At 63.0% G+C, this 113,118-nt stretch carries 100 protein-coding genes, 3 tRNA genes and 5 pseudogenes (1 of these 108 cut by a window edge); 44 read left to right on the top strand and 64 right to left on the bottom strand.

Annotated elements, in window-relative coordinates; all coding sequences use genetic code 11:
- From AC1RRP_RS13235 to pstS, 4 genes are all read left to right on the top strand, one after another.
- On the top strand, window positions 1-1,264 hold the 3' portion of the coding sequence (locus AC1RRP_RS13235; protein ID WP_493036844.1) for a gamma-glutamyltransferase family protein. The gene continues 359 nt to the left of window position 1, outside the view; only the last 1,264 of its 1,623 coding nucleotides appear in the window; its start codon lies off the left edge, out of view; its stop codon occupies window positions 1,262-1,264.
- A 52-nt stretch (window positions 1,265-1,316) separates the two neighbouring features.
- Window positions 1,317-2,186: a DMT family transporter gene (locus AC1RRP_RS13230; RefSeq protein ID WP_493036842.1), complete on the top strand. Its 870-nt coding sequence runs from the start codon at window positions 1,317-1,319 to the stop codon at window positions 2,184-2,186.
- Window positions 2,187-2,261: 75 nt separating this feature from the next.
- Window positions 2,262-3,050, top strand: coding sequence for an SDR family oxidoreductase (locus tag AC1RRP_RS13225; RefSeq protein WP_493036840.1), 789 nt, complete (start codon window positions 2,262-2,264; stop codon window positions 3,048-3,050).
- Between the two features lie 342 nt (window positions 3,051-3,392).
- On the top strand, window positions 3,393-4,448 hold the full coding sequence (gene pstS / locus AC1RRP_RS13220) for a phosphate ABC transporter substrate-binding protein PstS (protein WP_493036838.1): 1,056 nt from the start codon (window positions 3,393-3,395) through the stop codon (window positions 4,446-4,448).
- A gap of 13 nt (window positions 4,449-4,461) precedes the next feature.
- On the opposite strand, the gene AC1RRP_RS13215 is transcribed toward pstS, so the two are convergent.
- Window positions 4,462-5,367 (bottom strand): DMT family transporter, encoded by a 906-nt coding sequence (locus AC1RRP_RS13215; protein WP_493036836.1) that lies wholly within the window; start codon window positions 5,365-5,367, stop codon window positions 4,462-4,464.
- 116 nt (window positions 5,368-5,483) lie between these two features.
- Here AC1RRP_RS13215 and AC1RRP_RS13210 point away from each other — a divergent pair, with 116 nt between their 5' ends.
- Window positions 5,484-6,479: a quinone oxidoreductase family protein gene (locus AC1RRP_RS13210; protein ID WP_493036834.1), complete on the top strand. Its 996-nt coding sequence runs from the start codon at window positions 5,484-5,486 to the stop codon at window positions 6,477-6,479.
- Window positions 6,480-6,513: 34 nt separating this feature from the next.
- On the opposite strand, the gene AC1RRP_RS13205 is transcribed toward AC1RRP_RS13210, so the two are convergent.
- The 5 genes from AC1RRP_RS13205 to AC1RRP_RS13185 all read right to left on the bottom strand — a co-directional run bounded on the left by AC1RRP_RS13205 (window position 6,514) and on the right by AC1RRP_RS13185 (window position 14,558).
- Complete coding sequence (locus AC1RRP_RS13205; RefSeq protein WP_493036832.1) at window positions 6,514-8,211, bottom strand: flagellinolysin; 1,698 nt, start codon at window positions 8,209-8,211, stop codon at window positions 6,514-6,516.
- 157 nt (window positions 8,212-8,368) lie between these two features.
- Window positions 8,369-10,072, bottom strand: a complete 1,704-nt coding sequence (locus tag AC1RRP_RS13200; RefSeq protein ID WP_493036830.1) for an ABC1 kinase family protein — start codon at window positions 10,070-10,072, stop codon at window positions 8,369-8,371.
- A gap of 26 nt (window positions 10,073-10,098) precedes the next feature.
- The gene (lspA, locus tag AC1RRP_RS13195; protein ID WP_493036828.1) at window positions 10,099-10,593 is read right to left on the bottom strand and encodes a signal peptidase II; all 495 of its coding nucleotides are present in this window, start codon (window positions 10,591-10,593) and stop codon (window positions 10,099-10,101) included.
- On the bottom strand, window positions 10,593-13,493 hold the full coding sequence (gene ileS, locus AC1RRP_RS13190; protein WP_493036826.1) for an isoleucine--tRNA ligase: 2,901 nt from the start codon (window positions 13,491-13,493) through the stop codon (window positions 10,593-10,595). The genes lspA and ileS overlap by 1 nt, the downstream gene beginning before the upstream one ends.
- Before the next feature lie 90 nt (window positions 13,494-13,583).
- Window positions 13,584-14,558 (bottom strand): bifunctional riboflavin kinase/FAD synthetase, encoded by a 975-nt coding sequence (locus tag AC1RRP_RS13185; protein ID WP_493036824.1) that lies wholly within the window; start codon window positions 14,556-14,558, stop codon window positions 13,584-13,586.
- A 179-nt stretch (window positions 14,559-14,737) separates the two neighbouring features.
- Here AC1RRP_RS13185 and AC1RRP_RS13180 point away from each other — a divergent pair, with 179 nt between their 5' ends.
- Window positions 14,738-15,280 carry an HNH endonuclease gene (locus AC1RRP_RS13180; RefSeq protein ID WP_493036822.1) on the top strand — a complete coding sequence of 181 codons (543 nt, stop codon included), beginning with the start codon at window positions 14,738-14,740 and terminating at the stop codon, window positions 15,278-15,280.
- On the top strand, window positions 15,277-15,837 hold the full coding sequence (locus AC1RRP_RS13175) for an HNH endonuclease (protein ID WP_493036820.1): 561 nt from the start codon (window positions 15,277-15,279) through the stop codon (window positions 15,835-15,837). The genes AC1RRP_RS13180 and AC1RRP_RS13175 overlap by 4 nt, the downstream gene beginning before the upstream one ends.
- Window positions 15,838-15,960: 123 nt before the next feature.
- On the opposite strand, the pseudogene AC1RRP_RS13170 reads toward AC1RRP_RS13175, so the two are convergent.
- The 3 genes and pseudogenes from AC1RRP_RS13170 to AC1RRP_RS13160 form a co-directional block, all read right to left on the bottom strand.
- A pseudogene (locus AC1RRP_RS13170) lies at window positions 15,961-16,227 on the bottom strand (IS21 family transposase); the annotation flags it as partial.
- A 109-nt stretch (window positions 16,228-16,336) separates the two neighbouring features.
- Window positions 16,337-18,304: an FTR1 family protein gene (locus tag AC1RRP_RS13165; protein ID WP_493036818.1), complete on the bottom strand. Its 1,968-nt coding sequence runs from the start codon at window positions 18,302-18,304 to the stop codon at window positions 16,337-16,339.
- Window positions 18,305-18,456: 152 nt separating this feature from the next.
- Window positions 18,457-19,554, bottom strand: a complete 1,098-nt coding sequence (locus AC1RRP_RS13160; RefSeq protein ID WP_493036816.1) for a PepSY-associated TM helix domain-containing protein — start codon at window positions 19,552-19,554, stop codon at window positions 18,457-18,459.
- A 50-nt stretch (window positions 19,555-19,604) separates the two neighbouring features.
- Here AC1RRP_RS13160 and AC1RRP_RS13155 point away from each other — a divergent pair, with 50 nt between their 5' ends.
- Window positions 19,605-21,701, top strand: a complete 2,097-nt coding sequence (locus AC1RRP_RS13155) for a TonB-dependent siderophore receptor (protein ID WP_493036814.1) — start codon at window positions 19,605-19,607, stop codon at window positions 21,699-21,701.
- Window positions 21,702-21,719: 18 nt separating this feature from the next.
- Here the strand turns inward: AC1RRP_RS13155 and AC1RRP_RS13150 are convergent.
- Window positions 21,720-21,782, bottom strand: a pseudogene (locus AC1RRP_RS13150) (helix-turn-helix domain-containing protein); the annotation flags it as partial.
- A 9-nt stretch (window positions 21,783-21,791) separates the two neighbouring features.
- Here AC1RRP_RS13150 and AC1RRP_RS13145 point away from each other — a divergent pair.
- The gene (locus AC1RRP_RS13145) at window positions 21,792-22,064 is read left to right on the top strand and encodes an HAD domain-containing protein (RefSeq protein WP_493037096.1); all 273 of its coding nucleotides are present in this window, start codon (window positions 21,792-21,794) and stop codon (window positions 22,062-22,064) included.
- Between the two features lie 261 nt (window positions 22,065-22,325).
- Here AC1RRP_RS13145 and AC1RRP_RS13140 read toward each other — a convergent pair.
- Window positions 22,326-22,771: pseudogene (locus tag AC1RRP_RS13140) on the bottom strand (heavy metal translocating P-type ATPase); the annotation flags it as partial.
- A gap of 230 nt (window positions 22,772-23,001) precedes the next feature.
- Here AC1RRP_RS13140 and AC1RRP_RS13135 point away from each other — a divergent pair.
- The 13 genes from AC1RRP_RS13135 to AC1RRP_RS13075 all read left to right on the top strand — a co-directional run bounded on the left by AC1RRP_RS13135 (window position 23,002) and on the right by AC1RRP_RS13075 (window position 37,749).
- On the top strand, window positions 23,002-23,343 hold the full coding sequence (locus AC1RRP_RS13135) for a YnfA family protein (RefSeq protein WP_493036812.1): 342 nt from the start codon (window positions 23,002-23,004) through the stop codon (window positions 23,341-23,343).
- Window positions 23,344-23,359: 16 nt separating this feature from the next.
- Window positions 23,360-23,821, top strand: coding sequence for a Cd(II)/Pb(II)-responsive transcriptional regulator (cadR, locus tag AC1RRP_RS13130; RefSeq protein ID WP_493036810.1), 462 nt, complete (start codon window positions 23,360-23,362; stop codon window positions 23,819-23,821).
- 418 nt (window positions 23,822-24,239) lie between these two features.
- Window positions 24,240-24,512 (top strand): double zinc ribbon domain-containing protein, encoded by a 273-nt coding sequence (locus tag AC1RRP_RS13125; protein ID WP_493036808.1) that lies wholly within the window; start codon window positions 24,240-24,242, stop codon window positions 24,510-24,512.
- 91 nt (window positions 24,513-24,603) lie between these two features.
- Window positions 24,604-24,969: a cation efflux protein, CzcI family gene (gene czcI / locus AC1RRP_RS13120; RefSeq protein ID WP_493036806.1), complete on the top strand. Its 366-nt coding sequence runs from the start codon at window positions 24,604-24,606 to the stop codon at window positions 24,967-24,969.
- A gap of 233 nt (window positions 24,970-25,202) precedes the next feature.
- The gene (locus AC1RRP_RS13115) at window positions 25,203-26,369 is read left to right on the top strand and encodes a TolC family protein (RefSeq protein WP_493036804.1); all 1,167 of its coding nucleotides are present in this window, start codon (window positions 25,203-25,205) and stop codon (window positions 26,367-26,369) included.
- 8 nt (window positions 26,370-26,377) lie between these two features.
- Window positions 26,378-28,000, top strand: coding sequence for an efflux RND transporter periplasmic adaptor subunit (locus AC1RRP_RS13110; protein WP_493036802.1), 1,623 nt, complete (start codon window positions 26,378-26,380; stop codon window positions 27,998-28,000).
- A 15-nt stretch (window positions 28,001-28,015) separates the two neighbouring features.
- Complete coding sequence (locus AC1RRP_RS13105) at window positions 28,016-31,177, top strand: CusA/CzcA family heavy metal efflux RND transporter (RefSeq protein ID WP_493036800.1); 3,162 nt, start codon at window positions 28,016-28,018, stop codon at window positions 31,175-31,177.
- 124 nt (window positions 31,178-31,301) lie between these two features.
- Window positions 31,302-31,724, top strand: coding sequence for a hypothetical protein (locus AC1RRP_RS13100; protein WP_493036798.1), 423 nt, complete (start codon window positions 31,302-31,304; stop codon window positions 31,722-31,724).
- 271 nt (window positions 31,725-31,995) lie between these two features.
- Complete coding sequence (locus tag AC1RRP_RS13095; protein WP_493036796.1) at window positions 31,996-32,682, top strand: heavy metal response regulator transcription factor; 687 nt, start codon at window positions 31,996-31,998, stop codon at window positions 32,680-32,682.
- A complete protein-coding gene (locus tag AC1RRP_RS13090) occupies window positions 32,679-34,067 on the top strand; it encodes a heavy metal sensor histidine kinase (protein ID WP_493036794.1) in 1,389 nt (462 codons plus the stop codon). The genes AC1RRP_RS13095 and AC1RRP_RS13090 overlap by 4 nt, the downstream gene beginning before the upstream one ends.
- A gap of 3 nt (window positions 34,068-34,070) precedes the next feature.
- Complete coding sequence (locus AC1RRP_RS13085) at window positions 34,071-36,593, top strand: heavy metal translocating P-type ATPase (protein WP_493036792.1); 2,523 nt, start codon at window positions 34,071-34,073, stop codon at window positions 36,591-36,593.
- Between the two features lie 196 nt (window positions 36,594-36,789).
- Entirely contained in the window at window positions 36,790-37,245 is a 456-nt protein-coding gene (gene flgB / locus AC1RRP_RS13080; protein WP_493036790.1) for a flagellar basal body rod protein FlgB, read from the top strand.
- A gap of 159 nt (window positions 37,246-37,404) precedes the next feature.
- A complete protein-coding gene (locus AC1RRP_RS13075) occupies window positions 37,405-37,749 on the top strand; it encodes a CzcE family metal-binding protein (protein ID WP_493036788.1) in 345 nt (114 codons plus the stop codon).
- A 199-nt stretch (window positions 37,750-37,948) separates the two neighbouring features.
- Here the strand turns inward: AC1RRP_RS13075 and AC1RRP_RS13070 are convergent, their stop codons facing one another.
- The 3 genes from AC1RRP_RS13070 to AC1RRP_RS13060 are packed head-to-tail and all read right to left on the bottom strand — an operon-like array spanning window position 37,949 to window position 43,505.
- On the bottom strand, window positions 37,949-38,668 hold the full coding sequence (locus tag AC1RRP_RS13070; protein WP_493036786.1) for a hypothetical protein: 720 nt from the start codon (window positions 38,666-38,668) through the stop codon (window positions 37,949-37,951).
- 5 nt (window positions 38,669-38,673) lie between these two features.
- Window positions 38,674-42,057 carry a VPA1269 family protein gene (locus AC1RRP_RS13065; RefSeq protein WP_493036784.1) on the bottom strand — a complete coding sequence of 1,128 codons (3,384 nt, stop codon included), beginning with the start codon at window positions 42,055-42,057 and terminating at the stop codon, window positions 38,674-38,676.
- On the bottom strand, window positions 42,054-43,505 hold the full coding sequence (locus tag AC1RRP_RS13060; RefSeq protein ID WP_493036782.1) for a tyrosine-type recombinase/integrase: 1,452 nt from the start codon (window positions 43,503-43,505) through the stop codon (window positions 42,054-42,056). Before AC1RRP_RS13060 ends, AC1RRP_RS13065 begins: the two co-directional genes overlap by 4 nt.
- Before the next feature lie 125 nt (window positions 43,506-43,630).
- On the opposite strand from AC1RRP_RS13060, the pseudogene AC1RRP_RS13055 reads away from it, so the two are divergent.
- From AC1RRP_RS13055 to AC1RRP_RS13040, 4 genes and pseudogenes are all read left to right on the top strand, one after another.
- Window positions 43,631-43,816: pseudogene (locus AC1RRP_RS13055) on the top strand (HNH endonuclease); the annotation flags it as partial.
- Window positions 43,817-43,868: 52 nt separating this feature from the next.
- A complete protein-coding gene (locus AC1RRP_RS13050) occupies window positions 43,869-44,246 on the top strand; it encodes a response regulator (protein WP_493036780.1) in 378 nt (125 codons plus the stop codon).
- A gap of 6 nt (window positions 44,247-44,252) precedes the next feature.
- Window positions 44,253-47,867 (top strand): PAS domain-containing hybrid sensor histidine kinase/response regulator, encoded by a 3,615-nt coding sequence (locus AC1RRP_RS13045; protein WP_493036778.1) that lies wholly within the window; start codon window positions 44,253-44,255, stop codon window positions 47,865-47,867.
- Window positions 47,868-47,980: 113 nt separating this feature from the next.
- The gene (locus AC1RRP_RS13040; protein WP_493036776.1) at window positions 47,981-49,945 is read left to right on the top strand and encodes a methyl-accepting chemotaxis protein; all 1,965 of its coding nucleotides are present in this window, start codon (window positions 47,981-47,983) and stop codon (window positions 49,943-49,945) included.
- A 67-nt stretch (window positions 49,946-50,012) separates the two neighbouring features.
- Here the strand turns inward: AC1RRP_RS13040 and AC1RRP_RS13035 are convergent, their stop codons facing one another.
- Genes AC1RRP_RS13035 through AC1RRP_RS13025 form a run of 3 tightly spaced genes read right to left on the bottom strand, consistent with a single transcriptional unit; the run spans window position 50,013 to window position 53,113 of the window.
- On the bottom strand, window positions 50,013-51,140 hold the full coding sequence (locus tag AC1RRP_RS13035) for an acyl-CoA dehydrogenase family protein (protein ID WP_493036774.1): 1,128 nt from the start codon (window positions 51,138-51,140) through the stop codon (window positions 50,013-50,015).
- 17 nt (window positions 51,141-51,157) lie between these two features.
- Window positions 51,158-52,339 (bottom strand): acyl-CoA dehydrogenase family protein, encoded by a 1,182-nt coding sequence (locus tag AC1RRP_RS13030; protein WP_493036772.1) that lies wholly within the window; start codon window positions 52,337-52,339, stop codon window positions 51,158-51,160.
- 51 nt (window positions 52,340-52,390) lie between these two features.
- Window positions 52,391-53,113: a YceH family protein gene (locus AC1RRP_RS13025; protein ID WP_493036770.1), complete on the bottom strand. Its 723-nt coding sequence runs from the start codon at window positions 53,111-53,113 to the stop codon at window positions 52,391-52,393.
- Window positions 53,114-53,126: 13 nt separating this feature from the next.
- Here AC1RRP_RS13025 and purN point away from each other — a divergent pair, with 13 nt between their 5' ends.
- Window positions 53,127-53,708, top strand: coding sequence for a phosphoribosylglycinamide formyltransferase (purN, locus tag AC1RRP_RS13020; RefSeq protein WP_493036768.1), 582 nt, complete (start codon window positions 53,127-53,129; stop codon window positions 53,706-53,708).
- Between the two features lie 2 nt (window positions 53,709-53,710).
- On the opposite strand, the gene AC1RRP_RS13015 is transcribed toward purN, so the two are convergent.
- Entirely contained in the window at window positions 53,711-53,968 is a 258-nt protein-coding gene (locus tag AC1RRP_RS13015) for a DUF1653 domain-containing protein (protein WP_493036766.1), read from the bottom strand.
- Window positions 53,969-54,061: 93 nt separating this feature from the next.
- Here AC1RRP_RS13015 and AC1RRP_RS13010 point away from each other — a divergent pair, with 93 nt between their 5' ends.
- Both AC1RRP_RS13010 and AC1RRP_RS13005 read left to right on the top strand, forming a co-directional pair.
- A complete protein-coding gene (locus AC1RRP_RS13010) occupies window positions 54,062-55,333 on the top strand; it encodes an RsmB/NOP family class I SAM-dependent RNA methyltransferase (RefSeq protein ID WP_493036764.1) in 1,272 nt (423 codons plus the stop codon).
- Window positions 55,334-55,475: 142 nt separating this feature from the next.
- Entirely contained in the window at window positions 55,476-56,690 is a 1,215-nt protein-coding gene (locus AC1RRP_RS13005; RefSeq protein WP_493036762.1) for a DesA family fatty acid desaturase, read from the top strand.
- Window positions 56,691-56,783: 93 nt separating this feature from the next.
- Here the strand turns inward: AC1RRP_RS13005 and AC1RRP_RS13000 are convergent, their stop codons facing one another.
- The 4 genes from AC1RRP_RS13000 to AC1RRP_RS12985 form a co-directional block, all read right to left on the bottom strand.
- On the bottom strand, window positions 56,784-57,005 hold the full coding sequence (locus AC1RRP_RS13000; protein WP_493036760.1) for a hypothetical protein: 222 nt from the start codon (window positions 57,003-57,005) through the stop codon (window positions 56,784-56,786).
- Window positions 57,002-58,339, bottom strand: coding sequence for an argininosuccinate synthase (gene argG, locus AC1RRP_RS12995; protein WP_493036758.1), 1,338 nt, complete (start codon window positions 58,337-58,339; stop codon window positions 57,002-57,004). The genes AC1RRP_RS13000 and argG overlap by 4 nt, the downstream gene beginning before the upstream one ends.
- Window positions 58,340-58,485: 146 nt before the next feature.
- Window positions 58,486-58,800, bottom strand: coding sequence for a pyrimidine/purine nucleoside phosphorylase (ppnP, locus tag AC1RRP_RS12990; protein ID WP_493036756.1), 315 nt, complete (start codon window positions 58,798-58,800; stop codon window positions 58,486-58,488).
- A 37-nt stretch (window positions 58,801-58,837) separates the two neighbouring features.
- Window positions 58,838-59,221 (bottom strand): ArsC family reductase, encoded by a 384-nt coding sequence (locus tag AC1RRP_RS12985; protein WP_493036754.1) that lies wholly within the window; start codon window positions 59,219-59,221, stop codon window positions 58,838-58,840.
- A gap of 151 nt (window positions 59,222-59,372) precedes the next feature.
- Between AC1RRP_RS12985 and folC the strand changes: the two genes are divergently transcribed.
- From folC to AC1RRP_RS12930, 11 genes are all read left to right on the top strand, one after another.
- Window positions 59,373-60,674 carry a bifunctional tetrahydrofolate synthase/dihydrofolate synthase gene (gene folC / locus AC1RRP_RS12980; protein ID WP_493036752.1) on the top strand — a complete coding sequence of 434 codons (1,302 nt, stop codon included), beginning with the start codon at window positions 59,373-59,375 and terminating at the stop codon, window positions 60,672-60,674.
- Window positions 60,675-60,684: 10 nt separating this feature from the next.
- A complete protein-coding gene (locus tag AC1RRP_RS12975; protein ID WP_493036750.1) occupies window positions 60,685-61,359 on the top strand; it encodes an SPOR domain-containing protein in 675 nt (224 codons plus the stop codon).
- A 4-nt stretch (window positions 61,360-61,363) separates the two neighbouring features.
- Complete coding sequence (locus tag AC1RRP_RS12970; RefSeq protein ID WP_493036748.1) at window positions 61,364-61,855, top strand: CvpA family protein; 492 nt, start codon at window positions 61,364-61,366, stop codon at window positions 61,853-61,855.
- A 53-nt stretch (window positions 61,856-61,908) separates the two neighbouring features.
- A complete protein-coding gene (gene purF, locus AC1RRP_RS12965) occupies window positions 61,909-63,414 on the top strand; it encodes an amidophosphoribosyltransferase (RefSeq protein WP_493036746.1) in 1,506 nt (501 codons plus the stop codon).
- A 4-nt stretch (window positions 63,415-63,418) separates the two neighbouring features.
- Entirely contained in the window at window positions 63,419-64,645 is a 1,227-nt protein-coding gene (locus AC1RRP_RS12960; RefSeq protein WP_493036744.1) for an O-succinylhomoserine sulfhydrylase, read from the top strand.
- A gap of 19 nt (window positions 64,646-64,664) precedes the next feature.
- Window positions 64,665-66,053 carry a glutamate--tRNA ligase gene (gene gltX / locus AC1RRP_RS12955; RefSeq protein WP_493036743.1) on the top strand — a complete coding sequence of 463 codons (1,389 nt, stop codon included), beginning with the start codon at window positions 64,665-64,667 and terminating at the stop codon, window positions 66,051-66,053.
- Between the two features lie 59 nt (window positions 66,054-66,112).
- A tRNA-Ala gene (locus AC1RRP_RS12950) sits at window positions 66,113-66,188 on the top strand.
- 33 nt (window positions 66,189-66,221) lie between these two features.
- Window positions 66,222-66,297 (top strand) — tRNA-Glu (locus AC1RRP_RS12945).
- Window positions 66,298-66,352: 55 nt separating this feature from the next.
- Window positions 66,353-66,429: transfer RNA gene (locus AC1RRP_RS12940), tRNA-Asp, on the top strand.
- 235 nt (window positions 66,430-66,664) lie between these two features.
- The gene (locus AC1RRP_RS12935; RefSeq protein WP_493036741.1) at window positions 66,665-67,621 is read left to right on the top strand and encodes a hypothetical protein; all 957 of its coding nucleotides are present in this window, start codon (window positions 66,665-66,667) and stop codon (window positions 67,619-67,621) included.
- A gap of 9 nt (window positions 67,622-67,630) precedes the next feature.
- A complete protein-coding gene (locus AC1RRP_RS12930) occupies window positions 67,631-68,293 on the top strand; it encodes a hypothetical protein (RefSeq protein WP_493036740.1) in 663 nt (220 codons plus the stop codon).
- Window positions 68,294-68,322: 29 nt separating this feature from the next.
- Here AC1RRP_RS12930 and AC1RRP_RS12925 read toward each other — a convergent pair whose 3' ends face one another.
- From AC1RRP_RS12925 to gcl, 20 genes are all read right to left on the bottom strand, one after another.
- Window positions 68,323-68,517 (bottom strand): helix-turn-helix transcriptional regulator, encoded by a 195-nt coding sequence (locus AC1RRP_RS12925; RefSeq protein WP_493037094.1) that lies wholly within the window; start codon window positions 68,515-68,517, stop codon window positions 68,323-68,325.
- 273 nt (window positions 68,518-68,790) lie between these two features.
- Window positions 68,791-69,036, bottom strand: coding sequence for a DUF2274 domain-containing protein (locus AC1RRP_RS12920; protein ID WP_493036739.1), 246 nt, complete (start codon window positions 69,034-69,036; stop codon window positions 68,791-68,793).
- On the bottom strand, window positions 69,033-70,319 hold the full coding sequence (locus AC1RRP_RS12915) for a TraB/TrbI/VirB10 family type IV secretion system protein (protein ID WP_493037092.1): 1,287 nt from the start codon (window positions 70,317-70,319) through the stop codon (window positions 69,033-69,035). The genes AC1RRP_RS12920 and AC1RRP_RS12915 overlap by 4 nt, the downstream gene beginning before the upstream one ends.
- Complete coding sequence (trbG, locus tag AC1RRP_RS12910; RefSeq protein ID WP_493036737.1) at window positions 70,316-71,326, bottom strand: P-type conjugative transfer protein TrbG; 1,011 nt, start codon at window positions 71,324-71,326, stop codon at window positions 70,316-70,318. Before trbG ends, AC1RRP_RS12915 begins: the two co-directional genes overlap by 4 nt.
- The gene (gene trbF, locus AC1RRP_RS12905) at window positions 71,323-72,036 is read right to left on the bottom strand and encodes a conjugal transfer protein TrbF (protein ID WP_493036736.1); all 714 of its coding nucleotides are present in this window, start codon (window positions 72,034-72,036) and stop codon (window positions 71,323-71,325) included. The genes trbG and trbF overlap by 4 nt, the downstream gene beginning before the upstream one ends.
- A 9-nt stretch (window positions 72,037-72,045) precedes the next feature.
- Window positions 72,046-73,413 carry a P-type conjugative transfer protein TrbL gene (gene trbL, locus AC1RRP_RS12900; RefSeq protein ID WP_493036735.1) on the bottom strand — a complete coding sequence of 456 codons (1,368 nt, stop codon included), beginning with the start codon at window positions 73,411-73,413 and terminating at the stop codon, window positions 72,046-72,048.
- Window positions 73,414-73,416: 3 nt separating this feature from the next.
- Complete coding sequence (locus AC1RRP_RS12895) at window positions 73,417-73,686, bottom strand: EexN family lipoprotein (protein ID WP_493036734.1); 270 nt, start codon at window positions 73,684-73,686, stop codon at window positions 73,417-73,419.
- A gap of 12 nt (window positions 73,687-73,698) precedes the next feature.
- A complete protein-coding gene (gene trbJ / locus AC1RRP_RS12890) occupies window positions 73,699-74,427 on the bottom strand; it encodes a P-type conjugative transfer protein TrbJ (RefSeq protein ID WP_493036733.1) in 729 nt (242 codons plus the stop codon).
- Window positions 74,424-76,862: a conjugal transfer protein TrbE gene (trbE, locus tag AC1RRP_RS12885; protein ID WP_493036732.1), complete on the bottom strand. Its 2,439-nt coding sequence runs from the start codon at window positions 76,860-76,862 to the stop codon at window positions 74,424-74,426. Before trbE ends, trbJ begins: the two co-directional genes overlap by 4 nt.
- Before the next feature lie 7 nt (window positions 76,863-76,869).
- On the bottom strand, window positions 76,870-77,139 hold the full coding sequence (locus AC1RRP_RS12880) for a VirB3 family type IV secretion system protein (RefSeq protein ID WP_493036730.1): 270 nt from the start codon (window positions 77,137-77,139) through the stop codon (window positions 76,870-76,872).
- Entirely contained in the window at window positions 77,136-77,468 is a 333-nt protein-coding gene (locus tag AC1RRP_RS12875) for a TrbC/VirB2 family type IV secretion system protein (RefSeq protein ID WP_493036728.1), read from the bottom strand. The genes AC1RRP_RS12880 and AC1RRP_RS12875 overlap by 4 nt, the downstream gene beginning before the upstream one ends.
- Complete coding sequence (gene trbB, locus AC1RRP_RS12870) at window positions 77,465-78,457, bottom strand: P-type conjugative transfer ATPase TrbB (protein ID WP_493037090.1); 993 nt, start codon at window positions 78,455-78,457, stop codon at window positions 77,465-77,467. The genes AC1RRP_RS12875 and trbB overlap by 4 nt, the downstream gene beginning before the upstream one ends.
- A 20-nt stretch (window positions 78,458-78,477) precedes the next feature.
- Window positions 78,478-78,954 (bottom strand): CopG family transcriptional regulator, encoded by a 477-nt coding sequence (locus AC1RRP_RS12865; RefSeq protein ID WP_493036726.1) that lies wholly within the window; start codon window positions 78,952-78,954, stop codon window positions 78,478-78,480.
- On the bottom strand, window positions 78,951-80,954 hold the full coding sequence (locus AC1RRP_RS12860; protein WP_493037088.1) for a conjugal transfer protein TraG: 2,004 nt from the start codon (window positions 80,952-80,954) through the stop codon (window positions 78,951-78,953). The genes AC1RRP_RS12865 and AC1RRP_RS12860 overlap by 4 nt, the downstream gene beginning before the upstream one ends.
- Window positions 80,955-81,233: 279 nt before the next feature.
- Window positions 81,234-82,118, bottom strand: coding sequence for a LysR family transcriptional regulator (locus AC1RRP_RS12855; protein ID WP_493036724.1), 885 nt, complete (start codon window positions 82,116-82,118; stop codon window positions 81,234-81,236).
- A 404-nt stretch (window positions 82,119-82,522) separates the two neighbouring features.
- On the bottom strand, window positions 82,523-83,944 hold the full coding sequence (pyk, locus tag AC1RRP_RS12850) for a pyruvate kinase (RefSeq protein WP_493037086.1): 1,422 nt from the start codon (window positions 83,942-83,944) through the stop codon (window positions 82,523-82,525).
- Window positions 83,945-83,970: 26 nt separating this feature from the next.
- Window positions 83,971-85,293 carry a glycerate kinase type-2 family protein gene (locus AC1RRP_RS12845; protein ID WP_493036722.1) on the bottom strand — a complete coding sequence of 441 codons (1,323 nt, stop codon included), beginning with the start codon at window positions 85,291-85,293 and terminating at the stop codon, window positions 83,971-83,973.
- The gene (gene glxR, locus AC1RRP_RS12840) at window positions 85,290-86,198 is read right to left on the bottom strand and encodes a 2-hydroxy-3-oxopropionate reductase (protein WP_493036720.1); all 909 of its coding nucleotides are present in this window, start codon (window positions 86,196-86,198) and stop codon (window positions 85,290-85,292) included. The genes AC1RRP_RS12845 and glxR overlap by 4 nt, the downstream gene beginning before the upstream one ends.
- A gap of 30 nt (window positions 86,199-86,228) precedes the next feature.
- Window positions 86,229-87,008: a hydroxypyruvate isomerase gene (hyi, locus tag AC1RRP_RS12835; protein WP_493036718.1), complete on the bottom strand. Its 780-nt coding sequence runs from the start codon at window positions 87,006-87,008 to the stop codon at window positions 86,229-86,231.
- Between the two features lie 85 nt (window positions 87,009-87,093).
- A complete protein-coding gene (gene gcl, locus AC1RRP_RS12830; RefSeq protein WP_493036716.1) occupies window positions 87,094-88,884 on the bottom strand; it encodes a glyoxylate carboligase in 1,791 nt (596 codons plus the stop codon).
- A gap of 141 nt (window positions 88,885-89,025) precedes the next feature.
- Here gcl and AC1RRP_RS12825 point away from each other — a divergent pair, with 141 nt between their 5' ends.
- Window positions 89,026-90,033, top strand: a complete 1,008-nt coding sequence (locus AC1RRP_RS12825) for a LysR family transcriptional regulator (protein ID WP_493036714.1) — start codon at window positions 89,026-89,028, stop codon at window positions 90,031-90,033.
- A 179-nt stretch (window positions 90,034-90,212) separates the two neighbouring features.
- Entirely contained in the window at window positions 90,213-90,404 is a 192-nt protein-coding gene (locus tag AC1RRP_RS12820) for an IS66 family transposase (RefSeq protein ID WP_493036712.1), read from the top strand.
- Window positions 90,405-90,412: 8 nt separating this feature from the next.
- On the opposite strand, the gene AC1RRP_RS12815 is transcribed toward AC1RRP_RS12820, so the two are convergent.
- The 20 genes and pseudogenes from AC1RRP_RS12815 to AC1RRP_RS12720 all read right to left on the bottom strand — a co-directional run bounded on the left by AC1RRP_RS12815 (window position 90,413) and on the right by AC1RRP_RS12720 (window position 110,203).
- Window positions 90,413-90,937, bottom strand: a complete 525-nt coding sequence (locus tag AC1RRP_RS12815; protein WP_493036710.1) for a gamma carbonic anhydrase family protein — start codon at window positions 90,935-90,937, stop codon at window positions 90,413-90,415.
- Window positions 90,938-91,538: 601 nt separating this feature from the next.
- Window positions 91,539-92,600 carry a LacI family DNA-binding transcriptional regulator gene (locus tag AC1RRP_RS12810; RefSeq protein ID WP_493036708.1) on the bottom strand — a complete coding sequence of 354 codons (1,062 nt, stop codon included), beginning with the start codon at window positions 92,598-92,600 and terminating at the stop codon, window positions 91,539-91,541.
- A 155-nt stretch (window positions 92,601-92,755) separates the two neighbouring features.
- On the bottom strand, window positions 92,756-93,997 hold the full coding sequence (glcF, locus tag AC1RRP_RS12805) for a glycolate oxidase subunit GlcF (RefSeq protein WP_493036706.1): 1,242 nt from the start codon (window positions 93,995-93,997) through the stop codon (window positions 92,756-92,758).
- Between the two features lie 13 nt (window positions 93,998-94,010).
- Complete coding sequence (gene glcE / locus AC1RRP_RS12800) at window positions 94,011-95,177, bottom strand: glycolate oxidase subunit GlcE (RefSeq protein ID WP_493036704.1); 1,167 nt, start codon at window positions 95,175-95,177, stop codon at window positions 94,011-94,013.
- 11 nt (window positions 95,178-95,188) lie between these two features.
- Window positions 95,189-96,721: an FAD-linked oxidase C-terminal domain-containing protein gene (locus tag AC1RRP_RS12795; protein WP_493036702.1), complete on the bottom strand. Its 1,533-nt coding sequence runs from the start codon at window positions 96,719-96,721 to the stop codon at window positions 95,189-95,191.
- Entirely contained in the window at window positions 96,721-97,614 is an 894-nt protein-coding gene (gene sucD / locus AC1RRP_RS12790; RefSeq protein WP_493036700.1) for a succinate--CoA ligase subunit alpha, read from the bottom strand. Before sucD ends, AC1RRP_RS12795 begins: the two co-directional genes overlap by 1 nt.
- Window positions 97,615-97,625: 11 nt before the next feature.
- A complete protein-coding gene (sucC, locus tag AC1RRP_RS12785; RefSeq protein ID WP_493036698.1) occupies window positions 97,626-98,795 on the bottom strand; it encodes an ADP-forming succinate--CoA ligase subunit beta in 1,170 nt (389 codons plus the stop codon).
- 176 nt (window positions 98,796-98,971) lie between these two features.
- The gene (locus AC1RRP_RS12780) at window positions 98,972-99,943 is read right to left on the bottom strand and encodes a Bug family tripartite tricarboxylate transporter substrate binding protein (RefSeq protein ID WP_305617675.1); all 972 of its coding nucleotides are present in this window, start codon (window positions 99,941-99,943) and stop codon (window positions 98,972-98,974) included.
- A gap of 29 nt (window positions 99,944-99,972) precedes the next feature.
- The gene (locus AC1RRP_RS12775) at window positions 99,973-101,196 is read right to left on the bottom strand and encodes a CaiB/BaiF CoA transferase family protein (protein ID WP_305617677.1); all 1,224 of its coding nucleotides are present in this window, start codon (window positions 101,194-101,196) and stop codon (window positions 99,973-99,975) included.
- A gap of 24 nt (window positions 101,197-101,220) precedes the next feature.
- Window positions 101,221-102,828, bottom strand: a complete 1,608-nt coding sequence (locus tag AC1RRP_RS12770) for an FAD-binding oxidoreductase (protein ID WP_305617678.1) — start codon at window positions 102,826-102,828, stop codon at window positions 101,221-101,223.
- A gap of 326 nt (window positions 102,829-103,154) precedes the next feature.
- Window positions 103,155-105,101, bottom strand: coding sequence for a DUF3363 domain-containing protein (locus AC1RRP_RS12765; RefSeq protein ID WP_305617679.1), 1,947 nt, complete (start codon window positions 105,099-105,101; stop codon window positions 103,155-103,157).
- 372 nt (window positions 105,102-105,473) lie between these two features.
- The gene (locus AC1RRP_RS12760) at window positions 105,474-106,007 is read right to left on the bottom strand and encodes a S26 family signal peptidase (RefSeq protein WP_305617680.1); all 534 of its coding nucleotides are present in this window, start codon (window positions 106,005-106,007) and stop codon (window positions 105,474-105,476) included.
- A complete protein-coding gene (locus AC1RRP_RS12755) occupies window positions 106,004-106,507 on the bottom strand; it encodes a DUF2840 domain-containing protein (protein ID WP_305617738.1) in 504 nt (167 codons plus the stop codon). The genes AC1RRP_RS12760 and AC1RRP_RS12755 overlap by 4 nt, the downstream gene beginning before the upstream one ends.
- Window positions 106,507-106,770: a ribbon-helix-helix protein gene (locus AC1RRP_RS12750; protein ID WP_305617681.1), complete on the bottom strand. Its 264-nt coding sequence runs from the start codon at window positions 106,768-106,770 to the stop codon at window positions 106,507-106,509. Before AC1RRP_RS12750 ends, AC1RRP_RS12755 begins: the two co-directional genes overlap by 1 nt.
- Complete coding sequence (gene parA / locus AC1RRP_RS12745) at window positions 106,767-107,525, bottom strand: ParA family partition ATPase (protein ID WP_305617683.1); 759 nt, start codon at window positions 107,523-107,525, stop codon at window positions 106,767-106,769. Before parA ends, AC1RRP_RS12750 begins: the two co-directional genes overlap by 4 nt.
- A 206-nt stretch (window positions 107,526-107,731) precedes the next feature.
- Window positions 107,732-108,550 (bottom strand): annotated as a pseudogene (locus tag AC1RRP_RS12740) (replication initiator protein A); the annotation flags it as partial.
- 21 nt (window positions 108,551-108,571) lie between these two features.
- Complete coding sequence (locus tag AC1RRP_RS12735; RefSeq protein WP_305617685.1) at window positions 108,572-108,868, bottom strand: helix-turn-helix transcriptional regulator; 297 nt, start codon at window positions 108,866-108,868, stop codon at window positions 108,572-108,574.
- 92 nt (window positions 108,869-108,960) lie between these two features.
- A complete protein-coding gene (locus AC1RRP_RS12730; protein WP_305617740.1) occupies window positions 108,961-109,500 on the bottom strand; it encodes a DUF2285 domain-containing protein in 540 nt (179 codons plus the stop codon).
- Between the two features lie 13 nt (window positions 109,501-109,513).
- Complete coding sequence (locus tag AC1RRP_RS12725; RefSeq protein WP_305617687.1) at window positions 109,514-109,759, bottom strand: transcriptional regulator domain-containing protein; 246 nt, start codon at window positions 109,757-109,759, stop codon at window positions 109,514-109,516.
- Between the two features lie 102 nt (window positions 109,760-109,861).
- Window positions 109,862-110,203, bottom strand: a complete 342-nt coding sequence (locus AC1RRP_RS12720; protein ID WP_305617689.1) for a DUF2958 domain-containing protein — start codon at window positions 110,201-110,203, stop codon at window positions 109,862-109,864.
- Between the two features lie 197 nt (window positions 110,204-110,400).
- Between AC1RRP_RS12720 and AC1RRP_RS12715 the strand changes: the two genes are divergently transcribed.
- Window positions 110,401-110,691: a helix-turn-helix domain-containing protein gene (locus AC1RRP_RS12715; protein ID WP_305617691.1), complete on the top strand. Its 291-nt coding sequence runs from the start codon at window positions 110,401-110,403 to the stop codon at window positions 110,689-110,691.
- Between the two features lie 45 nt (window positions 110,692-110,736).
- Here AC1RRP_RS12715 and AC1RRP_RS12710 read toward each other — a convergent pair whose 3' ends face one another.
- Entirely contained in the window at window positions 110,737-111,084 is a 348-nt protein-coding gene (locus AC1RRP_RS12710) for a DUF2958 domain-containing protein (protein ID WP_305617693.1), read from the bottom strand.
- A gap of 573 nt (window positions 111,085-111,657) precedes the next feature.
- On the opposite strand from AC1RRP_RS12710, the gene AC1RRP_RS12705 reads away from it, so the two are divergent.
- On the top strand, window positions 111,658-112,326 hold the full coding sequence (locus tag AC1RRP_RS12705) for a DUF6988 family protein (protein WP_305617694.1): 669 nt from the start codon (window positions 111,658-111,660) through the stop codon (window positions 112,324-112,326).
- A 52-nt stretch (window positions 112,327-112,378) separates the two neighbouring features.
- On the opposite strand, the gene AC1RRP_RS12700 is transcribed toward AC1RRP_RS12705, so the two are convergent.
- Window positions 112,379-112,684 (bottom strand): DUF736 domain-containing protein, encoded by a 306-nt coding sequence (locus AC1RRP_RS12700; RefSeq protein ID WP_305617696.1) that lies wholly within the window; start codon window positions 112,682-112,684, stop codon window positions 112,379-112,381.
- Between the last annotated feature and the right edge of the window lie 434 nt (window positions 112,685-113,118).

Below are 113,118 nucleotides of genomic sequence, written 5' to 3'. Positions count from 1 at the left end.
CGTGGCCGGCTGGGTGGCCTTGAGCGAGCGTTTCGGCAAGCTGCCCTTTGCCGACCTGCTGGAGCCGGCCATCGAGATCGCCGAGCGTGGGTACCTCATTCCCGTGGTGGTGCAGCAGAAATGGGCTGCCGCCACGCCCGAACTGCAGGGCGTGCCGGGTTTTGCCCAGTCCTTCCTGCCCTGGGGCCGTGCGCCGCAGGTGGGTGAGCTGTTCCAGTTCAAGGCCGCCGCGCGCGCCTTGCGCGCCATCGCGCTGACCAAGGGCGAGGCCTATTACCGTGGCGAGATTGCTCAAGCGCTGGCGAAATTTGCCGCCGAGTGCGGCGGCGTTCTCAAGGCCAGCGACCTGGCCGCCTACCAGCCGGAGTGGGTGCAGCCCCTGGCCAAGAATTACCGCGGCTACACCCTGCACGAGATCCCGCCCAATGGCCAGGGCATCGCCGCGCAGATGGCCCTGGGCATCCTGGACAAGTTCGACCTGGGTTCCCTGCCTGTGGACAGCGTCGATTCGCAGCACCTGCAGATCGAGGCCATGAAGCTGGCCTTTGCCGATGTCTATCGCTATGTGGCCGAGCCCTCGGCCATGCAGGTGACCCCCGCGCAAATGCTCGATGACGCCTACCTGGCCAGTCGTGCCAAACTGATCGACATGAAGAAGGCGCAGGACTTCAAGGCCGGCAACCCGGTCAAGGGCGGCACCATCTACCTGACGGCGGCCGACGAGAACGGCATGATGATCAGCTTCATACAGAGCAACTTCATGGGCTTCGGCTCGGGTTGCGTGGAGCCGACCTTCGGTATCAGTCTGCAGAACCGCGGCCACGGTTTCAACGTGGACGCCAATGGTCTGAACACGGCCAACCTGGTGGCGCCGGGCAAGCGGCCCATCCATACCATCATCCCGGCCTTCCTCACGAAAGACGGCCAGCCGGTGATGAGCTTCGGCGTGATGGGCGGCAATATGCAGCCGCAGGGCCATCTGCAGACCCTGGTGCGCATGCTGGACTACGGCCAGAACCCGCAGACCGCCTGTGACGCGCCGCGCTGGCGCTACAACGCGGGCTTCGAGATCAACGTCGAGGCGACCATGCACCCGGCTACCGTGCAGGGCCTGTCGGCGCGCGGCCACCGCATGGAGGTCATCAACGATTCCTACCAGGACTTCGGCGCCGGCCAGTTCATCTGGCGCGCCGGCGACCCCAAGGTGCAGGGTTACGTGGCCGCGAGCGACGCGCGACGCGACGGGCAGGCGGCCGGTTTCTGAGCTTTCCGACGTGCCGGCACAGAACGCTAGCAAGAACATAGCAACCGGTCTCATGCTGGCGATGGCGGGTGCCATCGCCTTCAGCGGCAAGGCCATCATCGTCAAGCTGGCTTACCGTTACGGGGTGGATGCGGTCACGCTCATCATGTACCGCATGCTGTTTGCGCTGCCGCTGTTTGCGGGCATGGCCTGGTGGGCCAGCCGCGGCCAGGCCGCGCTCACACGGCGCGACGGTTTGGGTGTGCTGGGCCTGGGATTTTGCGGTTATTACCTGGCCAGCTTCCTGGACTTTGCGGGCCTGGCCTACATCACAGCCTCGCTCGAGCGTCTGGTCCTGTACCTCACCCCCACCATCGTGCTGCTGATCGGCCTGCTGTTCTACGGCCGGCGCGTCAGCCGCGCGCAGCTGGGTGGCGTGCTGATCAGCTACGCGGGCGTGATGCTGGTTTTCGGACGTGAGGTCACGCTGGCCGGGGCCGACGTCGCCTGGGGGACGCTGCTGGTCTTCCTGAGTGCCGTCAGTTATGCGCTTTACCTCAGCTACAGCGGGGAGCTCGTGCAGCGCCTGGGTTCGCTGCGTCTCGTCGGCCTGGCCACCAGCGCGGCCTGTCTGTTCTGCATCCTGCAGTTTCTGCTGCTGCGCCCTCTGTCGGCCGCGCAGGTAGCGCCCGAGGTGCTCTGGCTCTCCTTGCTCAACGCCACGGCCTGCACGGCGGTGCCGGTGCTGCTGGTCATGATGGCCATCGAGCGCATCGGCGCCGGCGCGGCCGCGCAGGCTGGCATGGTCGGGCCGATGTCCACCATCCTCATGGGCGTGTGGCTGCTGGGCGAACCCTTCACCGGCTGGGTGGTGGCCGGTACCGTGCTGGTGCTGGCCGGCATCTTCGTCTTCAGCCGGGCTGCGCGCCTGCCCGCAGACTGAAGGCCTGGCCACGGCGACGACGCGACAGTCCACGTATCATTTCTTTCATTCGACTTTTACTCACAGGAAAACATCATGGATCTCGGCATCAAAGGCAAGTGGGCGCTGGTCGGTGGCGCAAGCAAAGGTCTGGGCTACGGCTGTGCGCAGGCGCTGGCGCGTGAAGGCGTCAACGTGGTCATCGTGGCGCGCGGCGCCGAGGCGCTGAATGCGGCGGCGGCCAGCCTCAAGGCCGAGGCCCCCGGCGTACAGGTGATCGCCGTGCCGGTGGATATCACCACGGTGGCCGGGCGTGAAGCCATCTTTGCCCAGCGCAAGGACTTCGACATCGTCGTCACCAATGCCGGTGGCCCACCGCCCGGCGACTTCCGCGACTGGGACCGCGAGGCCTGGATCAAGGCGGTGGACGCCAACATGCTCACGCCGATCGAACTGATCAAGGCCACGGTGGACGGCATGGCCGCGCGCGGCTACGGCCGCATCGTCAACATCACCTCCAGCGCGGTGAAGGCGCCGATCGACATCCTGGGCCTGTCCAACGGCGCGCGCAGCGGCCTGACCGGCTTCGTCGCCGGCGTGGCGCGCAATGCACGGATTGCCGCCAAAGGTGTGACCATCAACAACCTGCTGCCCGGTGCCTTCGACACCGACCGCCTCAAGCACACCATGGCGGGCGCGGCGCAGAAGACCGGCAAGCCCATCGAGGACATCGCCAATGCGCGCCGCATGACCATCCCGGCCCAGCGTTTCGGCACACCCGAGGAATTCGGCGCGATCTGCGCCTTCCTGTGCAGCCAGCACGGTGGCTACATCAACGGCCAGAACGTGCTGGCCGACGGTGGCGCCTATCCGGGCACGTACTGAGCCGGTCCGGCCCGGCGCGGCCCGTGGCCGTATCAGCGGGTATTCCAGCCCGTTTCGTAACCCGCCGCGCCGTGCGATGGCGCGGCTGAGTGGCGAGAGGCGTGTCCCTGCCTTATCCGGTGGGTTAAGGGTTTTCCCTTGCTTCCCTTAGAATGCGGATGCGGGTAACTGCTTTGCGCCGGTCACCTGTGTCCTTGGCGGGCGCCTGACGCAGGTCCTGCCAGTCAGTCCGACTACCCCCTGTGATCCCTGTCTGACCGCGCCTATGCGGAGGACGCGATATTCCGATCGCGTTTTGCGAACCGGGTGGGTCATGTCATGAATAGATGGAATTGAATGATGATGAAACAGAAGATCTCCTTGGGAGTTGCCGCCGCATGGCTGGCCGCGACCGCATGCGGCGCCTGGGCCGATACGTTCACAGGGGCCGGCTCGTCCGCCGCCGCGCCGATCTACCGCAGCTGGGGTGCCGCCTACGAGCGCGCCACCAGTCACAAGCTGGCCTATGACTCGGCCGGCTCATCGGCCGGTGTGCGCAAGATCAAGGCGCGCGAAGTGGCTTATGGTGCGACCGACGTCGCACCGACACGCGCAGAACTGGACCGGGACGGGCTGCTGGTGTTTCCGATCGCCATCACGGGCATTTCGCCCGTGGTGAACCTGCCCCGGATCGCCGACGGCCAGCTGCGATTGAATGGCACCGTGCTGGCGCGCATCTTCATGGGGCAAGTCGCCCAGTGGAATGCGCCCGAGATCGCCCAGCTCAACCCGGGCCTGGCCTTGCCCAATCTGCCCATCAAGGTCATCGTACGCAGTGACGGCTCGGGCACCACCTACAACTACACCGACTATCTGGCCAAGGTGCACCCGGACTGGCAGGCGCAGTTCGGCGTCAAGAACAGCATCACGTGGCCCGGACACTTCATCGCAGCGAAAGGCAGCGAGGGGGTTTCCACGGCGGTGCGCGAAACGGTCGGTGGCATCAGCTATGTCGATTTCGGTTATGTGCGGGACTACCAGCTCACCCCGGTGCAGCTGGTCGATGCCACGGGCGAATTCCTCAGCCCGTCCAGCGACAGCTTCCGCACGGCGCTGTCGGCCAGTGACTGGGTCAGCAGCGGCAACTTCACGACCACGCTGACGAACATGAACCGACGCGGTGCCTGGCCCATCACCATGGGAACCTTCGTTGTCGTGCCGCAGGTGGCCGAGAAGCCGCAGGATGTCCTGCCCGCCCTGAAGTTCTTCGCCTGGTCATTCATGCACGGTGACGAACTGGTGCAGCGGAGCAGTTTCGTGCGCTTGCCCAACCGCGTGCAGGCGGCGGCCTTCAGGATCATTGCGTCTGTCAAGGACAAGACCGGCAACCCGATCGGCATGCAGGCCACCGGGTTCTGACTGTCTGCCACCTTCAGCGCCTTGCCGACGACACCACGATGCCGCAGACGATGAGCACGAAGGCAGCGCCGTGGTACAGCTGCGGCAGCTCGCCCAGCAGGGCGGCAGACATCAGCGCCGCGAGCAGGGGCGTGAGGTTGCCGAAGAAGCTGGCGACCGTGGGGCCGGCGCGTTGCACGCCGATGCCCCAGGCGCGGTAGGCCAGCAGGGCCGGCCCCACGGCCACGAAGACCAGGGCAGCGGTCAGCGGCCAGCCCCAGGTGATGGATTGGTCCACCACAGCCCATTCGCCGGCGGCAAAGAGGGCCGACCAGACCAGGCCAAAGACGATTTGTGCCATCAGGAACGCCGCCCAATCGCCGCGGATGGTGTGCGGCTCGCCGCCCGGGCGCGCCAGCATCCAGCTGTAGAAAGCCCAGCAGATGGACGCGATCAGGATGTAGATGTCGCCCGGCAGCAGCTGGACCTGCAGCAGCGTGTCGAGGTGGCCGCGGCTGAGCACCAGCAGCACGCCGCTGATCGAGAGCAGGGCGCCCAGCAGCTGGCGCCTTGATACGGGCGCCGCAAAGAACAGGCGGCCGATGAGTTGCATCCAGATCGGCATGCTGGCGGCCACCAGGGTGACGTTGATGGGCGAGGAGGTCTTGAGGGCCAGGTACTGCAGGGCGTTGTAGGCGCCCACGCTGAGCAGGCCCAGCATGGAGAAGCGCCGCCAGTGTTGCCACATCCCGCTGTCGCGCTTCAGGACCCAGGCCGCCAGGGGCAGCAGGATCAGGCCGGCCAGCGCCCAGCGCAGCAGGTTGAGCATCATGGGCGGCACGAGTTCGCCCACCATGCGGCCCACCACGGCGTTGCCCGCCCACATCAGGGGCGGGAGGGTCAGGAGCAGGGCGGTGGAGGGGCTGAGTCGGGTGTGCATGGGTTGGCACTGTAGCAAGCCCCGGGCCGGGGCGCTGTCGTCCTGCTCGTTTGGCCCTGCTGGCGGCGGGCACTCGTATGCTCACGTAGAATTTTGCGCAACACAAGGAGACAGACATGAGCCAGTTCAAATCCCGCGCCGTGCGCATCGATCAGCACGGCGGCCCCGAAGAAATGAAGATTGCCGAGGTGATGGTGGGCGAGCCCGGCCCCGGCGAGATCCGCATCCGCCACAAGGCCTGCGGCCTGAACTTCCTGGACGTCTACCAGCGTACCGGCGTCTACCAGCTGCCCATGCCCCTGCAGCTGGGCATGGAGGCCTCGGGCATCGTCGAGGCGGTGGGGGAGGGTGTGACGCACCTGAAGGTGGGCGACCGCGCCGCCTACGCCAGCCAGCCGCCCGGCGCCTATTGCCAACTGCGCGTGATGCCGGCCAAGTGCGTCTGCAAGCTGCCCGACAACATCGACTTCGAGACCGGCGCGGCCATGATGCTCAAGGGCCTGACCGTGCAGTACCTGCTCAACAAGGTGCGTCCGGTTGAAGGGCTGCAGCCCGGCGATCACATCCTCTTCCATGCGGCTGCCGGTGGTGTGGGCCTGATCGCCTGCCAGTGGGCCCGCGCCCTGGGCCTGCAGCTGATCGGCACCGCCGGTTCGGCCGCCAAGTGCGAACTGGCCCGGGCCAACGGCGCGGCGCACGTGATCAACTACGCGACCGAGGACTTCCAGGCGCGCGTGAAGGAGATCACCGGTGGCAAGGGCGTGAAGGTGGTGTACGACTCGGTCGGCAAGGACACCTGGGACAAGTCGCTGGATTGCCTGCGCCCCTTCGGCCTGATGGCCAGCTTTGGCAATTCCTCGGGCGTGGTGCCGCCCTTTGCCCCGGGCAGCCTGGCGGCCAAGGGCTCGATCTACGTGACGCGCCAGACCCTGTTCACCCACATCGCCACGCGCGAGAGCACGCAGGCCATGGCCGACGACCTGTTCGCCATGGTGGGCAGCGGCAAGGTGAAGATCAACATCGCCCAGCGTTACCCGCTGGAGCAGGTGCAGCAGGCGCACCGCGACCTGGAAGCCCGCAAGACCACGGGCAGCACCATCCTGACGCTGTGAGCCGGGCGCTGCTGCCTTACCTGGACAGGACGTTCTAGCGCAGCAGCGTCAGCACCATGCGCGGCATCTGGTTGGCCTGCGCCACCATGGCCGTGCCGGCGTTCTGCAGGATCTGGGCGCGCGACAGCGCCGCGGTCTCCTGGGCGAAGTCGGCATCCAACACGCGTGAGCGGCTGGCCGACATGTTCTCGCTGCTGAGCTGCAGGTTCTGGACGGTGGTGTCGAAGCGCGACATCTGCGCCCCCAGCTTGGCGCGGGTGCCGCTGACGTAGTTCAGCGCCTTGTCGATCTGGCGCATGGCCAGGCTGGCGTTGTCGACCGAGGTGACGTCCACGTTCATCAGGCCCAGCGAACCCAGGTTCATGCCGCCGATGGCGGTGGCTATGGTCTGGCCCGCATTGGCGCCGACCTGGAAGCTCAGGATGTTGCCGGTGCCGCCGGCCTTGCCCAGCTCTTCCCAGGTCTCGGTGAAGCCCGAGAGGACATCGACACCGCTGCGATTGCCGAAGTCCTGGACCACGCTCTTGGCGGTCTGGACGGGGCCGCTGTCGACATCGAGGCCGCCGATGGCCCCGGTATCGCTGTTGCTGAAGTCGAAGCCGGCAACGAAACCGGCCTTGTTCGCATTGAAGTCGGTCACGAAGGCAGCCTGGCTGGCGTAGGCGCCATGGGTGGCATTCACGAACGCGTCGTTCAGCGTCTTGCCGGCGTTGTTGTGCAGGTACTGCAGCATGTCCTGCACGCCGTCGCCACCGGCTGCCTGGATCTTTTCATGCAGGTAGCGGATGGCCACGTAGGCCGACGAATAGTCCACGCTGCCGCCACCCCAGGCGCTGATGTTGTCGGCCAGCGTGGCGGCGATGCCGTCGGCCTGTACCCGCTCCTCGGCGCCGTGGATGAACTCGGCCGCGCCTTCGAGGAACCAGGTGGCGGTGCCGTCGTTGGCCAGTTCGCCCCAGCTGGCGCCGGTGGCCATGACGGCATGCACCATCTCGTGCGCGATGATGCGGTCGTTGTAGAAGGGGGCGTTGCCGCCGTTGGGCAGGTTGGGTGGCACGAAGTCCGCCATGTCGATCTGCATCTTGATGTCCGTGCCGGGCCCGCTGGCGCCCACGGACGATACGACCCGTGCGGCCGTGTTGCCGGCCGCATCGGTGAAGGTGGTGAGCTCGATGCTGATGGCATTGCCCTTGCCCATGATGCCGTAGGCCTGGCTGATCATGTTCTCGGCCACCTCCAGCCAGCCGCCCTGCAGGCCTTCGATGACGGCATCCTGGTCGGTATTGCTCAGGCCGGTCACCTTGTTGCGGCTCTGGTCGAAAACCTTGAGCGTGTTGAACTCGGTGGTCCGCCCGATGCGGTCGATCTCGGCGGCCAGCTGGTTGACTTCCTGTTGCAGGGACTGCCGGTCCGAGGCCGAGTTGGTGGCGTTGGCCGATTGCACGGCCAGCTCGCGGATGCGCTGCAGGTTGCCGGTGATGGTGGTGGCGGCGCCCTCGGCCGTCTGCAGCATGGAGATGCCATCGTTGGCATTGCGGATGGCCTGGTTCTGGCCTCGGATCTGGCTGGTGAAACGCTCGGAAATGGCCAGGCCCGCCGCGTCGTCGCGGGCGCTGTTGATGCGCAGCCCGCTCGACAGGCGTTGTATGGAGGTGGCAAAACTCGACTGACTCGTGCCCAGATTTCTCTGGGCCGTCAGCGACAGCATGCCGGTGTTGATGACCATCCCCATGACAGGTCCTGTGGCTCCAAGTCAATTGCAGATTCCCTGGGCGCACGGCCCAGGCACGGTTCGCCCGCAGGAAAGACCGCCTCTGCACTGTTTTCGACAACTGGCCGGGAAACTGGGGCTTTATTTTTGGATGCGGGAAAGCGCTGACACGACAGGACTAAAGCTCGTCGTCTTCGTGCCGATGGCTGCGCCAGATCGAGCGGCCCAGCCAGAGCGCGCCGATGCCCGCGCCCAGGAAACCCAGCAGGCCGAAGGCCGGCAGGCCCAGCAGGGTGGGGCCGCCACCCACCGTCATGACGATGGAGGAGCCGATGATGAGCGCCGCAATGATCAGCGCCAGCGAGATCCGGTTGGCCGCGCGGTCGAGCTGCTTGCCCACGTGGCGCAGCGAGCGGCTCTCGATGTCCAGCCCCATGCGTCCCTGGCGCGCCTTGCGCATGAGGCGGGAGAGGTCTTGCGGCAGTTGCTCGGCCACCTCCATCAGGCGCAGCCAGGAACCCCAGACGCGCCCTGCCATCGCCCGGGGGCGGTAGCGCGCACGCACCACCTGCTGCAGCAGGGGCAGGGCCTCGGCGGCCATGTTGAAGTTCGGGTCCAGGCCGCGGCCCAGGCCCTCCAGCGTGATGAAGGCCTTGATCAGCAGGGCCAGGTCGGCGGGCAGGGCCAGGTGGTTTTCGCGCAGGATGGCCGTCACGTCCACCAGCATGCGGCCCAGGCTCAGCTCGGCCAGCGGGGTACCGTGGTATTGGTCGAGGAAGGCCTCGATATCGCTTTCCAGCCGTTCCACCGGCACGGTCTGGCCGTCGCGGGTCCAGTCCAGCAGCACGTCCACCACCGTTTGCGGCTCGCGCTGAACCAGGCCCAGCAGCAGCTTGAGCAGTTGCTGGCGCCGGCGCATGGAGAGGTGGCCCACCATGCCGAAATCGATGAAGGCGAGCCGGTTGTCCGCCAGGTAAAAGACGTTGCCCGGGTGCGGGTCGGCGTGGAAGAAACCGTCTTCCACGATCATCTTGAGCACGGCCTGCGCGCCGCGCCGTGCCAGCAGGCGACGGTCCAGCCCGGCCTGGTCCAGCTGGTCGAGAGCGTGGCCGGCGATCCCCTCTACGTAGTCCTGCACATTGACGCGTTCATGCGTCCAGGCCCAGTGGATGCGGGGGATCTGCACGAAGGGCAGTGCGGCCATGTTGCGCGCCAGGCGTTCGGCATGACGGCATTCGCTGGCCAGGTCGAGTTCGCGTTGCAGCGAGCGGCCAAACTCGCGCAGCAGCTGGCGCGGGCGGTAGGGTGCAAGCGCCGGCAATTCGATTTCAGCCAGCGCGGCCAGGCGGTCGAGCAGGCGCAGGTCGGCCTCGATCACTGCGCGGATGCCGGGGCGGCGGATCTTGACGACGACCTCGCTGCCGTCCTGGAGCTGGGCGCGGTGCACCTGGGCGATGGAGGCGGCCGCCAGCGGCTCGGGGTCGAAGCGGGCGAACACGGCCTCGGGCTCGCCGCCCAGATCTTCGCGCAACTGCGCGCGCAGGGCGTCCAGCGGCAGGGCCGGCACATGGCTGTGCAGTTTCTCGAATTCGGCGATCCACTCGGGGCCGAACATGTCGGCCCGGCCGGCCAGGATCTGGCCGAGTTTCACGAAGGTGGGACCCAGTTCCTCCAGGGCCTTGCGCAGCTGCACGGGCGGCGGGAGGTGGGCCAGGTCGGCGGCGTGGTCCCAGTGCAGGCGGTGGCCGGCCTTCTCCAGCACATCGGCCAGGCCCCAGCGGCGCACCAGCTCGCCCAGGCCATGGCGCACCAGCACGCCGGCGATCTCGTTCAGGCGCCCCAGATTGCTGCGCCTGACACCGTGGACCGCTGAAGTGTTCATGGTCGGAGCGTGTCAGGCTGCTGGACTCAGGCGCGCGAGCGCCGTACCCGCAAGAGCTCGTCGAGCAGCAGGAAAATCACGCCGAAGGTGATGGCGGTATCGGCCACGTTGAAGGCCGGGAAATGCCAGCGGCCGATGTGGAAGTCCACCATGTCCACCACGTAGCCGTGCAGCAGGCGGTCCATCACATTGCCGATGGCGCCGCCCAGGATGCAGGTCAGCGCAAAGCAGAACAGGCGCTGGCCGGCATGGGTGCGCAGCAGGTAGATGATGAACACCGCAGCCACTGCACCGATGCCCACGAAGAACCAGCGCTGCCAGCCGTCGGCGCCGGCGAGGAAGGAGAAAGCCGCGCCGCGGTTGTGCACCCGCACGATGTTGAGCCAGTCGGTGATATAGGTGCTCTCGCCCGGGTGGTAGTAGGCCAGGATCAGCACCTTGGTGATCTGGTCCACCACCAGGATCAGGAAGGCCAGGCCCAGCCACTGCAGCAGGCCGGCTGATTTGATCGCGCGACCCATCAGGCGATCTTCCGGCTTTCACCGGCGCCATACAGATTGCTGGTGCAGCGGCCGCACAGCGTGGGATGGGTCGCATCCACGCCGACGTCGTCGCGGTAGTGCCAGCAGCGTTCGCATTTGAGCTTTGTTGATGGTTTCACAAAGATCTTCAGAGCGCCACCTTCGCTAAAACCAATGTCAAATTCGTCATCGTCTGTCATTTCAACTAACTCAGAGCCTTTGCTGGCAACAAGAGTCTCTGAAACAATTAGGACGAACTTGAGGTCTTCGCCTAGTGTGCGCAGCAACTTAAGATACTCGCCACTTGCCAGGAACTGGACAGTCGCTTGTAGGGATGCCCCCACCTTGCCCTCGGCACGCAAGGCTTCGATGTCCTTGTTCACCGCATCGCGGATCTCGCGGATGCGGGCCCACTTGGCCAGCAGTGTTGCGTCGGGCTGGCCCAGCTCGATATAGGTTTCCATGAAGATCGATTCGGACGAGCCGATCACCTGCCAGGCTTCCTCAGCTGTGAAGCTCAGGAAAGGCGCCATCCAGCGCAGCATGGCCTGGGTGATCTGGTACAGCGCGGTCTGGGCACTGCGGCGCGCCAGCGACTTCGGTGCCGTGGTGTAGAGGCGGTCCTTCAGCACGTCCAGGTAGAAGGCGCCCAGGTCTTCCGAACAGTAGACCTGCAGCTTGGCCACCACGGGGTGGAATTCGTAGACCTCGTAGTGCGCCAGGATCTCGGCCTGCAGCTCGGCGGCGCGGCTGAGCGCGTAGCGGTCGATCTCAAGCATCTGGTCCAGCGGCACCGCGTCCTTCTTCGGATCGAAGTCGCTGACGTTGGCCAGCAGGAACTTGAGGGTGTTGCGGATGCGGCGGTAGGTGTCTACCACACGTGCCAGGATCTTGTCGTCGATGCCCAGGTCGCCCGAGTAGTCGGTGGCGGCGCACCACAGGCGGATGATCTCGGCGCCCATCTTCTCGCTGACCTGCTGGGGGGCCACGACGTTGCCCACGCTCTTGCTCATCTTGCGGCCCTGGCCGTCCACGGTGAAGCCGTGGGTCAGCAGGCCGCGGTAGGGCGCGCGGCCGTACATGGCGCAGGCGGTCAGCAGCGAGGAGTGGAACCAGCCGCGGTGCTGGTCGTGGCCTTCGAGGTAGAGGTCGGCCTCGGGGCCGCTCTCGTGGCCGGCGCCCGGGTGCGAGGTCTTGAGCACGGTGGTGTGCGTGGTGCCGGAATCGAACCACACTTCCAGGATGTCGGTGCTCTTGCTCCACTGCGCCGCGTTCGTCTTGTCGCCGATGCGCTGCAGGATCTCGGCGGTGGAAAGCTTGCTCCAGGCTTCGATGCCGCCCTGCTCGACGACGTCAGCCGCCAGGTCGATGATTTCGGGCGTGCGCGGATGCGGCTCGCCGCTGTCCACGTCGAGCAGGAAGGGCAGGGGCACGCCCCAGCTGCGCTGGCGCGAGATGCACCAGTCGGGCCGGTTGGCGATCATGTCGCGCAGGCGGGTGCGGCCGTTCTCAGGGTAGAACTTCGTCTCGTCGATGGCGGCCAGGGCCAGCTGACGCAAGGTCTGCGGCGCCTTGTCCTTGGTGAAGATGCCGGTGCCCTCGTCCATGCGCACGAACCACTGGGCCGCGGCGCGGTAGATCACGGGCGTCTTGTGGCGCCAGCAGTGCGGGTAGCTGTGGGTGATGTCCTGGGTGGCGAACAGGCGGTTGGCGTTCTTCAGCGCCTCCAGCACCACGGGCACAGCCTTCCAGATGTTGAGGCCGCCGAAGAGCGGGAAATCGGCGGCGTAGGCGCCGTTGCCCTGCACCGGGTTGAGGATGTCGTCGTAGGCCATCCCGTGCGATACACAGCTGTTGAAGTCATCCACCCCGTAGGCGGGCGCCGAGTGCACGATACCCGTGCCGTCTTCGGCCGTGGCGTAATCCGCCAGGTACACGGGGCTGAGGCGGCGGTAGCCGGCATCCACGTCATACAGCGGGTGCTTGAAGTGGATGAGGCCCAGGTTCTTGCCCGCCGTGGTGGCCAGCACCTTGCCTGTGAGCTTGAAGCGCTCCATGCATTTCTCGACCAGTACGGCGGCCAGCACCAGCAGGCCGCGTTCGGTCTGCACCAGCGCGTATTCCAGCTCGGGGTTGAGATTGAGGGCCTGGTTGGCGGGGATGGTCCAGGCGGTGGTGGTCCAGATCACGGCATAGGCCGCCTGGTCCAGCTTGGGCAGGCCGAAGGCGGCGGCCAGTTTCCCGGGCTCGGCGCATTCGAAGCCCACGTCCAGCGTGCTGCTCTTCTTGTCCTGGTATTCGATCTCGAACTCGGCCAGTGACGAGCCGCAGTCGAAGCACCAGTAGACGGGCTTGAGGCCGCGGTAGACAAAACCCCGCTCCATGACCCGCTTGAAGGCCCGGATCTCGGCGGCCTCGTTGACGAAGTTCATCGTCTTGTAAGGGTTGTCCCACTGGCCCAGCACGCCCAGGCGCTTGAAGTCAGCCATCTGGCCGGCGATCTGCTCGGTGGCGAAGGCGCGGCTCTTGGCCTGCATCTCGTCACGCGGCAGGTTGCGACCGTGCAGCTTCTCGATGGCGTTCTCGATGGGCAGGCCGTGGCAGTCCCAGCCCGGGATGTACTGCGCGTCCAGCCCCAAGAGCAGCCGCGCCTTGACGATCATGTCCTTGAGGATCTTGTTGACCGCGTGACCGATGTGGATCTGGCCGTTGGCGTAAGGCGGGCCGTCATGCAGGATGAACTTGGGCTTGCCGTGGCGCACATCGCGCAGCTTCTTGTACAGGCCCTGTTCGTTCCATGTCTTGACCCAGCCCGGCTCGCGCTTGGGCAGGTCGCCGCGCATGGGGAAGGGGGTGTCGGGCAGGTTCAGCGTGGCGCGGTAATCAACTTTGTCGGTCATGGCAAACTTTTCGAAAGACGTGGCGGCCCAGAGGGGCGGGCGAGAGGGGGCTTGCGCTGGCGCGGGGCAAGGTGCGCCGGTGGTGCCCCGTCAAATTCGCCGGGCAAACCAGGCGCGTGCAGCATCGCAGTCCTGGGTGATGCCTTGGGTGAGGGCATCCAGACTGTCGTATTTCAGTTCGTCGTGCAGTTTGTGCAGCAGTTCCACGCGGATGATTTTACCGTAGGCCCCCTCGGCGCCCAGGGCGGCCGGCCAGTCCAGGCAGTGCGTCTCCAGCAGCACCCGCCCGCCGTTCACATCGGTCGGGTCCAGCGAGGGCCGCACGCCCAGATTGGCCACGCCGCGCAGGGGCCGGGCATCCAGGCCATGCACCAGCACGGCAAAGATGCCGCTGGCGGCCGGTTTCCAGTGGGTGAAGCGCAGGTTCAGGGTCTTGAAACCCAGTTCGCGCCCGAGCTTGCGCCCGTGCAGCACGTGGCCTGAGATATGGTACGGGTGGCCCAGCAGGCGGGCCGCATCGTCCATGCGGCCCTCGGCAAGGGCCGAGCGCACGGCCGAGCTGGAGACACGCAGGCCATGGACCTCGTAGCTGTTCATGCGGGCGACGTCGAAGCCTTTCTGGGTGCCCGCGGCGTCCAGCAGGGCGTAGTCGCCCGCGCGTTTGGCGCCGAAGCGGAAGTCGTCACCCACCAGGGCGTAGCGCGTGCCCAGGCCGCGCACCAGCACATCGTCGATGAAGGCCTGCGGGGAGAGCGAGGCCAGGCGGGCGTCGAAGGGCAGCACGATCACCTGGTCGATGCCGCAGCGTTGCAGGTCGGCCAGCTTGTCGCGCAGGGTGGCGATGCGTGCCGGGGCCAGGGCAGCGTTGCCCGTGGCGCCGGCAAAGTAGTCGCGCGGATGCGGCTCGAAGGTCATGGCACAGCTGGGCACGCCGCGCTGCGCGGCCTCGCCGCGCAGCAGCGCCAGCATGGCCTGGTGGCCGCGGTGTACGCCATCGAAATTGCCGATGGTCAGCGCACAGGCCGGGGCGATGCCGGGGTGGTGGAAGCCGCGGAAAACCTTCATGGGTGGGGTCGCTGGTATCTTTTTGATAGCGGGCCAGGCTGTAAGCAAAAGCAAAGCCGTCAAAGGGTCGTCAAATCAGGGTATATTGTGTCCGAATGGCGAGGCAGCCCCCCCGAGGGGCTGTCGCAGACGCAAACGTTCCGTTTGGATGGTTCTCGTAACCGGTCAGGAGGCGTGTTTTGAAGGTCTTGAAGCTGTCGGCCCAGGGGCTGCCCCAATCCTGGATTTCGCTTGAGGAAGCGGTGTTGCACTACGCCGCCGACGAAGTGCGATGGGAGGCGGGGGGCGAGATTGCCGTGTTCCATGGCGGCCACAACGCCATCACCGGTGAGCAGTCCGTCATCACCGTCAACAGCATCATCGGCACCAAGGGCGTGCCCAGCATCAACCCCTTCGACCTGCGCCCCAGCCTCACCAACAGCAAGCTGTTCACGCGCGACCGCAACGTCTGCGCCTACTGTGGCGTCGACCACCACGAGACCGAACTCACCCGCGAGCACATCATCCCCTTTGCCCAGGACGGCCAGGACCATTGGATGAACGTGGTGACCGCCTGCCGCTTATCCCTCCCAAATTACTTACTACTTTGCCGTAAGCGTGAGTTCCGCTTACTGAAGGGGCGAGTTCGGAGTCGTTTTTGGACTGGTAAGGCTTACGAGTACGCTTTACGAGTACGGGCCTATGGCCGGCTTGCTGCAGGCCAGGTGTGGGGTCACACATGAACGAACTGTTCTTGGCTATTGACAGCACTGGATACCCATCGCGCTGGCTTTCCTGGCAGGACGCTGTTACTCACGAGGTGCTGGGTAAAGTGTCCTATGGCTTCGGCGACTTCGAGTTCACCTTCACAGGAGGCAAGAACCGAGACACGGGGCTGAACTCGCAGGTTACGTTGAAGAGCATCTTGGTGATGCACGGGCGCAATCGCGTTGCAGCGCACCACGCGACGATCCCGTTATCCAACCACGCACTGTTCCGGCGGGATCGATTTACGTGCGCCTATTGCGGCGACGTGCACACGCGTGGTTTGACCCGGGATCACATCGTCCCGCTTTCGCGCGGCGGTACTGATGCCTGGCTTAACGTCTGTGCGTGTTGCTCTGCTTGTAACCTTCGCAAGGGGGCCAGTTTGCTCGAAGAGCTGGGTTGGGAGTTGTTGTACCTGCCGTATGCACCGAACCACCAGGAGGGCCTGCTGCTTCAGAACCGACGCATCCTTTGTGACCAGATGGAGCTTCTCAAGACGATGCTTCCAAAGCATTCGCGCCTTGCGATGTGAGCTACTCGATCTTTGTCCTTTGTCCGCTCTAAGTCGAGTTCTAGGTCTACATCATAGTGGCGACGGGCTCTATGAGCAGGGTGTTAGGAGTGAATCGAATGATGCAACCGCCGGCGGCCGAGGCATTGGTGTGTAGATCTGCTTCAGATTGCGCCGCTGTTTCCGCGATTTTGTTGCCTCGATTCCTAGCCAGGTGGCTAGCTTCTCAGCGTAGGGATCGAGCTTGCTTGGACTGGCCCGCTTTGCATATGTGGGCTCGGTCTCATCCGACCGCAGGTACTTCTTCACTGTGTTGCGAGCCAGGCCTGTACGCCTGGAGATCTCGCGGATGGACATCTGTTCTCGCAGTGCCCAACGCCTGATGACATTCAATGTCGCCACGTCTATCACTCCTAAATTCCCCCTGCTTCTAAAACTTGCAGGGTAGGGCCTACGTGGGTCAACTTTGGATGGAAATCACTGTCCTAAGTGGGTCAGATTTCAACGGAATTCAACACGTTTACCTCAATTTCCTTCCTTGCCGTTGGGCTGCTTCACGAGCATTCCACAGGAAACCGGCAATGACCAACATCGCCATCAACAACTGAGCAATGACACCTTGCAAGGATGGATAGATGCCCAGCAGGTCGATACGTGGCCCGTTGAACAAGGACACGTCAAGCCATCCCGCTTCCTGGAGACCGGCAACGCCCTTGCCTGTAAGCACTACCGCCAATACGGCAACCAGCATTGAGCTCCACGTGAAAAATTTACCAATGGGCAGGCGTGCGCTGAAACGCAGCATGGCGACTCCGACGACAGCCAGGATAGCAACACCAGTGACCAAGCCGCCCAGCACGGCCTGATGGTTCCCTTGCTCCCACAATGCAGCGTAGAACAAGATGGTCTCGAACACTTCGCGATAGACAGCGATAAAAGACAAGCCGAACATGAACCAGGCAGATTTGCGGCTCAATGCCGCGGACAGCTTGTCGTGAATGTACTTCTGCCATGCGCCGGCCATGCTCTTCTGATGCATCCACATCCCGACGCTCAGCAGAACAACGGCAGCAAAGAGAGAGGACAAGCCTTCTGTGATCTCACGGCTGGCGCCGCTGATACTGACAAAATAGGTCGCGACGCCCCAGGTCACGACGCCCAGCGCCAACGCACCGACCCAGCCTGCATGCACATAACGCAGCATGTCACCGCGCTCGGCCTTGCGGAGGAAAGCGATCATGGCCACCACCACCAGCAGGGCTTCCAGACCTTCGCGCACGAGGATGGTCAGGCTGCCCAGGAACGCGGCGGTTGCATCCGCGCTGGAGCCGAGCAGCTCATCGGCTTCCTTGAACAAATCATCAATGTCCTTCACCTGAGCCTGGAGTTCAGACATCGCCGCTTTGCTGGCGAGCAAGGAGCGGTACTTGCCCATCGCTGTTTCAATACGGCCCATCAGAGCCGAGTCTCGTGTCGCCAGCGTGGGTTCAATGGGCTCCACACCGTCCAAGTAGGCCGAGAGCGCCAGATCCGTAGCTAGCCCCATTTGCCCCTTCTCGACGGCAGCAAGGCTTTGTGCCAGCTTCTGGCGGGCCACGTCGAAACTCAGGGCGCGTTTCTGAACAACGGCTTCCGGGTGCATGTGCAGATAGGCCATGGTCAGCGATGCGGGCTCGTCACCTACTTGCTTGGCCAAGTCAGCTTCGGTCATGCGCGACAGCGCATCCAGACTGGTCAGTTGGGCGCGCACGGCGGCGTTCTCGGTCCAGACCTTTTGCCCCGCAGTTGCCTCACTATTGCTGTGCGCGAACTGGCCGATGAAAAATGCCAGTGCCCACCGGTCAGCTTCGGAGATCGTGGTAAAGCCGGGCATGGCCGTGCCTTCGATGCCTTGGCTGATCGCCTGGTAGAGAGCAAATGCGCTGCGCTCTCTGGCCCGGTCTTTGTCGGTGAAAGCAACCGGGCGCGGTTCCAGCTTAAGGCCCAGGAGGCCATCACCGTTACCGGTGGCACCATGGCAGGCAGCACACTGCGCTTGATATAGCGCAGTTGCCTGCGCCACCAAGGGCGGGGTAGCTGGAGAAGAGGGCACCGGGTAAGCAGCAAGCAGATGGTTGGCCAGTGACTTCGCCAGAGCTGCGACTTCCTCAGAGTTCTTCTTCGCTTCTATGGCAGCAGACAGTGTCTGCGCTTCTGCCACCAGGGTGGCACGTTCGGGATGAGGCTCAAGCGCGCCCAGTCTGGTCTGACTCGTCTTGGCAAACTCGCGCATCTCTTCGAACTCAGGGGCACTGATGACGACCCCATCCTTGACTGCGCCCGAATAGTCCACAGCAAGGTAGTCCAGCAATTGCCAGATGCGTCGGACATCGGCCTCTGCTGCGTTAGCAGTCATGGTGAAAGACAGCGTCAGTGCGCAAAGCAATAAAGCGCGGACCCGGAACCACGAGGAAAAAGCCATGAAAACGTGACCAAAAATGGGAATCATTTTAGCCCTCGGGAAAACACACGATGCACCACTCGGACCAGGGCAGCCAGTGCGCCAGTGACGAGTTTCAGCAATTGTTCAAGGCCCAGGGCATCACCTGAAGCATGAGTCGGCGTGGGGAGTGCTGGACAACGCGGCGATGGAGAGTTTCCCTAGCGGCGCTTTTTGCTTGGCAGACGCGGGCGCTTGACCCACATCCAGATGCCGCTGATGCCCAGCCCGGCCAGCACCAGGCCGCCCAGGCCCACGAGCACGGTGAGCAGCACACCACCGAGTTCACCCGTGTGCAGCGGGTAGATCACGGTGATGATGCGGCTGCCCGTGTCCAGCTCGTTCCAGCGGTAGGTGGAGAGCACCTGGCCCGTGTAAGGATTGAGCCAGACCGAGCTCAGGCCATTGGGGTGAGTGTCGTCAGCCACCTTGAAGCGGATGCGCACGGGCTTGTCTGCGGCGCCCGGTGTTTGCACATAACCCACCATGGCATCCGGAAAGCGTGTGCGCGCAGTGGTAACCAGCTCGTCCAGCGGAACCCGCGGGCCGTTGACCGTGTGTTTGGCCAGGGCCGGAGCCTTGACCTGGGTTTGTCCGGCCACGCTGCTCACGGCTGCGCGCAACGGGAGCCAGGCCATATAGGCGCCGGTGACCACGCTGACCGCGATGAGCATGCCCAGCAAGGCACCACCCGTGCGGTGCAGGTCGAACAGGGCCACGAACCAGCCACGCTTCAGGCGCACCTTGAAAGACGGCGGCCAGCGTTGCGGCCACCACATCAGCAGGCCTGACATCAGCAACACCAGGTAGCTCAAGGCCACGGTGGCCAGCAGGGCGCGCCCGGCGTCGCCCAGCAGCACGGTGCTGTGCAGTTCGAAGATCAGGTTGTGGAAGCCCTCGGTCTCGCCGCGCCGGCCCAGTTCGCGGCCGGCGTCATCAAAGAAAACCATGCCGTCCCAGGTGCCTGAAACGAAGACGCGCAGGCTTTCACCGGGTTCACGCGGGGGGCGGAAGGTGAAGTTGGCCCCGGGGCCGAACTCCGCCGCCAGGGTGGCGCGCAGTGATTCAAGCGAGGCGGCGGGCAGGGCTGCGGCCAAGGCCGGCTGCTCGAAAAGATGTGCGTTCACCCACTGGTCCAGGGGTTTGGCCACGGTGAGTACGGCACCCAGCAGAGCATTCAAAGCCAGGAGCCAGCCCAGGGAGAGGGCCAACCAGGTGTGTGCCTTCATCCAGAGGCGGCGGGTGGTGGGAGTCAACATCTGTAATGTAAAATAATGCAAATCATTCTTATTTAGATTGTTGGAATTCTATGCGCAACTTGCATCTCTCCCTGACACCCCTGGCTTTGGCCACCCTCACCCTGGCCTTCAACGCCCAAGCTCAGGACGCAGCCTCGGGCGGCACGTTGGGCGAAGTGAAGGTGACGGCCGATGCGGTGGGCAGCTTCGGTTCGAGCAATGTGCAGGTCGGCGCCTTCCGCGACCAGGACCCGCTGGACGTTCCCCTGACCAACAACGTGGTCACGCGCGAAGTGCTGGACGCACAGGGCACCAACACCTTGTTCGGCGCCTTGCGCAACACGGCCGGCGTGACGCGCTCACAGCTCAGCGGTTCAACCTACGACAACATTTCCATCCGCGGCATCCTGGTGGAGAACCGCGGCAACTACCGCCTGAACGGCTCGCTGCCCATCATCAATCTGATCGATGTGCCGCTGGAGAACAAGGAACGGGTCGAGGTGCTCAAGGGCGCTTCGTCGATGTACTACGGCCTGGTGCCGCCCAGCGGCGTGGTGAACTTCGTGACCAAACGCGCAGGCAGCACACCGATGACCAGCATAGCGACCTCGCTCAACAACCATGGGGCCGTGGATGTGCATGCCGACATCGGTCGCCGTTTCTCCGACGACAGCATGGGCCTGCGCATCAATGCGGTGGCCGGCAAGCAGGAGACCGGCATCAACAATTACGAGGGCGACCGCAACCTGGTCTCGCTGGCCTATGACTGGAAGGTGACTCGCGGTTTCAACCTCAAGGTCGATCTGGAACGCTACCGCAAGAGCGTGAGCGAGCAGGCGGCCATCACCCTGCCCGCGGCGGTGGGCGGTGTGATCACCCTGCCGGACGTGCCCAACAACAAGACCAATCTGGCGGGTGCTTGGCAGCGCTACGCTGCCGAGGCCACCAACGCGCTGGTGCGCGGCGATCTGGTGCTCAACGACGACTGGTCGCTGGTGCTGGAGACCGGGCGGGCCGAAACCGTACGTGACCGTCGGTATTCCGCCTTCACGCTCAACAACATGGCCACCGGTGCCGGCACGCTGGCGATTTCCTTTGCCGATGGCCAGCGTTATGTGAACAACAACCACCGTGTGGAAGTGACCGGCAAGGTGAACACCGGCGCGGTCCAGCACGAGCTGACGACGGGTTACACGCACAACGAGCGCTGGGCTTATTCGGGTACGTCGGGCACCGGCTCGAACGTTGCCCAGAACCTGTATAACCCGGTGGAGATTGCCGAGATATCGAAGGTGATTGCCACGCAAGGCGCCATCACCACCATCACGGACAAGGGTCTCTACACCTACGACCGGATCGCGCTGAACGAGCAGTGGCAATTGCTGGCGGGCCTGCGGGCGGTCGACTACACAACACAGAGCACCAGCTCGACCTACAACGCCACCAGGGTATCGCCGAATATGTCGGTCATGTTCAAGCCGCAGACGGACACCTCGCTTTATGCGAGTTACCTGGAAGGCCTGGAAGAGACCGGCACGGCGCCGGCCAGCCGCGCCAATTCGGGCGAGATCCTGCCGCCGTCGGTGAACAAGCAGTATGAGTTTGGCCTCAAGTCACGGGCCTGGTCCAAGGTGCTGGCGCAGGCGGCGGTGTTCCAGATCGAACGCCCGCAGACCACGGTGGACGCCGGCAACAACTTCGTGCTCGGCGGCATGAGCCGTTACCGCGGCCTGGAGCTGTCGGCCAGCGGCGAGATCGGCTCGCAGTTCGGCGTGGTGGCTTCGGCGCTGTTCCTGAATGCGGAGATCGTCTCGGTCGGCACGACGAATGCAGGTGAACTCGGCAAGACGCCGGAGAACACACCGCGCCAGACCTTCAGCCTCTTCGGCGAGTACCGCCTGAAAGACACGCCAGGCCTGGCGCTCAATGCCGGTGCCTACTACGTGGGTGAGCGCCCCGTGAACAACCTGAACCAGGCTTGGTTGGCTGGCTACACCACCTACTCGGTGGGCACGCGCTACCGCACCAAGTGGGATGGCCGCAACGTGACGCTGCAGGCCAATATCGACAACCTCACGGACGCGAGCTACTGGGCCACGGCCGGTAACGGCCTGCTGGGCACGGGCGCACCCCGCACGCTGCGCGTGGCGGCCAAGTTCGATCTCTGAGATGGACGGGCGCGGCGCTCAGCCGCGCTGGCCGAGCTTGCGGTAGACCGTGGCGCGGCTGATGCCCAGGTTGCGCGCGGCCTAGGCCGCATTGCCGCGGGCTTCCGAGCACGCATCGTCGGCGTCACGCCATCCTTACCCCATTTAGAAGATCAGTTCGGCCAGCGTCAACGTGAATTCGAGCTTTGGCTGAGGGAAACCTATCCAGCCAAAGCCGGAATACCCCGTTGGCTGGTATTGGACGATCGCGAGAGTTACTTCGATAGGGGATGTCCGAATCTCGTGTTGCTCCCGTATGTCCACTTCGGTGGCACTGACCTGGAGCGATCGGCCATGGGCTGCTGCGGCAGCGCATATGTCTGACGTTACAGACTGACGTTGGATGCAACGAAACACCGTGATCGGGACAATCCGAGGAGCATATGCTTGCCGGCGATTGGACACGAATTCTGTAGCCCGGGTTACGAGCGGCTGGGGCGAGAAGCCCATGAAAAACCTCATGGATATTGATTCCATGCGGATATGCTGGGCAAGCAGCATTCGATACTGGAAAATCTAGCCATGGGCAGAGTCGAAACCAATGCCAAGCTTGCCGAACGGCCTAACACCACCCGTAGCTACGCCTTGACCAATCAAAAAGGCTCCGGTGATTGCCACCGTCATCAGGGCACTGATGTTCAGACGGCCCTGTCGCAGCGCAGTGAAGCCCTTGCGATAGGTGGAGAAATCAGCCAACCAGATGGCCGCCGCCAGGGCCATGCCAGTGCCTTTGAATAGCAACGTTTCGGGGGCAAAGAAGTCCAGAAACTCTGCCGAGATTGCCAACAGCAGAGAAGCGCCCATGCACTACATCCCTTCTGCCATAGGGGCATGGTCATCGTCTTGTCCTTGTATCGCTACGGGTTGGGGATCAAATCCGGCCTGCGGATGGCGTCCAGTGCGCTCGGCAAGACGTCAGCGGGCGCATCGATACGCAAAGTGCGCGCTGACAACTGGAAGCCCAGACTCCGTACACCGGCAATGTCCGCCAGCGCATTTCGGATTTCGCCCTCCTCGGAAGCGCAATCCATGGTCGGGATGCGAAAAACCGTGCCTGCTGTGCTGGACTGTTCGGCCTCAACGGGGGCAGGTGCCGGCGTGGCGCTGCAAGCACTATTACAGGCGCAGCAAGAAGCCGTGTCTTGCTCTAGGGTTTGCGGTAGTTTCATTTTCACTCCTTGCTGGACTCTATTTGAACCCTGAAGCGGCTATAGAGTCAAGTTGCTAAGATACATAACCCTAAACGCCTGTCGGCCTTACCATGCTTGAAGCTCTGCGCGTCTCTTTTCTGTTTGTCCTCACCGCCGTTGCGGAGATCGTCGGGTGCTACCTGCCTTGGTTGGTCTTGGTACAGGGGCGCACACCTTGGCTGCTCCTGCCTGCGGCGCTGGCACTGGCGTTTTTTGCCTGGCTACTGACACTGCATCCGCAAGCCGCCGGCCGCACCTATGCCGCCTATGGCGGCATCTACGTGGTGGTGGCGTTGCTGTGGCTCTGGCGCGTGGACGGCGTCACGCCCACGCGCTGGGATATGGTGGGTGGTGCCATTTGCTTGCTGGGAATGGCCTTGATTGCGTTCCAGCCTCGTGCCGTTGAGGTTTGACTCTTGGAGTTGCCGCATGAAGATTGGTGATCTTGCAAAACTGACCCAAACCCAGGTCGAAACCATCCGCTACTACGAGCGCGAAGGCCTGCTGCCCGAGCCCGACCGTACTGAGGGCAACTACAGAATCTACGGCGCGGCACATGCTGATCGACTCGCCTTCATCCGTCACTGTCGAAATCTAGACATGACCCTGGATGAAATACGGCAATTGCTACGCCTCAAAGACGATCCCGCATCGGACTGCGGGGATGTAAATACACTCCTGGATGAGCACATTGGCCACGTGGCCAGCCGGATTCGGGAGTTGCGAGCGCTGGAGAAGCAGTTGAGAAACCTGCGTGAGGGTTGCTGTGATGCGCAGGCGACAGCGAACTGTGGGATTCTGAATGAGCTTTCCCGCACACCCTCCACGATCAAGGCTAAAAGTGTGGGGCACGTTCACAGGACACACACAGGTGGTAAAGCAGCGCCTTAGGCGTGGGTTCCGCGGTTGAATTTGACAAGACCGAACGATGTAGTTTGACTCTGTAGCGGCTTCAGGGTTTCAAATAATGACTCTGAAAGAAACCAGACCGTGCCGACAGAGGGAAAACTATGGCTACGCATCGGGACCCCAATTTATCTGCTTACCGCCCTGAGATCTTCTCGTCACTGCTCAGCCAATATGCAACCATTCCGGTACCTGTTCCACACCATGCTTTCACTGACGCAGGTGCGAACAACCTTGCATCTTCCGAGGCTCGGCGTGCTGGAGGAGTGTTACACCGCGGGGGCGTCTGATACGGGGTTGACCCCGGACCGAGGGAATCCTGCGGAGCGCAAGCCCTAGAGGATTCGGATTTGCAATTTCCAGAACGACGATTTATTTTGTAACTCAGAAAGGATGAACAATCATGAGTATCTTTGACCGACTTTTTGGTGGCCACCATGGTGGCCGGGGTCATCATGGCAAGGGCTACTACCCTCAGCCTGGTGGAGGTAGCGGTGGTGGAATGGGCGGCGGCGGCGGTGTTGCTTGCCCCAGCTGTCGAACGGTCAATAGCGCAGGGGCGCAGTTCTGCCAGCAATGTGGCACGTCGATGAAGCCCGCCGCGTGCACGCAATGTGGCACAACCTTGCAACCTGGCGCCAAGTTTTGCGGCCAGTGCGGGAAACCCTCGGCTTAAAGCGTCGCCGTCAACTGCATCTATAGATAGAGAAAAGCCCTTAGGAACAAAGCCCATTCTGTTCAAGGGCTCTCTTCAATATAATCAGATCATGCGCCGCTGGCTGTCAATTCTGCTGCTTGTCCTTCTGCCGCTCCAGTTCACCTGGGCGGCAGCTGCGGGATATTGCCAGCACGAAAAGACTGTCAAGGCGTGGCATATCGGTCATCACGAGCATCAGCACCAAGACGATGCTGGCCAGGCGCATGCCAAGGTCAAGACATCGGACGGTGCCCTGGGTGCCAAGCTAGCCGATACCGACTGCAATGTTTGCCACCTGAGCAATGTGCAGCCCGTGCTCATGGTTGTCCCGGTTCTATCCGAGATGCAGGGCATTGAAATCCAAAACACACTCGCGGGTCTATTCTCGACTCGCGGCCCCGATCTCCCAGAACGACCCAATTGGCGCATCGTCTGATTCGACGAGCGCGCTTTTTGCAGGCATCTTTCTTTTCTTCCTGACCTGATCACTGCTGCTCTCGTCGAATCCTCCCGGCTGTTTGTACAACTCTGGAGAATTCGATGCGCAGATTCTGTGTGCCGTTGCTATGCACGGCACTGCTCCCCACATTCGCCCTTGGGCAGGTCACGACGCCTGCCTCAAGCCCTACAAGTATTTCTGTCCAAAACCCGGCCACGAAAAGCGCCGGGTTGACACTCGAGATCGCGCTTCAAACCGCGCTCCGCCAAAACCCGCAGTTGCGGATCGCCGAGCTCGAGGTCGAGGCCAACAAAGGTGCGGTTCAGCAGGCTCGAATCATTCCCAACCCATCGTTGGGGTTTGAGCAGCAGGACACAGGTAGGGCTACTCGCCAAACCACGCTCCAGCTGAGCCAGCCTATTGAATTAGGTGGCAAGCGATCTGCCCGCATGGAGCTGGCCAACAGCGGCCAGGAAGTGGCCATGGCCGAGCTTGCAATGCGGCTGGCTGAATTGCGAGCCGTGACAACGCAAGCATTCTTTGAGGCCTTGATCGCGCAAGAGCGCGTCAGGGTTGCCGAAGAGTCCTTGAAGATTGTTGCCAGCGGAACCGCAGCCACGGCTCGACGGGTGACGGCGGGGAAGATCTCCCCGACTGAAGAAACGCGTGCCAGGGTCGCAGAGGCCAATGTGCGGATCGAGCTGCGTCAAGCCCAAGCCGACCGGCTTGCGGCGCTTCGCTCGCTTGCTCTTGTCATGGGGTCACCGACCAACAGCATTGATCAACTCGATGGCCGGCCGGAGACTCTGCCGATCCCGCAGGGGAATGAAGCGATCAACGATCGCCTCATGAAATCCCCTGTGCTGCGACGGGCCCAGGGCGAGGTGCGCAGAGCACAGGCTGCCTACGAGCTCGAACGGGCACGCCGCATCCCCGATGTCACGGTCAGCCTGGGCGCTGTCCGCTCGCAAGACTTCGGGCGCGATCAGCCCATCATCGGTCTCTCTATTCCCCTGCCGTTTTTCGACCGGAATCAAGGGGCACAGCTCCAGGCATTGCGTCGACTGGACGCTGCGCAAGTGCAGGCCGAGTATGACGAGGTGCGCCTTCGCTCGGAGGTGCTGCAAGCGGCGGACCAACTGCAGGCGCGCTCGAGTGAGGTTCAGGCGCTGCAGCAGGAAGTCCTTCCCGGAGCCCAGAGCGCGTACGAAGCGGCAAGCCGTGGCTTTGAGCTCGGCAAGTTCGGTTTCCTGGATGTCTTGGATGCCCAGCGCACCTGGCTGCTGGCACGAACACAGTATTTGAATGCTCTTGGCGAGGCACATCGTGCGTCCGCGGAGCTTGAGCGTCGACTCGGATCGGCGAACGACCGCCCCGAAGTGGGTAATCAACCGTGAGTTTGAACATGAAAATCAAGACTGATCTGATCTCGCGCGCGAGCGCAACCCTGGGCAAGAAGCAGCTGATCGCGATCGCTGTGCTGATCGCATTGGGAGGCATTGGTGGCGTTGCCATCATGAGCTCCGGCTCCGGCAAATCGGGCGCCCCAGAAGCCCATGGCCATGGACACGACGAGGCCAAGGGCCACGACGACGGGGAACACCATGGCGAATCCAAAGGCGGTGATGGCCACAAACATGCCGAAGGCCACGGCGACAACGAGCACCATGAGGAAGGTGCAAAAGGCCCCAACGGTGGTCAGACGCTGACAGATGGTGACTTCGGACTCGAGGTCCTGCTGGCTGAGCAAGGCGGGGCACCCCGGATGAAGCTGTGGCTCTCCAAGAAGGGCAAGGCCTTGGCAGCGGACAAGGTGAAGGTGACGGCTGAGCTGACACGACCGGGCGGCGATGTCGAGAAGATCACCTTCAAAGCCGACAAAGACGTACTGGTCAGCACGCAAGCCGTCGAAGAACCGCATGCCTTTGAAGGCATGGTCATGGTGCAGGCAGACAAAGAGTCGCTCATCTTCCAGCTGAGTCAGAAGGAAGGCTTGATTGCGATGACGGACACCCAGATCAAGACCGCCAGTGTGGGCGTGGATACATCTGGCCCGGCCACCATTCGTTCGACGTTGCAACTGCCTGGCGAGATCCGGTTCAATGAAGATCGAACCGCGCACGTGGTTCCACGTGTCGCCGGGGTGGTTGAGAGCTCTCCTGTCGCATTAGGTCAGCAAGTTCGCAAAGGAGAAGTCCTGGCTGTCATCAGCAGCCCGGCCATATCGGAGCAACGCGCCGAGCTCCAGGCGGCGCAAATGCGCCAGCAGCTTGCCCGCACGACGTACGAGCGTGAGAAGAAGCTCTGGGAAGAGAAGATCTCGCCTCAGCAGGACGTATTGCAGGCAGAACAGGCTCTGCGCGAGACGGAAATCGCCGTGGCCAATGTTCGCCAAAAGCTGCAGGCTGTCGGCGCCAGTGCCAGTGCCAGTGCCAGTGCTGGCGGGTTGAACCGTTATGAGCTTCGTGCGCCATTTGACGGGATCGTCATCGAGAAGCACATCGCCCTGGGCGAGCAGGTTCGCGAAGACACCAACGTTTTCACCATCTCCGATTTGCGAACAGTTTGGGCTCAGATCAATGTTCCGGCCAATGACCTGCCGATAGTCCGTGTGGGCGAGAAGGTCACGATTCGGTCTACCTCGTTTGACCAATCCGCGACCGGGACGGTGGCTTATGTCGGATCCCTCATCGGAGAACAGACCCGTACCGCACAAGCTCGTGTCACCGTCAAGAATCCCAAGGCCATCTGGCGCCCCGGGCTCTTCGTCAATGTCGAGCTCCTGGCCAGCGAAGCGTCCGTTCCTGTAACCGTGGCCAGCGATGCGATCCAGACCATGGGAAACAAGACGGTGGTGTTCCTGCGCACGCCCACCGGCTTCATTCCGCAGCCCGTGCAAGTGGGCCGTAGCGACGGCAAACGCGTGGAAATCGTCAAAGGCCTGCAGCCTGGCGCCAAGTACGCCAGCACGGGCAGCTTTGTCGTGAAAGCGGAGGCCGGCAAGGGCTCTGCAAGCCACTCGCACTAATCAGGATGCACAACCATGTTTGAACGCATTATTCGTTTTGCAATTGATAACCGATGGCTCATGATGCTGGCCGTCCTGGGCATGGCCGCCTTGGGCATCTTCAGCTACCAGCGCTTGTCGATCGACGCTGTGCCGGACATCACCAATGTCCAGGTGCAGATCAACACACAGGCACCAGGCTACTCCCCACTGGAGACAGAGCAACGGGTGACATTTCCCATCGAAACCGTGATGGCGGGTTTGCCCGGTCTGCAGCAGACGCGCTCCCTGTCACGGTACGGGCTGTCGCAGGTGACCGTGGTGTTCCAGGACGGCACGGACATTTACTTCGCACGGCAACTGGTCAACGAGCGTATCCAGAGCGCTCGCGATAGCCTTCCGAAAGGTGTCACGCCTGCCATCGGCCCCATCTCGACAGGCTTGGGTGAGATCTACCACTGGACAGTCGAAGCGCAGGATGGAGCCAAGAAGCCCGACGGCAACCCCTATACGCCAACCGATCTGCGAGAGATCCAGGACTGGATCATCAAGCCGCAGCTGCGAAATGTGCCCGGTGTTACCGAAATCAACACGATCGGTGGCTTCTCCAAGGAATATCACATAGCGCCAGATCCGATCAAGCTTTCCGCTTATGGTCTGACGTTGACTGATCTTGTTGGAGGACTTGAGCGAAACAATGCCAACGTCGGTGCAGGCTATATCGAGCGCCGCGGCGAGCAGTACCTGATTCGGGCGCCCAGCCAGGTTCGTTCGATGGAGGACATCCGCAACGTCGTCCTGCGAAACGAGCGTGGTGTTCCGGTCCGTGTCCGTGACGTCGCTGTCGTGGAGATCGGCCGGGGGCTCCGCACCGGTGCAGCGACAGACAACGGACGTGAGGTGGTCCTTGGGACGGTCTTCATGCTGATCGGCGAAAACAGCAGAAAAGTGTCACAGGCTGTTGACAAGAAGATGGTCGAGATCAACCGCAATCTGCCCGAGGGTGTGCATGCGGTGACGGTTTATAACCGTACGATCCTGGTCGACAAAGCCATCAATACCGTCAAGAAAAACCTTCTTGAAGGCGCCATTCTGGTGATCGCCATCCTGTTCCTGTTCCTCGGGAATATGCGGGCAGCCATTCTGACTGCCATGGTGATCCCGCTGTCGATGCTTTTCACCTTCACGGGGATGGTCCAGCAGAAGGTCAGTGCCAACCTGATGAGTCTGGGGGCCCTGGACTTCGGCATCATCATTGACGGCGCCGTCGTGATCGTCGAGAACTGCGTTCGCAGACTCGCCCATGCTCAGGAAATCGCTGGGCGAAAGCTGACACGGGAAGAGCGATTCAATGAGGTCTTCTTGGCGTCCCAGGAGGCGCGGCGTCCTCTTCTGTTCGGTCAGCTGATCATCATGATCGTGTACCTGCCGATCTTCGCATTGGCAGGCGTCGAAGGAAAGATGTTCCACCCGATGGCCTTCACAGTCGTGATTGCCCTGGTCGGCGCCATGATTCTTTCGATCACCTTCATTCCCGCAGCCGTTGCACTGTTCATCGGCGACAAGGTGGCCGAGAAAGAAAACCGGGTCATGGCCTGGGCCCGCAAAGTCTACGAGCCTCTGCTGGACCGTGTGATGGACGCCAAACCCTTGGTGCTGACCTTTGCCGCGGTAACTGTTGTCCTGTCTGGGCTGCTCGCAACCCGACTCGGGAGTGAATTTGTTCCCAGCCTGAATGAGGGGGATTTTGCGGTTCAGGCGTTGCGCATTCCAGGTACCAGCCTGACGCAATCGGTCGCGATGCAGCAGCAGCTGGAATCCACGCTGAAGGCCAAATTCCCGGAGATCGAGCGTGTGTTCGCAAGAACGGGTACTGCCGAGATCGCGGCGGATCCCATGCCGCCCAACATCTCGGACAGCTACGTGATGCTCAAACCGGTGACTGAGTGGCCCGAGCCGCGTAAAACCCGCGATGAGCTGGTTGACGCGGTCAAGGCTGAGGTTGCCAAGATGCCTGGCCAGAACTACGAGTTCTCCCAGCCCATCCAGCTCCGGTTCAATGAGCTCATCTCGGGCGTCCGTGCAGACGTGGCCGTCAAGGTGTTCGGCGATGACATGGACGTCCTTAATGACTCGGCCCAGAAGATCTCTGTGCTGCTACAGGGCATCCGAGGTGCTTCCGAAGTCAACGTCGAACAGACCACCGGATTGCCTATGCTCACGGTGAATATCGACCGCCAAAAGACGGCCCGATACGGCCTCAATGTGCAGGATGTCCAGGACACGCTTACCACTGCCATCGGTGGGCGCGAGGCTGGACTGCTGTTCGAAGGTGATCGACGATTCGACATCCTGGTCCGTCTCCCTGAGCACCTTCGCTCTGACGAGGATGCGATCAAACGCTTGCCGATTGCTTTGCCCAAAAGCGGCGAGTCCACCCAGAGATTCATCCCGCTGAGTGAAGTTGCCGATCTTTCGTTGGCGCCGGGACCTAACCAGGTGAGCCGAGAGGATGGCAAGCGCAGGGTTGTGGTGAGTACCAACGTCCGTGATCGTGACATTGGTTCATTTGTGGCCGAAGCGGAAGAGCTTATACAGCAGAAAATCAAGCTTCCCAGCGGCTACTGGATGAAATGGGGCGGTCAGTTCGAGAACCTGCAGTCCGCAACTCAACGACTCAAGGTGGTTGTCCCAGTATCCCTGTTGCTGGTGTTCACGCTTCTGTTTGTCATGTTCGGCAACGCCAAGGATGGCTTGCTGGTGTTTACCGGTATTCCATTTGCCTTGACCGGCGGGATCATCGCGCTCTGGCTAAGAGACATCCCTCTGTCCATCTCGGCCGCGGTGGGATTCATTGCGCTGTCTGGCGTCGCGGTTCTCAACGGTTTGGTGATGTTGTCGTTTATCCGGAATCTGCGTGAAGAAGGATGGCGACTCGATCCTGCCGTCCGGGAAGGAGCTTTGACGCGACTTCGCCCGGTCCTTATGACCGCGCTGGTGGCTTCCCTTGGCTTTGTCCCGATGGCCATTGCGACTGGGACTGGAGCCGAGGTTCAGCGCCCTCTTGCGACAGTTGTGATCGGCGGGATCCTCTCCTCAACGGCATTGACGCTACTGGTTCTGCCCGCGCTGTACCAGCTGGCACACCGACGAGACAAAGAGCCGGTCGCCAGTCCTGAACGAACTGTATCCACCTAGGCCGCAAGCAATAGATCGGACACGCAGCTGCGCCATGGCCAGTCTCCCAGTGAGCCTGTCAGCTGCTGTGTGGTCTCTCTCAACCTTCCCCAAAGAATTTCATAACCCACCGAAAGGAAATGACATGAAAAATCATCTTATGCTGGTTAGTGCCGGTCTTTTCGCCTGGTCGTCGGCCACATTGGCCGCGACCGATGATCACAAGGGCCACGATCACGGTCCGAAAACGGCAAGCCATGCGCATGCGGAAAAGCCTATCCACGGCGGCGTGGTCAGCGTCGTCAAAGACGTGAACTACGAGCTGGTTGCCAAGGCCGACTCGATTGCCCTGTATATGACTGACCATGGGAAGGCTATCGAATTGGTGGGTGGAGCGGCAAAGCTGACGATCCTGTCTGGTGGTGAACGCTCCGATGTAACCCTGGCTCCGGCTGGCGAGCGCTTTGAAGCCAAGGGCAATTTCAAGCTTGGCGCTGGAGCGAAAGTCGCAGCCCAAGTCAGCCTGCCAGGCAAGGCTGCTGTCGCAGTTCGTTTTACCCTGAAGTAATGCTGAGGCCGGGCGCCACAAGGCGCCCGGTACACGCATGCATTTCAAACCAGATGTGCTTGAGTCAGAGTTCGCGGTGGTCTATAGAACGCTTGCGATCGCTGTCCTCGGAGTCATAGCCGCCTACTGTATCTACCAGTGGTATTTGGAGCGGCGTCGACGTGACGAACGACGTTCGCACCGACGAGTCCGCAAAAAAAGAAGACGGTGATTGATGAGGTATCTGGCAGATATGAGATCTCTGATCACAGTGCGTTTGAAGCTCAAATAAATGAAGCTACTAGTTGTTGAAGATGAGGCGAAACTCGCTGCCTATCTGCACAAAGGTCTGAGTGAAGAAGGCTTTGTCGTCGATGTGGCGAACAACGGCCTGGATGGCCTGCATCTCTCTGTCGAATCTGACTACGACGCAGTCTTGCTGGACAGGATGCTTCCAGGCCTTGACGGATTGGCGCTCCTTGCTGCACTCAGGCGCGTGAAATCCACGCCCGTGCTGATGCTGTCGGCCCGGCAACAAACGGATGATCGAGTCGAAGGATTGCGTGCCGGTGCAGACGACTACCTGGTCAAGCCCTTTGCATTCTCTGAATTGGTGGCCCGAGTTCACGCTCTGCTGCGTCGAACGCAAACGGTGCAAACCAGCGGTGCTGAGACAACACTGAAGCTTGGGGAGCTTGAGCTGGATTTGCTCCGCCGAAAAGCGAAACGAGCACACCGTCCACTAGATCTGACGACAAAAGAGATTCAGCTTCTGGAGCTTTTGCTTCGTCGCTCAGGAGAGGTTCTGTCACGTACAGAGATTGCCGAACGGGTCTGGGATATGCATTTCGACAGCGGCACCAACGTGATTGATGTTGCAGTTCGTCGACTCAGAAGCAAGCTGGATGCGCCCTTCGAGCGGCCCATGCTCCATACGGTTCGCGGCTTCGGCTATATCCTGGAGGAGAGAGACGCATGAGTACCTCTTCCGTATCCCTGGGACGCAGGCTGGGGAATGGCCTGGCACTGCAAAGTTTTGCCGTTCTTGCCATCGTCTGTCTTGCCGTTTATGGTTGGACCTACCTGGGCTACAGATCCCAACGTAGCGACTCGCTGGAGCGTCAGAAAATCCAGCTGGAGCATCTGTTTTCTGAGGCTCGGGAAGACCGATCCGAGCAACTGCTGAGGCACAAGCTGGATGACATGCTGGTGGGGAACAACCAGTTGGCGATCGAGATTCTCAAAGAGGACAAGACGCCGTACTTTCAGCGTCGAATGGCGATTCTGGACGCGTCTGGGGAGATGCTTCAATTTTCACTTCCATCGCCAGGACAGGATGGCATTCTCTGGGACATCCGTCTCAGCCTCGATACGAAGTCGGAAGTCCTTGTGCTGAAGAAGCTCGCTGTGTCGTTGATGGCGGCCGCGATGGTTGGGGCGCTTTTGATATCGGTCGGTGGCTATGTTCTGGTCCGACGGGGCCTGCGGCCGTTGCGGAACCTGATCGAACAAACGCGCTCGCTCTCGATGGAGATCAGGGACCAGCGGCTGGATGGTACTGGCCAGCCGGCTGAAGTGGAGCCGCTGGTGTCGCACTTCAATGAGTCGCTGGACCGGCTACATCGCGCGTATGACCAGCTCGCGTCATTCAACGCGGACGTTGCCCATGAGTTGGCCACTCCCTTGACAACACTCATCGGAAGCACTGAAATCGTCCTGCGAAAGCAACGAAACACAAACGAACTACGCCAGGTACTGGAGTGCAATCTGGAGGAGTTTCAGCGGCTGACACGGATCGTCCAGGACATGCTGTTTCTGGCTCGTGCCGACCACGGGGCATCTGCACGTCGAAAACCACAACAGAACCTGACTGCACTCATGCACAGAGTATCGGCATTTCACGAGGCTGAGATGGAGGATCGGCAGCTATCGGTGGTCGTCAGAGGGGGAGCATCGATTGCGATGGATACCGCATTGGTAGAGCGGGCCTTGTCGAATCTGCTGTCGAATGCGATCCGCTATGCGACACCCAAGTCCGAAATTCAGATGGTCGCAGAGATCAACAGCAGTGAAGCGACAGTTCAGGTTGAGAACTTCGGGGAGCAGATTCCCCCGGAAAGACAGAGTCAGATATTCGACCGGTTCTATCGCTCTGATGCGTCCAGGTCAGACGCCCATTTGCATCATGGGTTGGGCTTGTCGATCGTGGCCGCCATTGCGCGCATGCATGGCGGCCGAACCTTTGTTCAGTCTACAAGCCAGAAGACTGTCATTGGGCTCACCCTGAGAATCCCAGCGCGTGAAGTGGCTCATTCCGAGAATTCAGTTCAACAAACTCTTGCATACAACATCAAGGAAGAGTGAATCATGACCAATCTACAGAAGATCTCTATTGAGATTCCGGTCTTACTGTCGAATGTTCCTGACCATCAGGACAGCTGCGTCCAGCGACTGATTGCCCTCCTGCAGGCCAAGCCAGGAATTGACAACGTACACGTCAAACTGGAGTCAGGCGAGGCGCTGCTGTGCATTCACTATGACCCCGAACAGCAGTCACTTCAGCGAGTGAGGGAGCTTGCGGAAAGCGTCGGGGCAACCGTCACCCAAAGGTTTGGCCATAGCCTGATGGAAGCCGAACCCATGCATGCTCGCGTTGCCCGACGACTGAGCGACGAATTGCGGGAAATTCCCGGCGTGGTCGAAGCAGAAGTCGCGCCGTCCGGTACGGCTCGAATCGAATATGACCGTGATGTTGTGAGCGAAGATGCCCTATCCAGTCGGCTAGGTCGGCTTGGGTTCAGCCCAATCAGCCCATCTGTGAGCTCAGGCGCTGGTCACGCGTCGCCCGCGATGGGAGATCACGACCATGACCACGATCATGAACACGGAAAGTCTGAAGAGAAGGATCAGAACCACTCCCACGGCGGCTTGTTTGGTGCGAACTCCGAGCTGATTTTCTCGCTGCTCTGTGGAGCATTGGTTCTGCTGGGCTGGTTTTTGCAGCGCCAGCAGCTGATCAACGAGACAACTGCGACAGGGATCTTCATTGTGGCTTACCTCTTCGGGGGGTACTACACCCTACAGGAGGCAATTGAAAACCTGAAAATCCGCAGGTTTGAGATCGACACATTGATGTTGGTCGCTGCGGCAGGTGCTGCTGCACTGGGCGAGTGGGCGGAAGGGGCCCTCTTGCTGTTCCTCTTCAGCCTGGGGCACTCCCTGGAGCACTATGCGATGGGACGCGCCAAGCGAGCCATCGAAGCCTTGGCAAAGCTGGCACCTGAGACGGCCCTGGTGATCAAGGGCGATCAGATTGTTGAGGTCTCCGTGACCGAGCTTAATCCTGGCGACTTGCTCCAGGTCAAACCCAATGAGCGGTTACCGGCTGACGGTATCGTCGTCTCTGGTTTTAGCAGCGTCAATCAGGCACCGGTCACAGGCGAGAGTGTCCCGGTCGACAAACAACCGGTCCAGAACCCACAGACGGCCTTGGCGATATACGACAAGCTGGAGGCCCAACACAGAGTCTTCGCCGGCACGATCAATGGCTCAGGCGCACTGACCGTGATGGTGGCACGTCGAGCCAGCGAATCCACGATGGCGCGTGTCGTCCGGATGGTGACTGAGGCACAGACTCAGCGCTCGCCCACACAGAATTTCACCGAGAAATTCGAGAGAGTCTTTGTTCCTGCTGTCCTGGTCCTGGTCGTGATTCTGCTGGGTGCTGGCCTGGTCATTGATGAGCCATTCAGCGCAAGCTTCTACCGGGCCATGGCAGTCCTGGTCGCGGCCAGCCCATGTGCCTTGGCGATATCGGTTCCCAGTGCGGTCCTGAGTGGTGTCGCTCGAGCTGCGCGCAGCGGTGTGCTGATCAAGGGTGGCGCACCCCTTGAGAACCTTGGGACGCTCACTGCCATTGCTTTTGACAAGACTGGCACCCTCACTGAGGGAAAGCCTCGCCTGATTGATGCATTCCCAACCAAGTCAGCCACGGAGGCAGAGCTCTTAGCTGTCGCCCTGGCGGTTGAGAAGCACAGCGACCATCCTATCGCCTCCGCCATCGTCGAAGGAGCATCTACCCGGCTTGGCGCCGAGCATCAACCGCTGGAGGTGCTGGAGGTCACAAGCATCACCGGGCGAGGCATCCAGGCACAGATCGGGGGCGAAGCGGTTCATATCGGCAAGGCCACCTTGTTTGACGTAGTGGACGGAGCGCCGTTGTCGGATGAGGTGCGCGAGATCAATAACTTGCTCATCGGAACGGGTCGCACGACCATGATTGTTCGAAAAGGGGCGCGTTACCTGGGCGTTCTGGGGGTGATGGACACGCCGCGGCCGGCAGCTCCGTCAGTGATGCGCGAGCTCCAGTCCTTGGGGATTAAGCGACTCATCATGATCTCCGGGGATAACCAGCAAGTTGCCGATGCTGTTGCAAAGTCGGTTGGACTGACCGAGGCTCAGGGTGACCTGATGCCGGATGACAAGGTCAAAGCCATCCAAACGCTTCGAGGCACTGCAGGCAAGGTCGCAATGGTGGGTGACGGCGTCAATGACGCGCCGGCGATGGCGAACGCCACGGTCGGCATCGCAATGGGCGCCGCGGGCTCTGACGTGGCTTTGGAGGCTGCGGATGTGGCCTTGATGGCGGACGACCTCAGACAGCTTCCGCTGGCTGTAGGCCTGTCCCGTTCAACCAGTCGCGTCATCCGGCAGAACTTGTGGGTCAGTCTGGGCGTCGTTGCCGTTTTGATTCCTGCCACGATCCTTGGGCTCAATATCGGAACGGCGGTGCTGTTCCACGAGGGCTCGACGTTGATCGTGGTTGCCAATGCGCTGCGATTGCTTGCGTTCAAAGGTCGGACCCAGGAGAGCGAAGCGTCTGTTGCTTGAAGCCATGAGGAAGACCTGATCGCCTCTGGCGCCGCAGTAACAATTTGTCATTCAGATGTAATCCAAGCTCATCGCGTTAAAGCCTAGTCTCTCGGCAATCACCCAGCGTGGGTTGCGCTGGGGCCGGATTTGAAAGGTATGTCGATGGGATTCTTCTGCGATTTATGCGGCAGGCAGATCGTCTGATCAAGGGCACATGTCAAGCTCAGCCAAGTTTCTGCCGATCAATGGCGCTGCTGGAGCCGCTGCTACCGATGAGGAGTGGCGCGGCAAGGCTTTGATCCTGCGTGCGCACAGGCAAGCCCTGATTGCGAGCAATATTGCCAATGCGGACACCCCTGGCTACCAGGCCAGGGATTTCGATTTCAGCGACGCCATGCGAGACGCCATGAAGCGGCTGCCGGGTCCGGCGCTCCAGGCGACATCGGCAAAGCATGTCGGAACGACAGCTCCAGCAGTCACAACTCAAAGCACGCTGGACTTTGCTCGCTATGTCGTGCCTTCGCAGCCTAGCTTGGACAACAACTCCGTGGACATGGACAGGGAGCGAGGGGTCTTCATGAAGAACGCCATCCTGTACCAGATGTCCCTCAGCACGTACGAGGATGAATTCAAGGAGTTCAAGCTAGCGGCCTCGGATCCACGGCGTTAGCGCACTGAACACGCACTAGAAATCCATTTCTAACTCCATATCCACATGACAAATATGTAATGCAAATGACCGGCTCCTGCTAGGACGAGATTCATACAGTCCATATGCGCGCTTGATTCGAAGTGCGCAGTTTGAAAAACCACTTTGAAAGGACTTCCTATGAAAACCGCTCGTACCCTCAGCCTGGCCGCCCTGACGCTCGCTGCGATGATCCCGCTGCAAAGCATGGCTTCGCATGAGGTCTTCCGCAACGGTCAATCCCTGTACGGGCAGTCGGCTACCAGCGCCGCACCCGCACGGACCATCGATCTGACGAAGGCTCAAAGCGTCAATGTCCAGTACGGCGAGACCGTGCTCTTCAAGGGCGCCGATGGCAAGCAGTTCTCCTGGACCTTCAATGGCCTGGATCAACGGCTTGTCCAAGTTGCGGAAATCGCCCCGCGTGACTTCAGCGCGGGCCAAGCCACGGTCGTGATCGGCCGCGATCCCCAGATCAGCTACTGATCTATGACGTGCTCGTAGGACTGCCGGCTCTGTCCATGATCATGGACCATGACATGGACAACGGCAGTCCCGAGTCACTCGTCTTGTCAGGAAGGTCGACAGGGCCCCCCATTTTCGGTGCCAGCGCTATTCAGGCATGATTGAGACAACCAGTGCCCCCTTCGGTTCAACGCTAGACTTCACAGATGGCTGCTGGCCATTAGCTATGGTCGTCTCTCCGCTCGTCAGCCTCGCCGTATCGCGTCTGCCAAGCTTCTTCTGTGAGCCCCGACGCTTCCCGGTATATTGTCAACTCACGAGCGTCCAGCACAATCTTGCCGTTGATGGTAAACCGGCCACGTACACCCTTGTACTGGCGCGTACTTACTAGATGATCCATCAGTTTGAGCAGCAGTCCTCGCAGCTCGATTGAGTTCGGGCCGTGCGATGGCTTGGGCAGCTCGGGCTTGATGGCCGCAGTGGCGTCTGATTCCTTTCGGATGAGCCCGTCAATGTCGATGCCCGGCCGCAGGGATTTAAGCAGCGCTCGAAGGCCGTCGTTTTCCCGGGCGACCCAGCGAGCCGTGCTTTCAGTGTCCCGTATGCGGGCTTGGAGGACCGGGTCGCGCACGGTGTCGGCAATGCTTTGGGTGCTGCTGGCCGACCGAGGGGTGGCGGCCTGTTCGGCAACTCTCAAGCGGATGTACTCTCCCAATTGGGAGCCTTGGTTTGCCACCGTGGAATATGCCGGTCCATCGGTTCCGCAGCGGCGGACTACTTCCGCAACCGAGATACGTACCTTGTCTTTTTCCATCCAGTCACAGACCTCTTTGATGAGTCGAATGTTCTCCCGACGCAAGCTGTTGCGAGAACCAGAGACTTCGTCAAAAAGCACGTCCGAGGCGCGCCGCGTCATCTTGTGTGTTGGCTTGGTGGTCATTCTGGTTACTTAGCTTTGAGGCGGCGTTTGGTTTCGACCATGGCTTGGACCGCACCACCGGACAGTAGAGATTTCAAGTCGCCCTGAAGGTTGGGGATACTTTGGAGCTGGGTTTTTCCCTCGAGCAGGGCGGTGGCGTCAAGCGGTGACGCCGTCGCACGCTGCATCAGCTCAATCGTCAGGTTTGCGGCTGCGAGGCGTTGCGAGTCGTCCAGCTTAAAGAACATGGAAGACAGTTCGCGTTCGTCATTAATGGCCAGGAACTTCCCGACTGCCAGTTCTATGTCCTGGTGAGCACTTAGGGCCTCGTCGGTGAAATTGGGCAGGATCTCCGCGCAGGTCGACAAGAAATGCTTGAGTTCGAGCTCGGTCGCTGGCCCATACCCGAAGTTAGCTTCTCCTTTGTCATGCTGCTTGAACAGCACGATGGATTCGGCGCGCTTGGAAGCCTCCTTGGCAGTACGCGCCTCACGGTACGCATCGAGCTTGCCAATTGAACTCTCGTAGAAACGCATCCGGTGCCACCACTCTGTGAGCATGTTGTTGAGCTGCCGCTCTTCGATGTCGTTCTTGCCGCGCAGCAGGTCAGCCAGACCGGCGTCGCCAACGTCTTCGGCATCCATAATCTTTTCGCGGCTGGAGGCCAGAGAGGCCACCTTGTTGCGAATCTTCATGATTAGCTGGTTGCCTTCGATGACTTGGCCGATAAGGAACGCAGGGCCGGTAAGCCAGAAACGACACTGCGGACAGGATGGACCTCGATCGCCAACAGGAACTGGTTCAATGCGGCCCTTGTCGGTCAGACCGCCTTCCTCGCAGCGGGTGCCGGGACAGATGCCAGAATGCCGAACCTGGATGAGGCCGATATTGTCCTGTAAGGCGTCGAAGCCGGTGTAGCTATCCTGGAAGTCAGGATTGGAGAGCAAGAATGGTTTTAACTCTTCAATCTCGCTTTCCAGCAAGCGTGGTAGTGGCCCAAGGCTGTCTCCAGCGCGCTGCTGGGCCTGCGTCATTGCCCGACGCACTGCACCGGGTGTCGGTGCATCGTACCAAAGAGTCATGATGTAAGTGGCGTGGCCAGCCACATACTCTGACACGATGTTCAAGGGCACGCCTCTATCAAGCAGATCAGTGATACCGGAGACTCGCAGGGTATGCAGGTCATGAATGGCTACTGGGTAGGCATCGTTTTCCGTTCCGGGTTTGACCAGTCGAATGCGATGAGCTTCGCTGGTTGAGCGGGCGTTGATTCGGTTTTGTACCTCAAGAGACAGGCGACCCCAAAGCCGCGTCAGCTTCTGTTTCGATACAGGCAATGACTTGTCATGAACACGGTCAGTCACAGCCGGGTCGCGAAACAGGCAGTAGAAGCGGTGCTGTGAATCGATCCATTCTGTTGGAGTGTTGCGATGCCCCTGGGCATCTTCAATAGTCTGTGTGTTCGGGTGTGGCGCGTAGCGCTGTATCCAGTCTCGCTGGTACCTTAGGTGTCGCAACAGATCATCGCTCACCCAAGGAATGGCATACCCATCCTCGCTGGTCTTGTTGACGCTGATCCACATTCCCACAAGTTCGGGATCGGCTGTCAGACCGGACGGCATTACCTGGATAAAGCCCTCTCGCCGTCCAGTTTCCAGGCGACCGTTGATGGGTAGCTGGTTTGGATTAGGGATCATTGTCGCGCTGTCGAAGTCGTAGATGAAGGCATCGCCTTCGCCCGAGTCGAGCAGGCGCCCCTGAAGGCCTCGAAGGGGTAATGACAGCAGCGTATACAAACACAGAGCCGTGCTGGGGCACCAAACGCGTTCCAGTTTCCTGGTGCCTTGATTCACCAGAAAGATCCAGTCCGTGTTCCATTGCTTGGCCCAGCCATAGTCGTCGGCGACGAGTACTTGCCGCATCTCTGCCATGGTGTCCGCGGCGATTGATTTGCGCGTTGTACCTGCTCGGTATTCAACTGCGAAGCGGTCGAATTTAATATCAATTGGGTTTGCGAACCAGGGCGTGTCCCGAGGATGCCCTTGATGTTGGGCGCGTAGCTGATCCTGAACGAAGCTGAAGAACTGACTCATTTCCAAGAGCTTGATGTTTCGCGTGTCAGGACTATCGAAACGGCGACGCAGATTGTTGCGATAGCACGGACTATGGTCGGTATAGTCGTTGATGAGCGCACGCAGTGTTTGTTCAGGCCGCTGTGGTGGCCTCTCTACTTCAGCTAGGAATTGAATGAATTCAATACAGGCTGTTTTGCGAACGACTCCCGATGCCGGCGCATTGGTATTGCTGCGTATAAACGCTGACATTGCATCACCCCAGGCTGTGAGGTGCGGTAAGCCTTCAAGAATTGTGTTCAGTGAAGCAAAGTCATCAAGCGAGACTTCATCGAGTGCGCGAACTAGCGGTGGCTGCCTCGGTGCATCTGGGTGCTGGCTGTTGTGTAGCATCAACATGGCGTTGTATGCGCGTCGCGCATATCCAACTTGTCGATGAGAGTCTTCTCTGCCGTTATCAATCAATTCGAGACAGCGCGAAAAAAGCGCGGTGCTTGATTGGGAAATTGATCGTAGGGTCGAACTGACGACTAGGAATTTCGCATACTTTGACGAAGCCGTTGGGGCCGCGCCACTCCTCATTAGGTCGCTCGTCGCGTTCATGATTGCTTCGACCTCAGGCGGACCAAACATAGGATGAAGATAGCGCTTCGTGTTGCTCCTATGCATGAGAGCGTACATCTCGTTGGTTCCGCTTTCGCCCGATATGAAGGGGAAGAGAATCCATCCTCGCGCAGCGGCCATACCGAGGTATTCAAAGACACGCGGCTGGTGGAAGCCGGGCTTCGGAGTGCCAAGCGTATAGTCTGACTCCGCGATTCCAGAGAAAAGCGTATTGGTCAGGCGTCCAAAAAAGTCCAACGTAGAAGCCGACTTGCCGAGTTCATGTCGAAGATACCTGTAGCCCGTTTGATCAATTTGGGTGTCCTTGTACAAAGCGAGCATCTCGCCTATGCTCGTGGGCTTGAGTGGCTGCACGAGGTCGCGTTGTTCAGCTAAGCTCATGGATTGAACGCGTTCGATGGCTCCCGCAATCATGGATTCGCCCAACAGATTCATAATCGCTGCAGACGGTAGCGTACGAAGTTTCGGGTGCTTGATTTGCAACGCCTGGATATAGCTTTCCCTTCCGTTGGTGGGAGGCTCCAATAACTCAGTCCAGCGACCCTCTAAGCGTTTGATTCCATACTGCTCGATGGATTCCTCCAGATCTTCGCGCGTTGGGCTAGCGATGAGCAGGAACTTCAGTTTGTTAGTGTTCAGGAGGACGGACTTTGCGATGCCATCGGGCGCCGGATACATCTCTGGTGCTGCGTCTGTCAGATATTGATAGGTCATCGGGTTTTTCTTGTGAGAGTCTTCGTGTCGATCTGACCAAACGCAATACTTCCAAGCTTCAAGGTGTGTGGAAGCGGTTCTAGCCTTGCATCTGCAAATCCCTTAGCTACTTCCTCTCGCTCTGCCGCGCTGTGTCCGGTGCGACCCTCGATCTGTGCCAGTGCCTCGGCCCGCTTAAGAGACTTGGCTGCGGTTCCTGGGCTAATGTGGGCGTATACCGCCGTTGATGAAATCTGGACGTGTCCCATCCACTTTTGAATCAAAAGCAAGTCGGCTTTCAATACATCAGCACAGTAAAACCCGTAGAAGTGCCGGAGCGAATGTGGGCCATATCCTTTTAGACTGACACCATGCTTCTTCTCAACCCGCCGGCGCGCAAGGTCGAATTGCTTTTCAACCGCTTTGATGGTCAGCGGCTCGCCGTCTTGCGCAACGAAGTAGTATGGATGACTGCGTTTTGGCACAGCCGCGCGAGCGCCATGCAGGTATTGGCGATGCAGATGCAAGAGGTACTGGCCGCCGTCGCGGATCCAATATATCTCTGAGCTGCGAGAAGCTTCATTATCGAATTTAATTCCCTTCCAGCCTGCGGCACTTCTGTTGGCTCCATGCTCTGTCCGAGGCAGCAAGCCAAACATCGCGCGCAGATACTCACGCCGTTGCCCATTAACAGGGGTGTGAGCCTGATTGGTCCAGGTCATGGGCGAATAGGATGGATGTTTAAGAACGATATGCAGTTCATCCTCACGCGCGGCTACGTCCTGCAGGAACAAGTGAAGCATCTCTGACAGGCGTCTACCGCCATACGCCAACACCCCAAAAAGAAATTTGTCACGCGGGTTCTTAGTCTCATCGATGAGTTTCTGGACAAGGTGCGGTGGAAACGGTTTGTACTGCTTGAGCCCTACGGTCTGTCGCTTACGACCTCCCGTTTTTTTTCGCGATCTGGACTTTGTGTGGAACAGCAGGCTCTTCTCTGCATGGGACAGGCTGATCCAGGACTCGCGGCAGGCCTCGATAAACTGTGCTTCTCCAGTACTCCAGAACGGCGAGCTGGTGTCCATGACGAACTTGACGTAGTCAAAGATAGCGGCACGTGTGGTCAGGTACTGCTGATTGCTGGCTGGTCGCCATCCGAGCACTGTTCCATGATCAAACTCGGTAAGGAAGTCTTCCAGAAAGCTGCGCAGCTTGCCTGGGGTCAGGGCTGGCTCGTTACTAACATGCTTGTAATAGTCGCGCAGCTTGCCGATGGCGACCACTGCCTTCGAGATCGCCTCATAACTAGCGTTGCCCTGGAGCTGCACGTAGCGCGCGAATTTGGCAATACTCGTGGAGATAACCGGATTTGCTAGGTCGTCCAATTCGATCACTACGGGCAGAGTCTGTGCGTCCGCGGCGTCGATGGATAAATGAACTACGGCATGAGTGGTGAGAGGGGCAAGCATGTCCTCAAATCGTAAACCAGTAGGCGGGGATAACTAGCTTGTGGTGCTGGCATTTTTGCTATATCTTTGAACCCATCCTTTCTGACAGGAGAATTTAACTGGTAACTTCTACTTGGTGGGGATATTGCCGCGCCTGCAACCACCGCAAGAGCAGCCGCACGCCCGAGCAGGCCGGTATGCCCCTGCTCTACGCCCCCTACATCCCCAGCCTCTGGGAAGACTTTATCCTGCGCAACCGCCGCATCCTGGCTGACCAGATGGAGTTCCTGATGGCGCATGTGCCACGCTCATCGCGCCTCTTGATCAACTGATCCCCGGGGATCGTCAGGCCGCTGGCAAGCTTCTCCGCTACCATCAGCGCTCATGACAACCCAGCGTCCATTGCGGGTCCTGGTGACCGACGACGATCCGATCCAGCTGCGCATCGCCGCGCGATTGCTGCGCGAGCTCGGGCATTCCGGCGCGCTGGCCAACAATGGCCAGATCGCCCTGGACATGCTGGAGCGCCTGCCCTTCGACCTCATGCTGCTGGACCTGAACATGCCGGTGCACGACGGCCTGGCCACGCTGGCCAGCCTGCGCGAGCGCCGCGCCCGCGGTCAGGCGACCCTGCCGGTCATCCTGGTCAGCGGCAATGACCTGGCCTCGAACTGGTCCTACTATCGCGATGCCGGTGCCAGCGCCTACCTGGTCAAGCCGCTGGACATCAAGGCCCTGGAAGCCGCGTTGCTGCAGCTCTGAACTGCCATGGAATTGCAGCTGGCTGTTCGGCGCTACCTGTTGGTATCGTCCACGCTGTTCGTGCTGGGCTTGCTGGGCCTGGCCTATGCGCTGGTGGGGCAACAGTTTGGCAATCTGCTCACCCGCGAGGTGCTGCTGGCGACCGGATTGAGCCTCTTGCTGGCGGGTGGCTGGCAGTTCTGGGCACTGGCCATCACCCAGTACCGTGCTGACCGGCAATCGGATGCGCTGGCCAGCCAGCTGGAAATGATGGCTGCCGTGGCCCAGCACACGGGTAGCCCCGTCATCGTGACCAACGGCCGCCACGAGGTGGCCTGGGTCAACGAGTCTTTCTGCCGGGTGACGGGTTATGCCGAGTGCGAGGTGTTGGGACAGCGGCCTGGCGGCCTGCTGCGTTCGCCTGCGGCAGACCCCGGCACCCTGGCCCGGCTCGACGAGGCGATCCGCAATCACGCCGGCATCGACGTGGAGGTGCTGCATCGCTATCGCGATGGGCGCGACCGCTGGGTGCGCATGCTGCTGTCGCCTCAGCGGGATGCCGAGGACAATTTCACGGGCTTCGTGGCCGTGCTGGTGGATGTCGACGCGCAGGTCCTGACCCGTGAAGCCCTGCGCAAGGCGCTGAGCGACAACCATTCCCTGATGCGTACGCTGGACGAGCAGGCCTTCGTGTCCGAGACAGATCGCGACGGCACCATCACCCGCGTCAATCGCAGGTTTGCGCAGATCAGCGGCTACAGCGAGAGCGAACTGCTGGGCCAGAACCATCGTCTGCTGAATTCCCGCGTGCATCCGCCGCAGTTCTGGGCCGAGATGTGGGACAGCATCCGCCGTGGCGAGTCCCGCAGCGAAGAGATCTGCAATCGGTCCAAGGACGGGCAGCTCTACTGGCTGCACAGCCTCATCGTGCCCTTCGTGGGGCCTGGCGGGGACGTGGAGCGCTACGTCGCCATGTCCCTGGACGTCACGGCACGCAAACAGGTCGAGGAACAGTTGCGGACCAGCCAGCAGCTGCTGACGCGCACCAGTCGCATCGCGGGCATCGGTAGCTGGCATGCCGACCTGCGTACGAGCGAGCTCCATCTGTCGGACGAGTGCCGCGCCATCCTGCGTCTGCCGGCAACCCAGGACAGCCACATCGACGACATCTGGCGGCGTTTTGATCCCGAGGCCAGCGCCCGGGCGCGCGAGCAGTTATCGGCCATGACCCGTCTGGAGCGGCTGTCGGTGGATCTGGTGGCACGCATGCCGGCTGCCGAGCCTGGGCAGGCGCTGTGGGTGCGCCTGGTGGCCGAGATGGATTGGCATGGCGCCCAGACCGAACGCATCATCGGTGCCGTGCAGGACATCACGGCACAGGTCGGGGCCCAGCAGCGCATCGAGGAGGAGCAGCGCATCCTGCGCGGCGCCATCGAGGCACTGGGCGAGGCCTTTGTGCTGTTCGATCCCGATGACCGGCTGGTCTATTGCAACGACATGTACCGTCAGCTCTATGTGCCCATCAAGGACGAGATCCATGTCGGCGCTGCGTATGAAAGCATCGTCCGGGCAGCCTCCGATGCGGGCATCTTCAAACAATTGCAGGAGGACAAGGAAGGGTCGGTGCAGGAGGCACTCAGCCTGCATCGCATGCCGTACTCCGACCGGATCCGCGAATTGCGTGACGGACGCTGGCTGCGCATCATCGAAGGCTTGACGGCTGACAATTACCACGTCGGCTTCCGCATCGATGTCACCGCCTTGCAGAACGCCCTGATGGCGGCCGACGCCGCATCGCGAAGCAAGGGCCAGTTCCTGGCCAACATGAGCCACGAGATCCGCACCCCGCTCAATGCCGTGCTGGGTCTGTTGCAGCTCTTGCGCTACACCGTACTGACCTCCGAGCAGGGCGAACTGGTGCACAAGACGCATACCGCGGCGCGCTCGCTGCTGGGCATCCTCAACGACATCCTCGACTACTCCAAGGTCGAGGCCGGGAAGATGGAGCTTCATGCCGAGCCCTTTGCGGTCAGGCAGTTGCTTCAGGACCTCTCCGTGATCCTTTCGGGGGCGCTGGGTGAGAAGAAGCTCGAACTGCTCTATGAAATCGATCCGCGCATTCCGCCCGTGCTGGTGGGCGACGCCCTGCGTCTGAAGCAGGTGCTGATCAACCTGGGTGGCAATGCGATCAAGTTCACGGTGATCGGCCAGGTGCGTGTGGCGCTGACCCTCGTGCGCCAGGACAACGAGCGGGTGCGGATCCGGTTCTCGGTGCAGGACACCGGTATCGGCATCCCCCCGGACCAGCGACAGCACATCTTCAGCGGCTTCTCGCAGGCCGAAGCCTCGACCGCACGCCGCTACGGTGGTACCGGCCTGGGCCTGGCCATCAGCCAGCGGCTGGTGGCACTGATGCAGGGCGAGATCACGCTGGACAGCACCCCGGGCGCCGGCAGCGTGTTCGCTTTTGAAGTCGATTTTCCGGTGGCGGCGATGGCGGTGCCACCGCGCCTTGCACTGGGCGGCGGCGGTCACCCGGCGGCCGCGCCGCGGCTGTCCGGCTTGCGCCTGCTGCTGGCTGAGGACAATGCGCTCAACCAGGAAGTGGCGCTGGCCATGCTGGAGCGCGAAGGTGCCCAGGTGGTGGTGGCCGGGAACGGGCAGCAAGCGGTCGACCGGCTGGCGGCGCAGCCGCAGGGTTTCGATCTGGTGCTGATGGACGTGCAGATGCCCGTGCTCGATGGCCTGCAGGCCACGCAGCAGATCCGCCAGCGCCTGCAGCTGCGCGAGCTGCCCATCCTGGCCATGACGGCCAATGCCATGTCCGCTGATCGCGAGGCATGTGCCGCCGCGGGCATGAATGCCCATGTGGGCAAGCCCTTTGAGCTGGATGAGCTGGTCGCTCTCATCCGGCAACATACCGGCCGGGCGGCCGGGGGTGTGGCCGACAGGCCGGCAAGCGAGCCGGCCGATGCCGATGCCGATGCCGATGCCGATGCCGATGCCGATGCCGATGCCGGGGCCGGGGCGTCCGTGCTTGAGACGGCGACTGCCCTGCGCCGTCTGGGCCAGGACGCCGCCCTGCTGCAGCGCTTGCGCAGCGCTTTCGTGCCGGCGACGGCCGAACTGATGCGCCAGACCCGGCAAGCGGCAGCTCAGGGAGATTGGGCGGCGGCTGCCGGCTGGGCACACCAGCTCAAGAGCAGTGCCGCATCGGTGGGTGCAGAAGAACTGGCCCAGGCCGGTGCCGTCGCCGAGCAGTATTGGCGTACGCCAGCGGCTGTTGCGGATGCGGCGAGGTCTGCCGAGCTGCTGGGTGCGCTTGATGTCGCCTGGGGGCGGGCGCAAGTTGCGCTGGGCCATATGACTGCAGCGGCGCCTGTGTCTGCCCCGCAGGCCGTGGCGAGCAGTCCAGGGAGTCTGCTGGATCGTCTGGTGCAGCTCGAACCGCTGCTGCAACAGTCGGACATGGCGGCCATCGACCTGCATGAGGCGTTGCTGGAGCGATATGCGCAGGTGCCGGAGCTGGCTGTGCTGAACCTGGCCATGGCGCGGCTGGACCTGCCGGCTGCGGCACGGGAGGCAGTGCGGCTGATCCAGCAACTGCAGGAGCGTGCCGCAGAAAGCGGAAATGGGGCTTGAATCCGTGATTTTTCCCGGCTTGACAATTCAACGCGCCGGCTGAAAATGTCCTCTAGCAGTCGGCAGGGGTGGATCGATCCGGCTGGCCCGATCAACCACCTGGTACTCACGCGATGCGCAAGAACCTCCCAGTCACCCAGAACGGATACGACTTTCCGGCTGACCAGACGTTGATCTCGGTGACGGACCTCAAGGGGCGGATGACCTACTGCAATACCAACTTCATTGCCGTCAGTGGTTATACGCGCGAGGAGTTGATGGGGCAGCCGCACAACATGGTTCGCCACCCGGACATGCCCGAAGAGGCCTTCCGCGACCTGTGGGACACCATCCAGGGCGGCCTGCCCTGGTCCGCGCTGGTCAAGAACCGGCGCAAGAACGGCGACTACTACTGGGTGCGTGCCAACGCCACCCCCATGCGCAAGGGCTCGGAGATCGTGGGTTTCCTGTCGGTGCGCACCAAGCCGGCTGAGCAGGAGATACAGGTCTGCGAAACGCTCTACGCCACCATGCGCGCCGAGGCGGAATCCGGTCGCCTGGTGCACCGGCTGCAGCGCGGGGTCCTGATCCGCGACGATCTGTTCGGGCGCCTGGGGCGCTGGCTCAGGCCCGGCCTGCGCAGCCAGCTGGTGCTGCTCAGCGCCTGGGCGGCGCTGGGGCCGTTCGTCTGCGCCCAGCTCGCTGCCCCGCACTGGGTCACGGCGCTGGTGTCGGCTTTCACGGTGGCTTCCGCCTCCTGGATGGCCATGCGCCTGACGCTCAAACCGCTCAAGGACGTGGTGGACCTGGCCAACCTGGTGGCCAGCGGCGACCTGACCAGCTTCATCACGGTCAAAGGCAAGGACGAAATCGGCCAGTTGCAGCTGGCCCTGGCCCAGCTGGTGGTGTCGGTGCGTACCGTGGTGCGCGACGTGCGGCATGAGGTGGCCAACCTGCGCGGTGGCACCCAGGAAATCGCCGCCGGTAACCAGGACATGTCCTCGCGCACCGAGTCGCAGGCTACCAACCTGGAGCAGACGGCCGCCTCGATGGAGGAGATCAACGGAACGACGCAGCAGACCACGCAGCTGGCGCGCGATGGTGCCGCCGTGGCGCGCGAAACCTCGGCCGTGGCGCATCGCAGCCACGAAGCGGTGCTGGCCGTGGCCCAGACCATGCAGGAGATATCGGACTCCTCGCGCCGCATCGGCGACATCATCCAGGTCATCGAGGGTGTGGCTTTCCAGACCAACATCCTGGCGCTCAATGCCGCCGTGGAAGCCGCGCGTGCGGGTGAACAGGGGCGCGGTTTTGCGGTGGTGGCGGCCGAGGTGCGTGCCCTGGCTCAGCGCACCGCTTCCGCCGCCAAGGAAATCCGCACGCTGATTGAAGAGTCGCGCGAGCGCGTGGACGCGGGGACGACGCGCACGGCAGATGCCCGGGCCCGCATGGACGAGGCCATGGCCTCGGTCGAGAAGGTGGCGAATGTGCTGGAGAACATCAGCCATGCCACCGCCGAGCAATCGGTGGGGGTGTCCAAGGTCAGCACCGCCTTGGTCGAGATGGATGGCATCACGCAGCAGAACGCCGCCATGGTGGAGGAACTGGCCGCGGCGGCCCAGTCGCTCAACGGACAGGTGCAACAGGTGCACGACTCCATCCGGGTGTTCCGCCTCACCGATGCCGACGTCACCCTGGCCGAGGTCGATGCCGTGAGCCTGCGCAAGGAGAACCGTGGCAGCACGGGAGAGTTTGACCATGACGAGGCACTCAAGACGCACCAGCAGTACAGCATCACGCTGCGCAACGCCATCCTGCGCAAGCTCAGCCTGGACGCCGACAACCTGCGCCGGGACGACTGCTGCCAGCTTGGTGAGTGGCTGCGTGGTCCTGGTGGACAGCATTCGGCGCACAAGACGGGTTTCACCGAACTGCTGCGTCATCACCGCGAGTTCCACCTGGAGGCCGGCAAGGTGGCCGACGCCATCAACAGCAAGCGCATGAGTGAGGCCCAGGCCATGCTGGAGTCCGGCCAGTCTTTCTACCATGCCGCCCGCGGTTTCATGTCGTCGTTGCAGGCCTTGCACAAGAACGGCTGAGTACCCGCCCCGCACAAAATGCAGAAGGCCCGCAACGCGGGCCTTCTGCATTGGGAAGAGCCTGAGATCAGGCGAAGACGCCGGCCGTCTCCTGCATGCGGGTCGACACCTCGCCGAGCTGATGCAGGCTGTCGCCATATGTCATCTCCAGCTGCGTCAGCTTCTTGAAGTAGTGGCTGACGATGTATTCGTCGGTGACGCCGATGCCGCCATGCAGCTGCACGGCCTGCTGGCCGACGAAACGCATGGACTGGCCCAGCTGGACCTTGGCGCGCGCCATGGCGCGGCGGCGCTCGTCAGCCGGGGCGTTGAGCTTGAGGCTGGCGTAGTAGCTCATGGAACGCGCCAGCTCCAGCTGCATCTTCATGTCAGCCGCGCGGTGGCGCAGGGCCTGGAAGCTGGCGATGGCCACGCCGAACTGCTTGCGCGTGTTCATGTAATCCAGCGTCACGGCCAGGGTCTGGTCCATCACGCCCACGGCTTCGGCGCACAGCGACGCGATGCCGATGTCCACCGCATGCTCCAGGGCGGCAAGACCCTCGGCCGTGACGAGTTGTGCTGCGGCCTGGTCCAGCACCACGTCGGCGGCGCGGCCGCCATCCTGCGTGCCGTAACCGCGAGTGCTCACGCCCTTGGCGCTGCGCTCGACCAGGAAGAGGGCGAGTTTGCCGCCCGCCATGGCCGGCACGAGGAAGGCGTCGGCCTGGTCGCCGGCCGGCACCATGTTCTTGGTCCCCGACACGGTCCAGCCGCTGCCGGCCTGTGTTGCCGTGGCGGCGCACACATCCAGGCGATAACGTGCCTTGCGTTCCTGCTGGGCCAACACCACGAGGGCCTCGCCCGAAGAGATGCGCGGCAGCCAGCTGCCCTTGAGTTCGGCGCCAGCGTAGCCGGCCAGTACGGCGCCGGCGATCAGGCTTTGCGCCAGCGGCTCCAGCACGATGCCGCGGCCCAGTTCTTCCATGACCACCATGCCTTCGATGGGGCCCATGCCCAGACCACCGTCGTCTTCGGGGATGTAGAGACCACACAGGCCCAGCTCGGCCAGTTCATTGAAGGCCGTGCGCGAGAAGCCTGGTGTGCCTTCCTTGCCGGCTTCGATTCCGCGGCGGCGCTCGAAACCGTAGCCCTTCTCCACCCATTTGTGCACGGCGTCGCGCAGTTGCTGCTGATCGTCGGTGAAATCGAAATCCATGTTCTGTCTCCTGGCGCTCAGCCGAGAATCGTCTGAGCGACGATGTTGCGTTGAACTTCATTGCTGCCGCCGTAGATGGTGGTCTTGCGCATGTTGAAGTAGGTCGAGGCCAGTGGGGCGTTGGCCAGCACACCGCCGGGGTAGTCCCCCTGCCAGCCGGCTTCCATGGCCTCGCGGATCAGGGGCAGGGCGTAGGGTCCGGCGGCCAGCATCATGAGTTCGGCATAACGCTGCTGGATCTCGCTGCCGCGGATCTTGAGCAGGCCGGCGATGTCCAGCGAGTTCTTGCCCGACTTCTCGGCAGAGAGCACCCGCAGCACCAGCATCTCCAGTGCCACCACGTCCACTTCCAGCTTGGCGATCTCGTCGCGGAAACGCACGTCCTCATACACGCCCTCGGCCTTGGCGATGCGCTTGAGGCGCTCCAGCTCGCGCTTGGCGCGGTTCACATCGGCGATGTTGGTGCGCTCGTGGCTCAGCAGGTGTTTGGCATAGGTCCAGCCCTTGTTCTCCTCGCCGATCAGGTTCTCGGCCGGCACCTCGACGTTGTCGAAGAAGACCTCGTTGACCTCACACTCGCCGTCCAGCAGCTTGATGGGGCGCACGGTGACGCCCTTGGATTTCATGTCGATCAGCAGGAAGGAGATGCCGGTCTGCGGCTTGCCTTCATTGCTGGTGCGCACCAGGCAGAAGATCCACTCGCCGTACTGGCCCAGCGTGGTCCAGGTCTTCTGCCCGTTGACGATGTATTTGTCACCGCGGCGCTCGGCGCGGGTCTTCACCGAGGCCAGGTCCGAGCCGGAGCCCGGCTCGCTGTAACCCTGGCTCCACCAGACTTCGCCGCTGGCGATGCCGGGCAGGAAACGTTTCTGCTGCTCGGGGCTGCCGAAGGCCATGATGACCGGGGCCACCATCACCGGGCCGAAGGGGATGACCCGCGGCGCTCCGGCCAGCGCGTTCTCTTCTTCGAACAGGTGTTTCTGGATCGCGTTCCAGCCCGGGCCGCCAAACTGCTTGGGCCAGCCCCAGCCCAGCCAGCCCTTCTTGCCCAGGATCCTGGCCCAGCGCTGGTGGTCGTCGCGGGTCAGCTGCAGGGCGTTGTGCACCTTGTGCGAGATGTCGGCCGGAAGGTTCGCGCGCACCCAGGCGCGGATCTCCTCGCGGAATGTCTGTTCTTCGGGGGTGAATGCCAAATCCATCACGGGTCTCCAGGTAATCCTTCGAGTGAGGGCGCAGCGCCTGGCGCCATCTCAATCCACGTTTTTAGCACGGTCGTTCGTTTGCGGCTGTCCAGGTGGCGACATGCCGAGTTCCGCGCACAGTTGCTCGACGGTGGCACGCAGTTGCACCACCTCGGCTTCCAGCCGTGCCAGGCGCTCTGCCGTAGGGCCGGTGGCGCTCTCGCCCGTTGCGGGGCTTGCGCCCGCAGCCTGCTGCTCTTCGACCGGGCCGCACAGCAGGTGCGCCCAGCGTTGTTCCCGCGTGCCTGGCATGCGGGCCAGCTTGATGACGAGGGGACCGCCTTTTTCGGCCGGGCGGTCTTGCAGCTCCTCCAGGAAACCTTCCACGGAGGAGATGTCGGCAAACCTGTACCAGCGCTCGGTGTTGAGGCGCAGCTCGCCTGCGGTTTGCGGGCCGCGCAGCATCAACAGCCCGAGCAGCACCGCCGATTGCTCCGGCACGCCGATGGCGCGCTGGACGTTGTGCTCAAAACGCGCCGTACGCCCGCCGCTGACTTCGCGTACCAGACCGAGCGGCTTCAAGGTGTCCAGCGCGGCAGCGACCTGCGTTTCGTCGAGTTCCATCAAGGGTTCGCGGCTGGTCTTCTGGTTGCAGCCCAGCAGCAGCGAGTTGAGCGTGAGCGGATAGCTGTCGGGCACGGTGCGGGCTTTTTCCATCAGGGTGCCCAGCACGCGCGCCTCCACGGTACTGAGGGTCGATGGCTGGGGCAGGGTGGAGGTGCTCGGGGTCATAATTCGTGCCGGTATGAAGAACATCGTCATTTTGATCTCAGGTGGCGGCTCCAATATGGCAGCCATCGTCCAGGCCGCCGAGCGCGAGCACTGGCAGACCCGATGGGGCGGGCGCGTGGCCGCGGTCCTGAGCAACACGGCTGATGCCAAGGGCCTGGTCTTTGCGCGTGAACACGGCATCGCCACCGCCGTGCTGGACCACAAGGCCTTTGAGAGTCGCGAGGCGTTTGACGCCGCCATGATGGCCGCCATCGACGCACACCAGCCGGCGCTGGTGGTGCTGGCCGGCTTCATGCGCATCCTGACGCCGGGCTTTGTCGAGCATTACGCCGGGCGCCTGCTCAACATCCACCCCTCCTTGCTGCCGGCCTTCCCGGGCCTGCACACGCACCGCCGCGCCATCGAGGCCGGCTGCAAGTTCGCCGGTGCCACCGTGCACCAGGTCACGGCCGAGCTGGACCACGGGCCCATCCTGGCGCAGGCCGTGGTGCCCGTGCTCCAGGACGACGATGAGCACACCCTGGCCGCCCGCGTGCTGACGCAAGAGCACCTGATCTATCCCCGCGCCATTGCTGATTTGCTACAGAAAATATAGCATCAGGTCTTCGGCGGAGTGCTTTCTCCGACCCAGGCAAAACGCGGCTGGCGCACGCCCTCGATCACCACCTCCTCGCCGAACATCGCCGCAGGCCGCACCCACAGGCCGCGCTCGCCATAGAGTGCGCGGTACAGGGTCATGGGCTCCAGCGTCTCGCTATGGCGCACGGTGCCCAGCACCTCGTACATGAGATTCTTGTAATGCCGGTAGAGGCCGGGGCGGGTTTCGATCAAGGGGGGGAGTTTTTCTTCTTGCATTCGGTGGCCTTCGCGCGATGCGCTACGGTATGCGCCTTGGGGCGGCCCGGCGGCGCATGGGACAATCCTAGACCAAGTTCCAAAGAACGAGATATGCACCCCCAAGCCCTGCTGGACGTCTGTACCGAACTGGTCCGGCTCACCCTCAAATTCGACCACCCGGCCGATGCCATCGTTTCGCGCTTTTTCCGCGACCACCGTGGCCTGGGTCCGCGTGAGCGCGCCACCCTGGCCGAGACCGTCTACACCGTGCTGCGCAAGAAGCTGCTTTTCGAGAAGCTGGCACTTTCGGGCAGCGGGCCCAGGGAGCGGCGCCTGGCCATTCTGGGCTTCTACGGCCCGCGCGACTTCATCAAGAGCGTGCTGACCGAGCAGGAAAAGCAGTGGCTGGACCAGTGCGACCAGGTCAAGCCGACGGAATTGATGGATCTGCACCGCCACAACCTGCCTGAATGGCTGGTGCAACCGCTGAAAGACCAGCTGGGCGCAGGTTTCTGGCCCCTGGTCGAGAGCCTGAACCTGGGCGCGGGCCTGGACTTGCGTGTGAACACCCAATTGGCCAAGCGGGAGGCGGTGCAGAAGGAATTGCAGGCGGCTGGCATAAAGTCGGTGCCCACTCCGTTTTCACCCTGGGGCCTGCGCATCGAAGGCAAACCGGCCCTGAACAAGCTGGACGTCTTCACACGCGGCGCCATTGAAGTGCAGGACGAGGGCTCCCAACTGCTGGCCATGCTGCTCGATGCCCACCGGGGCGAGATGGTGGTGGACTTCTGTGCCGGTGCCGGCGGCAAGACCCTGGCCATAGGCGCGGCCATGCGCAGCACGGGCCGGCTCTACGCCTTCGACACCTCGGCCCATCGGCTGGATGCGCTCAAGCCCCGGCTGGCACGCAGCGGCCTGTCCAATGTGCACCCGGCCGCCATCGCCCATGAGCGTGACGAGCGCATCAAGCGCCTGGCTGGCAAGATCGACCGGGTACTGGTCGACGCGCCCTGTTCCGGCCTGGGCACGCTGCGCCGCAACCCGGACCTGAAATGGCGCCAGAGCCTGCAAGCCGTGGAGGAAATGACGGTCAAGCAAGCCGCCATCCTGGCCAGCGCCGCACGCTTGCTCAAGCCCGGCGGGCGCCTGGTCTACGCCACCTGCAGCGTGTTGCCCCAGGAAAACGAAGCCATCGCCAAGGCTTTCAGCGCGATCCACCCGGATTTTGAGCCGCTTGACGCCGGTCAGCTTCTGGCCGATCTCAAGGTGCCCGGCGCCGAGCGCCTGTGCAGTGGGGGTGAGAATGGTTTGCGTTACCTTCGGCTTTGGCCTCATTTGCATCAAACGGATGGCTTCTTTGCCGCAACTTGGCAAAAAAAGTAGCCATTTGACTTGAATTAAGGTTTTCCGCCTAAAGCTGGCCAGTGCTGGTCAAAAGAGGGTGGAGCCCTTAGAATTGACGCCACAGGCCCGGCTGCTTATTTAAGGCCGGACTTATTAATATTCACTACGTTGAGAGACTTCTATGTTCTTACCTGAATGGGCTGTGCTGAATGCGGCCATCGATTGGCTCGCGCACGGCCTGTTGGATCTGAGCTGGTGGCAGACCGTCCTGGTCGCCCTGGCCTTCACCCATATCACGATTGCCAGCGTCACCATCTTCCTGCACCGCCACCAGGCGCACCGTGCGCTGGACCTGCACGCCATCCCCTCGCACTTCTTCCGTTTCTGGCTGTGGTTGACCACGGGCATGGTGACCAAGGAGTGGGCTGCCATCCACCGCAAGCACCACGCCAAGTGCGAGCAGGCCGAAGACCCGCACAGCCCGCAGGTCTACGGTATCAAGAAAGTCTTCTTTGAGGGCTCCGAGCTGTACCGTGCCGAAGCCAAGAACCAGGAAACCATGGCCCGCTACGGCCATGGCACCCCGGACGACTGGATCGAGCGCAACCTCTACACCCGCTACTCCTGGCAGGGCGTGGGCGTGATGATGATCATCGACCTGATGCTCTTCGGCGCCGCTGGTGCGGCCGTGTGGGCCCTGCAGATGGCCTGGATCCCGATCACGGCAGCCGGCATCATCAACGGCATCGGTCACTACTGGGGTTATCGCAACTTCGAGGCGCCTGACGCCAGCACCAACATCTCGCCCTGGGGCATCATCATCGGCGGCGAGGAGTTGCACAACAACCACCACACCTACCCGACCTCGGCCAAGCTGTCCGTGAAGCCCTACGAGTTCGACATCGGCTGGATGTACATCAGCATCCTGAGCGCCATGGGCCTGGCCAGGGTCAAGAAGACCGCGCCCAAGCTGGCCCTGGGTGACATCAAGCCCGTGGCCGACGACAAGACCCTCGAAGCCCTGATCGCCAACCGCTACGAGATCATGGCGGGCTACGCCGCCGGCATGCAGCGCGCCTTCCAGCAGGAAGTCGCTTCCCTCAAGGCCCGCAGCGCCGACACCGCCGTCATCAAGGCCGCCAGCCGCTGGTTGCACCGCGACGAAGACAAGGTGCCCGCCACCGTGGCGCCCGTGCTGGCCCAGGCCCGCGCTGCTTCTCCGGTCCTGGACAAGATGGTCACCATGCGCGAAGAACTGCGCCAGCTCTGGCTCAACACCTCGCTGTCGCGCGAACAACTGATCGCCGACCTGCAGGCCTGGTGCCATCGTGCTGAGGAAAGCGGTATTGCCGCGTTGCAGGAGTTCTCGATGAAGCTGCGGATGGCGCGCGCCTGAGACGCGTCACCTGCTTCATGCCCAAGCCCGCCGCGTGCGGGCTTTTTCTTTGGCTGGGCTGCGCATGAAAAAAGCCACCCGCAGGTGGCTTGTTCAGGATGTGCGGAACTCGCGGAAGGCGTCGTCGTCGATCTGCGCCAAGGCGGCGTTCAGGCCTTCGGCCAATGCGACAGCCTCCGATGACAGGCCGCGCCGATCCGAGCTGTGCGGGTCCGCGCCGTCGAGGGTGTATTCCCAGCCGAAGGTGCCGTCGCTACGCGCTACCGAGGTCACCACGATGGCTTTGTCGCGGTAGACCTTGGTGCGCGTGTTCACTTTTTGCTTTTGCCGATCGACAGCAACTCGGCCCCCACACCCGCCGACAACAGGCCGGTGCTGGAGTAAATGCCCAGCTTGGCACGCGTGTCCGTGATGTCCAGGTTGCGCATGGTCAGCTGGCCGATGCGGTCCAGCGGGCTGAAGGGCGCGTCTTCGACCTTCTCCATGCTCAGGCGCTCGGGCGCGTAGGTCAGGTTGGGACTGATCGTGTTGAGGATGGAGTAGTCGTTGCCGCGGCGCAGCTCGAGGGTGACCTCGCCGGTGACGGCGTGGGCAATCCAGCGCTGGGCGGCTTCGCGCAGCATGATGGCCTGCGGGTCGAACCAGCGGCCCTGGTAGAGCAGGCGGCCGAGCTTGCGGCCGTTGTCGCGGTACTGTTCGATGGTGTCTTCGTTGTGGATGCCGGTCACCAGTCGTTCGTAGGCGATGTGCAGCAGCGCCAGGCCGGGGGCCTCGTAGATGCCTCGGCTCTTGGCTTCGATGATGCGGTTCTCGATCTGGTCGCTCATGCCCAGGCCGTGGCGCCCGCCGATGCGATTGGCTTCCAGGATCAGTTCAACAGGGTCATTGAACTGCACGCCATTCAGGGCGACTGGCTGGCCTTCCTCGAAGCGCACGGACACTTCTTCGCGCTTGATGACCACGTCGTCCTTCCAGAAGGCGACACCCATGATGGGGTTCACGATCTTCATGCCGGAGTTCAGCTGCTCCAGGTCCTTCGCCTCGTGGGTGGCGCCCAGCATGTTGGAGTCGGTGCTGTAGGCCTTCTCGGCGCTCATCTTGTAGCCGAAGCCGTGCTGCGTCATGAAGGCGCTCATTTCAGCGCGGCCGCCCAGTTCATCGATGAAAAGCTGGTCCAGCCAGGGCTTGTAGATCTTCAGCGCCGGGTTGGTCAGCAGGCCGTAGCGGTAGAAGCGCTCGATGTCGTTGCCCTTGAAGGTCGAGCCGTCACCCCAGATGTTGACGTCGTCTTCCTTCATGGCGGCCACCAGCATGGTGCCCGTGACGGCACGGCCCAGGGGCGTGGTGTTGAAGTAGGTGGCGCCGGCGGTGGTGATATGGAAGGCGCCGGACTGCAGCGCGGCGATGCCTTCGTGCGCCAGTTGGCGGCGGCAGTCGATCAGGCGGGCCAGCTTGGCGCCGTACTCCATGGCCTTGCGCGGGATGGCGTCGTAATCGGGCTCGTCGGGCTGGCCCAGGTTCGCGGTGTAGGCATAGGGCTCGGCGCCCTTGAGCTTCATCCACAGCAGGGCGGCACTGGTGTCCAGGCCGCCCGAGAAGGCGATGCCGACCTTCTGGCCGATGGGGAGGTTTTGCAGGATGGTGGCCATAAAAGATGTCCAGTATTGTTTTCGAAAGCGTCGCGAGGAGTCGTCAGGCGAGGCGCGGGTGCCCGAAGAAAACCGGAGCGCACTTGAGGTGCGTGAGGATTTTCTTCGGGCTGCAACGAAGCATCACGACTCCGCAGTAGCTTTCATCAACCGAAGTGGCAGATGTAGTGGTACGGCTCGGTGACGCGGATCTCGAAGCTCGAGTTGCCCGGCACGCTGAACTTCTGGCCCGCGGCAGACTTGACCCAGGCGTCCGAGCCCTTGAGCTTGTACTCACAGCTGCCGGCCACGCATTCCATGATCTCGGGTGCGCCGGTGTTGAAGGTCAGGGTGGCGGGGAGGACCACGCCGACCGATTTCTTGGTGCCGTCGGCCAGCGTGATGCTGTGGCTGACGCATTTGCCGTCGAAATAGACATTGGCCTGGGTGGTGACGGTCACGCCGTTGTAGTGCTGGGTCATGGTGTGGTGCTCTGTTTGCAGGGGCGAATCCCCGATTTTAAGGCAGGGGGCTGTCGGCCCCGCCCTGGAGGCGTGCTTGCCAGTTGGCAGCGTCGAAGCCCACGGTCATATCCTGCTCGTTCCATTCGACGACAGGGCGCTTGATCACGCTGGCCTGGGCCAGCATCAGTGAGCGCGCGCTCTTGGTATCGATGACGGCCGCCCTGGTGGCATCGTCGAGCTTGCGCCAGGTCGTGCCCTGGCGGTTCAGCAGCTTTTCCCAGCCGGCGCTGGCCAGCCAGTGGTCCAGCCGGGCTTCGGGCACGCCCTGCTTCTTGAAATCGTGGAACTGGACCTCCACCTGCTGTTCAGCAAGCCAGGCGCGCGCTTTTTTCACCGTGTCGCAATTCGGGATGCCATAGAGGACGACGTTTGTTTTCATCGATATTGCCTGTCTGAGAGCTGGAGTGGTTCACGCATTTTCGGGGAACGCCGTCGAACCGCCTTTGCCGGGCCGCTGACGTTATCCCCTTGAGGGGAAGACGGCGGAGCCGGCTCAGGGGTGTTTCCGTTATCCGCGACAATTCTCCCGTATGAACACGCTTTCTGACTGGCTGGCCCACTGCGAGCGCCTGCATCCCAAGACCATCGACATGGGGCTGGACCGCGTCAAGGCCGTGGCCCAGCGCATGGGCCTGCGCTTCGAATGTCCGGTCATCACTGTGGCCGGTACCAACGGCAAGGGCTCCACCTGCGCCATGCTGGAGTCCATCCTCGGCCAGGCGGGCTACCGCACCGGGGTCTACACCTCGCCGCACCTGGTGCACTTCGAGGAGCGTCTGCGCCTGCGGGGGGAGATGGTGAAGGCTGACGAACTGCTGCCCTGCTTCGCGCGCGTCGAGCAGGCCCGAACGGCCGGGGGCGACGAGATCTCGCTGAGTTATTTCGAATTCACTACCCTGGCCATCCTCGACTGCATCGCACAGGCAGGCGTGGATGTCGCCATCCTGGAGGTGGGCCTGGGCGGGCGGCTCGATGCCGTCAACATACTGGACGCCGACTGCGCCATCATCACCAGCATCGATCTGGACCACATGGAGCTTCTCGGTCCCGACCGCGAGAGCATCGGTCGCGAGAAGGCCGGCATCATGCGCACCGGGCGACCGGTGGTGGTGAGCGACCCCGTCCCGCCGCAAAGCGTGATCGATCACGCCGCTGCCATCGACGCCGAGCTCTGGCGCTTTGGCCGCGACTTCAATTATTCGGGCGACAAACAGCAATGGAACTGGGCCGGCCGGGATCGCCGTTACAGCGGCCTGGCCTACCCGGCGCTGCGTGGCGCCAACCAGCTGGTCAATGCCTCGGGGGTGCTGGCGGCCCTCACGGCGCTGCGCGAGCAACTGCCGGTGACGGCCCAGGCCGTGCGCAATGGCCTGGCCTTCGTGGAGCTGCCCGGGCGCTTCCAGATCATCCCGGGCCAGCCCACCCTGGTGCTGGATGTGGCGCACAACCCGCATTCGGTGGCGGCGCTCACGGCCAACCTGGACGCCATGGGCTACTACCCCACCACCCATGCCGTTTTCGGCGCCATGGCCGACAAGGACCTGGCGCCCATGCTGGCGCGCATCATGCCTCTGGTGGACCGCTGGTATTTCACCGATCTGCCCACCCCGCGCGCGGCCCGTGCGGCCGATCTGCAGGCCAGGTGCCAGGCGCTGAACCCGCGCGTGGCAGGGACCTCCGCACTCTTTGCCGACCCCCTCTTGGCCCTGGGAGCCGCCATCGCCGCAGCGGACCCCGCTGATAGAATCGTGGTCTTCGGATCGTTCTACACGGTCGGTGGCGTTCTGAAGGAAGGCGTGCCGCGCCTTCAAGCCCAGCATCTCAAACCCTGAACCGCAGCACATGGCCTTTTTCAAGTTCCGCAAGGGTGGCGACGATCAGACGGCCCCTGCCGCGCAGCCCGAGAGCGTGGAGGTGCTGCGCCGGCGTGCCAAGAACCGGCTGATCGGTTCGGCCATCCTGGTGCTCATCGGGGTCATCGGCTTCCCCCTGCTGGTGGACAAGCAGCCCCGCCCGGTGTCGGTCGATCTGCCCATCGAGATCCCCGACAAGAACAAGGTGCTGCCGCTGACCACGCCCGCTGCGCCGCCGCCAGCCGCCGTGTCCGACGCCGCGCCGGCGCCCTCGGCTGCCGCCTCGGGCCTCGTCGCCGAGCCCACCCCGCCGCCGGCCAAACCCGCCGCCAAACCGGCTCCGGCAGCCAAGGCCGAGACCAAACCAGAACCCAAGTCCTCCAAGCCCGAACCCAAGGCCGAGGCCAAAAAAGCCGACACCAAGAGCGCCGCCGAAACCCGCTACGTGGTGCAGGTCGGCTCCTTCGCCGACGAAAACCGTGCGCGCGACGCGCGCAGCAAGATCGAGCGCGCCGGTCTCAAGAACTACACCCAGGCCGTGGAAACCAAGGACGGCAAACGCATCCGCGTGCGGGCCGGGCCCTTTGCCAGCAAGGCCGAGGCCGAGCGCGCTGCCGAGAAGCTCAAGAAACTCGACCTGCCGGGCACGGTGCTGAGCCTGTAAGGACATGGCCATCGCCGTACTCGACTGGATTTTCATCGCTGCCGTGCTGGCCTCGATCGGCCTGGGCGTCTGGCGCGGTTTTGTCTACGAGGTCATGTCGGTGCTGAACTGGCTGCTGGCCTTCGTGTTGGCCCAGTGGCTGGGGGCCGATGTCGGCCGCCAGTTGCCGATCGACAGCAGTTCGGAGGCCCTGGTCCAGATCATCGGTTTTGTGCTGGTTTTTGTGGTGTCCGTGTTCATCGGCGGTTTGATCGTGTGGGGCATGCCCAAACTGATCGAGCAGGCCGGCCTGCGCCCGGTGGACCGGGTGCTGGGCGGCGTGTTCGGCCTGTTACGTGGGTTCATCCTGCTGCTGGCGCTGACCGTGCTGGTGCTGATGTCGCCCTTGAAAAATCAAGGTTGGTGGCGTGAGGCCAGGGCCCCGAAAGTGTCGGTGGAAGCGCTGAAATTGCTCAAGCCGGTGCTGCCGCTGAGTGTGGGAAAGTATTTGCCTTGAATTGACAGGGCAGCGCACGGACAGGCCGTGTGCACCCGACTGGAAGTGAAACTATGTGTGGAATCGTCGGCGTTGTCAGCAACGCACCCGTCAACCAGCTGATCTATGACTCGCTGCTGCTGCTGCAGCATCGCGGGCAGGATGCGGCCGGCATCGTCACCCAGCAGGACCGCAAGTTCTTCATGCACAAGGCCAAGGGCATGGTGAAGGACGTGTTCCGCACGCGCAATATGCGCGCGCTGCCGGGCAACTGCGGCCTGGGCCAGGCGCGTTACCCGACGGCCGGCAACGCGTACAGCGAAGAAGAGGCCCAGCCCTTCTACGTGAATGCGCCCTTCGGCATCGTGCTGGTGCACAACGGCAACCTCACCAATGCGCAGGCGCTCAAGGCCGAGCTGTTCAACACCGATCACCGCCACCTCAATACCGAGAGCGACTCCGAGGTGCTGCTCAACGTGCTGGCCGACGAGATGGACAAGGCCACCCGCGGCAAGCCGCTGCGCGTGGGCGATGTGTTCGTCGCCGTGCGCCAGATGCACAAGCGCCTGCGCGGCTCCTACGCCGTCATCGCATTGATCGCCGGCCATGGCGTGCTGGCCTTCCGCGACCCCTACGGCATCCGTCCGCTGTGCATGGGCCGCAGCCCGGACGGCACCGTCATGCTGGCCAGCGAATCCGTGGTGCTCGAAGGCACGGGCCATGTGTTCGAGCGCGACATCGCTCCAGGCGAGGCTGTTTTCGTCGATCTGGAAGGCCGTGTCAGCGCCCTGCAGTGCGCCGACATGCCGCAGCTGCACCCCTGCATCTTCGAATACGTCTACCTGGCCCGTCCGGATTCGGTCATGGACGGCATCTCGGTCTACCAGGCACGCCTGAACCTGGGCGAGACCCTGGCCAAGCGCGTGGTCTCCACCGTGCCGCCCAGCGAGATCGATGTGGTCATCCCCATTCCCGAATCCAGCCGCCCCAGCGCCATGCAACTGGCCCAGCTGCTCGGCCTGCCCTACCGCGAGGGTTTCGTGAAGAACCGCTACGTGGGCCGCACCTTCATCATGCCGGGCCAGGCCGTGCGCAAGAAGAGCGTACGCCAGAAGCTCAACGTGATCGGCAGCGAGTTCAAGGGACGCAACGTGCTGCTGGTGGACGACTCCATCGTGCGCGGCACCACCAGCCGCGAGATCGTGCAGATGGCCCGCGAAGCCGGCGCCAACAAGGTCTACATGGCCAGCGCCGCGCCGCCGGTGCGCTTCCCCAACGTCTATGGCATCGACATGCCCACGGTGGAAGAGCTGGTGGCGCACGGCCGTACCGTGGAAGAAGTGCGCCAGATCATCGGCGCCGATGCGCTGATCTACCAGGACGTGGACGCCATGAAGCATGTCATCGGCAAGCTCAATCAAAAGATCAATGGCTTCGACGCCTCGTGCTTCGATGGTGTCTACGTGACCGGTGACATCCAGGCCGAGGACATCGCGCGCATGAATGCCAGCCGCGTCAAGGGTGGCGAGGACGATGCCGACACCTCGCGCCTGGCCCTGCCCAACCACCAGGGGGACTGAGCGGATGAGCAGCAAGGCCAATAGCAGCAAATCCCGGCCCGAAGGCCTGCGCCTGCAGACCCTGGCGGTGCGCGCGGCCGTCGAGCGCAGCCAGTACGGCGAAAACTCCGAAGCCCTGTACCTGACCAGTGGTTATGTGCAGCCCAGTGCGGAGATCTCCGCCCGCCGTTTTGCGGGCGAAGAAGAGGGTTATACCTACGGCCGTTCGGGCAATCCGACGGTGAGCAGCATGGAGCAGCGCCTCGCGGCACTCGAAGGCACCGAGGCCTGCATGGCCACCTCGTCGGGCATGTCGGCGATCATGCTGATGTGCTTCAGCCTGCTCAAGGCTTGCGATCACGTGGTCTTCTCCCAGTCCATGTTCGGCTCGACGATCAAGCTCATCGGCTCGGAGTTCGCGCGCTTCGGCGTGGAGTCCACGGCCGTGCCACAGACCGATCTCGCGGCCTGGAAGGCCGCGATCCGGTCCAACACGCGCCTGTTGTTTGCCGAGACGCCCACCAATCCGTTGACCGAGGTCTGCGATATCGCGGCATTGGCCGAGATGGCGCACAACGCCGGGGCTCTGCTGGCCGTGGACAACTGCTTTGCCACGCCGGCGCTGCAGCGCCCCGTCGACATGAGCGCGGACATCGTCATGCACTCCGGCACCAAATACCTCGATGGCCAGGGTCGTGTGATGGCCGGTGCCCTGTGCGCGAGCGAGAAGCTCGTGATCGAGAAATTCCTGCCTGTGCAGAAAAACAGCGGCATGGTGCTCTCTCCCTTCAACGCCTGGATCGTGCTCAAGGGGCTGGAGACGCTGGACCTGCGCATGCGCGCGCAGAGTGCGCTCGCGCACGAGCTCGCCGAGTGGCTGCAGTCGCATCCGTCCGTGGCCCGTGTGTACTACCCGGGCCTGGCCTCGCATCCCCAGCACGCCCTGGCCATGAAGCAGATGTCCGGTGGTGGCGCTGTGCTGTCTTTTGACGTCAAGGCCGGCAGCCCTGAGCAGGCGCGCGCGCGCGCCTTCCACGTGCTGGATGCGCTGCAGATACTTTCGCTCTGCACCAATCTGGGCGATACCAAGACCCTGCTCACGCACCCGGCCAGCACCTCGCACGGCAAGCTGTCCGAAGCGCAGCGCCAGGCCGCTGGCATCGGCCAGGGCCTGATCCGTGTGGCCGTGGGCCTGGAGCATCCGCAGGACGTGCAGGACGACCTGCTGCGCGGCCTCGACACCCTGTCCTGATTTTTTGTGAACTGATTCCGTGACCCAACGCGTACGCACCCGCTTTGCCCCGTCGCCCACGGGCTTCATCCACCTCGGCAACATCCGCTCGGCCCTTTACCCCTGGGCCTTCGCGCGTGCCACGGGTGGCGACTTCATCCTGCGCATCGAGGACACCGACCTCGACCGCTCCACCCAGGCCGCCGTGGACGTCATCATCGAAGGCATGGCCTGGCTGGGGCTCACGTATGACGAAGGCCCGTTCTACCAGATGCAGCGCATGGCGCGCTACAAGGCGGTGCTGGCCGAGCTGCAGGCCGCCGGTCATGTCTACCCCTGCTACATGAGCGTGGAAGAGCTCGACGCCCTGCGCGAGCACCAGATGGCGAACAAGCTCAAGCCGCGCTACGACGGCACCTGGCGCCCCGAGCCCGGCAAGGCCCTGCCGCCGGTGCCCGCGGGTGTGAAGCCCGTGCTGCGCTTCAAGAACCCGCAGGGTGGTGCCGTGGTCTGGGACGACAAGGTCAAGGGCCGCATCGAGATCAGCAACGACGAGCTCGACGACCTGGTGATCGCGCGCCCCGACGGCACGCCCACCTACAACTTCTGTGTGGTGGTGGACGACATCGACATGGCCATCACCCACGTGATCCGTGGCGACGACCACGTGAACAACACGCCGCGCCAGATCAACATCTTCCGGGCGCTGGGCAAGGCGCCCCCGGTCTACGCCCACCTGCCCACCGTGCTCAATGAGCAGGGCGAGAAGATGAGCAAGCGCAACGGCGCCAAGCCCGTGACCCAATACCGTGACGAAGGCTATCTGCCCGACGCCATGGTGAATTACCTGGCGCGCCTGGGCTGGAGCCACGGCGACGACGAGATCTTCAGTCGTGCACAGTTCCTGGAATGGTTCGACCTGGACCACCTGGGCCGCAGCGCTGCGCAGTTCGACGAGGCGAAGCTGCGCTGGGTCAACGCCCAGCACATGAAGGCCATGGCCGATGATGGCCTGGCGTCGCTGGTGGCCGCGCAACTGCTGAAGCGCGGCATCACCGCCGACGAGCGCCTGCCCCGCATCTGCGGCCTGTTCAAGGACCGCTGCGATACCACCGTGGTGCTGGCCGACTGGGCCCAGGCTTTTTATGGCGACTTGAGTCCGAAGGCCGAAGACCTCAGCCAGCACGTGACGGATGCGGTGAAGCCGGCCTTGGTGCAGCTCAAGGACAAGCTGGCCGCCTGTGCCTGGGACAAGGCCAGCATTGCCGCAGCCATCAAGGAAGTGCTCACCGCCGCGGGCCTGAAGATGCCGCAGCTGGCCATGCCGGTGCGCGTGCTCGTGCTGGGCACGCCCCAGACGCCTTCGCTGGACGCCGTGCTGGAGCTGTTGCCCCGCGAAAAAGTTCTGGCCCGTTTGCAAAGGGCCTGAATTTCAGTCTATAATTCGAGGCTCGACGCGATGGTCCTGAAAAATCATCGAAGCGAAATGGGGGTATAGCTCAGCTGGGAGAGCGCTTGCATGGCATGCAAGAGGTCATCGGTTCGATCCCGTTTACCTCCACCAATTTCTCGTCGAGTCGGAAACAGTCCAGGTTTTGACCCTATCGTCTAGAGGCCTAGGACATCACCCTTTCACGGTGAGTACCGGGGTTCGAATCCCCGTAGGGTCGCCAAGTTTTGCCGCACTTGGCCTGCTTGTCTCTAGCAAGCAGGCAAAACGCAGCAACTGGAGTGGTAGTTCAGTTGGTTAGAATACCGGCCTGTCACGCCGGGGGTCGCGGGTTCGAGTCCCGTCCACTCCGCCAATATTGATAAGGGTTAGCAGGTAAGTACCTGCTAACCCTTTTCTCTTTTTCGGCCTCCGTGTCCTAGCGGTGTCCTAGATTTCCCGAGTCCTTCAGCTGTTGCGAAAACAGTCTTCACAGTTGGTCAGGGTCGTGTGGCGTATGGCGCTCACGCTGAAGCCGGATCTAATCGAGAAAGCTCGCGTAGGGCGGCCCAGACGGTCCGAACAAGACAGCGTGCGTCGATACTCGCGCCATGCTCGCATTCACCCAAGAAGAAGCCGACAAGATCACCGCGTACATGAACTGGCAAGCACCCGACTTGATCGTCGAGTTTGTGCAGAAGGTGTACTCCGAGAACGTCCTCAGTTCGACGCACGATGTGTGGGATGTGCACACCAACGTGGACCGGTGGTGGGTCATCACGGGGATGACCAACCTCTATTCGCAAGAGCAGTTCCCGAACATGGACCTTGCGCTGACTTTCCACATCGGTCTGTGTCTGCGCATCCCGATGAACCATCGCTCCAAGTTGGAGGAGCTGCCAATTGAGCCCTTCGGGGAGTGCTATCGCTACCTCGAAGAAGCGTCCGAGGCGGTACGACACGCGCACGAGGTCGGCGACTACCAGGCAGTCGGTGTGCGATGTCGCGAAGCGCTGCTCTCGTTAGTCGGCGCCGCGCAAACTGTCATCCCTTGGGCGTCTACCGAGGAGAAACCGAAGCGTGCTGACCTGAAGGCATGGGCCGATCACATTTGCGCGACGGCACTGCCTGGCGCAACGCACGAACACAGACGGCATCTCTTCAAGACGCTGCTGGAGAGCGCGTGGAAGTTCGTCAACTGGCTAACCCACAGCAAGAAGTCGAAGTGGCATGACGCAGAGGCCGCCTTCTCGATCACTGAGCATGCTATTGGGAACTGTTCGGCCGTGGTGGTGCGACTGCTGCGGAAGGTGCCCGAGGAGTGCCCCGCCTGCGGTTCGCATCGTCTGTCTCCGCATCGTGGATTCCACGAGGATTTCCCGGAAGACGAACTGGAGTGGCCGGCCTGCGACAAGTGCGATTGGATGGGCGAGCCCGTGCTGATTGAAAAAGTGGCGCGTGAACCTGAGGAGGACAGCCCCTCGCCATCAGGCGAGCACGTCCTGCCGACCGTGCCGCTGAGAACGCTGATGCGCCCGAAGGGCAGTCGCGACGACACCGAAGAGTAGGCCTGGACGATGAGCTATGACACCACAGTTGAGGGCTACCTGAAACGTTGCAAACAGCGTCGTGATGCCGGTAGTCTGCAAGACCTCTTGTACGCAGCCCTGGAGCTTCGATTGGGGGTCGAGATGCGTCTGGCGGAAAGTGTGCAGGCTGTTGACGGCTTGACAGTTGCGCAGCGCCGTCAGTGGAAGGTCGTCCATCTTGCAAACACGCTACAGACTGTCAAGTGGAGCAATGGAGATGACGTTCTGGTGATGCTCTGTCACTTGAAAGACCCGGACGAGACCTTTGAGCTTCACTACTTCCCGGTGACAAAGCGGCTGACAGAAACAGTCGGTCGGCTGGGAGACTTCCTTCATCGAAACGAGCGCCTCGTGTCGGACCAAGCAGCTGTGCATAGGGAGTTGACTACACTTGTGAAGGAAGGCTACGGCGACCTGTTGATGGCAAGCTCAGGTGAGCTTCTCGGCCTACCGCAGCTTGACCCCAAGACGGGCTCATTGAATGTGATTTTGAAGTTTCCCAATGGTGATCCGCGGGCGGCGGCATTGCAGGAAGCGTTCAAGAGTGGGCGGCAGTACCGCATCGATTGGGTCACGATTACGCCAGTAGGTCAGCCCACTTTCTACGACGCAGAACCGGCAGCTGCCGCGTCAGACTCGGAAAGCGCCTGAGAAGGGCAGTCCGGCCAGCCTGTCACCCTTCACGTCATTCGACCATCTATGCGATCCGCGATCCACGCTTGTACTGCAGTTTCCGACCATGTCGCAGCCCTCTTTCCGGCTTTGACTGATCGTGGAAATACGCCTCTTTGCATCTGTTCATAGATCGCTGAACGCCGAAGTCCTGTCAGGCGTTCAACGTCAGGAAGTCTCAAAAGTCTGTCAGGTGCGCGCATTTTCGTAGGTGGCAATTGCTGAACAGACACTACGCCAAGCAGCGTCAGCGCCTCGTGCAGCAGCTGTGCGGCTTGCAAGGTTCGGTGGACTGCGGAGTCCGTAGCACTTGTCTCTTTCGACGCGCAGTCGTTGTGGGCTCGCATATGGCAGTCCTTTCGTCCGTCCCGCGCTGGCGTCCGTTGCCGTTGCGGTATGTCCATAGATTGCCGTGGATGCCTGTGGTGCCCAACCTACTGCAGCAAAGCGAATCGCGTGGAGGCGTAGCGGTCCCACTATTGAGCTGGACTCAGGGATCTCGTTGTCTTGGTTCGCATGGCCTTGAACGCGCGATCACGCGCCATGAAGGCCTCCAGCATATGCGGAACAAGTGAGGCCGCATCAACTCGCTCTCCGTAGGTCTGCGAATGCTGGGTCGCATAGCGGTCGAGCATCGCCTTGAGGTCGGAGGGGATGGTGATAGTGAGCTTCACTTTCGTTGCCTTGGGCAAGGGGCCGAGGCGGAGCTTGGTTGCGCTCATTGCGACGATCCTCTCTGAAAAAACAACGGCTGATAGGGCCGCAGCACCAGATCCTTGCTGACCATCACCCGCATGGGAAACCCGGGCCGGATCGTCAGCGTCGGCTGGATGCTCATGTTGCGCTTGGTGATCTCCTGCCCGACCTGGTGCACCGTCTCCTGCGCGCTCTCACGCCCCGCGATGACGATGCGGTTGCCATCTGTGCGGTTCTCAGGCGCGGCCAACTCGGCACCAACGCCCAGCAACGTAGACAACGCAGCGCCAGCCAGGATGCGGTCCCAATGCCAATCGACACCATCTTCAAGCCCGGCGTAGCCCGCAGGGTCGATGCCGGGCAGGCGATCCAGCGCCACCGACGACGTGTCAGGCAGGATCAACCGCGTCCACACCAGCAGCACGCGCCGCTGGCCGAAGGCCACCTGGCTGTCGTAGCGGCCGATCAGGCGCGAGCCCTGTGGAATCAGCAGATGGCGGCCCGTGGCGGTGTCGTAAACCGCTTCCGACACGTTGGCGATGACTTGCCCAGGCAGGTCGGAGTTGAGCCCTGTCACCAATGCCGCCGGGATGATGGTGCCTGCCATCACCTGGTACGGCGACGCCGGCAACTGCAAGCTGCCAAGATTGCGCGTCGAGGTGTCGCCAGCCTTGGTGATGAACGCCTCCTTCTGATCCTGCTGGTTCTGCATGGCCGTTGGATCGGCCGGCTGCGCAGGGGGAGCAGTGGTCCCCATCGGGTTGAACGGCTGATTGCCTGAAGCCAATGTCGGAGGATCAACGACGGTCTGCGCGGCGCCCGGCTTCGGTCCTCCGCCACTCGCACCGCTTCGGAAAAACACAGACGACCGGGCCGCCTCTTCGGCCGCCAGCCGCTCGGCCTGCGCCGGATCGACGCCGCCGCCCGGCGGCCGCGTCTCCATCGGCTGCTGCGCCTTGACGATAGCCGGACCCAGGTCGCCGGGCAGCGGCTCGCCCAACACTGGCGGCCCATGCTTCACGGCGGGCGGAATACCCGCATAGTCCTTCGGCAACTGGTCCATGTTCTCGGCGCGTGAGACGCGATCGACGTTGTACAGCTCGGTGGCGGGATTGCGCTGGCGCTTGTTCGACTGCAGCGACCACAGGGTGCCGCCGAGCACGGCGGCGGCCAGGACGCCGGCACCGAGAGCCAGCACACGGCGGTTCAAGCGCGTGACAGGGCGAGGCGAAGCGCGCAAGGCCACGGATTCGGGTTCGACCTTCGCGGCCGACGCTGGCGCTTCATCGGGGGATGTGCTCATGTTCAGTTCCTCCGCGTGGCGCCCGCTCCGACTCCATCCGTGCGCTCGATGCGCACCACCTGCGCCTGGTCGCCGCCCAGCCGCAGTTCGGCCGCGCCGAACAGTCGGTCCACAACGTAGTATGGGGAGCGGAAGCGGTAGTTCACCAGTTGCCCATCGCCTCGCGGGCCGATCACAAAAAGCGGCGGCAACTCGCCCTGCGCGATACCACCCGGGAACTGGATGTAGACGCGCTCCCCGTCGTCGAAGGCGCGCAGCGGCTTCCACGGCGGACTGTCGCCGCTGACGACATAGCGGAACCTGATCTGCTCCAGCGTCATGCCGGTTTCCACCGGCGCGCTGGCCTGGGCTTGCTGCACCTGCTTCTGTAGGGCCAGCATTCGGTCCTTCGGGTAGTCCCAGGACACAGAAGCCATCCAGGCCTGCGGCGTGGAAGAGAGTTCGAGCAGATAGGTACGACGGTTGGTCGTCACCACCAGGTTGGTTTTCAGGCCAACGCGCGTCGGCTTCACGAGGATATTCACGCGCAGCGACGCACCCGCCCCGCTGGCCGTATCGCCCACGATCCAGCGAACCGTGTCACCGGCCGAGACCGTCACCAGCTCCTCGCCTTGCTGCAAGGCGATGACGGTCACACGTCCAGGGCTTGTGTAGACCTGATACAGCGCGCCGTCGGCGTAGGGCCAGACCTGGATCGCGTTGACATAGCCCTCGCGCGTCGGTGCGATCCGGGCCTCCATGTTGGCGCGAGAGACGCGCAGCTTCTCGTCCGCGGGTTCAGGTGCCACCTTGGCGTCGGATTCGTTCGGCAGTGCCTTCATCTGCTCGGGCAACGGCAAAGGCTTCGGCACCTCAACTACTTCGATGGGCTTCGGTGGCTCCGGCAGCGGCTGCGCGGCGACGGCAACGGGGTCGTCCAGCGAGATCGACGGCGGCGGCTTGCCCTGCGTGGCGCAGCCAGCGAGGACCAGCAGGATCAACGGCAGTACGGATTTACGGAGATGTGTCTTCATGGCTTTGTTCCTTTCATTGCATCGGTGGCTTCGAGTTCACGGCTCCAGGACAGGCCGTTGACGTAGATGCCCAGTGGGTTCTTGCGCAGGCGCTGCTCGGTGCGCGGTGGCTGCAGCACCACCGACAGCACCGCCGTCCAGCGCTCCGTCCCCGACGGCGCGCCGTTGGCATAGCTGCGCTCGATCCAGCGCACCTGAAAAGACGTGTCGCTGGCCCGCACCACGCTCGTCACCTCAACGGCCACCGAGCTTTGGCCGATGCGCGAGAAGGGATCGTTCGCCCGCGCGTAGTCGTTCAGCGTCGCGGCGCCGCGGTCCGTCGTGTACTCGTAGGCTTCGAGCCAGTTCTGCCGCACCACGATCGGGTCGATCGACAGTGAACGCACGTCGGTGACGAAGCGCGCCAAGTGGTGCGCAATCTGCGCGTCATTGGGCTTGTAAGGCGAGGCGGCTTCGCCGACGGCGCGCACTTGGCCGGCGTTGTCCACCTCGATAACGAATGGCGTCACGATGGATTGGGCCGAGCGCCACACGAGGCCGCCGGCCATCAGCAGGGCGAGCGACAGGCAACCGAAGGCCATCAATCGCCAATTCTTGGCCTGCACGCGCGCGCTGCCAATGCGCTGGTCCCAGACCTGCGCGGCGGCCTGGTAGGGAGTGACGGGCTCGGGAGTCTCCGAGTACCGCACCTGGGGTCGTTTGAATCGCATCTGGATCTCCTAAGAATTTGAGTCATCGCGCAGGCTCGGACTGGCACCGCTGCCGCCTGCATCGCCCGAGCGCAATGCATGCGCGGTTGTCGTGGCTGCATGCGTGATCTGCTGTTTGCGGCGCATCTGCTTAGCCCATGCGGGCTCGGCCGCTGGCGTTCTCGATTCGCCTGCGTCCGTCGCCTTGGCTGACGCGGGTGCAGCGGCATCGGCGACAAAGTTCCCCACGCCGTCCTTGACCGCCTTGGCGCCGGACGCCACGCGCTGACCTACGGCGCTGGCGCCGCTGCGTGCAACGTTGGCCAGGCCGGCGCCTGCCGCGCGCATGCCGCCAGCACCCGATGCCGCGGCACCGGCCTGGTAGGTCGCTTGCGCCCCGCTGGCTATAGAACTGGCGGACCGTGCAGCGGCGGCGCCCCCACCGATAGCAGCACGCGCAGCACCCGGCGCCATGCGTGCCCCTGCGGCCACCGCCGAACCGGCGCCCGCCAAGGCCGCACCGCTGGCAACAGCCAGACCCGCAGCGCCCAGCACGGTGCCCGCTGTCGCCCCTGCGCCAAGTTGCGGCGCACCCGACACCAGACCTGTCGCAATGCCCGGCCCGAAGATGCCCAGACCCAGCATCGCCAGCGCGGCCAGCATGATGACCAGAGCGTGGTCGATGGACGGTTCGGTGCCGGGAGGCACCGTGAACTCGGTGAACAAGCCCGTGCCGATGCCCACAATCACGGCCAGCACCAGCACCTTGATGCCCGAGGACACCACGTTGCCCAGCACCCGTTCAGCCAGAAACGCTGTCTTGTTCCACAGCGCGAACGGCACCAGTACGAAGCCCGCGAGCGTGGTCAACTTGAACTCGATCAGCGTCACGAAGAGCTGCACCGCGAGAACGAAGAAGCTCACGATCAGCACCAGCCAGGCCAGGAACAGCACAGTGATGACATCGAGATTGGCAAACACCTCCGGAAAGCCCGTCAGCTCGCTGATCTGCTTCATGATCGGCGCGCCGGCCTCCACGCCCACGCGCGCCAGCCGCCCTGGCTGCAACAGTTCACCCTGGGTCATCGACGAACCGGACGCGACCAGCCCGAGCCCGGCGAAGGACCGGAACACAATGCCCGACAGGCCGTTGAAGTTGTTCAGGATGAAGGCGAAGGCGCCGACGTACAGCACCTTCTTGACCAGCTTGCCGATCACGTCGTCGCCACCGCCGCCGCTCGCATTGCTCATCGCCCAGAAGAGGCCTGCCAGCGTCATGTCGATTGCGACCAGCGTGGCCGTGAGGAAGCCCACCTCACCGCCCAGCAGGCCAAAGCCGGAATCGATGTAGCGCGAGAAGACGTCGAGGAACCGGTCGATAACCGACAGGTCATTCATCGCTCAGTCCTTGGCTGCTGGCGCTGAAGTTGCGGGGGCCGGCGTCGCCGGCGTGTGATTCGGCCCGCCGCTGCCGAAAAAGCGCCGACGTGTGGCCTCGGCCACGGCGTTGCACTGGGCATCGCCGATCCTGGCCCGGTCCACCTTGCACTGCGCGCGCAACTCCTTCAGGCGCTCGGGATTGGCCACCAGCGATTCGACCGACTCGAAGGGTGTGGGCTTGCCACAAGCAGCCTGCAGCGCTGCCAGCACCACGATCAAGAGCTTCCGCATGCGTCCTCCCCCTCAGTTGCCGTAGAAGTTGACCGTGCGCGGCGTGTACGGCGTGCCGTCGCCCTGGAAGCGCCGACGTACCTCGCGCGCGCGCTCCTGCACCGCCACCTGCCGCGCCTGCTCCAGCGCCGCCGCTCGGTCCTGCGTGATTTGCAGTTGCTGGGCCTGCATCGCTTGGCGCGACTGCAGGGCCAGGAGCTGGTTGGTCGCCTGCATCGCTTGCAATGCACCCGTGGCCGACTGACTACGGTTCACCAAGTCCGTCAAGGTCCGCTCGTCCGATGTGAAGTTCTGCACTGCTTGCGACTGCACCTTGGTCGCGGTCCGCAGCGCTTCGAGCGAATGGGTCCAGCGCGTGCGCGCATCGGTCGCCATCTGCGTGCCAGAGATCGCCGCCGAATACGACTCGGGATACAGCCGACGGAAATCCGTCTCCATCTGCGCAACGTTGAAGGCCAGGCCCTGGCCCTGCTGAATCAACTGGTTCGTCGCCGACAGGGCGGCACGCAGCTCGTTGAGCGCGCTGAAATCCAGGCTGGTCAGATTGCGCGCCTGGTTCATCAGCGACTGCGCCTGGTTCTGCAGTTGCTTGATCTGGTTGTTGATCTGCTCAAGGGTGTTGGCGGCGGTCATGATGTTCTGCGCCAGATTCGTCGGGTCGATCACGACCCATTGCGCATGCGCGACGGGCACAAGCGCCATCAGCGACGCCGCAGCGGCGGCGAGTAGGTGTTTCTTCATGGTGAGTTCTCCTGAGGTGATAGGGGAAAGGACGGAAACGACGGGATGAGGTTGGCGGCCCAGTCGAGGCCGCGACTACGCAGCCAAGCCGCTGCGAAGTCCGGGGAGGCGGTGCCAGCGGACACTGCGTCCAGGGCTCGTTGGTCTTCGGGTGTGGAGGCGCCAGCGAAGGCCAGCGCCACCGGCCCAAGCCCAAGGTCGAAGACACGGTTGCCGAGCCGCGACTGGTAGTAGTAGTCCCGCATGGGCTGTGCGGTCGCGACGATCTCGATCTGCCGGCCGTTGAGCCCGAAGCCTTCGTAGATCACCCGAATCTGCGGCTCGGTCGCTTGCGGGTTCGGCAGGAAGATGCGGCTCGCGCAGCTCTCCACGATGGCCGGCGCAATGGTCGAGTCCTTGATGTCTGCGAGCGACTGCGTCGCGAAGATCACGGAAACATTCTTCTTGCGTAGCGTCTTGAGCCACTGCCTAACGCGAGAGGCGAACACGGGGTCATCGAGGAACAACCAGGCCTCATCGAGGATCAGCAAAGTCGGAGCGCCATCGAATCGTTCGTCGAGGCGCGCGAACAGGTAGCCCAGCACCGCCAGCACGGCCGCCTTGCTGTGCATCAGCTCTTCCATCTCGAAGCCCTGCACCGACGCGGAGCCGAGCCGGTCTACGTCGGCGTCTAGCAACTTGCCGTGGGCGCCACCCAGCACGTAGGGCTGCAGGGCTTGCCGCAAGGCGTTGGATTGCAGCAGCACTGACAGCCCGGTCATGGTGCGCTGCTCCACGGGCGCACTAGCCAGGCTGTTGAGCGCGGACCAGACGGCGTCTTTCTCGGGCGGGCTTACGGCGATCCCTTCCTGAATCAAGCGCCCTTCAATCCACTCGGCCGCCCAGGTGCGGTAGCGGTCCCGGTCGATGCGCGCCAAAGGCTGGAACGCGATGGCGCCGTCGGTGCCGAGGTCGTAGTGCTCGCCACCGAGCCCAAGGATGGTGGCTCGCATCGAGCGCCCCATGTCGAAGGCGAAGATGCGCGAACCCGGGTAGCGGCGGAACTGCATCGCCAGCGTGGCGAGCAGCACCGACTTGCCCATGCCGGTCGGCCCGACGATCAGGGTGTGACCCACGTCGCCGATGTGCGTGACCAACCGGAACGGCGTCGCACCGTCGGTGCGGGTGACGATCAAGGGCGGGCCGTCGAGATGTGCATTGCGCTCCGGCCCAGCCCACACGGCCGACACCGGCATCATGTGCGCCAGGTTCAGCGTCGAGACGATGGGCTGGCGCACGTTGGCGTAGGCATGGCCCGGCAGCGAGGACAGCCATGCGTCAACCGCATTCAGGGTCTCGGGAATGGTCACGAAGCCCCGTCCCTGAATCGCCCGTTCCACCGCGCGCAGCTTTTCGTCGGCTGCGGTCGCGTCGGCGTCGAGCACCGTCACTGTGGCCGTGACATAGCCGAAGGCCACTTGGTCGCCGCCCAGCTCTTGCAGCGCCGCGTCGGCGTCTGATGCCTTGTTGGACGCATCCGAGTCCACCAGCGGGCTCTCCTGCTGGAAGATCGTCTCGCGCAGCAACGCGACGATATTCTTGCGCTTGGCGAACCACTGGCGGCGCAGGCGGCGCAGTTCCTTCTCCGCTTCGGCCTTGTCCAGGCACAGGAAGCGCGTGCTCCAGCGGTAGGCAAAGCCCAGACGGTTCAGGTCATCCAGCAAGCCCGGCCAAGTCGATGCCGGAAACCCGCGTACCGAGAGCACCCGCAGATGCTGATTCCCCAGCATCGGCGCCAGGCCGCCCACCAATGGTTGGTCAGCCAGCAGCGCGTCCAGATGCATCGCCACCTCGGGCACGGCGACCGCATGCCGGCGCGTGGACACGCAGCCATGCAGGTAGGTGAGGGTCTGCGTGTCGTCAAGCCACGATGCCTCCGGCATCACGCCTTCGAGCAAGCCGAAAAGGCGTTCGGTTTCGGAGACGAACGCTTCAAGCCGTTCGCGCCAGTCCACACCCTCGGTGCGCTTGTTCTCGTACAGCAGCCGGGCGGCACGGGCCGTCGATTCCTCGGGCGGCAAGTACAGCAATGTCAGGTGGTAGCTGCTCTCGAAGTGACTGGCGTCCTCTTCGAACGCGGCGCGGCGTTCTTCATCGACCAGCCAGGACAGCGGCTCCGGGAAAACCGATTCTGGGTAGTCAGCGGCTTCACGGCGCTCGGCGTCCACGAACAAGGCCCAGCCGGAGCCAAGACGCCGCAGCGCGTTGTTGAGCCGCGCCGACGTAGCGATCAGTTCGCCCTGCGTCGCACTATCCAAATCCGGCCCGCGGAACCTTGCCGTGCGCTGGAATGAGCCATCCTTGTTGAGCACGACTCCCGGCGCCACCAGTCCGGCCCACGGCAGCCAGTCGGCCAGCAAGGCGGGGCGTTTGCGGTATTCGGTGAGGTTCAACATCGTGACCTCACACGTCCAGCAACTGCCGGTGCTTGATGTGGCGCGCGAAGACCTGCATGAACTGCGGGTCCAGGCGCGCACCCCACACAGCCAGCGAGTGCCCGACGATCCACAGCACGAGGCCGGGCAGCCAGAGCTGCAGGCCCAAGCCGACGGCGGCGGCCAGCGTGCCGTTGGCGATCGCCACCGTGCGCGGCGCACCGCCCAGCAGGATGGGCTCAGTCAGCGACCGGTGCAGCGGCACCTCAAAACCGGCGATGGTCCCGGTCGCGCTCATGCCATGACCGCCCCGCCCGTGAAGCTGAAGAAAGTCAGGAAGAAGCTGGACGCGGCGAAGGCGATCGACAGCCCGAACACGATCTGGATCAGCTTGCGAAAGCCGCCGCTGGTGTCGCCGAAGGCCAGCGCGAGGCCCGTGGCGATGATGACGATCACCGCGATGATCCGCGCCACCGGCCCCTGGATGGATTCGAGCACCGATTGAAGCGGCGCCTCCCAGGGCATGTTCGAGCCCGCTGCGTGCGCGGGAAGCGCCACGGCCAGCAGCAGTGCAGCCGTCGCAGCAATGTGCAGAAACGGTTTTACGGGAATACGTGCAGTCGTCATGAGGGATCTCCTGTGGAGGAAGGGTTGGACGGAGGAAGGGACGGGAAGGAGGACAGCTCGGCATCGAGCTGGTAGCCGTGGCTGTCGTGGCCGATGACGCGGGCGATCTCGCGCACGCGGCGCGAGCGGCCGCGGCCGGCGATGAAGACGATGACGTTGACCGCCTCGGCGATCAGGACGCGCGGGACGGTCACCGACACCTCTTGCACCAATTGCTCCAGACGCGTGAGTGCGCCGTGCGCCGAGCCGGCATGCACGGTGGCGATGCCGCCGGGGTGTCCGGTACCCCAGGCCTTGAGCAGGTCGAGTGCTTCGGAACCCCGCACCTCGCCGACAACAATGCGGTCCGGTCGCAGCCGCAAGGTGGCGCGCACCAGGTCGGCCATGCTGCTCACGCCCGGTTCGGTGCGCATGCCCACATGGTCGTCGGAGCGGCACTGAAGCTCTACCGTGTCCTCGAGGATCAGCACACGGTCGCGCGTCTCTGCGATCTCGTCGAGCAAGGCATTGGCCAGCGTGGTCTTGCCGGTGCTGGTGCCGCCCGCGATGACGATGTTCAGGCGCTCGCGCACCGCGCGGCGCAGGAACGCCGCCTGGTCCTCGGTCATCACGCCGTCGGCCACGTAGTGGGCGAGCGTCATGACGCGCAGCGCCCGCTTGCGGATCGCAAACGACGGCGCACGCACAACGGGCGGCAGCACGCCCAGGAAGCGTTCACCCGTCTCGGGCAATTCGGCCGACAGAATCGGTGCACCCGCATGCACCTCGGTGCGTACGTGCGCGGCCACCAGCCGGATGATCCGCTCGGCCACGGCCGGCGGCAGCGCCGCGCCGGTGGCTTCGCGGCCAGTGCCGAGCCGATCCACCCAAAGCGAGCCGTCCGGGTTCAGCAGCACTTCGACGACTTCGGGGTCCTCCAACGCCGCCGCGATCTCCGGCCCCATGGCTGTGCGCAGCATGCGGATGCGCCGCTCCAACGAGGCGTCCATGGCGTTCGGATCAGGCAGGTTCACGAGGAACCTCCAATGGCGTCGGCACCGGTCCCCGACTGGGCATGCGCCTGCGGCGGGTCAGCTTCAGCGGGTCCAATGTCCTCATGGACTTCGCGCACGAGGCTGCGCCCGCGCTGGATGTGGCGCGCGAGCTGTTCGATGAACTGCACGTAGCGGGCGCGCCCCTGCGCGCGAGCGGCTTCCTGCTGTCCCTCGGGCACAGGGATCGAGACCGTCAGGAAATAGCGGATGTAAAGCGCCACCGTCTCGATCAGCACGTTCTGGTCGCGCTCCAGGCGGTCGAACTGCCGAGAAAGCCGGTCCAGGCGTTTGGCGATGGCGGCCTCGCGCTGGTCCTCGCCGTCAGGTGAGAGGAACGAGGCCAGCGCCGCAGCGATCACGGCGGACTTCGACACGCCCTTGTGCGCCGCGATCTGGTCCAGACGCTTCGCGTGCTCCGGCTCGATGAAGATGTTCAGCCGGGCGCGGGTCATAGCGCGATCCCGTCATCAGGGTCCAGTGCGGCCAAACGCGCGGCGCGCATCAATTGCCGGTCCACGTCTTGCGGCCGCAGCGGGACGTCGGCTTCGTCATCAAGCACCAGCAGGCCCTCGCCGTCAGGCACCGAGGGCGCATCGGCGGTGAGATCCAGTTCCGGTTTGACCTGGTGGCCACCCTCGTCGGCAAGGCCGCCCGCATCGCCGCCAGAGGAAGTCGACAGTGCCGCCAGGGGTGGCAATCCGCTCCAGTCGTCCGAGCGCGTCGCGGGACGGTCCGCGTACGCGCCGGCAACCAGCACGGGCGCGGGCAGGACGCGCGTGGTGAAGTTCCGGTCCTGGTAGTACCGCAGCTTCTTCGCCTTGATCGGCGGATGGCCGGAGACCATCACCACCGCGTCGTCCGGCGGCAACTGCATCACCTCGCCAGGCGTGAGCAGCGGACGGGCCGTCTCCTGGCGCGACACCATGAGGTGGCCGAGCCATGGCGCGAGTCGGTGTCCGGCGTAGTTGCGCTGGGCGCGCAGCTCGGTCGCCGTGCCAAGCGCCTCGGAGATGCGCTTGGCCGTGCGCTCATCGTTCGTCGCGAACGCGATGCGCACGTGGCAGTTGTCCAGAATCGAATGGTTTTGGCCGTAGGCCTTGTCGATCTGGTTGAGCGACTGGGCGATCAGGAAGGCACGCAGGCCGTAGCCGGCCATGAATGCCAGCGCCGACTCGAAGAAATCCAGCCGCCCAAGCGCAGGGAACTCGTCCAGCATCAGCAGCAGCTTGTGCTTGCGCGCAATGCCGTCCGAGCCGTCCAACGACTCCGTCAATCGCCGGCCGACCTGGTTGAGGATCAGCCGGATCAGCGGCTTGGTCCGGCTGATGTCCGAGGGCGGAACGACCAGGTAGAGCGAGACCGGGTGCGCGGCCGAGATCAGGTCGGCGATGCGCCAGTCGCAGCGCGACGTGACTTCGGCCACTGTCGGGTCGCGGTACAGGCCCAGAAAACTCATTGCGGTAGACAGCACACCCGAGCGCTCGTTGTCGCTCTTGTTCAGCACCTCACGCGCGGCTGAAGCGACGACGGGATGGACCTCTTCACCTAGATGCCCGGTGGTCATCATCCGGTGCAGCGTCACCTCGAATGGGCATGCCGGATCGGACAGGAAGTTGGCCACGCCGCGCAGCGTCTTGTCTGCGCCGGCGTAGAGCACGTGCAGAATGGCCCCCACCAGCAATGCATGGCTGGTCTTCTCCCAGTGGTTGCGCCGCTCCAGCGCGCCTTCCGGATCGACCAGGATGTCAGCGATGTTCTGCACGTCCCGGACTTCGTGCATGCCGCGCCGCACCTCGAGCAGCGGGTTGTACGCCGCCGACTTCGCGTCGGTCGGATTGAACAGGAGGCAATGCGAGGACCGCGCGCGCCATCCCGCGGTGAGGTTCCAGTTCTCGCCCTTGATGTCGTGAATCACTGCCGAGCCTGGCCAAGACAGCAACGTCGGCACGACCAGGCCCACACCCTTGCCGGAGCGCGTTGGGGCAAAGGCCATCACGTGCTCCGGCCCTTCGTGGCGTAGGTAGTCGGCGTCCTTGTGCGCGGTCTTGCCAAGGAACACGCCTGCAGGCCGTGTCAGGCCAGCTTCGGTGATCTCCTCACGCTCGGCCCATCGAGCGGAACCGTAAGTTGTGACCTGCTTGGCCAACCGGGAGCGCCAGACCGCCATGCCGATGGCCGCGGCGGTGGCGAGCATCCCACTCGACGCGGCGATGACCCCGCCGCGCTCAAATACCTTGGGTGCGTAGGCATCAAAAAAGTACCACCACTCGAAGAGCTTCCACGGCTCATACACCGGCAGGCCCGAAACGTCGAACCACGGTGGCCCCAGCCTGGCCTGGTGGCCCAGCGCATACGCCGTCCACTGCGTGCCAGTCCATAGGCCGCCTAGGGCGACACCCAGTACCACAACAATCTGTCCGAACAAAATGCCGGTCGCACCCCGGGTCGGCATGGGCATCTACTCCTTCGCGTCTTGATTCCTGCGCGCGCGTGCCACAACGCACCGCTTGCCCGAGTCTGGAATCGAGTCGCCAAACCGCACACCCATCGGGGCGTGATGGAGCGTGGTGAGGAGTACGCCGACGGAAATCGCCGCCTCGGACTGGATGAAATGCAGGCGCTTCAGCCCGGCAAACTCATCAGCGGCTATTAGCATCGCGAGTTATTCGCGATATGTCTAAAGCCGATGACGCCAAATTGCGCACCACCGCTGCGACAGTTGTAACGATCACTACAAAGTTTTCGCGTTCGCAACGAAACGTTGTAACGCTTCGGGTAAGCCAAAGCGCTGATGCTTGTGCAGCACGAACGTTGTGATGCGCTCATCCTCCCTCAGCGGCACGGCCAACACGTCGCTGCGGCACAGCGTCGCGATGTGGCCCCCATCTGCGAGGCCGACGGCCAGGCCTGCGGCGACTCGTGTGACGTAGCCGGTCAACGTACTAGCTTCTCCCGCGAGTGTGGGTGTTGTCGTGTGCCGCTGCACGATGGCCCGCATCTGCTGAAGAAGACCTGGCTGCCGTTCGGCATGACAAGAAAGTAGCGGAAAGGCCAGCAGTTCGGCAATGGGAAGCACTGTATGGGACGCTAGTTCGTGCCCCGTAGGAAGCAGTGCCATGACCGGGTAGCTCCACGCTGGCTGTTGCGCAATGGCGTCGTTGTCCGGCAGGCCGAAGGAAAAACCGGCATCCAGCTCCTCACGCTCCAGTGCGTTCGCAAGCTCGGAAGCGCGCATCTCCATCAACTCCAGCGGAACCTCCGGCGTCGACTTGCGCCATTGGATGAAGCACTCGGACAACTTCGGCTGTGCGATGCCATCCGCTATGCCTATGCGCAGTGGTGCGCGGAAACGGGCGTCTGTCTCGCGCACGGCGCGATAGGCGCGTTCGATGCGGATGAAAACCTTGCGTGTCTCTTTCAGTAGGCGCAAACCGGCAGGGGTCAGATGTAGCTTGCGAGGTCCACGAACGAACAACTGCAAGCCAAGCCGGTCTTCGAGATCACGGATGGTTCGTGAGAGCGGGGTTTGATCAATGTGAACGCGTTCCGCAGCACGACGGAAATTGAGTTCCTCTGCAACAGCGACGAAGTAGCGAAGGTGTCGTATCTCGATCATCGGCACTTCCTCGGCCAGCTACTAGGAGGGGCAGAGCAGCGCTCCCGAGAAGCACGACGAGCGAAGTGACGAGGCGTGACAGAGACAGCAATGCGGATCATGGTCCTTTCCTCCTTTCAGTAGTTCCTTTCCAAGTGCCGGCCTCTTCGTGCCCCGTTGATTCATTTCTGACTGCATGCCGGTTGACGCTCGACTTCAACTGTTGACGGATCCTGCCGGCACACGAGTCGGTGGCCCTCGCCACTGCCGAGGATCTCGACGGGCGCTCGATGCGGCTGCAAAGGGCTTCAAGACAGGGCGCAAGGTCTCTGCCTTCGAGCACAGCCAATTGCCGCGACGCGCGGCCGGAATCAATGATGGCTTCATTCGATCACGAGAACGCACATTCGATTCGGTTCCTAAAACTAGACGGTGGCGATGCGCAACAGGTTGGTGGTGCCGGCCCTTCCGAACGGCATGCCAGCGATGATCACGAGCGTCTGGCCGGGACTCGCGAAGTGCTCCCGCTGGGCCACCGCGCAGGCGGTGCTGGTCGACTGCGCGACATCAGCCACGTCCGCGATGTGCACCGAGTGCACGCCCCAGACCAGCGTGAGCCGGCGCGCTGCCTCCAGGCTCGGGGTGAGGCTGAGCACCGGTGCTTCAGGACGCTCGCGTGCCGCCCGCAGGCTGGTGAGACCGGAACTGGTGAAGCAGACGATGGCGGCCGCCTTGAGCAGCGAAGCCGCGTGCCGCATGGCGCAGCACACCGCCTGCGCAGCGTCCGATTTCCCCGGCACGGCAGGGGTGTGCGAGGCGTCGATCAGTTGCCGGTACAGCGGATCGGCTTCGGTGCCTTCGATGATGCGGTTCATCATCGCGACCGCGGCGACGGGGTGCTTGCCGGCGGCCGATTCGGCGGAGAGCATGACGGCGTCCGAACCGTCGTAAATCGCCGTCGCGACGTCGGAGGCCTCGGCCCGCGTCGGGACCGGGCTTTCGATCATGGATTCCAGCATCTGGGTGGCGACGATCACCGGCTTGCCGGCGGCGCGGCAAGCGCGCACCACGCGCTTCTGAATGGCGGGCACCTGTTCGGCCGGCATCTCCACGCCGAGGTCACCCCGGGCCACCATCACGGCGTCGGTCTGCGCGATGATTTCGTCTAGGCGGTCGATCGCAGACGGCTTCTCGAGCTTGACGACGATGCGCGCCCGATCGCCGATGAGTGCTCGTGCCTCGGTGACGTCTTCGGGCCGCTGGACAAAGGACAACGCGATCCAGTCCACGCCGAGATCGAGTGCGGTCTGCAGGTCTCGCAGATCCTTGGGCGTCAGCGCCGAGATCGGAAGCAGCACGCCGGGTACGTTGACGCCCTTGCGCTCCGACAGGCGGCCGCCCACCAGCACGCGGGTGACCGCGCTCTCCCGGTCGCACTGTTCCACCTTCAGGCGCAGGCGGCCATCGTCAAGCAGCAGTTCTGCGCCGGGCACGAGCGCCGCGAAGATCTCGGGATGCGGCAAGTTGACCCGCTCGGCGTTGCCTGGATGGGCGTCGAGATCGAGCCGGAAAGTCTGGCCCTCGACCAATTGGATCGGGCCGTCGGCAAAGGTGCCGACCCGCAACTTGGGCCCTTGCAGGTCGGCCAGCACGCCGATCGGATGCCCGGTCTCCGCCTCCAGTTCGCGCAGGATCACCATGCGCGCCGCATGGTCCGCGGAGAGGCCGTGGCTGAAGTTGAGCCGGAACACGTCCACACCTGCGTGGAACAGGTTGCGGATGGTCTCGCGGTCGCTGCTGGCGGGGCCCAGCGTGGCGACGATCTTGGCGCGGCGGTTGCGATGTATGGGCATGGTGAGGGTCTCTTGAGGGATCAGCGCCGCGCGTTTGCGTCGCTTGGGTGCTGCGGGTTTCTTGCCCCGGCATCGATGAAGATGGCGCGGAAGTCGTTCACGTTGGTACGTGTGGGTCCGGTGACCACGGACGCGTTCAGGGCCTGGAAGAAACCGTGGCCGTCGTTGTCGGCAAGCGAGTCCGCAGGGTTGCGACCGAGCGCCCAAGCACGCGACAGCGTGTGCGGATCGATCTGCGCACCGGCGATGTCTTCGGAGCCATCGACGCCGTCGGTGTCGCCCATCAGGGCGTGGATGCGCGGATGGCCGTCGAGCGCAATGGCCATCGACAACAGGCACTCCACATTGCGTCCGCCTCGGCCCTGGCCGCGCAGGGTGACCGTCGTCTCGCCGCCGGACAGAAGCACGCAGGGCGGGCTGAAGGGCTGCGCATGCGCGGCCGTGTGCAGCGCGATGCCGGCGAGCACCTTGCCCACGTCGCGCGCTTCACCCTCCAGGGCGTCGCCCAGGATGAATGCGCCAACACCGGCCTCCCGGGCCACTGAGGCGGCGGCTTCCAACGCCAGCTGTGGCGTGGCCACCATCCGGATCTCGTTGCGCGCGAGGCGCGGGTCGCCCGGCTTGACCGATTCGGCGCGACCACTGTCCAGCGCAGCCTGCGCGGCTGGCGGCAGGGCTATGCCGTAGCGCCGCGCGATGGCGAGTGCATCTGCACAGGTGGTGGGATCGGCCGCTGTGGGCCCCGAGGCGATGTCCATAGGCCGGTCGCCGGGCACGTCGGACAGCAGCAGCGTGATGACGCGCGCAGGATGGCAGGCTGCGGCCAGCCGGCCACCCTTGATCGCCGATAGATGGCGGCGCACGCAGTTCATCTCGCTGATCGTCGCGCCGCTGGCGAGCAGCGCGCGGTTCACGGCCTGCTTGTCCTCGAGCGTCAGGCCTTCGAAGGGCAGGGGCAGCAGCGCCGACCCACCGCCCGAGATCAGGCACAGCACGATGTCCTCGGGCCGCAGGCCGTCCACCACCTCGAGCATGCGCTGCGCGGCGCGCAGCCCGGCGGCATCGGGCACCGGATGGGCCGCCTCGACAATCTCGATGCGGGAGCAGGGCGCACCGTAGCCGTAGCGCGTGACCACCAAGCCCGACAGGGGACCGTTCCAATGGGCTTCGACCGCCTGGGCCATGGCGGCCGATGCCTTGCCCGCACCGATCATCACCAGCCGGCCGCCCTGCAGCTCTTGCGGCTGCGGAAGGTGGGGCGGCACGTACAGCGCCGGCTGGGCAGATGCGACGGCCGCGTCGAACATGCGGCGCAGCAATGCCGCCGGCGCGGATGTCGTCATGCCTTCTGGCCGATCTCGATGTTCGCGAGCTTCTCGAGCGCGCGCACCAGCGCCGAATGGTCCCAGCCCTTGCCGCCATGCGCGGCGCAGGCGTTGAAGAGCTCCTGCGCCATGGCCGTGTTGGGCAGCGACACGCCCAGCGCGCGGGCACTTGCCAGGGCCAGGTTCAGGTCCTTCTGGTGGAGCTCGATGCGGAAGCCGGGTTCGAAGGTGCGCTTGATCATGCGCTCGCCATGCACCTCGAGGACCTTGCTGGAGGCGAACCCGCCCATCAGCGCCTGGCGCACGCGGGCCGGGTCGGCGCCGGCGCGTGCGGCGAACAGCAGCGCCTCGCCCACCGCCTGGATGTTCAGCGCGACGATGATCTGGTTGGCCACCTTGGCGGTCTGCCCGTCGCCGTTGCCGCCCACGAGCGTGATGTTCTTTCCCATCAACTCGAACAGTGGCTTGATGCGCCCGAACACGGCCTCGTCGCCGCCGACCATGATGGACAGCGTCGCGTTCCTGGCGCCGACCTCGCCGCCGGAGACCGGGGCATCGAGGTAGTCGCAACCCTTCGCATTGATCTTCTCGGCGAAGGTCTTGGTCGCGATCGGCGAGATCGAGCTCATGTCGACCACGGTCTTGCCCTTGCCGAGGCCGGCGGCGATGCCGTTCTCCGAGAACAGGGCCGCTTCGACGTCGGGCGTGTCCGGCACCATCGTGAAAATGATGTCGGCGCGCTCGGCGACGCCGCGCCCGTTCAGGCACTGCGTTGCGCCGGAGTCGGCGATCTCCTGGGGCATCTTGCCCAGGGTGTAGACGAACAGCTGGTGGCCCGCCTTGATGAGATGGCCGGCCATGGGCGCGCCCATGATGCCGAGGCCGACGAAGCCGATCTTGAGCGTGGGGAAAGTGGAAGTCACGAATATCTCCTTGGTATCGAATGAGGTTGCTTACTGCGCGAATTGCTGGCGCCAGCCCAGGCCGGCTTCGGTCGTCGCGGCCGGCTTGTACTCGCAGCCGATCCAGCCCGCGTAGCCGAGGCGGTCCAGTAGGGCGAAGAGAAAGGGGTAGTTGATCTCGCCGGTGCCGGGCTCGTTGCGGCCCGGGTTGTCGGCGAGCTGCACGTGTCGGATCAGTGGGAAGTACTTCTGCAGCGTTGCAGCCAGCTCGCCCTCCATGCGCTGCGCGTGATAGATGTCGTACTGCAGGAATGCGTTGTCCTCGCCGACCTCGACGAGGATGCTGGCTGCCTGCACGGTGTGGTGCAGATAGAAGGCCGGGATGTCGAGGGTGTTGACGGGCTCGATCAACAGGTTCAGTCCGGCCTTCTTGAGTTCTCGCGCGGCAAAGCGCAGGTTGTCGACGAAGGTCTGGCGCAGCACGCCTTCCGGCACGCTGGTCGGAGCCTTGCCGGCCAGGCAGTTGAGCTGCGTCACACCGAGCGCGCCTGCGTACGCGATGGCGCGTGCGACACCGGTGCGGAACTCGTCGATCCGGTCTGGCAGGCAGGCGATGCCGCGCTCGCCCGCCTCCCAATCGCCCGCGGGCAGGTTGTGCAGGACCAGCGTGAGGCCGTTGGCATCGAGCCGGCTGCGGATCTCCTGGGCCGGCCAGGCGTAGGGGAAGAGGAACTCGACAGCCTTGAAGCCGGCCTTGGCTGCGAGCTCAAAGCGATCGAGGAAAGGAACCTCCGTGAAGAGCATGGTGAGGTTCGCCGCGAAACGAGGCATGGTGATACTCCGTGGTTGTATGAATCAAGGCGAAGTCCCGCTGCGGCCGCAAGGGCCCCGCCGGAACTGGCGTCGAATGGCCGGCCTACTCGAGCAGGCCGGCTTCCGCGAGGCCCTTGACGCCCTCGGGATGGCGGCAGTCGATCTCCTCGAATTCGACGATGTTGTCGATCTCGGTGCCCATCGCGATGTTGGTGACGCGCTCGAGGATCACTTCCACGACGACCGGCACCCGGTGCTTGCGTGCGAGCACCTGCGCCTCGCGCAGTGCGTCCTGCAACTTGGCGGGATCTGTCACCCGGATCGCCTTGCAGCCCAGCCCAAGGATGACCTGTACGTGGTCGACGCCGTAGCCTTGCAGCTCGGGATCGGTGACGTTCTGGTTCTCGAAGGCCAGCTGCACGCAGTAGTCCATCTCGAAGCCGCGCTGCGCCTGCCGGATGAGACCCAGATAGCTGTTGTTGACCAGCACCTGCACATAGGGCAGGTTGAACTGCGCGCCCACGGCCAGCTCTTCGACCATGAACTGGAAGTCGTAGTCGCCGGACAGGCCCACGACCGTCTTTTGCGGATCGGCCGCGACCACGCCGAGCGCCGCCGGGATGGTCCAGCCCAGCGGCCCGGCCTGGCCGCAGTTGATCCATTGGCGTGGGCCGTAGACATTCAAGAACTGCGCGCCCGCGATCTGGGACAGGCCGATGGTGGACACGTAGATCGCATCGCGCCCGAAGGCCGCATTCATCTCGGCGTACACGCGCTGCGGCTTGACCGGCACGTTGTCGAAGTCGGTCTTGCGCCGCATCAGCTTCTTGCGCTCTGCGCAGCGGCCGGCCCATTCGCCGTAGTCCTTCAGCTGGCCGGCCGTCTTGCGCTCGCGGGCGACCTGGACGAACAGCTCCAGCGCCGCCTTGGCATCGGACACGATGCCCAGATCGGGGTTGAAGATGCGTCCGATCTGCGTCGGCTCGATGTCGACGTGGACGAACTTGCGGCCCTTCGTGTAGGTCTCCACGGAACCCGTGTGCCGATTGGCCCACCGGTTGCCGATGCCCAGCACGAAGTCGCTGGCCAGCAGCGTGACGTTGCCGTAGCGGTGGCTGGTCTGCAGACCGCACATGCCTGCCATCAGCGGGTGATCGTCAGGGATCGTGCCCCAGCCCATCAGCGTCGGGATGACCGGCACGCCGGTCAGTTCGGCGAGCTCGACCAGCAACTCAGAGGCATCGGCGTTGATGATGCCACCGCCTGCCACGATCAACGGCTTGGACGATTCCACGAGCATGTCGAGCGCCTTCTCGATCTGTTTGCGCGTCGCTGCGGGTTTGTACACGGGCAGCGGCTCGTAGGTATCGATGTCGAACTCGATCTCGGCCATCTGCACATCAAAGGGCAGATCGATCAGCACCGGGCCGGGTCGTCCGGATCGCATCAGGTGAAAAGCCTGCTGGAAGGCGCGCGGGACGAGCGCAGGTTCGCGAACCGTCACTGCCCACTTGGTCACCGGCTTGGCAATGGACTCGATGTCGACAGCCTGGAAGTCTTCCTTGTACAGGCGAGCGCGGGGCGCCTGGCCCGTGATGCACAGAATCGGGATGCTGTCGGCGCCGGCGGAGTACAGACCTGTGATCATGTCCGTGCCAGCGGGACCGCTGGTGCCGATGCACACGCCGATGTTGCCGGCCTTGGCGCGTGTGTAGCCCTCGGCCATGTGTGAGGCCCCTTCGACGTGCCGCGCCAAGACGTGGGCGATCGACTGCCGCTCACGCAACGCTGCATAGAAGGGGTTGATCGCGGCGCCGGGTACACCGAACGCCTGCGAGATACCTTCCTTTTCCAACACCAACACTGCGGCCAAAGCCGCCTTCATCTTTGCCATGTGATTCTCCTGCCGAGTCAAGGTCTGTAAGCCGAGATCAATAGTCCCTGCTTCATCGATCACATGGAAGGCATATTGATTGAATGACGTTTATTCCACCATAGAATACCCAACTCGAATAAGTCGAGCATCTAATCCTGCATGGACCGAATACAAGCGCTTCGCCTGTTCACGCGGGTCGTGGACCTGGGCTCATTTAGTCGGGCAGCCTCGGAATTGGGCATTGGTCAGCCTGCTGCAACGAAGCAGGTGGCACGCATGGAGAAGGAACTCGGCGCACGGCTGCTGCATCGCTCTACGCAGGGCGTGACGCCGACCGAAGTGGGAACTCTTTACTACGAAAAGTGCAAGATCATCGTGCACCACGATGAGGAAGCGCGCTCCGTGGCGATGCTGATGCAGTCACAGATTCAAGGTGTTTTGCGAATCAGTGCATCAATCGCATTTGGCCGGCGCGTGTTGGCGCCGATGGTGCTGAACTTCATGCGGACCCATCCTCGCGTGCAGATCGAACTCAGCTTTGATGATCGGTATGTAAACTTGATAGAACAAGGCGTGGATGTGGCGATCAGAATGGGCAGGCTAGCCGATTCATCGCTTGGCTCTACATATCTAAGCGTGAGTCCGTGGCTGGCTGTGGCGGCTCCAGGGTACTTGCAGAAGAGAGGCATTCCGATCATGCCAGATCAACTGGGCACGCACGATGCACTTGTCTACAGCACAGCGCAAGGAGATGCCATTTGGCACTTTACAGGCGATCACAAGAAGACGTTGGCAATTCCAGTGACCGGACGCTTGCGGTCGAACAACTTGTCGGTTTTGCTTGGCGCCGCATGTGACGAACTTGGCGTAGCTGTCTTGCCGCACTACGTGGCTAGTGATGCGCTGCTCAGCGGCGAGATTGTCTCAATTCTGGACGATTGGAGGCTACCAATTCAGGAAGTGCATGCGGTGTATCCCTCACCAAGGATGGTGCCAGCGAAAGTGCACGAACTCGTCGCCTGGCTCAAAGGGACGTTTACGGACAACTGGTGGCGCTCTGGTGTGCGTGACCTACGTTCAATCGCGGCCGCACCAGGTGGCGGCGATCGCACACAGACGCAAGAAGCGGCTTTAACGGGTGCTATAGTTTCAATGCGTTCAACGTAGTCAATCCTGAGCCTACGCGCGCCGTGCGAAGTTCGCGTTCCTAAAACACATTGCATAACCTTGACGAACGATGCGTTCAAACGCCTTCCTAAGGGACTTGCAATTTGCATTCTGAAGACGGCTGGATCGCAGAGGCGGCTCTGCTGGAATCTTGCGGAGCCTAGCTTGCCTCGACGCTCATGCAGCTTTCGGCGAAGTTGCCGATGGCGTTAGCAATCGGTTGCTCGGTCGGCAACACAGCCATGCTGACGCGTTTTGTCAACGACAGCTGCATCGGGACGCACAACAACACGGCCGAGCACGCTCTGCGCTTACTAGCAATGGGCGGAAAATTGCACTGGCAATCGGACGTCAAGGGCCAGGGCGTCTAAGTAATCCTTCAAACCACAATTGCAAGATTAGCTTTATACGAGGCTGCACGGCTCGCGTAGTCTGCCGCGCTAGCAAGCAACTTGGCAACGTCTTCATCACGAAGTTGACGCACCACTTTGGCAGGTGCACCCAAGATGAGCGAACGATCAGGAAAGACTTTGCCCTCTGTAACGATAGCGCCGGCGCCGACAAGGCTATTCTTCCCAATTATGGCCCCGTTCAATATAACCGCTTGAATGCCGATCAGCGTTCCCTCCCCGATAGTGCAACCGTGCAACATCGCCTGATGGCCGACTGTGACGTTAGCGGCTATTGTTAACGGAAATCCGGGGTCGGCGTGCAGCACAGCGCCCTCCTGAACATTGCTCGCGTCGCCGACTTCGATCGGCTCGTTGTCGCCGCGCACTACGGCACCGAACCAAACGCTCGCACGTTCGCCCAGTTTGACTTGGCCGATCACCGTCGCCTCGTTTGCGACGAAGGCTGAACGTGGAATTTTCGGCTCGTAACCGCCAATACGGTAAATAGTCATATGTATGCTTGAAGGTTAGTGCTGCTGCAGTCGCGAATCTCAAGTACTTGAGCAGTTTGATTTAGCCGTTCGACGACCTTGCTTGTTTGCTGGATCCCAACGAGCACGAGCGCTTGCACGCCAGAGGCGCATAACATGCCGTCTTCTCCAGAATCAACGCAGCTAGCGCCTTTCGTCCCTGCCGTGCTTAACTCTTGCTGTTTGAAATGCAAATCGATCGTACAAGATTGACGCTTGTTCGGAAGTGTTGTCCAGCGCATTACCAATATTCTTCAGTGGAATACCAACAGCCCCCAACAGCCCGTCAAAATATGTTTTCAATGCCGCGGTCGAATTCAACCGCGTTCCGTCTCGTTTTGCGTAATGGGCTGGATGAGTCGTACCGGTCGCGTCGTTCGCCAGAAATTCGTTTGGCTTACGAGACATCAAGCTTGATTGCGCAAGAGTGCACCTTGGGATTCCTCCGGTTTCCCGGACACATCGAATGACCTGATGTGTTCAGGAGGCAGGTATAGCCAAGGACGAGACGGACCTTTACGGACGAGTTCGAATGCGTGAGCCGGTGAAGCTGGTCAAGCATCCAGGAGCGAGCCCGACATCCTCAACGCACATTTGACACCGGATTAGCCGAACTGGAAGGCTGGGGAATAGACTTCATCGGGGCCGCTGCAGTGCTGTCACGAAACACCATTTGTGCTTCGAATTGCGATTGTGCAAGCTTTGCTCCGGCCATTCCGCTGATTTTTGATGCCAACAAAGTTGCGGTCGTTTCTCCGATATATACAGGATTCGACTTCACGGTAGTTAAGGTCGGAGTGATCAGCTCCGCCAATTGCCAGTCACCGAATCCGGTAACAGAAACATTGTTGGGTACCGAAATATTAAGTGCATGGCATTCAGCGATTGCGGCCGCAGCTACAAGGTCATTGCTGCACATTAGCGCAGTAGGAGCGGCATTGCCCCGCAATAGCGTTCTCGTCGCATTACGAATCGAACTGGTTGTGTAATCCGTAGGGAGGACTTGATCGCCGTGAAGCGATATACCTGCACTGACCAAAGCATCTTTGATACCATCTAGACGCTGCTGCAATATATCCTGTAGTCCGAGCGGGCCTGGAAGCACGGCAAAATGCCGATGTCCAAGCTCTATCAAATGCTCCGTCAGATGGCGCATTGCCAGTCGGTTGTCATATCCAACAACGGAGTGCGATCCTGTAGGGTCGATCGCCCACATCAAAACATAGGGAATATTCTGGCGATGAATTAACGGGATCAATTCCGGATGATGCTGCGCGCCAATCATCACAAGTGCTTCAACCTGGCGTCCAAGAAGCGCGCGCGCGCACTTCATTTCAGTTTCAGCATTGTTCCGATGGCAAGTGAGCAAGACATTAAAGCCCTGATGGTTGAGTCGTTCCTCAAGAACGTCCACTGCTTTCGCATAAAGCTCGTTCATCAATGTCGGTACCAAAATCCCCACAGTAAGGGTTCTGCCGACACGAAGCCCGCGTGCGGAAGCAAACGGTACATAGCCCAGCTGCGAAATCGCCTGCTTAACCCGTCTTAGCGTATCCGGGTGCACTCGGTCTGGATCGGAGTAGCTCCGCGAGACGGTGGTGGTGGACACCCCCGCCAGCGCGGCCACTTGCTTGACGTTTATCATTCCTCATTATCACCACAGATGGCGTTGGCTTTTGCCACACACGGCCGTGCGTTGGGTGGCAAGACGGCTGATGATGAGTAGGGAGCTAACCCACACCATCGTCCTTCTGGACCGCCGCCGGCGTGGTGATAAGCATGGAACCCGGTTGCCGACGACTACTCTTCGCTGTTGGTTGCCACGAGCGCGGCGTCCAGCAGTTCGACCCAATGCCGCACCGGCACTATACTGCCGCTCTGCAAGTGCGCAATGCAACCGATGTTGGCCGAGGCGATGGCGCTGGGCTGCAGCAGCTGCAGGTGGCCGAGTTTGCGATCGCGCAACGGGTACGCAAGTTCGGGTTGCAATACCGAATAGGTGCCGGCGGAGCCGCAGCATAGATGCGCCTCGCTCTTCGCCACCTGCACGTCGAAGCCGAGCGCACGCAGGTTGACTTCGACCCCACCGCGCAGCTTCTGGCCGTGCTGCAGGGTGCAGGGCGGGTGGTAGGCCACCACTCCGGCCGGGGCCTTCACGCGAGACTTCAGCGTCGGCACTAGGTCGGGCAGCAGCTCGCTGAGGTCGCGCGTGAGTTCGCTGATGCGCCTCGCCTTCAGCGCGTGGGTCGGGTCGTCGCGCAGGATGTGGCCATATTCGCGCACGGTGACGCCGCAGCCCGAAGCGTTCATGACGATCGCCTCCACCTCGCTCCGCTCGACCAGCGGCCACCATGCGTCGATGTTGGCGCGCATCTGCGCCATGCCACCGTCCTGGTCGTTGAGGTGGAAACTGACCGCGCCGCAGCAGCCCGCCTCTGGCGCGATCAGGGTCTCGATGCCGGCCGCGTCGAGCACGCGCGCTGTCGCGCTGTTGATGTTGGGCATCATCGACGGCTGCACGCAACCGGCCAGCATAAGCACCTTGCGGGCATGTGTGCGCGTGGGCCAGCAGCCAGCGTCCTGCTTCGCGGGCACCTTGGCCTTTAGGACCTCGGGCAGCAGGCCGCGCACCGACTGGCCCAGCTTCATCGCGGGGCCGAACAGCGGCGACGGCAGGGCTTCCTTCAGCAGCCAGCGCGTGGCCGATTCGAGCGCCGGGCGCGGCACCTTCTGGTCGACGATCTTGCGGCCGATGTCGACCAGGTGCCCATACTGCACGCCGCTCGGACAGGTACTCTCGCAGCTACGGCAGGTGAGGCAGCGGTCGAGGTGCAACTGGGTTTTGCGGGTCGGCGCCTGGCCTTCCAGCACCTGCTTGATCAGGTAGATGCGACCGCGCGGGCCGTCGAGCTCGTCGCCAAGCAGCTGATAGGTCGGGCAGGTCGCGGTGCAGAAGCCGCAGTGCACGCACTTGCGCAGGATGGCTTCGGCTTCGCGGCCGTCGGCACTGTCGCGGAATTCGGGAGCGAGTTCGGTTTGCATGACGGCTGCGTTCTCAGTGGTGCGACGACACGGCGGTCGCGGCGTGGGGGGGGTGCCCTGCGGCCTCCGCGGCGGGCACCGCGCCGAGTCGGCGGCGGTCGAAGATGCAGTGCGGATCGAACTGCAGCTGCAGCGCGTGCTGCACGCGCGCCAGCACCGGCGCGAGCGGCTCGAAGCGCGGCACCGTGTGCGCGCCGCCGCCGGCCGGCGTGTGGAACAGCGTCGCATGGCCTCCTTGGGCCTTCGCCGCGGCGCGGATCGCCGCGTCGCTCTGCCCCGCCGCGCGCCGGTACCAACGCTGGCCGCCGTGCCATTCGATCCACGGGGCCTCGCCGTCGAGCGCGAGCACCGGTGCGGTCTGCGGCACCGACACGCGCCAGAGCGCCTGCCCCGCATCGCGCGCCTCGGCAAACCACGGGTGCTGCTGGTCACGCACCGACTGCCAGGCGGCTGCGGTGCGCTCGGGCGCCTGCCGCTCGCTGCCGAGGTGACGGCAGGCCGCCTCGACCGCCGCGACCGCGCCGCGCAGCCGCAGCGACAGGTAGCCCACGCCCGCGCGTTCGCGCCACAGGCTCGCGTTCAGCGGAAGCGGCTGGCCGCCCCAGGCGTTGAGCAGGCGCAACGCGTCGGCCTGGGTGCATTCGAACTCGAGCGTGGCCTCGGCCGGCGCCACCGGCAGCACCTTGAGGCTCACCTCGGTAACCACGCCGAGCGTGCCGAGCGCGCCGGCCAGCACGCGCGAGACGTCGTAGCCCGCGACGTTCTTCATCACCGTGCCGCCGAAGCGCAGCAGTTCGGCGCGGCCGTCGAGCAGCTCGATGCCGAGCACGTGGTCGCGCACCGCGCCGACGCTCGCGCGCGACGGGCCGCCGAGCCCGGCTGACAGCATGCCGCCGACCGTGCCGCCGGACGCGAAGCGCGGCGGCTCGAACGCGAGGCACTGGTCCGACTCGGCCAGCGCGGCCTCGAGTTCGTCGAGCGGCGTGCCGGCGCGCACGGTGACGACCAGCTCGCTCGGTTCGTAGCTCGTGATGCCAGCCAGCGGCCGCGTGTCGAGCACCTCGCCCACGGGCGCCTCGCCGTAGAAGTCCTTGGTGCCGCCGCCGCGGATGCGCAGCGTGGTGCCGTCGGTGGCCGCCGCGCGGACGCGCTCGGCCAGAGTTTGCAGAGATGTGTCCATCGCGCGGCCTCTCAGAAGCGCGGCAGGTCGGCGAACGGCGCGGGGCGACCGGCGCGGAACACCTGCTTGCCGTATTCGGCGCAGCGCTGCAACGTGGGGATTACCTTGCCGGGGTTCAGCAGGCCGCGAGGGTCGAAGGCGCGCTTCACGCCGAACATCGCCTCGTTCTCGGCCGCGGTGAACTGCACGCACATGCTGTTGAGCTTCTCGACGCCGACGCCGTGCTCGCCCGACACCGTGCCGCCCATCGCGACGCTGGTCTCGAGGATGTCGGCGCCGAACAGCTCGCAGCGGTGCAGTTCGTCGGGATCGTTCGCATCGAACAGCACGAGCGGATGCAGGTTACCGTCGCCCGCGTGGAAGACGTTGCAGCAGCGAAGGCCGTACTTCTTCTCCATCTCCTGGATGGCCAGCAGGATGTCGGCCAGGCGCTTGCGCGGGATGGTCGAGTCCAGGCACATGTAGTCGGGGCTGATGCGGCCCGACGCCGGGAATGCGTTCTTGCGGCCGCTCCAGAACTTCAGGCGTTCTTCCTCGTTCTCGCTCACCGCGATGGCGGTGGCGCCGCAGCCGCGCAGCACCGCGCTCATGCGGCCGATTTCTTCCTCCACCTCCTCTGGCGTACCGTCGGATTCGCAGAGCAGGATCGCGGCGGCCGACAGGTCGTAGCCGGCGCGCACGAAGTCCTCGACGGCGGCGGTCATCGGCTTGTCCATCATCTCGAGCCCCGCCGGGATGATGCCGGCCGCGATCACCGCTGCCACCGCGTCGCCGGCTTTGCGCACGTCGTCGAAGCTGGCCATGATGCAGCGCGCCAACTGCGGCTTGGGCACCAGCTTGACCAGCACCTCGGTGGTGACGGCCAGCATGCCTTCGCTGCCGACCACCAGCGCCAGCAGGTCCAGGCCGGCCGCATCGAGCGCCGCGCCGCCGAACTCGACCGGCTCGCCGTCGGCCATGAAGCCGCGCACGCGCAGAACGTTGTGCAGCGTGAGCCCGTACTTAAGGCAGTGCACCCCGCCCGAGTTCTCGGCCACATTGCCGCCGATGGTGCATGCGATCTGGCTTGACGGATCGGGCGCGTAGTAGAGACCGAACGGCGCGGCGGCCTCGCTGATCGCGAGGTTGCGCACGCCGCATTGCACGGTGGCGGTGCGCGCGACCGGGTCGATATCGACGATCCGGTTGAACTTGGCGAGCGAGAGCGTCACGCCCTGCGCGTTGGGCGTCGCGCCGCCCGACAGACCGGTACCGGCGCCACGCGCCACCACGGGCACGCCGAGGCGATGGCAGGTGCGCAGCACGGCCTGCACCTGCGCCTCTGTCTCAGGGAGCGCGACCGCGAGCGGCCGCGCCCGGTAGGCAGTGAGGCCATCGCATTCGTAGGGCGTGGTGTCCTCGTCCTGCCAGAGCAGCGCATGCGAGGGCAGGTCCGCCTGCAGCGATCGAATTGTTTGTAATTGATCCTCGGGACGGGCTGGCTCTTCTGCGAAGAGAGCACCGGCAGCCCAAGGTCTAACGTTCCGAGCCACGGAGCTAGCCATCAGATTTGAACCTTGATCAGCTTGCCCAGTTCCGAGAAGTTGCGCGTGACCGTGAAGCCGCACTCTTCCATGATGGCGAGCTTGGCATCCGCGGTGTCGGCGCCGCCGGAGATCAGCGCGCCTGCATGGCCCATGCGCTTGCCGGGGGGCGCCGTCACACCGGCGATGAAGCCGACGATCGGCTTCTTCATGTTGTCCTTGCACCAGCGCGCCGCGTCGGCTTCGTCGGGGCCGCCGATCTCGCCGATCATGATGACGGCATCGGTTTCCGGGTCGTCGTTGAAAGCCTTCATCACATCGATGTGCTTCAGGCCGTTGATCGGATCGCCGCCGATGCCCACGGCGCTGGACTGGCCGAGGCCGATCTCGGTGAGCTGCGCCACGGCTTCGTAGGTCAGCGTGCCGGAGCGGCTGACCACGCCGATGCGGCCCTTGCGGTGGATGTGGCCGGGCATGATGCCGATCTTGATCTCGTCGGGCGTGATCAGGCCGGGGCAGTTCGGGCCCAGCAGCAGCGTCTCTTTGCCGCCTGCTGCGACCTTGGCCTTCATCTTGTTGCGCACTTCGAGCATGTCGCGCACCGGGATGCCTTCGGTGATGCAGATCGCCATGTCGAGGTCGGCCTCGACGGCTTCCCAGATGGCAGCGGCAGCGCCGGCCGGCGGCACGTAGATCACCGACACGGTGGCGCCGGTCTGCGACGCGGCTTCCTTCACCGAACCGAAGATCGGGATGTTGAAGATCGACTCGCCGGCCTTCTTCGGGTTCACGCCCGCGACGAAGCAGTTCTTGCCGTTGGCGTATTCCTGGCACTTTTCCGTGTGGAACTGACCGGTCTTGCCGGTGATGCCTTGCGTGATGACTTTGGTGTCTTTGTTGATATAGATCGACATGACTGTATTCCTTAGGCCTTGGTCTTAACCGCTGCAACGACCTTCTGGGCCGCGTCCGCCATGGTGTCGGCGCTGATGATCGGCAGGCCCGACTCGGCCAGCAGCTTCTTGCCTTCGACTTCGTTGGTGCCCTTCATGCGCACCACCAGCGGCACCTGCAGGTTCACGGCCTTGCAGGCCGCGATCACGCCGGTGGCGATGGTGTCGCACTTCATGATGCCGCCGAAGATGTTGACGAGGATGGCTTCCACGTTCTTGTTCTTCAGCATGATCTTGAAGGCTTCGGTCACCTTCTCGGGAGTGGCGCCGCCACCCACGTCCAGGAAGTTGGCCGGCTCGCCGCCGAACAGCTTGATGGTGTCCATGGTGGCCATCGCAAGGCCTGCGCCGTTCACGAGGCAGCCGATGTTGCCGTCGAGCGAGATGTAGGCGAGGTCGAATTTGGAGGCTTCGACTTCGGCCGCGTCTTCCTCGTCGAGGTCGCGCAGCGCGACGATCTCGGGGTGACGGAACAGCGCGTTGCTGTCGAAGTTGAACTTGGCGTCCAGCGCCATGACCTTGCCCTTGCTGTCACGGTTGAGCGGGTTGATCTCGACCAGCGAGGCGTCCGTCTCCATGTAGCAGGCGTAGAGCTTCTTGAAGATGTCCACGGCCTGTGCGGTGGAGTCGGCCGGGATGCCGATGCCGTCGGCGATCTGCTTGGCTTGCGCGTCCGTCAGGCCGTCCTTGGGATCGGCGAAGACGGTGATGATCTTCTCGGGCGACGAGTGCGCGACTTCCTCGATGTCCATGCCGCCTTCGCTGGAGGCGATGAAGGCCACCTTCTGCGTCGCGCGGTCGGTCACGGCCGAGACGTAGTATTCCTTCTGGATGTCGGCGCCGTCCTCGATGTAGAGGCGGCGGACCTTTTGGCCTTCGGGGCCGGTCTGATGGGTCTTGAGCTGCATGCCGAGGATGTCCCCGGCGAGCTTCTTAACGTGGTCGATGCTCTTGGCGACCTTGACGCCGCCGCCCTTGCCGCGGCCCCCCGCATGGATCTGGGCCTTGACCACCCAGACCGGGCCACCGAGTTTCTGAGCGGCCTCGACCGCCTCCTGGACGGTATAGGCCGGAATGCCGCGCGGCACCGGCACACCAAATTTGGCAAGGATTTCCTTGCCCTGGTACTCGTGAATCTTCATGACGGTTCTCTCGTGCATAAGGGCAGATGAACTGCCATGTAGCGCCAATTTCACGAGCGTTTACGCGTCCCACAGCGCGTGAAATTAGCGGCATTAAAAGACTAAGTTGCCAACGCAAAAAAATAGGGAGAAATTTTCTGAGCTATTTGGAAGTTTCTAGCGACAAGGCAGGCTAATCAATCCAACCTAATATTGGCTCGACTTGCAACCGCCTTCCATTTTGTGACCTCAGAATGCAAAAACGTTTTGAAGGCCTCCGAACTTCCCCCCACGACTTGGGCCCCTTGAGCCCGCAACTTCTCTGCCACATCAGGCGCAAGAAGGGCTTCATTCATGTCGTTATTTATCTTGCCGACAATCTCCCTCGGGGTACCGGCTGGAACCATGAAACCACCCCACGAGACAGCCTCAAATTCGCGCAAACCCAACGCTTCCTCCACGGTCGGAACTTCAGGCATCGACGGCAATCGCTTCTTGCTGGTAACAGCAAGCGCCCGAAGCTTTCCGCCTTTTACCTGAGGTGTGGCAGCAAGGGCAGTAGGTAGCGCGACTGCTATTTGCCCTCCCATTACATCAGTGAGGGCGGGGGCGTCGCCTTTGTACGGCACATGAAGCATGGGCACCCCGACAGACGAGAAAAGCAGCTCGCCAGCTAAGTGGCTCCCTGATCCATTGCCAGCGGAACCAAATGAAAGCTTGTTCGATTTGTCCCTGGCAGCGGCAATCAATTGAGTTAGCGATTTATACTGCGAGTCTGTAGCAGTGACGATCACAAGCGGCACAAACGTAGACAAAACGACTGGCTCGAAATCCTTCAGAGTGTCGTAGGGGAGCTTTGCATAAACCGCTGGATTGATGCCGTTCGGGCCTAAATTTGCCATCAGTATTGTGTATCCATCAGCAGGGGATTTTGCAACCAGTTGATTTGCCACAATGCCATTAGCTCCAGGGCGGTTCTCGATAATTACCGGTTGCCCCCAAGCTTGCGTCAGTTTTGCACCGAGAAGCCTCGCCGTAACATCCGACGCGCCTCCTGGCGGATAAGGAAGAACAATTTTCACTGGCTGACGTGGCCAGTCGCCCGCGTTAGCGACCAATGAAATCACAGCTAATATTGCGCATGAAATAAAACGACTGAATCCGTTCATAGTTGTCTCCTGATTTAAATTGAAGGGTCCTACACTGTTCCCGCTGCTCTTAGGGCGTTGACTTTTTCCTCAGTCCAGCCAAGTTCATTGACAAGGACCTCATTCGTATGCTCTCCAAGCGCAGGGGGCGCGCGGCCATAGTCCAACTGGGACCTCGAAAACTTGATGGGATTCGCGATCTGAGGCGCTTCCGCCCCTCTGGAGTGCGGCAGATCGAAGAGCATCCGACGTGCCACGACGTGTTCATTGGCTAGCGCTTGAGGAATACTGAGAATCGGCCCTGACGGAACTCCGACCTTTTCCAAACGCTGCAGACATTCCGCGATCGAGAGTTTCGCGAATGCAGCGTTCAGCTCGGCAACCAAAAGAGTCCGATTTTTCAGACGGTCGGCATTTGTGGTAAACCGCCCATCTTTTGCCATTTCGATCAGCCCCAGCGCCTGACAAAGCGCTGTGAATTGCCTGTCGTTCCCGACTGCCACGATGAAGTCGCCATCCAGCGCAGAGAATGACTGGTATGGGGCAAGGTTCGGGTGCGCATTGCCCCAGCGCCTCGGTTCAGTTCCTGACACGAGGTAGTTGGAAGCTTGATTGGCAAGCCATGCGACCTGGGTGTCAAGCAAGCTCATGTCGATGTATTGGCCTTTGCCGCTGGCTTTCCTTTCCATCAATGCACTGAGCATTGCCACGGCTGAATACATTCCGGTCATCAGATCAGAGATGGGCACCCCGCATTTTTGCGGACCTCCACCGATCTGCTCATCACTTTCTCCGGTGATGCTCATCAGTCCTCCCATGGCCTGAATGACGAAATCGTAGCCTGCTCGATCTTTATATGGACCCGTCTGGCCAAAGCCAGTAATTGAACAATAAACGAGGCCCTGGTTCGATCCACTCAACGATTCGTAATCCAAACCGTAGCGTTTCATATCGCCGACTTTATAGTTCTCGATAAATACGTCTGCTTTCATTGCCAGCTGACGCACCAGGTCTTGCCCCTCTGGTCTGCTGATGTCGACAGTAACCGAACGCTTGCCACGGTTAGCCGATAAGAAATAGGCAGACTCGCCGGTCAGCGGCCCGTCATTGCCATGGAGAAATGGGGGACCCCATCCCCTTGTGTCGTCGCCGCTTACCGGCCGTTCTATCTTGATCACGTCCGCACCCAAATCGGCCAGCAGCTGGGTACTCCAAGGACCGGCTAGGATCCGGCTGAGATCAAGAACTCTTATTCCCGAAAGTGGGCCTGTCATAATTTGATCTTTCGATACCTTCTCTCAACTAGGATCAAAGAGAACGCCTGGGTTGAGAATTTGTCTGGGGTCCAGTGCGTGTTTGGCGGACTTCAGCACGGTACAGAACAGTTCCGGCCGTTCCTTGTCGTACCACGGACGGTGATCTCTGCCGAGTGAGTGGTGGTGAGTAACTGTTCCACCAGCATCGACCATCGCTTGTTCACCAATTCGCTTGATGGCCATGAACTGCTCCGCAAGTCGCGACTTGTCGCCGTATGCAAACCATGTGAAGTAAGGGGCGGGTCCATCTGGATAAATATGCGTGAAGCGACAAGTAACGGACCCCGGTCTGCCTGTAACTTCACGGATCGCGCGATGGGTTTCGGCCTTGACGTGTTCCCGCAAAGCGGCGAAGCGCTCCCAGGTTACGGCCGTTTCCATCGTTTCGCGCATGACGCCTCGTGCAATGGCGTATTCACGCAGATAGGGACCTCGCAGGAATTTCTGCCTCCAGCTATTGGCGCCGGCGTCGGCAATTTCGGCGCTTTTGCTGGAGAGACTTTCTGTCTCCCATTTGCCGCCAAAGCCGGCGCAAATTTCGAGTGCCCTTGCCATCCAGTGGTCAACGGGGTGATCTGCCGATTCAAACCCTAGTACCAGAATGTCGTAGGTACCGTCGCTGGAGCCGGTGTATTCCGCCTCTTCACGTTCGATAAGTCGGGCATTGGCAGGATTTAGACCTGATTGCGAAAGAACTCGGACGGCTTCGACTGCCTTGTCGTAGTCCGTAAATTTGACTGCCGTCATTGCGCGATGAGTAGGGCGCTTGTGCAGGCGGATCCATGCCTCCGTGATGATTCCCAGCGCTCCCTCGGATCCCAGGAAAAGCCGATCCGGATTTGGACCCGATCCGGATACCGGGAATCGCTTGGACTCGACGTTGCCCGATGGTGTGACGACCTTCAGGCTTTGGACGTGATCGTCGATCTGTGTGTAAGCCGTGGCAAAGTGTCCGGCGGCCCGCGTTGCAATCCATCCGCCCAGCGAGGAGAACTCCCAAGCTTGGAGGAAAAAGCGCATGGTGAGCCCGCTGGGCTTGAGCTGCTTCTCAAGGTGTGGGCCTAGCACGCCGGCCTGGATCCGGGCCGACTGCGACGTCGCGTCGATTTCAAGCACCTTGTCGAAGTGCTTCATGTCGATCGACACCGTGCCGCGGTATCGATCGTGGTCGGGCGGGTTGACGCCGCCCGTCACACTGGTGCCGCCGCCATAGGGCACTGCGGCCAGGCTGTTCGTTCCACACCAGTCGAAGAGATCCACTATGTCTTGCTCGCTTTGCGGGTAGGCGACAACATCCGGTGGGTTACGAAACTCGCCGCGGATGGCCTTGGCCACATCGACCGTTCCCGCTCCATAGGTGTGGTACAGCCGGTCATATTTGTCGGTTGTGCAGACTGAACTCAAGGCGCCTGGAACCTTGATGCGTGGCTCTCTGATAGCAATCTTGTCGAGTGTGGGAAATGGCACGGCCTCAAACTTTTCGACGCCTAAGAGTCGTGTCCATGCGGTTTCAAATTCGCCGATCTCGGCGGGAGTAACCGCGTCGTCTTCGTAACCCCACCCGTAAAACTTTCTGCGACGGTCTGTCATAAATACACCTTCTAAAGTTGATGGTAACGATTGCACAAGTGAGCGAGGAACGCGATCTCTTAGCACTCAAAGACACATAGTTCAAGCGATGCAATCGTTACCATTGTAGAATCATCAGAAGGCGTCAAACTCAGGGTTTACCCTTAAATCCTGCTAGCATGACGAAGGGATGCGCGCCTTACCCCATAGCGGCATCAACGTGCCAAGCGGAAGCCTGCACCATCGGCACCTATGCATAAGGCATCGCATCCACGGGGAAAAACCATTGGAGCCGTCGCGCGTCCGAGGAGAGCCGATGTCACAGCATCGGCGTCGGTCTTTGTTTTTCAAATGCCAGGATCGCGTTGCCGCCCAAGCAGCCATGTCGATGACCCCCCAGTCATGACGACCGATAAGTGCTGCCCCAATCGCTGCTCGATAACTGGGCGCCACGGCACCAGGCTGAAACCCACGCCATCGTCGAGCACGGCGAAGCGGCCGCTGGCGAGTTGTATGCTCTGGCGATAGAGACCGTCTACGCGCGAGTTAGCTTGCACTGGACGATAGTTGTGTCCTGTCTCTCCCTCCAGCGCCCTGCCGGCAGCCGCCAGATCCTGCTCGCGCAGGGTTGCAAGCAGATCGTTCACGAGAACTGCGCGCTGGTCACGCCATTTAGCAAGTCCCTGTGTGGCAAGAAAACCTACACGCTCGCGCATCGCATCCCGCACTTGAGCCCCAAAGCCTTGGCCGGCCAAGACCGAACCGTCGCCCACTAGCCGCTTGTCCAACCACGTGGCGCCGATGGCGCGCACCTGTTGATCAATGGGCAGATGCGATCGCAGCTCGATCACCAATCCAGCATTTTTCTGCTTGTCATGCGCTCGAGCCTTCTGCAGCAAATCCCGCGGCACCTTCCAGACCCCATCGGCGATGCGCTCCACGATACCGGCGCGGCGCAGGGCTTCAAGTCGGCGCACATGCGCATCGACGGTTGACTGCGGGTAGCGGTCGTTGGCATGCGTTAGTTGCACCAAGTGGTCGGCCGTCTTGTAGAGGCCGCCTCTCGCCACGGTGGCGATGCTGCGGTCCACCGGCTTCTCCTGGCCCGGCGGCCTCGCCTCCACAATGCCGTGTAGGGGCAGTTCTGCGAGGTCGGGACCGGCTGGCAGATTCAGGTAGTGCGCCCGCCCGTCGATGCCATCGACCACCAGGTAGCCCCGGTCATGCAGTTCGTCGACCAGGCCCTTGCCCGCGACCCGACCGATGAGCGTGTAGGTCGGCCGCTCATCGACCACGCATTCCCGCCGCTGGCCCTTGAGCGCACGGCGCACCGTCTCCAGCGCATCCTCGCGCTGGCCCATGGCGTCGAGTGTGGCCGCCATCCCAGGCTGGAGCTTCCAGCGGTTCGCATTCATCCTCTCGGCCAAACCCATGCTTTCGAGCCGCAGCAGCCGTGCCCGCAGTGCGTTCTGACGCTCCCGGGCTTGCGGGTTGCCCGTAAGGTCAATGCCATCGGCACCAGCTTGCCGGATTAGCGCCCGGTCCAGGCTGGTGAGCCGCTGCTGGTCGACCTCCCGCAGCAGGCTCTGGCGGATTTCCGCCTCGGTGCGCGGTCCCAGCCATTCCGTGGCGATCTCGCTGGCGCGCAGGCGCATGCCGTGCGCCATGTAGTCGGGGGCGATCACGAGATCCCTGCTACTGGCGCGCCCGCCCGTGTGGCCGTTCAGCACGATGTGGGTGTGCGGATTGTCTGTGTCCCAATGGTCCACGGCTACCCAATCCAGTCGGATCTCCAGGTCGATCTCCATGCGGCGCATCAGCTGGCGGGTGAAGGCTTTCAGGTCTTCCAGCTCCAGCCCGTCCTCGGCCGATACGATGAAGCGGAACTGGTGGCGATCGTTCTGCCCGCGTTCCTGAAAGTCCTTGAGGTCGGTCGCATCGGTGTCAGCGCCGTAGGCCTGGCCCTTTTGCCCCTCGCGTGTGACGCCGTCGCGCTCGATGTAGCGCAGGTGCACGGCCACCGAGTTTGGGCTGGCGCGCTGGAGCACGACGAAGCGCGACTTGACGACAACACGCCGCGCGTTCGGCCCTAGGCGCTGGCCGGCCACAGAGGCCGCGACGCGGCCGCGTCCGAACTTGCTGGCGGGTCTGCCAAGGCTCTTGCCCGACGGTTTTGCGCCGGTCTTCGACACCTGCTTGAGCACCTGCGAAACGAAGCGCTGCGAGCGCGGTCCACCGCGCGACTCCGGCGCCGCGGGCTTTACGCGAAAGCGATCTTCTTCATTGGCAGCCACGAAGACCCCAACGCACCTCAGCGCAGCGCATCGGAAACGGCGCGCGGCAATCGCTGCTGCACTGCTGATTCCAGCCTCTGCGCGGCACGCGCAAGACCCCTTGCGGTGCCGCCGCAACCCCTCGTGCAGACTGGCTTGGAGGGGCGCGGCGTGCCACCCCTTTTATCTGGCCCTCCGTCTCCGCCTTCCGCATCCGCTCCCGGCTCCGACCTGCCGCCAGCCGCGCACCGAGTGCGCAACGCTGCCCGTGAGGCAGCGGCGGTGCAGCGCGTGCTGCACGCTGTCGACGGGCTCCCTGCACGACGGAGTGCTGCGCGAGCGCATGCCCAGCTACGGTTCGGCGGCATGTTTGACGACGCGATAGGGCAGGGCTCATGGCGTGCTCCAAGTCCACAGCGGTCTCGCGATGCCGAGCACGGCAGAGGCGGCGATGGGGCCGAAGTAGCGGCTGTCGAACGACGCCGGATTCGTATCGCTGAGCAGGAATAGTTCGCCACCAGCGAGAGGGCGGCAATGCTGCCAAGCAGGCAGTGGCCGGCGCGCGCCGTCATGTGCGCGTGCGATCGCCGCCACCGCGCCATCAATCAGCACGACCTGTTCTCGAACACACACCGACTGCGGTGCGATGGCGCCGATACGCTTGAGGATCGGCACGCCGCTCGGCAGGTAGCCGCGTTGTCCTGCGAAGGCCGCTACGTCGACAGGGAGGCGGGCCAGCACGATGCTGCCGACGTGCAGCGCAACTCCGCTGTCGATGCTGCCGACCCGGTACCAGCCGCGCGGCACGCTGTTCGTCGGGTTGTAGACCACGAACGCACGTTCATGCACCGTCATCGGCATGAAGGCCGGCGCGCACAGCACAGCCAAGCCCACGCCCATGCCGGCGAAAAGTACCCGCCGGCTCATCGCAGCGCCCCGCGCACAAGATGCGCCGCATGTCGCTCGCTTGTGTAGTCCGGCAGCGGCTGGCGTGCAGCCAGCCGGTTGCCAGCGGTGTGCCAGTACGTGGCGGCAACCGCTGCCGGTTCGATGCCCAGCGCTTCGATGGCGTCGATCACTTCGAGCACTGCCTTGACCTGCTGCTCGCCATCGGCGCGCAGCAGGATGCGCGCGCCAGGCACCACGCCGGCGATGCGCTGTGCGCCATCGAACGGCATCGGTGCTTGCAGCACCATGAGCTGCCAGAGCGCCGTGCCGTAGTCGTTGCCGATCCATTTGACGCGGCAGCACACCGCGTTGGGCTCGAAGATCGCGACGCGCCGCCAGCGGTCCAACGTCGTCTCACGCACCGGCTTGCCGAAGCGCAACCAGACGTTTACGCGATGCTCGACGAAAGCGAGCGAGATCCGCATATGGACGGGCCGTGGCGGTAGCACGGCCTGCGCGGTGATGGGCAGCAACTGCATCACGGCTGGCCCCCACCGTATTCGCGCTCCAGCAGCTCGCGCAACATCTCGGCCGCGGTTACGCCGCGTTCGAATGCGATCACCTTGATGCGCCCCCGCAGCGTCGGTGTCACGTCGATGGTCAGTCGAGCGGTGTAGATCGATGCCCGCGCAGCGACCTTTGGCGCGTCGGCCTGCCGCACCCAAGTCGACGCAGGATCGGCAGCGGGCTTGCGTCCGATGGACGCACGCTTCGGCGCACCTGATGACGCAGGCGCCGTCATCGCAGCGTCTCCCGCACAGCCTGCGCCAGCGCCGCGATCTCGCGCGCGGCGGCGCACTTCGGCGCGGCTTCGCATGCGAGCCGGCCGGCGGCCACGCTGTCGGCGAACACGATGCGCTGCGAGACTTCGGCCTGCAGCGCGGCAAACGGTTGGTCGGCCAGTGCTGCGCGTGCTTCGCGGCCGATCACGGTGCCGACCACGCGCCGGTTGATGACGAAGGCCGCGCGAAGCTGAGGTCTGAACACGCGGGCCTCGGCGATGAGTGCCACCATCTCATGGCTGGCCCAGACGTCATACGCGCTCGGTTGCACGGGGATCAGCACCAGGTCGGCGGCCAGAAGCGCGGAGCGTGCGAGGGCAGCGACGCGGGGCGGCCCGTCGATCACGACGAAATCCGCTTCCAAGGCGATCTGGGGTGCTTCCTGATGCAGCGAGTCCCGGGCCAGCCCGAACACGCCGTAGAGCCGTCCCTGCCCGTTCTGAAGCCGCCGTTGGGCCCAGTCGAGAGCCGAGCCCTGCGGATCGGCATCGAGCAGCGTCACGCGGCTTCCCGCCATCGCCAGCTCGCCGGCCAGGTGCGTGGCAAGGGTTGTCTTGCCCGCGCCGCCTTTCTGGTTGAGCAAAGCGATCACCTTGCCTGGCCGGTGTTCCCTTTCTGACAAGCGGTATTCGGCTGTTTGGGCTGTGCGGACTGCCTCCGCCGCAGCATTGCCCGTCTTTTGAGCAACCGCTGTTCGCGCGCGCGTGAATTCCATTTATGTATCCCTTTAGATGTTTAGGGAGGCCCCCAACCGTTGCTGGGCGCGGCCTGCGGGCTGATTGGCGCCGGTGATCCACCGATGTTTGCGCCGGTGATCCACCGAGTCCCGCGCCGGTGATCCACCGAGCCCGTCCCCATGACATCCACAGGTTCTTCAACAGAAGCTGTGGATAAGTCGGTGCTCCCGGCGTTGTCGGTGCAAGGGCGGAAGGCCAGCCACTCGATGCCGCCACTGCGTTCGATGGACAGTCGGTAGCCCGGCAGCGCCTGGCGCAGTGCGAGGCCGCGCACATGCGCGGCGAAGTCGCGGGAGCGCTGGAGCGCGCCGGACTTCAAGTACAGGTGACGCATCTCGAAGCGCCATCCACCCGGCTGCCGCCCGCCGTGCTTGCGCACCAGCCGATACAGCCATCGTTCGATGCCGCCTGAAAGCCGGAAATACGTCGGATCGAGCGTGAGCACCAGAGCCTCGTCCATCACGCCGGTGAAGAACCAGTCGGCCAGGATCAGCTCGATACCGTCTGAGCGGCCGTCCGGCCGGATGTATTCCTTCCACTCGTTGATCCAGGAGAAGCGGTGCACCCGCTTGCCGCCGTTCGGGCGCTCGCGCTGGCGCAGCGTGGTGGCGACAGTGGTGGACTGCAGGCGGTCGAGTGCGGCGCGTAGCGCCAGGTAGTCGCTGCGGCCGGTGCCGCGCTCCGCAAAGCGCAGGATCTCGTAGGGCGTGGCCACCATCAGGCGCGAAGGCGCGATGCCTTCCTTCTTCGCCTGGATGATCTGGCTGGCGGCCCAGATCAGCACATCGGCGTCCCAGATGGTGGCGATGCCGTGCTCGGGCACGCCCTCGACGGTGAGCGAGATGCCTCCGGCCTCGAAGCGGATCGGTACGATGCGCGGCGACTTGGCCAGGGAGAAAAAGGGGTAGGCCATCAGGTCCTGCGCATCGCGCAGCGCCATGTCGCCGTGCGGCAGCGCGCGGAACAGCGTGAGCTGTTCGCGTTCGCTCAGGCGCTTCGACATGCGGTGTTGCCCCTAAGCTCGTCAGCGGACGGAGTCGCGCTGTACGTAGCCGGGGTCCGAAGTCATGCCGTAGGTGTGACTGTCGGCCCAGGCGCGCAGGTCGGCGGCAGCGTAGACCACGCGCGCGCCGAACTTGCGAAAGCGCGGACCACCACCGAGTACCCGCTGCTTCTCCAAGGTGCGCGGCGACAGCCGCAGGAAGGCGCCGGCTTCGTCGGTGGTCAGGAACTCGGGATTGGCCGGCGCAGGCGAAACCGCGGCAGGGTGCGGCGCAGTTGCTGCGGCCGTGCGGGAAGGGAAAGAACTGCCAACTGCCATGACGGACTCCATCGCTGTCGATGGGCCGCAAACCATTCGCGGCCCGATGGAGGCAGTCTCGGGAACCAGGCCCGATCAAGGCAGGGAGAGATTCAGCGCAACGGTTCGTCTCCGGGGTGGGTTGCTGCGGCATGCGATACGCCGGCAAGGGCCAGATAGCCGCCGTTCATGAGCGCCTCGGCACGGCGCAGCAGGTGCCGCACCTGCGCACGCAACTCGCCATCCTCATGCCAGCGCAGGACGACGGCCTCGAGGCCGAACAAGGCCTGGGCGATGTCGCGGTGCGACGCGCCTGCCTGCGAGGCATCGAGCGCCTGCAGAGCGCGCAAATGCAACAGCGCGGCGCGGGTGACTGGTCGTGCAGGATTGACCTGCAGCGCATGACCTTCCAGGGCCTGCGCCTGCGCGTTGAAGGCGTCAAGCTGGCCACGCATCTGCGGAGCCAACGGTACGGCGCTCGCGTAAGCGGTGCCGTCAGCCAGGGCGCCCGACAGCGACAAGCGCATGCGCTGGGCGCCGAGGTCGGCAGTCAGCGCCAAGTCGGGGCCATCAGGCGCCAGGCGCTTGCGGCCGGGGATTCGCCACAGGTCGAATCGGCGGGCTGCTGCATTATTGGCGTGCGCAGCACGCACATGCAGCAAGCCGTCAGAGGACGACAGCCACAGCGGCTGTGCATTGCGCCCGTCCGTGTCCGGATCTTCGGCGCTGTCGCAACCCCCAGCGTGCGAAGGACACCACGCGCTTGCGGCGCGCCCAATCCGAGCGGTAGCCCGGATGGCGGCGCAAGTATTCCCACGCAAGTGCCGAATCGTCGAGCTCCAGCGCGTAGAGGTAGGCGGCCGACACGCTCCATGGCGCGCGGGGCAAGTCTTCGGGGTTGGGTTTCAACATGCAATCCTCCTTTGGAAGAGGAACGCTGCCAGAGGCGAGGGAAATCAGGGTCGCTTTTGCGGCGACCCTCCGTCGCGCGATCGGCGATGTTGCAGCAACGCGTCAGTCGTTGATCGAACCGTCGCGCTGCGCGTCGGCCAGGTAGCTCGACAGTGTCTGACGCGGCTTGAAGTGTGGATCGGCCACGATCCGCATGCCGCGCGGTCCGCGCACGCCTTCGAGGGCGGACAGGCTGACCCGGCCCAGCTCGGGACAGCCGGTGCCGGCGTCGCACAGGCCATACGCCTTGTCCCCGTCGGAATCGAGCTCAGTCAGCAGCCAGGCGGCCCCAGCATCCAGGGTGTAGAGCTTGACCACCGGCAGCGGATCAACGGCGTCCCCGCGCGCCCGCGCCGCGCCATTGGCCAGCAGCTGGTCTCGCTGTTCTTCGGTCAGGAAAGTCATGGTTTTCGCGTGAGGCCGTTAAATACTAATTCGCAGGTGGCATAAAGCAAGTCCCAGAAGCGACGACCAGGCGCTTCCTACCGGTCGCTAGGAAGCCGTCTTTTTCAGCAAATCAAACCGAAAAAACTGTCGGCGCAGCATTCTATGAGTTAAAGATAACGTGGTTTTAATTGCTTTAAAACGTAACGCTTCTGTTCATGCAGAAGCAGGGAATACAGCGCGGGCGGCCGACCGGCGCGACGACATTTGAGGCAGGCCCGGCACGGGCCTTTGGCGATGCAGTGCGCGCCTTGCGTACCGAGGATGGCGTTGCCCAGGAAACGCTGGCGCACCGGGCCGGCATCGAGCGTTCGCATATGGGCAAGATCGAGCGCGGCGAGCACATGCCGACCTTGGCGATGATCCTGAAGATCGCGCGAGCGCTCGAACGCAGCGCTGGCGAATTGATGCTGGAAACCGAAGCACGTCTGCCCAAGAAAGAGGGGTAGGACGAGATTGGCCGCCGACCGTCGCCGGCGGCCAATGCACCGCGACTAGACCGCGATGCGTCCGACGAGACGTGCCTCGCGCGCATACGCGCTCAAGCGCTTCTGCACCGCGAAGTGCAAGTCCCGTTCAATGGGAAGTCCGAGCCGGCCGCGCACAGTTGCGATTTCCGCCAGGCTGACCCACCCCAGCTCAGGGTAGCCCAAGCCCAGGTCGCACAGCCCGAACGCATGGTCATGGTCGTCCGGGTCAATCTCGGTCAGCAGCCAGGTCGCACCGGCGTCCGGTGTGAACAGCTTGACCACCGGAGCGGGATCGAAGTTTTCCTGCTCGAGGGACTGTCGGCCGTTGGCCAGCAGCTGCGCGCGTTGCTCGTCCGTGATGAGTTTCGTCATGGTCTTCTCCTTGGAAGGAATCAGGGCGGGATTGCCCGAGACCGAAGCAGCACGGCGCAGCGCAGCCGTCAGGGTTCGACAGACGGCCGCCAGGCCGCTAGCGTGCACAGCACGCGCAGACCTTGACGTCGAGAACGGCGTGATACGGTGCAGGGAACAGCAAGCCAGCCCTCCTTTTTGCCCCTGCTCCTGCAAACGCAGTGCGCAGCGCCCACAGGCGCGCAGGCGTCAGCGATGAAAGCCCGAAGGGGCGAGACGCCACCGGCGGCTCGATGCGCAGCACGACAGCGCGGCCGGCATCGCCGGAGACGCACAAAATCGTTTGGACTGAATGACGGATATGTGGAGAGTCGTAGAGCCAGCGATCCGGCATTCAACAAAACCTCCGAAGCGCAAAGTCGCCTTCACGAATCGCCGTTGAACCGTGGAGCCGCAAAGCCGTAAAAGAGGATTGGCGAGCAGACGCAGATACGGGTGTACAAAATTGGGAGTATCCGCAAAGCCGTGAATCAGGGGCGAGCCTGCGCCGGTCTGATGACGCGCAGCCCAACAGGGAGCGAATACGATGCCTGTATGGAAGCTCCCCAACAAGAAACCTCGGACGAACCCCTGGAAGTCATGCTCCGTCGGTCCGACGAACTGCACCAAGAGCTGCTGCACCTGCTCGACGGCGCCGAGTTCGATCCCTCACCTCGCGGCGAGGCCGCCTTCGGCATGTGCTCCGTGGCGCTCGAGCATGGACGCAGCCTGCGCGCCTTGATGGCGATGGGATTGGCCACGTCGGCGGTCGGCCTGATGCGGCTTCAGTTCGAGGCCTTGACCCGCGCCACGTGGCTGCAATATGCCGCCAGCGACCTGGCCATCGAGAAGCTCAGCGCACCGCTGACCCTGCAGAGCGAGCAGGCCGCGAAGAACCTCCCCTCGGCCAGCGAGATGATCGAGCAGATCGGCAAACGTGTCGGACCGAACGTGCCCGCGGCCGCGCATCAGATGCTTGCGCATTTCAAGGACGTGTCGTGGCACTCCCTGAACTCGTTCGTGCACGGCGGCATCCACCCACTGCGCCGCCAGTCCGAGGGCTTCCCGGTCGACCTGGCCCTGCAGATCCTGCGCAATTCCAATGGCCTGCTCACGATGACCGCCATGGCCCTGGCGGTCCTGACGTGGGACGAAGCCGTCGCCAAGCCCATGCGCAAGATCCAGCCCGCGTACGCCGACTGCCTGCCCGACCTGTTGAAATAGCGGTCTCGCAGAGGAGCAGCGCCCCGCCGAAGCGGGGCGCCGAGGGCGACGTTCAGTCGCCCTTGCTGCGCGACCAGATCAGGTTGTGCGCGCCGTCCTCGCCTTCGACCAGGCGGGCGTAGATCGTTGCCGGGAACGACGGGTCATCCAGGGTCACCGACAGGTAGGGGCGGTCCTGACGGCTCATCTTCTTCCACGCCGCGCCGATCTCGAAGTTGCCGGCGACGATGCGGTAGTCCGGAGCGTTCTCGCTCTCCTTGTCGTTGGGCACGATCTTGACCTTGACGTTGAGCGTCAGGGTGCGAACCATGCCGGTGTAGCTGTCGTTCTGTGCGGTGAAGGTGCCGATGTTGGCCATGATGAAGTCCTTTGAAGTTAACCAGGCCGCGCCCATCGCGGCCTTGGCGTGATCCGATGGGTGAGGGTCCGGGCGCGCCGCATCCCGCAGCGAAGCGAAGGGGCCGCAACGCAGTGAAGGACCGGGAGGAACGAGAAATTTGCCTCGCGAGGAAGACCGCAGGTCGGGGAAATTTGTCGGGCCGGACGGTTGCGGCGAAGAAGCCCGAGGCGGCGCGAAACAAAGTGCAGCGCCGCCGTGCCCTCGCCAGGATTCACGACAAATACAAGGCCGCTTTGGGTGTGATCCTGTACCGAAAGGACGCATGGCCCCAGCACCGTCTCCGCCGCAACAGCGTTTCCGGCACGGCCCCCGAAGCGATCCCAGTCCATGTCGGTCGCGCAACGAAAAAGGAGGAACGATCCCACCGCATCCGTGCTGCCAGTGGATCGGCA

The sequence above is a fragment of the Hylemonella sp. GW821-FHT12C09 genome, from assembly GCF_058807395.1.
Note: the sequence above shows the minus strand (reverse complement) of the source record. Positions and strands in the feature narration are given on the sequence as shown.

Excerpts from the sequence above, each read along its gene's own strand:
- AC1RRP_RS13230 (WP_493036842.1), top strand. The coding sequence starts at position 1,317 with ATGCTGGCGATGGCGGGTGCCATCGCCTTCAGCGGCAAGGCCATCATC.
- AC1RRP_RS13225 (WP_493036840.1), top strand. The coding sequence starts at position 2,262 with ATGGATCTCGGCATCAAAGGCAAGTGGGCGCTGGTCGGTGGCGCAAGC.
- pstS (WP_493036838.1), top strand. The coding sequence starts at position 3,393 with ATGAAACAGAAGATCTCCTTGGGAGTTGCCGCCGCATGGCTGGCCGCG.
- AC1RRP_RS13215 (WP_493036836.1), bottom strand. The coding sequence starts at position 5,367 with ATGCACACCCGACTCAGCCCCTCCACCGCCCTGCTCCTGACCCTCCCG.
- AC1RRP_RS13210 (WP_493036834.1), top strand. The coding sequence starts at position 5,484 with ATGAGCCAGTTCAAATCCCGCGCCGTGCGCATCGATCAGCACGGCGGC.
- AC1RRP_RS13205 (WP_493036832.1), bottom strand. The coding sequence starts at position 8,211 with ATGGGGATGGTCATCAACACCGGCATGCTGTCGCTGACGGCCCAGAGA.
- AC1RRP_RS13200 (WP_493036830.1), bottom strand. The coding sequence starts at position 10,072 with ATGAACACTTCAGCGGTCCACGGTGTCAGGCGCAGCAATCTGGGGCGC.
- lspA (WP_493036828.1), bottom strand. The coding sequence starts at position 10,593 with ATGGGTCGCGCGATCAAATCAGCCGGCCTGCTGCAGTGGCTGGGCCTG.
- ileS (WP_493036826.1), bottom strand. The coding sequence starts at position 13,493 with ATGACCGACAAAGTTGATTACCGCGCCACGCTGAACCTGCCCGACACC.
- AC1RRP_RS13185 (WP_493036824.1), bottom strand. The coding sequence starts at position 14,558 with ATGAAGGTTTTCCGCGGCTTCCACCACCCCGGCATCGCCCCGGCCTGT.
- AC1RRP_RS13175 (WP_493036820.1), top strand. The coding sequence starts at position 15,277 with ATGAACGAACTGTTCTTGGCTATTGACAGCACTGGATACCCATCGCGC.
- AC1RRP_RS13165 (WP_493036818.1), bottom strand. The coding sequence starts at position 18,304 with ATGATTCCCATTTTTGGTCACGTTTTCATGGCTTTTTCCTCGTGGTTC.
- AC1RRP_RS13160 (WP_493036816.1), bottom strand. The coding sequence starts at position 19,554 with ATGTTGACTCCCACCACCCGCCGCCTCTGGATGAAGGCACACACCTGG.
- AC1RRP_RS13155 (WP_493036814.1), top strand. The coding sequence starts at position 19,605 with ATGCGCAACTTGCATCTCTCCCTGACACCCCTGGCTTTGGCCACCCTC.
- AC1RRP_RS13135 (WP_493036812.1), top strand. The coding sequence starts at position 23,002 with ATGCTTGAAGCTCTGCGCGTCTCTTTTCTGTTTGTCCTCACCGCCGTT.
- cadR (WP_493036810.1), top strand. The coding sequence starts at position 23,360 with ATGAAGATTGGTGATCTTGCAAAACTGACCCAAACCCAGGTCGAAACC.
- AC1RRP_RS13125 (WP_493036808.1), top strand. The coding sequence starts at position 24,240 with ATGAGTATCTTTGACCGACTTTTTGGTGGCCACCATGGTGGCCGGGGT.
- czcI (WP_493036806.1), top strand. The coding sequence starts at position 24,604 with ATGCGCCGCTGGCTGTCAATTCTGCTGCTTGTCCTTCTGCCGCTCCAG.
- AC1RRP_RS13110 (WP_493036802.1), top strand. The coding sequence starts at position 26,378 with ATGAAAATCAAGACTGATCTGATCTCGCGCGCGAGCGCAACCCTGGGC.
- AC1RRP_RS13105 (WP_493036800.1), top strand. The coding sequence starts at position 28,016 with ATGTTTGAACGCATTATTCGTTTTGCAATTGATAACCGATGGCTCATG.
- AC1RRP_RS13100 (WP_493036798.1), top strand. The coding sequence starts at position 31,302 with ATGAAAAATCATCTTATGCTGGTTAGTGCCGGTCTTTTCGCCTGGTCG.
- AC1RRP_RS13095 (WP_493036796.1), top strand. The coding sequence starts at position 31,996 with ATGAAGCTACTAGTTGTTGAAGATGAGGCGAAACTCGCTGCCTATCTG.
- AC1RRP_RS13090 (WP_493036794.1), top strand. The coding sequence starts at position 32,679 with ATGAGTACCTCTTCCGTATCCCTGGGACGCAGGCTGGGGAATGGCCTG.
- AC1RRP_RS13085 (WP_493036792.1), top strand. The coding sequence starts at position 34,071 with ATGACCAATCTACAGAAGATCTCTATTGAGATTCCGGTCTTACTGTCG.
- flgB (WP_493036790.1), top strand. The coding sequence starts at position 36,790 with ATGTCAAGCTCAGCCAAGTTTCTGCCGATCAATGGCGCTGCTGGAGCC.
- AC1RRP_RS13075 (WP_493036788.1), top strand. The coding sequence starts at position 37,405 with ATGAAAACCGCTCGTACCCTCAGCCTGGCCGCCCTGACGCTCGCTGCG.
- AC1RRP_RS13070 (WP_493036786.1), bottom strand. The coding sequence starts at position 38,668 with ATGACCACCAAGCCAACACACAAGATGACGCGGCGCGCCTCGGACGTG.
- AC1RRP_RS13065 (WP_493036784.1), bottom strand. The coding sequence starts at position 42,057 with ATGACCTATCAATATCTGACAGACGCAGCACCAGAGATGTATCCGGCG.
- AC1RRP_RS13060 (WP_493036782.1), bottom strand. The coding sequence starts at position 43,505 with ATGCTTGCCCCTCTCACCACTCATGCCGTAGTTCATTTATCCATCGAC.
- AC1RRP_RS13050 (WP_493036780.1), top strand. The coding sequence starts at position 43,869 with ATGACAACCCAGCGTCCATTGCGGGTCCTGGTGACCGACGACGATCCG.
- AC1RRP_RS13045 (WP_493036778.1), top strand. The coding sequence starts at position 44,253 with ATGGAATTGCAGCTGGCTGTTCGGCGCTACCTGTTGGTATCGTCCACG.
- AC1RRP_RS13040 (WP_493036776.1), top strand. The coding sequence starts at position 47,981 with ATGCGCAAGAACCTCCCAGTCACCCAGAACGGATACGACTTTCCGGCT.
- AC1RRP_RS13035 (WP_493036774.1), bottom strand. The coding sequence starts at position 51,140 with ATGGATTTCGATTTCACCGACGATCAGCAGCAACTGCGCGACGCCGTG.
- AC1RRP_RS13030 (WP_493036772.1), bottom strand. The coding sequence starts at position 52,339 with ATGGATTTGGCATTCACCCCCGAAGAACAGACATTCCGCGAGGAGATC.
- AC1RRP_RS13025 (WP_493036770.1), bottom strand. The coding sequence starts at position 53,113 with ATGACCCCGAGCACCTCCACCCTGCCCCAGCCATCGACCCTCAGTACC.
- purN (WP_493036768.1), top strand. The coding sequence starts at position 53,127 with ATGAAGAACATCGTCATTTTGATCTCAGGTGGCGGCTCCAATATGGCA.
- AC1RRP_RS13015 (WP_493036766.1), bottom strand. The coding sequence starts at position 53,968 with ATGCAAGAAGAAAAACTCCCCCCCTTGATCGAAACCCGCCCCGGCCTC.
- AC1RRP_RS13010 (WP_493036764.1), top strand. The coding sequence starts at position 54,062 with ATGCACCCCCAAGCCCTGCTGGACGTCTGTACCGAACTGGTCCGGCTC.
- AC1RRP_RS13005 (WP_493036762.1), top strand. The coding sequence starts at position 55,476 with ATGTTCTTACCTGAATGGGCTGTGCTGAATGCGGCCATCGATTGGCTC.
- argG (WP_493036758.1), bottom strand. The coding sequence starts at position 58,339 with ATGGCCACCATCCTGCAAAACCTCCCCATCGGCCAGAAGGTCGGCATC.
- ppnP (WP_493036756.1), bottom strand. The coding sequence starts at position 58,800 with ATGACCCAGCACTACAACGGCGTGACCGTCACCACCCAGGCCAATGTC.
- AC1RRP_RS12985 (WP_493036754.1), bottom strand. The coding sequence starts at position 59,221 with ATGAAAACAAACGTCGTCCTCTATGGCATCCCGAATTGCGACACGGTG.
- folC (WP_493036752.1), top strand. The coding sequence starts at position 59,373 with ATGAACACGCTTTCTGACTGGCTGGCCCACTGCGAGCGCCTGCATCCC.
- AC1RRP_RS12975 (WP_493036750.1), top strand. The coding sequence starts at position 60,685 with ATGGCCTTTTTCAAGTTCCGCAAGGGTGGCGACGATCAGACGGCCCCT.
- AC1RRP_RS12970 (WP_493036748.1), top strand. The coding sequence starts at position 61,364 with ATGGCCATCGCCGTACTCGACTGGATTTTCATCGCTGCCGTGCTGGCC.
- purF (WP_493036746.1), top strand. The coding sequence starts at position 61,909 with ATGTGTGGAATCGTCGGCGTTGTCAGCAACGCACCCGTCAACCAGCTG.
- AC1RRP_RS12960 (WP_493036744.1), top strand. The coding sequence starts at position 63,419 with ATGAGCAGCAAGGCCAATAGCAGCAAATCCCGGCCCGAAGGCCTGCGC.
- AC1RRP_RS12935 (WP_493036741.1), top strand. The coding sequence starts at position 66,665 with ATGCTCGCATTCACCCAAGAAGAAGCCGACAAGATCACCGCGTACATG.
- AC1RRP_RS12930 (WP_493036740.1), top strand. The coding sequence starts at position 67,631 with ATGAGCTATGACACCACAGTTGAGGGCTACCTGAAACGTTGCAAACAG.
- AC1RRP_RS12925 (WP_493037094.1), bottom strand. The coding sequence starts at position 68,517 with ATGCGCGCACCTGACAGACTTTTGAGACTTCCTGACGTTGAACGCCTG.
- AC1RRP_RS12920 (WP_493036739.1), bottom strand. The coding sequence starts at position 69,036 with ATGAGCGCAACCAAGCTCCGCCTCGGCCCCTTGCCCAAGGCAACGAAA.
- trbG (WP_493036737.1), bottom strand. The coding sequence starts at position 71,326 with ATGAAGACACATCTCCGTAAATCCGTACTGCCGTTGATCCTGCTGGTC.
- trbF (WP_493036736.1), bottom strand. The coding sequence starts at position 72,036 with ATGCGATTCAAACGACCCCAGGTGCGGTACTCGGAGACTCCCGAGCCC.
- trbL (WP_493036735.1), bottom strand. The coding sequence starts at position 73,413 with ATGAATGACCTGTCGGTTATCGACCGGTTCCTCGACGTCTTCTCGCGC.
- AC1RRP_RS12895 (WP_493036734.1), bottom strand. The coding sequence starts at position 73,686 with ATGCGGAAGCTCTTGATCGTGGTGCTGGCAGCGCTGCAGGCTGCTTGT.
- trbJ (WP_493036733.1), bottom strand. The coding sequence starts at position 74,427 with ATGAAGAAACACCTACTCGCCGCCGCTGCGGCGTCGCTGATGGCGCTT.
- trbE (WP_493036732.1), bottom strand. The coding sequence starts at position 76,862 with ATGTTGAACCTCACCGAATACCGCAAACGCCCCGCCTTGCTGGCCGAC.
- AC1RRP_RS12880 (WP_493036730.1), bottom strand. The coding sequence starts at position 77,139 with ATGAGCGCGACCGGGACCATCGCCGGTTTTGAGGTGCCGCTGCACCGG.
- AC1RRP_RS12875 (WP_493036728.1), bottom strand. The coding sequence starts at position 77,468 with ATGACGACTGCACGTATTCCCGTAAAACCGTTTCTGCACATTGCTGCG.
- trbB (WP_493037090.1), bottom strand. The coding sequence starts at position 78,457 with ATGGACGCCTCGTTGGAGCGGCGCATCCGCATGCTGCGCACAGCCATG.
- AC1RRP_RS12865 (WP_493036726.1), bottom strand. The coding sequence starts at position 78,954 with ATGACCCGCGCCCGGCTGAACATCTTCATCGAGCCGGAGCACGCGAAG.
- AC1RRP_RS12860 (WP_493037088.1), bottom strand. The coding sequence starts at position 80,954 with ATGCCGACCCGGGGTGCGACCGGCATTTTGTTCGGACAGATTGTTGTG.
- AC1RRP_RS12855 (WP_493036724.1), bottom strand. The coding sequence starts at position 82,118 with ATGATCGAGATACGACACCTTCGCTACTTCGTCGCTGTTGCAGAGGAA.
- AC1RRP_RS12845 (WP_493036722.1), bottom strand. The coding sequence starts at position 85,293 with ATGACGACATCCGCGCCGGCGGCATTGCTGCGCCGCATGTTCGACGCG.
- hyi (WP_493036718.1), bottom strand. The coding sequence starts at position 87,008 with ATGCCTCGTTTCGCGGCGAACCTCACCATGCTCTTCACGGAGGTTCCT.
- gcl (WP_493036716.1), bottom strand. The coding sequence starts at position 88,884 with ATGGCAAAGATGAAGGCGGCTTTGGCCGCAGTGTTGGTGTTGGAAAAG.
- AC1RRP_RS12825 (WP_493036714.1), top strand. The coding sequence starts at position 89,026 with ATGGACCGAATACAAGCGCTTCGCCTGTTCACGCGGGTCGTGGACCTG.
- AC1RRP_RS12820 (WP_493036712.1), top strand. The coding sequence starts at position 90,213 with ATGCAGCTTTCGGCGAAGTTGCCGATGGCGTTAGCAATCGGTTGCTCG.
- AC1RRP_RS12815 (WP_493036710.1), bottom strand. The coding sequence starts at position 90,937 with ATGACTATTTACCGTATTGGCGGTTACGAGCCGAAAATTCCACGTTCA.
- AC1RRP_RS12810 (WP_493036708.1), bottom strand. The coding sequence starts at position 92,600 with ATGATAAACGTCAAGCAAGTGGCCGCGCTGGCGGGGGTGTCCACCACC.
- glcF (WP_493036706.1), bottom strand. The coding sequence starts at position 93,997 with ATGCAAACCGAACTCGCTCCCGAATTCCGCGACAGTGCCGACGGCCGC.
- glcE (WP_493036704.1), bottom strand. The coding sequence starts at position 95,177 with ATGGACACATCTCTGCAAACTCTGGCCGAGCGCGTCCGCGCGGCGGCC.
- AC1RRP_RS12795 (WP_493036702.1), bottom strand. The coding sequence starts at position 96,721 with ATGGCTAGCTCCGTGGCTCGGAACGTTAGACCTTGGGCTGCCGGTGCT.
- sucD (WP_493036700.1), bottom strand. The coding sequence starts at position 97,614 with ATGTCGATCTATATCAACAAAGACACCAAAGTCATCACGCAAGGCATC.
- sucC (WP_493036698.1), bottom strand. The coding sequence starts at position 98,795 with ATGAAGATTCACGAGTACCAGGGCAAGGAAATCCTTGCCAAATTTGGT.
- AC1RRP_RS12780 (WP_305617675.1), bottom strand. The coding sequence starts at position 99,943 with ATGAACGGATTCAGTCGTTTTATTTCATGCGCAATATTAGCTGTGATT.
- AC1RRP_RS12775 (WP_305617677.1), bottom strand. The coding sequence starts at position 101,196 with ATGACAGGCCCACTTTCGGGAATAAGAGTTCTTGATCTCAGCCGGATC.
- AC1RRP_RS12770 (WP_305617678.1), bottom strand. The coding sequence starts at position 102,828 with ATGACAGACCGTCGCAGAAAGTTTTACGGGTGGGGTTACGAAGACGAC.
- AC1RRP_RS12760 (WP_305617680.1), bottom strand. The coding sequence starts at position 106,007 with ATGAGCCGGCGGGTACTTTTCGCCGGCATGGGCGTGGGCTTGGCTGTG.
- AC1RRP_RS12755 (WP_305617738.1), bottom strand. The coding sequence starts at position 106,507 with ATGCAGTTGCTGCCCATCACCGCGCAGGCCGTGCTACCGCCACGGCCC.
- AC1RRP_RS12750 (WP_305617681.1), bottom strand. The coding sequence starts at position 106,770 with ATGACGGCGCCTGCGTCATCAGGTGCGCCGAAGCGTGCGTCCATCGGA.
- parA (WP_305617683.1), bottom strand. The coding sequence starts at position 107,525 with ATGGAATTCACGCGCGCGCGAACAGCGGTTGCTCAAAAGACGGGCAAT.
- AC1RRP_RS12735 (WP_305617685.1), bottom strand. The coding sequence starts at position 108,868 with ATGGCAGTTGGCAGTTCTTTCCCTTCCCGCACGGCCGCAGCAACTGCG.
- AC1RRP_RS12725 (WP_305617687.1), bottom strand. The coding sequence starts at position 109,759 with ATGTTGAAACCCAACCCCGAAGACTTGCCCCGCGCGCCATGGAGCGTG.
- AC1RRP_RS12720 (WP_305617689.1), bottom strand. The coding sequence starts at position 110,203 with ATGACTTTCCTGACCGAAGAACAGCGAGACCAGCTGCTGGCCAATGGC.
- AC1RRP_RS12715 (WP_305617691.1), top strand. The coding sequence starts at position 110,401 with ATGCAGAAGCAGGGAATACAGCGCGGGCGGCCGACCGGCGCGACGACA.
- AC1RRP_RS12710 (WP_305617693.1), bottom strand. The coding sequence starts at position 111,084 with ATGACGAAACTCATCACGGACGAGCAACGCGCGCAGCTGCTGGCCAAC.
- AC1RRP_RS12705 (WP_305617694.1), top strand. The coding sequence starts at position 111,658 with ATGGAAGCTCCCCAACAAGAAACCTCGGACGAACCCCTGGAAGTCATG.
- AC1RRP_RS12700 (WP_305617696.1), bottom strand. The coding sequence starts at position 112,684 with ATGGCCAACATCGGCACCTTCACCGCACAGAACGACAGCTACACCGGC.